Below are 113,559 nucleotides of genomic sequence, written 5' to 3'. Positions count from 1 at the left end.
GGCAGCTTCTCCAGGCCGTGTGGAACAGCCTCGTCATCGCCACCTCGACGACGCTGATCGCCACCGTCTTCGGCACGGCGATCGCGATCGGGCTTTACCGCTTCGACTTTCTCGGCCAGCGTTTCTATCGGGTGATCATGTTCATGCCGATGCTGATGCCCGACATCGTGCTAGGCATCGCGCTTTTGATCTTCTTCGTCAATTCGGGCATACACCTCGGCCTGACGACGATCATCATCGGCCAGTGCACCTTCCTGATTTCCTATGTCTTCATCGTCGTCTCGGCGCGCCTTGCCGGCATGGACCGCACGCTCGAAAATGCCTCGGCCGACCTGGGCGCCGACGAGTGGACGACCTTTCGCCGCGTGGTGCTGCCGCAGCTTCTGCCCGGCATCGTCGGCGGCGCCCTGCTCGCCTTCATCATCTCGATGGACGATCTCGTCATCACCTACTTCATCGCCGGCGTCGACGTGACGACGCTGCCGATGTTCATCTTCGCCATGCTTCGGCGCGGCATCAAGCCGGAGATCAACGCGATCGCGGTGATGATGCTGACCTTCTCCTTCGTCGTCGCCTCGCTTGGCCTCTACCTCCGCTCTCGGCAGAAATGATCATGGACAACAAGAATACGCCCGCCACCAAAGCCCGCGCCCGGGACCTCGGCCTGCCGTTCAAGGGCCGCACCGGCCACTTCAACGCCATCACCGACGTCGAGGGAATTGCCGTCGGCTTCCATACCATCTCGGAAGACGAACCGCGCCCGGGCCGCAAGCGCCCTGTGAGAACCGGGGTCACCGCCATCCTGCCGCATGCGGGCTCGGACGTGCCGGTTCCCGTTTACGCTGGCGTGCATCGCTTCAACGGCAACGGCGAGATGACTGGAACCCACTGGATCGAGGATGGCGGCTTCTTTCTCGGGCCGGTGATGATCACCAACACCCATGCAGTGGGCATGACCCACCACGCCACGATCAAGTGGATGCTGGAGCGTTATGCCTCCACCTATGACAGCGACGATTTTCTCTGGATCATGCCGGTGGTCGCCGAAACCTACGACGGAGTACTGAACGATATCAACGGCCAGCCGATCGGCGAAGCGGAGGTGCAGGCCGCCCTTGATGCTGCCGCCGGCGGACCGGTCCAGGAAGGCAATTGCGGCGGCGGCACCGGCATGATCGCCTATGGCTTCAAGGGTGGTACCGGCACCGCCTCGCGGGTCGTCGAGTTTGGCGGACGGGACTACACGATCGGCACGCTGGTGCAGGCCAACCACGGCCAACGCGACTGGCTGACGATCTGCGGCGTACCGGTCGGCGAGCACATGCGCGATGGCACGCCACAGAGCCAGATGCAGGAGCGCGGCTCGATCATCGTCGTCATCGCCACCGATCTGCCGATGGCCCCGCACCAACTTCAGCGGCTTGCCCGCCGCGCGGCCATCGGCATCGGCCGCAACGGCACGCCAGGCGGCAACAATTCCGGCGACATCTTCCTGGCGTTTTCGACCGCCAATCCGCAGCCGATGGCGCACCGTGCCCCGCCGCGCCTGGCGCTTGAAATCGTCAATGACGAAATGCTCGACCCCGTCTATCTGGCCACGGTCGACAGCGTCGAAGAGGCGGTGGTCAATGCCATGCTCGCAGCGGAAGATTCAGGCGGCACGGCCCATGACCGTTTCAGGATCGAAGCCATCAAGCATGGTCCACTTGTTGAGGTCATGCGCAGGTACGGGCGCTGACGCTGGCCGCTCTCGGCCCGTCATACGTAAGGTGCCCGCTATGCAGGAGCAACGCCGTGCCAGGCGGATCTGATGCGCGACGTGGCCTGTGCGCAGCCGGGCGCAAGATCAGCTGCCCCATGCCGGCAGGCACTCCTTGTCATTTGCGCCAACGCCAGGGCTCGATTTGGCGCGCCGCTTATTTCTTGTGCAGCTGACCAACGCAAGGACAGTTGCCGTTAAACGATGCAGTAAATGAGTATATATTCATCAATAATTTGCTAATATTACGTCTTGACGAGATATCAACAGCATGTAACCCTTCAAACCTATGGGAGGATGCGTAGCATAAAAATCACCTTTGGAGATTAAAGCTATGTCTTCCAAGACAAACAAAGACATTTCGACAAATAACACTAAATCAGTCAGAGTTTTATCTCTTGGCGTTCTCGGTGTTGTCGGGTCGACATTCATGACAACGATTGCACCGCCGGTCTTCTCATCATCGACGACACGTGCCGTCACCAACGCCCCGGTCGTTTCGATCACCTCGCCGATCGGCGGGCGCGTCGTCGAGGTCAACACGGGAGGCGACGGCAACCTCCCGCTTGCAACGATCGAAAACGACCGCGTCGACCGCTCGACGTTGATCGGCCTGACGATCGAGCTGACGTCGCTTCAGAACGATCTGGCGCTCAAGCAGTCGATCCACGCGGATTATCTCCGCCGCATCGCCGATCTCGAACGAGACTTGAACCGCCAACAGGCGGCGATCATCATTCGCTCAGACAACGACCTGCGCAACGCGCAAGCCCACCTGGAAATCGTCAGCCTGTCGTCCGCCAACGAGAAGAACGCCGCGGAGCGAAAACTCGGTCTCGTGAAAAAGGGCGTGATCGCCGGCAACCGGGATGAGCTTGCCAATACGCTGAGACTTGAGGATACGAAGATCGTAGCGGCCAGATTGCGGGTCGAGATGTTGAGTGCGGATCTCGGCAATGCCCGCTCGGGCATCTTTGTCGGCGGCGAGCAGCAATCGTTGCAGGACCTTCAGCGAGAAATCCGCAATGTGAAGGCCGACCGTTCGCAGATCAGCATCCAGACTGCAACCATCCAGGCGCGCATCGACCAGCTGAAGGCTCTGGCGAAAGCGGAAGAAGAACGCATCGCCAAGCTCGTTCGAGCCGATGTGGCGATCTCCACGCAAGCAAAGCTCTTCAAGACCGTGGCACAGGTCGGAAAGCAGGTCAGCGGTGGCGATACTCTGGCCGAATCCGTCAGTTGTGCCGATGCCTTCGTCGTTGCCATCTTCTCCGAGCGCCAGGCACAAAGCCTGTCATTGGGCGCAAGCGTCACGGTGGAGGCCGACGGCTGGGACAGTCCGGTTCTTGGCCGTGTCGAGCGACTGGTGCCAAAGACGACGGAGCGGGTCGATCTCGACTATGCCGTGCCATTTCCGCCGACGGAACGGCGCGAACTCTACGCGTTCATAGCCCCCGATGAAGCGCATTCGGACAATGGGGTCGTGAACAAGTTCTGCGGCGTCGGCACGTGGGTGACTGTCAGCATGCCGAAAACCTGGGTCGTGTGGACCCGCCGCCAGTTCGACAACACGTCGAGCGCGCTTGCCGGTTATGCCGGTCAGCTCCGGCAGCACCTGGCGGCGTTTACGGACGCTCCCGTAGCCGGCCCGAGCGAGCAGGCGAGGATCACGCGTGTTTCGCCCCGCGGTGCCCGCCTTGCCGCCAACACCACGCTGGCCGTGGCGATGAAGCCCGACAACACAAGCATCCAAGCGAAAGCGCTCTGACGTTTGTGAGGTTTCAGCTGATGTCTCGCTCACCCCTTGCCCTGGGATCACGGGCCATGGCGCTCGCCTGCCTTGCCTGCCTTGCCTCGCCCGCCACAGCCGCCGAGAGCGCGGCGCGAGAGCTTTGTGATGCGATCGCAGCCGTGCAGCACGAAACGGTCGGGCAGCCTCCCGCGGTCGGCTTCATCCCAAGTTATCGGCCGGGGCCGAACGAAACAGCCTTGCCGCAGCCGCTGGCTACGGCGGCGTTTACCTACGACAATGCGCTTGCAGCCATGGCCTTGCTTGCCTGCGGCAGGATTGCCGCAGCCAGATCGATCGGTGACGCATTGCTGGCCGCATCGAAGACAGATCGGCAGTTTCGCGACGGCCGCCTGCGCAACGCCTACCGGAGCGGCGAAATCACCGTGCCGGTTGCGCTCCCTGGATGGTGGGATGCCGAGGGGGGCCATTGGGCCGAAGACGAATATCAGGTCAGCACCGCCCTTGGAAATGTCGCCTGGGCAGCACTCGCCCTGCTCCAGCTTCATGCCCGCACCCGCGAGCCTGCCTATCTCGCGGGTGCCGTCGATCTCGGCGCATGGTTGAAGAGCGGACTTCGTGAAGACGACGCCGGCCTGACCGGCGGATATTTCGGTTTTGACCCGGCATCAAAGCCGATCCCGTGGAAATCGACGGAACACAATATCGATGCGCTTGCCGTCGCGCGCTGGCTGAAGTCGGAAACCGGAGACCCGCAATGGGACCCCCTTGCGCGCTCGACCCTGCATTTCGTCACGAGCATGTTTGACGGGGAGCAAGGCTTCCTGATCGGCACCGACACGTCAGGCAAGCCGGCGCGCAACGGCATCACCGTTCTCGACGTGCAGATATGGCCGCTGATGGTCATGCCTGCGGGCGAGCGACCGGCGGGCTGGAACGAAGCACCCTTGCGCATCGATGCCAAACTCGCAGTCCCGGGCGGTTACGACTTCAACGACGACCGGGACGGGATCTGGATCGAAGGAACCGCGCAGGCAGCGCTGATGTTTCGGTTGGAGGGTGACGAAGAGCGCGCCGAAGGATTGATGGAAAGCGTGCTGGACAATCGCGATGCGGCGTCAGGTTGGCTGTTTGCTACCCGCGACGAGGAAATATCGACCGGGCTTACGATCGACGCTGCGGGTGTCGGGGAGGCGTTTCGTTACTACAGACGGCCGCATCTGGGCGCCACGGCCTGGGCCGTTCTCGCAGCCACGGCTTTCAACCCCTTCCGAGCCAATTGAGAGCTGCCATGTTTTTCCACTTCGATTCCGATCTCACAAGCGTCCTTCTGTTCGATCTGGGCGTTGCACTGGCGTTCCTGGCGCTTGCCGCGCTGGCAGATCCGCGAAACCCGCTGGAAAGGGTTGCCTTCAGCATCGTCACTGCAGCATCGCTCGCGCTCTATCTCTGCTGGCGACTGCTCGACACCCTGCCCGACCTGGAACCGACAGCGGAAAGCCTCTGGCCCTATGTCTATTTTTCGTTCGAGGCGATATCGATCGTATACGCCGTCGCCTCCGTCCTGATCCTTTGCCGCACCACGGACTGGACGGCCGAGGCGGATGCCGCAGAGAGCGAACTTGCCGCAAGCGGCCGCTATCCATCGGTGGCCGTTTTCATCTGCACTTACAACGAGCCGATCCATATTCTGGAAAAATCCGCCGTTTGCGCCAAGGCAATGGATTACCCGGATTTCCAGGTCTATGTCTGCGACGACACCCGCCGCCCCGAAGTGCGCGAATACTGCGAGACCATCGGCGTCAACTACATCACGCGCCCGGACAACCGGCATGCCAAGGCCGGCAATCTGAACAACGCGCTGCAACTGACGAACAAGGAGCGACCGTCCGAACTGATCATGGTCCTCGATGCGGACTTCGCGCCGCAGGCCAACTTCCTCAAGCGCGTCGTCGGCCTGTTCAGAAACCAGCGTATCGGCATCGTCCAGACACCGCAGTTCTACTTCAACGCCGACCCGATCCAGCACAACCTGCACATCGCGTCGAGCTTCGTCGACGATCAGCGGGTGTTTTTCGATACGTTCCAACCGGCCAAGGACGCGGTGGAATGCGCCTTTTGCGTCGGCACCAGCTTCGTCGTGCGCCGCTCCATGGTCAACGAGATCGGGGGCTTCCCGCATGAGGCACTCTCCGAGGACATGTTGCTCAGCTACCGTCTGATGGAACGCGGCTACATTACCCGATGGCTGAACGAGAAACTCAGCGTCGGCCTGTCGGCCGAGGGCATTCCGGAATACATCACCCAGCGAACCCGGTGGTGCCTCGGCACGATCCAGATCGGCCTGCTGAAGGATGGCCCGCTGTGGCGCGGTCGGTTCACCCTGCGGCAGCGCTTCCATTATCTGCACGGTCTGTTTTGCTGGCTGTCGAAGCCTTTCATTCTCTGCCTGCTTTTCGCGCCGTCGATTTACTGGCTCTTCGGCATTTCCGCGCTTCAGGCCGACGAGCTTCTGTTCATGAAATACGGCATCTCGTCATTGCTGGTGTTCTGGGTCTACGCATCCTGGATCTCGGGAAAACGGACCTTGCCGCTGTTTACCGAGGTAACCCATGCGCTGACGGCGCTGCCGGTCACGCTTACGCTGCTGCAGGCGATCCGCCGTCCATTCGGCCGCCCCTTCAAGGTGACGGAGAAAGGCGGCGACCGTGCGCGCATGCGCGTACACCTGCCGACGGCGCTCTTCTTCGGCCTGGTGACGGTGCTTTCCGGTCTTTCGGTGCTGCAGACGGTGCTCGCGTGGAACGCGCCCACGGATTTTTCCGAGCGCGAGATCCTAAATCTCGTCTGGTCCCTAGTATCGATGACCATCGCCTTCGTCAGCCTGCTCGTCTGCATCGAACTGCCACGATACGGGCAGGAGGAGGTCATCGACGTGTCACTGGACGGGCAGTATCGCCAGGCCGGGCAGACCGTCGACGTCAGCATAGGCGGACTGTCGGCGGACCGCGTCCGCATTCCGGGCCTGGACGCTACGCGAACAGATGATGCAGCGGTCTACCTGCCTCAGATCGGCTGGGTCCGCATTGCCGAAATCCATGAAGCCGGCGGCGGATTGACGATCCTGCCGACAACCGAACAACGCAACGGCATCCTGAGCCTGCTGTTTGGCGTGTCGCGCGCCCAAATTGCCGAGCGTGGCAGCTTGCGCGCATCGATGGCCGGCCTTCTGCGGCGCGCTTTTGTCGGCTGACCCTTATCGGAAACGGTGGGTGCGAGGTGCTCCGGCACCCCGGTCGTGGCGCTCCTATCCGGCCTGCCTGAACTTGCGGCGATTGCGGCCGAGAGCGACCGCTTCGGCCGCTTCGATGATCGAGTCCGTGTCGATGCCGAAATGGGCGTAAAGGTCGGCGATCGTGCCCGTCTGCCCGAAATGCTCGACACCGAGCGAAACGGTGCGGTGACCGTGCACCGATCCGAACCAGCCGAGCGTGGCCGGATGGCCATCGGTCACGGTAATGATCTCGCAGGCATCGGAGAGCGGTGCCAGCAGCGCCTCGATATGGCTTTCGGCGCTGTTGTGGCCGTGCCGCCGCGCCCGCTGGGCCGCCGTCCAGCCGGCGTTGAGCCGATCGGCTGATGTCACCGCCAGCACCGCGACATCGCGGTGGCGCTCGGCCAGCCGCCCGGCCGCCATCAGCACTTCAGGCGCGACGCACCCCTGATAGGCCAGCACCAGCTGCGTGTTCGGTCGTGGCTCGCGCAGCCAGTAGGCGCCGTCGATCACACCCTGGCGGAAGACTGCATCTTCGCGACGCTGCATCTGTTCGAGCGGGCGTGTGGTCAGCCGCAGGTAGACCGAGCCGCCGGTCGTATCGCGCAGCCACGTGCGTTCGTCATGCACGGCATCGCCGTCGCGCTGCATGTAGTCGAAGGACCAGTCCATGATCACGGAGAGTTCGTCAAGATAGGCAGGCTCGAAACTGGCAAGCCCGTCCTGGCTCATGCCGATCAGTTGCGAGCCGATCGACTGGTGAGCACCCCCCTCCGGCGCCAGTGTGACGCCCGACGGCGTGCCGACGATCATGAACCGCGCGTCCTGGTAGCACGCATAGTTGAGAGCATCGAGCCCGCGGGCGACGAACGGGTCGTAGACCGTGCCGATCGGCAGCAGGCGTTCACCGAATACCGAGTGGGAAAGACCGGCCGCACCCAGCAGCAGGAAGAGATTCATCTCGGCGATGCCGAGTTCGATATGCTGGCCGCCGGGACCGAAGACCCATTTCTGTACCGAGGGAACCTTTTCGTCGCGGAACGTGTCGGCCTGCATGTCGCGGGCAAAAAGTCCGCGCCGGTTGACCCAGGGGCCGAGATTGGTCGAGACGGTCACATCGGGCGCCATCGTCACGATGCGGCTGGCAAGTGCATCGTCGCGTTGCGCCAGCGCATCGAGGATCTTGCCGAAGCCCGCCTGCGTCGACAGCTCGCGATCGTCGAGCAACACCGGACCGGCCGATGGCACCGGGTCCGACTTGAACCGCCTTGTGCCCTTGGCAAAGAATGGTACGGTCTTCAGAAATGCCTTCGCAGCGCCCGCATCGGCGACCGCCGCAAACTCATCCCATTCCTCCCCGGCCCGCACACCAACCTTCTGCTGGAAATCCTGCATCTGCGCCTTGGTCATCAGGCCGGCGTGGTTGTCCTTGTGGCCGGCGAGCGGCGTTCCCCAGCCTTTGATCGTATAGGCGAGAAAGACCGTGGGGCGATCATGGTCGATGCTGGCAAAGGTCTCGGCGAGCGTCTGGATGCAATGACCGCCGAGATTGCTCATCAGTTCCGACAGTTCCTCGTCGCTGCGCGAAGCAAGCAGCTTGCTGACATTGCCCTGGTCGCCGATTTCGTCCTGAAGCCGCTTGCGCCACGCGGCCCCACCCTGGAAGGTCAGCGCCGAATAGAGCTGGTTGGGGCAGCGGTCTATCCAGGCGCGCAGCGTCTCGCCGCCGGGTTCCTTGAAGGCCGCCTGCTGCAGGGAGCCGTATTTGACGACCTCCACGTCCCAGCCGAAAGCGGTGAAGATCGCCTCTATCCGCTGCCACAGGCCCTCGCGAACGACGCCGTCGAGGCTCTGGCGGTTGTAGTCGATGACCCACCAGGTGTTGCGCAGATCGTGTTTCCAGCCCTCCTGCAGGCACTCATAGATATTGCCTTCATCGAGCTCCGCATCGCCGACGAGTGCGATCATGCGGCCGTCGCTCTTGTTCTGTGCCCAGGGTTTGGACGCGATGTAATCCTGAATGATCGAGGCGAAGGCGGTAATGCCGACACCGAGGCCGACGGAGCCGGTCGAAAAATCGACGTCGTCGATATCCTTGGTGCGGCTGGGATAGGATTGCGCACCACCGAAGCCGCGGAAATTCTGCAGCTTCTCGCGCGTCTGGTTGCCCATCAGATACTGGATCGCATGGAAGACCGGGGCCGCATGCGGCTTGACCGCGACCCGATCTTCCGGCCTGAGGATATGGAAATAAAGTGCCGTCATGATCGAGGTGATCGACGCGGAAGACGCCTGGTGCCCGCCGACTTTCACCTCGCCTTTTTCCCGGATGTGATTGGCGTTGTGGATCATCCAGCATGCATGCCAGAGCACCTGCCGCTCCAGATCTTTCAGAGATTTCAGCGTGGCGGTCGAAAGTTTCTGCTCTTCCATGTCGGCTCCTCCCAGAACCTGGAAACGCTACACCCGCCCTCGCGAAATATCCGGTCTATCTTTGTTGGAAATCTTGCCACTTTCGGCAATACTCACCGCTGAAACGTCATTTCAGGAAATTCCATGCCCAAGAAACCGCCGAGCTTCGACGCCGCGACCATCCGTATTCTCGATCTTCTGCAGCAGAATGCCGAGATCAGCACGGCGGAGCTTGCCGACGCAACCGGGCTTTCCGCCTCGCCCTGCTGGCGGCGGGTCAACGAACTGAAGGAGAGCGGCGTCATCAAGGGCTCGGTCGCGCTCGTCGACGCCTTCGCGCTCGGCCTTGCCGTCAACGTCTTCGTGCACGTGTCGCTGAAGCAGCAGGACCGCGCCTCGCTCGACGTCTTCAGCGCCGCCATCAAGACGAAGCCAGAGATCGTCGAATGTTACCTGATGACCGGCGAGTCCGATTACATGCTGCGCGTCGTCGTCGAGGATCTGATGAAATACCAGGCGCTCGTCGTCGATTTCCTGACGACGATCCCCGGCGTCTCCAGCATCCGCTCGAGTTTCGCGCTCAGCCAGATCAAGTATACGACCGCGCTGCCGACCGAGCATCTGCGCAACGGCTGAACCGGGCTGTCCCTAGCTCTTGAGATAGCTCAGCACGGCATCGGCGATCAGGCCCTTGTGTCGCTGCATCGTCTCCGGCTCGGAAAGGTCGCGGCGAAAGATCGTGCCGAAGGTGTAGCGGTTGGAGACGCGGAAGAAGCAGAAGGCGCTGATCAGCATGTGCACGTCGATCGGATCGGCCGTGCGCTGGAACACGCCTTCGGCGACACCGCGCTCCAGAATGCCCGCGATAGTCTCGATGACCGACACATTGAGATCGCGGATCGCCTCCGAGCGCATCATGTGGGCAGCGTGATGGATGTTCTCGATGCTGACCAGCCGCACGAATTCCGGGTTGGCCTGATCGTGGTCGAAGGTGGTTGAGATCAGCGTCCGCAACGCCGCCTCGGGTGCGAGGCTCGACAACTGCAGGTCGGCCTCCAGCGTACGGATCTTGCGGTAGGACCGCTCGAGCACCGAGAGATAGAGCCCCTCCTTGCTCTCGAAATAATAATAGATCATCCGCTTGGAGGTTCGGGTCTTTTCGGCGATCGCGTCGACGCGGGCGCCAGCCAGACCATGGGTCGCGAACTCGTCCGTCGCGACGATGAGGATGTCCTCCTTCGTGCGCTGTGGATCGTTCTTGCGTCCGTTCTCTGCTCGCGCCGCCATGCCCCGTCGCTTCCTCCGCCTTTGATTTTCAACACGAAACGGTTGCAGCCGTCGCTCCCGGGTTTGCGGCTCCACTCCGCGTCCCTCCTCAAGTCTTATTGGGCTTGCCGGTTTCTTTCAAGACATGCCGCTTGACATTCGAACTAGTTAGTACATTTTGAGAAGGCATTCGGTCGCTTGGAGGAGAGATCGGCATGTCAGCCTTGCACACTTGGATGTCCTGACCGATGACGGACGTCACAGGCCGCAAGACGCGGCAGATCGCCTGGGAGGAGCGAAATGGTGAGGATAATCGAATTCTGCTTTCTGATTTTGAAGGTCGCCATCGCGCTTCTGCTCGCGGGCATGGTCGTGCTCGTCTTCGGCAATGTCGTATTGCGCTACGCCTTCAATACCGGCATCACCTACTCTGAAGAGCTGTCGCGCATCTTCTTCATCTGGCTGACGTTCCTCGGCGCGGTCGTTGCCATGCGCGAACACGCCCATCTCGGCGTCGATTCGCTTCTGCGCCGGCTGCCGCCGAACGGAGCAAAGGTCGCAATCCTCTGCGGCCAGGCGCTGATGCTGGGCGCAACCTGGCTGATCATCAGCGGCAGCTGGACGCAGACGCTGATCAACCTGCATGTCGCGGCACCGGCCACCGGCATTTCCATGGGCTTCTTCTACGGCGCCGGCCTTGCCTTCGGCATTCCCGCCTTCCTGATCATCCTCTGGGACATGTTCTGCATCCTCACCGGCCGCATTGACGTGGCGACGGCCGAGTTGGTGCGCGACAGCGAGGATCAGGCCGTCCTCGACGAGCATCCGGTACCTTCCCTCGCGCACCCCGTCGCCAAGCCCTGAGGAGAGACCGATGACCGTTACGATTTTTCTCGGCGCTCTGCTTGGCCCGATGGCGCTTGGCGTGCCGATCGCCTTCGCCCTGATCATCACCGGCGTCGCGCTGATGATGTATCTCAGCCTCTACGACGCCCAGATCGTCGCTCAGAACGTGCTGAACGGCGCCGACAGCTTCCCGCTCATGGCCGTGCCGTTCTTCATGCTCGCCGGCGAAGTGATGAACACCGGCGGCCTGTCGCGCCGCATCGTCAATCTGGCGATGGCGATGGTAGGCCATATCCGCGGCGGCCTCGGCTTCGTTGCCATCTTCGCCGCCTGCATCATGGCGAGCCTCTCCGGCTCGGCCGTTGCCGATGCTGCAGCGCTTGGCGCGCTTCTCTTGCCGATGATGCTGAAATCCGGCCACGACCCGGCCCGCGCCGGCGGGCTGCTGGCTTCTGCCTCGATCATCGGCCCGATCATTCCGCCGTCGATCGGCTTCATCCTTTACGGCGTCGTCGGCGGCGTCTCGATCACCAAGCTTTTCCTGGCCGGCATTTTCCCCGGGCTGATGATCGCAGCAGCTCTCTGCGTGACCTGGCTGATCGTATCGCGCAAGGAGCAGCATCAGTTGCCGCCGCGCCAGAGCGGCGCGGTCAGGATGAAGACCTTCATCGACAGCCTCTGGGCGCTGTTCCTGCCTGTGATCATCATCGTCGGCTTGAAGTTCGGCGTGTTCACACCGACGGAAGCCGGTGTCGTTGCCGCCGTCTATTCGCTGTTCGTTTCGATGGTGATCTATCGCGAACTGCCGCCGGCCAAGCTGTTCCACGTCTTCGTGGCCGCGGCGAAGATAACATCGATCGTCATGTTCCTGGTTGCCTGCTCTGCCGTCTCTGCCTGGCTGATCACGGTTGCCGACGTACCCGGCGACCTCGCCGCCCTCGTCGAACCGCTGATGGACAACCAGACGCTGCTGCTGTTGGCGATCATGGCGCTCGTCGTCGTCGTCGGCACCGCCATGGACATGACCCCGACCATCCTGATCATGACGCCGGTGCTGATGCCGATCATCAAGCAGGCCGGCATCGATCCTGTCTATTTCGGCGTGCTGTTCATCATCAACAACTCGATCGGCCTGATCACGCCGCCCGTCGGCACGGTGCTCAACGTCATCTGCGGCGTTTCAAAGCTGAAGATGGAAGACCTGATGAGGGGCGTCATGCCCTTCCTCATCGCCGAACTGGCCGTTCTGCTTCTGCTCGTGCTGTTCCCGCAACTGGTGACCGTGCCGGTCTCCTGGTTTGCGCGATAGACCCGAAGAAAACGCATGCAAAGTTCAACCGGCCGGAGGGAGAAACCGGCCAAACCTGGGAGGGAAATATGTTCGACAAACTGATGAAAATGGCGCTTGGCGTTGCACTACCAGTAGCGCTGATGGCGGCAAGCCCGGCACTCGCCGAAATCCGCGAGCAGCAGCTGAAATTCGCCGCCGCCAACAACAAGGGCCATCCCCAGGTTATGGGCATGGAGAAATTCGCCGAGCTGGTGAAGGACAAGAGCGGCGGCAAGATCGAGGTCAAGCTGTTTCCGGGCGGCGTGCTCGGCGGCGACGTCCAGACCGTCTCGGCGCTGCAGGGCGGCGTCATCGAAATGACGGTTCTGAATGCCGGCATCCTGGCAAGCAACGTCAAGCAGTTCGGCGCCGTTGACCTGCCCTTCCTGTTCAACAATGGCGAAGAGGCCGACAAGGTCATGGACGGCCCCTTCGGCACCAGCCTGACAGAACTGTTGCCCGCTACCGGCCTTGTCGGTCTCGGCTATTGGGAGCTGGGTTTCCGCAACCTCACCAACAATCGACACCCGGTCACCAAGCTTGAGGACATCAAGGGCCTGAAGATCCGCACAATCCAGTCGCCGATCCCGATCGAGCTCTTCAACAATCTCGGCGCCAATGCTGTGCCGCTGCCCTACACCGAGCTTTATACAGCACTTGAAACCGGCACGGTCGACGGCCAGGAAAATCCCGCCGCCAACATTCTCAATGCCAAATTCTATGAAGTGCAGAAGTACATGACGGTGACCCGTCACCAGTACAATCCGCAGATCGTGCTCATCAGCAAGAAGTTCTGGGACGGCCTCAACGACGAGGAGAAGGCCGTGCTGCAGACCGCGGCCACCGAGGCGCGTGACTACCAGCGCCAGGTCTCGCGCGAGTTCGACGCCAAGGCGATCGCCGACATCAAGGCGACCGGCATGGAAGTGAGCGAACTGTCGCCCGAGGAAACCCAGAAGCTGCGCGACGCGGTCAAGCCGATGGTCGAGAAGTTCAGCGCCGAAATCGGTCCCGATACCGTCGCAGCGCTCTTCAAGGAGCTTCAGACGCTTCGCGGCCAGTAAGCCTGCCGCCGGCCCGCTGTGACGGCGGGTCGGCAACCCATCCCATGATGAAAGCCGTCGAGATGACCGAGACCCTTCTCAGACCGTTGAACGCCGGATTGATCGGCGCCGGCATTCAAGCCTCGCTCACGCCGGCGATGCACATGCGCGAAGGTGCCGCGCAGGGCCTGGCATACGAATACGAACTGATCGACCTCAGCCAACGTGGCGCCAGCCCCGATGACCTGCCGCAGCTGCTGCGGGAGGCGGAACAGCGGGGCCTTTGCGGATTGAACATCACGCATCCGTGCAAGCAACTGGTCATCCCTTTTCTCGACGAACTGTCCGACGAGGCCCGAGATCTCGGTGCCGTGAACACTGTGGTGCTCGAGGCGGGGCGTCGCATCGGCCACAACACCGACTGGTGGGGTTTCGCCGAGAGCTTTCGCCGCGGCTTGCCCGATGTCGGGCTGTCGCATGCGGTTCAACTTGGCGCCGGCGGCGCCGGCGTTGCTACGGCCTATGCGATGCTGACGTTGGGGCTAAATTCTCTTGCGGTTTTTGATCGGGAAGCGGAGCGCGCAGAAGCGCTGGCGTCTAGCATGTCGGCGCTGTTTCCGCAGGCGCAGATCGTTGCTGGCACCGACCTTCCCCGGGCGATGCAAGCGGCAGACGGCCTTATCCACGCGACACCGACCGGCATGGCGAAATATCCCGGATTGCCGCTTCCGGCCGAGCTGCTCGATCAGCGCCACTGGGTGGCCGAGGTCGTCTATTTCCCACTGGAAACCGGCCTTCTGGCAGAAGCCAGGCGGCGCGGCTGCAAGACGCTCGACGGCGGCGGCATGGCGGTGTTTCAGGCTGTCGGCGCCTTTCGCCTGTTTACCGGCCGTGAGCCGGATGCGGCCCGCATGCTTGCCCATTTCAACGCTCTGACCGCCTGACGACAGGGCAACGTAGGAGACACGCATGAAGACCTCGATCGCGACCGTCTCGCTCAGCGGCGACCTGCGCAGCAAGCTGGAGGCGATAGCCAGGGCCGGCTTCGATGGGGTCGAGATCTTCGAGAACGATTTTCTCGTCTTCGACGAGAGCCCCAGTCAGGTCGGGCAGATGGTGCGCGACCATGGTCTGGAAATATCGCTGTTCCAGCCGTTCCGCGATTTCGAGGGCATGCCGGAGCCGCTGAGAAGCCGGACGTTCGACCGAGCGGAGCGAAAGTTCGACCTGATGCAGGAGATGGGGACCGACCTGGTGCTGGTCTGCTCCAATGTTTCCCCCGCTGCACTCGGCGGTCTCGACCGGGCCGCCGCCGACTTTCGCGAGCTGGGCGAACGGGCGGCCAAAAGGGGCTTGCGCGTCGGATATGAAGCACTCGCCTGGGGACGCCACATCAACGACCACCGCGACGCCTGGGAGGTGGTGCGCCGCGCCGACCATGCCAATGTCGGCCTCATTCTCGACAGCTTCCACACGCTGGCGCGCAAGATCGACGTCAATTCCATCCGCTCGATCCCCAAGGAGAAGATCTTCATCATCCAGCTGGCCGATGCGCCGCTGATCGACATGGATCTGCTTTATTGGAGCCGGCATTTCCGCAACATGCCGGGCGAAGGCGACCTGCCCGTGCTCGAGTTCATGCGGGCGGTGGCGGCCACCGGCTATGACGACTATCTTTCGCTTGAGATCTTCAACGATCAGTTTCGCGGCGGCTCGGCAACGGCGATCTCCGTCGACGGTCAGCGCTCGCTGCTCTATCTCGGCGACCAGGTGCGGCGGACAGAGCCTGATATCGCGCTTCCCGTTCCCGACATGCCGGCGCGATCGGGCGTCGAGGGCATCGCCTTCATCGAATTCACCATCGACGAAAGCGAGGCGCCGCAACTCGAGGCGCTGATCCGCACACTCGGCTTTTGCAAGGCCGCACGCCACAAGACGAAAAGCGTCAATGTCTTCCGGCAGGGCGATATCCGGCTGGTGATCAACACCGAACGCCGCGGCTTTGCCAACTCGTCCTATCTGGTGCACGGCACGTCGGCCTATGCGATGGGCCTTCTGGTCGACGATGCCCGGGCTGCGCATGCAAGAGCGCTGGCGCTCGGCGCTGAAACCTTCGCCCAGCCCGTGGACGAAGGCGAGATCGAGATGCCGGCGGTGCACGGCGTCGGCGGCGGCGTCGTCTACTTCCTCGATCGCCACAGCGACCTCGGCCGCATATGGGACATCGAATTCGATCCGGTCGACGACACGGCTGCGACATCCGCCGGGTTGCTGTCGATCGATCACATCGCCCAGACGATGCATTACGACGAACTGCTGACGTGGTTGCTCTTCTACACGTCGCTGCTGGAAGCCCATAAGACGCCGTTGGTCGACATCATCGACCCCTCGGGCATCGTGCGCAGCCAGGTGGTGGAAAACGCCACCGGCTCCCTGCGCATCACCATGAACGGCGCCGAAAACCGCAACACGCTGGCCGGACGCTTCATCGCCGAGACCTTCGGCTCCGGCATCCAGCACCTGGCCTTCACGACGGATGACATCTTCGCGACAGCAGACGCGCTTGCCGCGGGCGGCTTCGTCTCGCTGGCGATCTCACCCAATTATTACGACGATCTCGAAGCCCGCTTCGGGCTCGATCCGCTTTTCACCGAAAGACTGAAGGCAAAGAACATCCTCTACGACAGGGACGAAAACGGCGAGTATTTCCAGCTCTACAGCCCGACGTTCTCCGGCGGCTTCTTCTTCGAGATCGTCGAGCGGCGCGGATATCGCGGATATGGCGCGGCGAATGCGATCTTCCGCATCGCGGCGCTGCGCAAGTTCCTTGAGCCGGCCGGTATGCCACGCACGTAAGCATCTGGCATGCGCATATCCCGGATTACCCCATGGACAGGTCACGGCGCCGCAATGCCCGTTCCCAGGCAGCACGACATTCCGATCGTGCCGCACGCAGGATTGATGGATCGCGTAACATTCCTTCGGACGCCGATGTAACAGTTACGGAAGGGCGATTTACGCTTCAAAGGCAGAGTATTCGTGACTACTGTGCGGGTTGAGCAGACTCCGTGGGACTGAACCTGGCCTTGTTGCCGAAAGGGTGTCGCATGACCGTGCCGAAAGTCGCCTTCTCTGCCTTTTCCGTCCTTCTGGCGTTCATGTTCAGCGCACCGGCTGCCGACGCACAGCAGGCGCCCGCCGTGGTGGTGGCGCCCGCACGGATCGTGGACCTGCGCGAAAGCGTCGATCTGACGGGTCGGGTCGTCGCAACCCAGAAGGTCGATATTCGCGCCCGCGTCGCCGGTTTCCTGGAGGCGGTGAATTTCAAGGAGGGGCAAAAAGTAACGGCCGGGACCCAGCTCTATCAGGTCGAGGATGGCGCCTATCGAGCGGCCGTGCAGGAGATCGAGGGATCGATCGAGGCAGCCGAGGCACAGCGGGATCTCGCAGTCCTCGAACGGGATAGAGCCCAGCAACTGATCGCGACCAATACGATCTCGCAGGCCAAGGTCGATACCGCCAATGCCGAAGTCAAGAAGGCGGAAGCTGAGCTCGTCAAGCTGCAGGGCAGCAAGCAGAGCGCAGACCTCAACCTCTCCTACACCAAGATTACCGCACCCTTCGACGGCGTACTGGGCCTGAGCACTGCCGATGTCGGTGCGCTGGTCGGCCCGGATACCGGTCCGCTCGTCACCTTGACGAAGCTGGACCCGATCTATGTGGAGTTTCCGGTCTCCACGTCGCTGCTGCTGACCTATCGGGAACGCGTGCTGAAGGGGATGACGCCTGGCGGTGCCAATGTCGGGCTGACGTTGCCAAATGGCACCGAGTATCCGCTGAAGGGCACGATCGATTTCATCGGCAGCAACGTCGCGCAGGGGACCGACACGGTGACCGTTCGTGCGCAGTTCGACAACCCCAACGCACTGTTGCTCGACGGGACGCTGGTGCGGGTCACACTCGAACAGTCCGACAAGCAGGATGTCTTGGCAGTCCCGCAAGAGGCCGTGCAACGCGACCAGCAGGGTGCCTTCGTCATGGTGGTCGATGCCGCCTCGAAGGTCGAATTGCGTCGCATCGACGTTGACCGCTCTGCTCGCGGCCTCTCGGTCGTGAGCAAGGGACTGAAGGAGGGCGAAAACGTCATCACCGAGGGGGTCGGCAAGGTCAGGCCGGGCATCGTCGTTGACGCAGCAGCGGCGACGGGTGGCTGAGCATGATCTCTGAAATCTTCATCGATCGCCCGCGCTTTGCCGCCGTCATCTCGATCGTCCTGACGCTGGCCGGCCTGATCGCACTTACCCGGCTGCCGATCGCACAGTTTCCAGACATCGTGCCGCCCCAGGTGAGCGTGACCGCAAGCTATCCTGGCGCCGGCGCCGAGGTGGTCGAGACCACCGTCGCCCAGCCGATCGAGAGCAAGATCGTCGGCGTCGACGATATGCTCTACATGAAATCAACGAGTGGCGCCGACGGTTCCTACACGCTGACCGTGACGTTCGCCGTCGGCACAGACCCCGACATCGCCACCGTCAACGTGCAGAACCGCGTGTCGCTGGCCGAGGCCGGGCTGCCTTCAGAGGTCAAGCAGACCGGCGTCAGCGTGCGCAAGAAATCATCGGCGCTGATGCAGGTGATCACCATCTACGGCAAGGAGGGAAGCGATTTCGATTCGCTGTTCCTGTCAAACTACGCGACGATCAACCTGCTCGACACGGTCAAGCGGGTGCCGGGTGTCGGCGACGCCTCGCTGTTCGGTGCACAAGACTACGCCATGCGCATCGTGCTCGACATCGACCGGCTGACCAATCTCGGCCTGACGCCGACCGATGTGATCAACGCGCTGAAGGCACAGAACGTCCAGGCTGCCATCGGCCGGATCGGCGCGCAGCCGATGACCGACGATCCGCTGTTTCAGCTCAATCTGACGACCCAGGGCCGCCTGACCGATCCCTCCCAGTTCGAGAACGTGGTGTTGAGGGCCGAGTCGGACGGCTCGTTCGTGCGTATTCGCGATATCGCCAAAGTCGAGCTGGGCGCCGCGAGTTCGGACTCCAGCGCCCGCTTCAACGGAAAGCCGGTGGCCATGATCGGCACGTATCAGGCGCCGGGAGCCAATGCGCTTGCCGCCGCCGAAGGCGTCAAGCAGGCGATGGAACGGCTTTCCCAGTCGTTTCCCGAGGGCCTGACCTACTCGATCTCCTACGACACGACCCAGTTCGTCGAGGCGAGTGTCGAGAATGTCGTACATACGCTGCTCGAAGCCTTCGTGCTCGTCATCATCGTGGTCTTCCTGTTCCTCGGCAATGTCAGGGCGACATTGATTCCGCTTGTCGCCGTGCCCGTTGCGCTGATCGGCACCTTCGCGGTCATCCTCGCCATGGGTTTCTCGCTGAACACCGTTTCGCTCCTGGCGATGGTGCTGGCGATCGGCATCGTCGTCGACGACGCGATCGTCGTGGTCGAGAACATCGAGCGGGTGATGGAGGAGAATCCCGGCATGCAGGCGCCCGAGGCGGCGCGCCTCGCCATGGGTGAGATCACCGGCGCGATCGTCGCGATCACGCTCGTGCTTCTTTCGGTATTCGTGCCGGTCGCCTTCATTCCCGGATTGAGCGGACAACTGTTTCAGCAATTCGCGGTGGCCGTATCCGTGTCGATGGTGATTTCGGCGATCAACGCGCTGACCCTGAGCCCGGCTCTCTGCTCCATTCTCCTGAAGCCGCATCATGGGCCCAAGCGCGGCATCCTCGGCTGGATCTCGCGGCGGATCGACAGCGGCCGCGATGGCTATGTCCATGTCGCCGGGCATATCGCCCGTCGAGCGGTCCTCGGCCTTCTCCTCCTGGCTGTTGCGATCGGCGCCAGCGGTTGGCTTTTCCGCGTCGTGCCAACAGGCTTCCTTCCAAGCGAAGATCAGGGCGCCTATTTCACCGAGATCAGGCTCCCCGAAGGGGCATCCTACAACCGTACCGACGCGGTCGTGCGCGACGTCGAAAAAATTCTCGGCGGCATCGATGGCGTCGCCGACGTCATAACCGTCACCGGCTACAGCTTCCTCGACGGCCTGTCCAAATCGAACAGCGCCTTTGCCATCGTCACGATGAAGCCGTTTGCCGAGCGCACCAGTAAGGCGAGTTCCGTCGACGCGGCGGTCGCAACGACCATGGCCAAAGGCACGGCGATCCGCGGCGCGCAGATCTTCGCCTTCAACCTGCCGCCGATCATGGGTCTGGGCACCGGTTCGGGCTTCGAATACCAATTGCTGGACCTGCAGGGCCGATCGCCGGCGGAGTTGGCGGCAACGGCCGGCGGCCTGATCATCGCGGCAAACCAGAGCCCGCTTCTCGGCCCCACCTTCACCACCTATTCTGCAAGCGCGCCCCAGCTTTATCTCGATCTCGACCGGGATCGCCTTCAGGCGCTCGGGGTCTCGGTGAGCGATCTCTTCACCACCCTGCAGGGCACGCTCGGATCCTTCTACGTCAACGACTTCAACCTCTTTGGGCGCAGCTGGAAGGTCAACATGCAGGCGGCCCAGGCCGACCGCGCATCCGTCGACGACATCGCCCGCCTGCATGTGCGCAATGCGTCAGGCGGCATGGTGCCCGTCGCCTCCGTCGCACGCGTCGAATATGTCATCGGGCCGCAGTCGATCGTCAGGTACAATAACTACCGCTCGATCACGCTGAATGGTCAGCCGGCGCCCGGCGTGTCTTCCGGTGAGGCGCTTGCCGCGATGGAGGCGATATCGGCCACGACGCTGCCCCCCGGCTACAGCTACGAGTGGACGGGGACCGCGTTGCAGGAACTTGAAGCGGCGGGACAAACGACGGCGATCCTGGCGCTGGCGGTGCTGTTTGCCTATCTCTTCCTGGTCGCGCTCTACGAAAGCTGGACGATCCCGATCCCGGTCCTTCTGTCGGTGGCGGTCGGCGTCGCCGGCGCCCTCGTTTCGATCCTTGTCGCCGGCCTGTCATTCGACATCTACGCCCAGATCGGCCTCGTCGTGCTGATCGCGCTCGCCTCCAAGAACGCGATCCTGATCGTCGAATTTGCCAAGTTCCATCGCGAGAAAGGTGCCGGCATCGTCGAGGCGGCGGTCGAGGGCGCACGCGCCCGTTTCCGCGCGGTGATGATGACGAGCTTCGCCTTCATCGTCGGGCTCATTCCCCTTGTGACGGCGGAGGGCGCCGGCATGCTCAGCCGGCGCGCCGTCGGCACAGGCGTCGCGGGCGGCATGCTCGCGGCCTCGCTGATCGGGATCTTCATCATCCCGGCCCTCTACGTCGTGTTTCAATGGTTGCGCGAACGTGGTCACAAGCTTGCCGGTCTTTCAACCACGGGCGGAGTCCAGGCTTCAGCTCCAATGACTGACGCCGGAGACACGTCCGCTTCCGCAGAGGGTGGCGAAGACACCCGGCGCGCCGCTGCCGAGCAAGGCAACCCTTAGCTCGAACAACGTCGTCACATCCCTTTTACGAAAGGGCATTATGCCGTGTGGCCACAGGCAACACGGCGGCCATCGCTCGGACAGGCACAGGGGCCGCGACTTGACAGCCTGTGCGAAACGGCGGCAATAATCCGACATGGGGTCGCGATCACCCCACGAGGCGACAGCCGAAGTATCGCGTCCATTCAACCGCTCAGACGGAGGACGCGTCATGCCGTCACTTCTCGAAATTTCCCCTGATAAACTTGCCCGCCTTATCGGCACGCCCAAATGCCCTGCGCTGATCGATGTCCGGATCGACGAGGATTTCGATGCTGATCCGCGCCTGATCCCCGGATCGCTCCGGCGCGACTACCGGTTCGTAGAGGACTGGTGCAACGACTTCGTGGATCGGTCCGCCGTCATCATCTGCCAACGCGGCAAGAAGCTGAGCCATGGGGTCGCCGCCTGGCTGCGGCATATGGGGATTCCAGCCGATGTCCTGGAAGGCGGCTTTGAGGCCTGGTCCGAGGCGGCCTATCCGGCGGTGCCCATCTCCGCCATGCCGAAACGCCAGGCAAGCGGTCACACGCTCTGGGTCACGCGCGCACGCCCGAAAATCGACCGCATCGCCTGCCCGTGGCTTATTCGGCGCTTCGTCGATCCGAACGCCGTATTCCTGTTCGTGGCACCTGCGGAAGTCGAAGCTGTTGCAGACCGATTTAACGCCACGCCGTTTGACATCGACGCCGCGATCCGCTGGAGCCATCGCGGCGACCGCTGCACCTTCGACGTGATGGTGGAGGCGTTCGGGCTGGAAACGGAACCGATGCTGCGGCTCGCAACGATCGTGCGGGGCGCGGACACCTCGCGCCTCGACCTTGCCCCCGAGGCAGCCGGGCTGCTTGCGGTTTCGCTCGGCCTCTCGCGCATGTATGCCGACGATCATGAGCAATTGCAGGCGGGCTTGCTGCTCTATGACGCCTTTTACCGCTGGTGCCGCGATGCCACCGGCGAAACCCACAACTGGCCCTCGCCGAAAAAGGGGGCTTGAAATGACCGATGTCGTTCACACCGCCGACGCCGACAGGGCGTCGGTGCCCCATGGCCACGGCATTTCATTCTCGGAAGCGTTCTGGGTCTGGGTTCGGATCGCGGCACTGAGCTTTGGTGGCCCGGCAGGGCAGATCGCGGTGATGCATCGCATCCTCGTCGATGAGAAGCGCTGGATTGGCGAGCACCGCTTCCTGCATGCGCTCAATTACTGCATGTTGTTGCCCGGTCCCGAGGCACAGCAGCTGGCAATCTATATCGGCTGGCTCCTGCATCGCACCGCCGGCGGCCTTGTCGCCGGCATCCTGTTCGTGCTTCCGGGCTTCCTCGCCATCCTCGGCCTCAGCTACGTCTATGCGGCATTCGGCAACGTCGGCCTGATCGAAGGGCTGTTCTTCGGGTTGAAGGCGGCAGTGCTTGCCGTCGTCATCCAGGCGGTTTTCCGCATTGGCGGCCGGGCGCTGAAGAACAGGCTGATGATCGGCATCGCAGCTTTGGCCTTTGTCGCAATCTTCTTCTTCCGCATTCCCTTCCCGCTGATCATCCTGACAGCCGGCGTCGTCGGCTACATCGGCGGACGCGCGGGCTCGCCACTTTTTCGCATCGGCGGCGGCCACGGCAAGGCAACCGGACCGGTCCTCAAGGACGAGGATTCGGCGCTTGGCGAGCAGATACCGATCCATGCCCGCCCCAACCTCGCCTGGTCCCTCAAGATCTCGTCCGCTTTTCTCGCCTTGTGGCTCCTACCGCTGGCGCTGCTGTTTGCGCTCGCGGGACCGGCCAACGTCTTTACCGAGATCGGATGGTTCTTCAGCAAGATGGCGGTCGTCACCTTCGGCGGTGCCTATGCGGTGCTCGCCTATGTTGCGCAGGAAGCCGTGCAGTATTACGGCTGGCTCAGGCCGGGCGAAATGCTCGACGGTCTTGGCATGGCCGAAACGACCCCCGGGCCGCTGATCATGGTCGTCCAGTTCGTCGGTTTCATGGGCGCCTACCGCGATCCCGGCACGCTTGCCCCGATGATGGCCGCAACGCTCGGCGCGCTGTTGACAACGTGGGTGACCTTCGTGCCTTGCTTCCTCTGGATCTTCTTAGGCGCGCCCTTCATCGAGAAGCTGCGAGGCAACACCGCCCTGACCGGCGCCATGTCGGCCATCACCGCCGCCGTCGTCGGGGTGATCCTCAATCTTGCGGTCTGGTTCGGACTTCACACGTTGTTTTCCCAGGTCGTCCCGTGGCGCTTTGGCTACCTTACACTGGATGTGCCTGTATTGAGCTCGCTGGTGCTGCCATCACTCTTGCTGACGCTTGCGGCTGCACTGGCGATCTTCCGCTTCAACGCCTCGGTAATCGCGACGCTGCTCGCCTCGGCGCTGGCAGGAATGATATGGGTGCTGGTCGGCGCCTAGGGGAACGACCGAGACCACCGTGGAAGCCGGCGATTGCCGACGGAACGTCGCGGCCGTCAGGCCGCGGTACTCCCCGTCGACGGCATGTTGGCGTCGCCCCAGACTTTCAGCGCCAGAATGACCGGCTCCAAGGTGCGGCCCCGCTCCGAGAGATCGTAGTCGACCCTGGGCGGGACCTGGGCAAACACCGTGCGCGTGATCAAGCCATCGGCCTCGAGTTCGCGCAGCTGGTTCGTCAGCATGCGCTGGGTCACGTTCGGCAGCTTCCGGCGGATTTCGTTGAAGCGCAGAGTGCCGGACATGAGGTGGTAGAGAACGACGCCCTTCCATTTGCCGTCGATCAGGCTGAGTGTCGCTTCTACGGCACAGCCCGGACTGCAGTCGAAACGATCGTGGCGCGTGCGTCCCATCCAATGGTATCCTTTTCGATACTATGAGCTTTATATGTGCGTTCTTGCGATATCGCAGCATAGTGCGCATCTTGGCTGTGTTCAACCGATGGAGCATTCAATGCGAGCCGTAGCCTACCAAATCCCGCAAGCGATCGAAGCCGAAACCTCGCTGGTCGATATCGACCTGCTGCGGCCTGAGCCCACGGGCCGGGACATCCTCGTCGAGGTCAAGGCGATCTCGGTCAACCCCGTCGACACCAAGATCCGCCGGGGCGCAAAGCCGGAAGCCGGGCAATGGAAAGTGCTCGGCTGGGATGCCGCCGGCGTCGTCAGCGCCGTCGGGCCGGAGGCGTCCTTCTTCAAGCCGGGCGACGAGGTCTTTTATGCAGGTGCCATCAATCGTTCCGGCACCAATGCCGAATTTCATCTGGTCGACGAACGCATTGTCGGCCGGAAACCCAAGTCATTGGATTTTGCCGCCGCGGCAGCTCTGCCGCTGACATCGATCACCGCCTGGGAAATGCTGTTCGATCGCCTTGACGTCACCCGGCCGGTTCCGGGTGCTGCCCATGCGATCGTCATCATCGGCGGTGCCGGCGGCGTTGGCTCGATCGCCATCCAGGTCGCGCGGGCACTGACGGACCTCACCGTCATCGCCACCGCATCGCGCCCGGAAACGGTCGAATGGGTGAAGTCACTCGGCGCCCACCATGTCGTAGACCACCGCCAGCCGCTCGCTGGGCAGATCGAAGCCCTTGGAATAGGTCAGCCGGCCTTCGTGTTCTCGACCACCAATACCGACGATCATCTCGCCCAGATTGTCGAGCTGATCGCACCGCAGGGGCGCTTCGGCCTGATCGACGACCCCAAGCAGCTCGACGCACTTCCGCTCAAGCGCAAGAGCATCTCTTTGCATTGGGAGCTTATGTTCACCCGCTCGCTGTTTGCGACCGCGGATATCGATAAGCAGAATGCCCTGTTGAACAGCGTGTCGGAGCTGGTCGATGCGGGCAAGATCAAGTCCACGATCGCCGAGAACTTCGGAACGATCAATGCGGCAAACCTCAAGCGCGCGCACGCACTGATCGAGTCCGGCAAGGCCAAAGGCAAGATCGTTCTTTCAGGATTCTAGGCAAGCGCAGGATACCGCCCACGCCTCCTCCGCAACAGCATGGCGCCTGCCGTAAAGCTGCCCCGTCCGGGCGGCCACGGCCGGCGCATGCAAGAAAATCGATCGACAACACAAAGACGAGATGGTCGCGATTGCCGCACATGCGTCGCCCGGCTGCGCTCATGCGATGCAACCGGCCGCGCCTTCCCTCCCCTCCGTCGTCCGAGGAAAACGATGATGACACAATCAACCGAAAAACTGGTTTCTCTGGCAATCCTGACAGCCCAACCCGGAAAGCAAGATGCCTTGTGTGACGGGCTGCTTGCCCTGGTCGAGCCGACCCGCAAAGAACCCGGCTGCCTCGACTACGTCCTGTTCGAAATGCAGGACGCGCCGGGCACGTTCTACATGCGCGAGGCCTTCACCAGCCGCGCCGCGCTCGACGCCCACTTTCAAACCCCACATTTCCGAGCCTTCGCTGCGACGGTCGACAATTTGCTTGCCCGCCCGCTGCAACTGGTGTTTCTCGACCAGCTTTCAACCTGAGGAAATCCGGGCTTTCGTCCTGCGAGATGCGCCTTGCCGCTCTGGTGGTGGGGCGTTTCCGCCTTCGCCATCGAACTGGCGAGCACCGCAGTGATTGCCCATGTGCGAGCGTTCGGATGGCCCACAAGGGCGTGTCACGCACCGGTCACGCGCAAAGAGCGAAGAGGCGTGCTACCACAACCATACCCGAAGCGGCGCGAGTGTTTTTCGTCAATCGCCGTATGGTTTGAGTGAGATCATGCAACGCTATCTTTTCCACATCCACCTGGCAGGTGCCACAAGCCGCGACAGCGTCGGCACGCTGCTTGCCGATGACAGTCAGGCAGTCGAACATGGCCGCCTGGTTGCGGACGAGATCGCCGAAGAGGACGACTACCGCGGCGTTATCGTCGCGGTGGAGAATGCAGAGGGCCGTTTGCTGGCAAGGCTGACGGCTTCCAGGGCCATGCCCCCCTGGCTGATCGCGAGATCAAGATTCGAGCATGCCTGGGCGGAAATGCGAATTGATTTCAGTAAATTGTAATCTGAAGATTTCAGTACGAACACATTAGAAAAAAGGCTGGGGCAACCTGCCGGCAAGGAGGAAGAGGCATCGGCGATGCCTCTTCCTCTGATGCCATTTCAGAATGTCGCCTTGGCGCTCAGGATGAAGGAGCGGCCAGGCTCGTAGAGCGGCGTGACGGTGCCGAATTCCTGGCCGTAGGTGGCACGTTCCGAATAGGTTTCGTCAAAGACGTTCTTGATTTCGGCGCGCAGCGTCAGATTGCTGTGGCTCGGCGGCTGATACTCGACGAAGGTGTTGAACACCTTGTAGGATTCGAGCGTTGGGGTCCCGAGCGCAACATCATCATTGTCGAGCGCGATCTCGACATCGCCGCCGACGGTGACGCCCCAATCGATGAAGCTATGCGCTGCCACCAGCGTGATGAACTGGCCGGCAGGCGTTGCCAGATAGATCCCGGTGTCGGAGTCGGCCGGCTTGCCGTCGATCGAAACATCGATGTTGGCGTACTTGACCTTGAAGTAGCCGTCGCCCCAGTCATAGCCCGCGCCAAGCTCGAAGCCCTTCGAGCGCACGTCATGGTTCTCGATGGCCCTTGCGACCGCGTATTTCGCCGTGCGCGCGTTGTCGATATCAGTGCGAAATAGGCTGCCCTCCAGAGTATAGCCTTCATAATTGGCGACAAGGCCGAAGGCGTAATTGTCGGCGCTGCTCGTGTCCGGTCCGCCCCCATAATTCCACCGCGGATTCATGATGAAGTTCTCTGCAAGCGGAACGCCGGCCCAGACGTGCGAATAGCCCACCTGGGCCGTCAGAAGGTCCTCGATCAGGTCATATTCGCCGGAGACGTTGCCGCTGAAACCGGCGTTGTGCCACTTCTCATCCGTGGTGCCGGTGAACCACTGCTGGTCGCCGCGAACACCGAAGGAAAGACGAGTGCGCTCCCATGGCTCCAGCCGCGCCTGCGCGTAAATGCCGACATTGCGTGCACGCTCGGTCGCGGCGTCGGACGGATCTTCGAGTTCGGCCTTGTCGTTGTAGAAATCGATGCCGGCGGTGATGCTGCCGATATCGAAACTGAACCTGTTCTCAAACTTGCCGTTGAAGGTGCCGGTTTCGCCGGCACCGGGATAGGGAACGGATACCATGCTCGGCGCCACCGGTTTGGGATAGATCGGGATTTCGAGCCGCGTCGAGCTGTAGGCAAGCACCACGGTCGGATCCCACCAGCCCTCGGGCGTGCTGTCGGTGTAGGAAAAGACCGTGTTCTGCCTGTCCAGCGTGTAGTCGCGCACGCGCGGTTCCCACGCCGGGCGGCCGCTGATGAAACCTGAATTGGCGCGGAACGGGCGTGGAGCGTCATCGTAGACACGTTCATGGCTGATCTCGAAGCGGTCACCGCTCTCAAACTCGTAGGCGACCTTGCCAAGCCCGCTCAAAAGGTCGGTACTCGTGCCTTCAACGATCTTGCCGTTTCCAGCCTTGAACTCGTCACCCTTGGCGAAGTTGAAATAGCCGAGGAATTCGAGCCCTTCCTGCATGCCGTAGGCCGAAACTCCGGTCTGGAAGACCTTGCCGTTGAAATTGTAGCTGGAACTGACGAAGCCGCCATATCCGTCGCCGTCGAGCAGGTCGCGCGCGTCTTTCGTCTCATAGGCAATGGCGCCGCCGAGTGCGCCCGGTCCCGCATCCGCGGGCGCGATGCCGGCGTCGACGCGCACTGCCTTCAGCAGGCTCGGATCGATGAGGTTGGTACCGTTGTGATGGAAGACCTTGTTGTTCTGGCGGCCGCCATCCATGGTAACGGCGAGGTTGGTTTCCTCGATGCCGTGAACATAGACCTTCTGTGACATCGGCAGCGAGCTTCCCACCGAGATCGCGGGCTCGCCACGAAAGACGTCGGCTATCGTCGCTGGATTGCGCAGTTCGAGATCCCTCTGGCTGATGACGATTTCACCGACCCCGGTTGCGTTCCCGAAAACCGAGATCGGATCAAGCGCCGTAGAGCCGTCGGTCGGCACCACTGCCGCACCGCCGCCGGTCGACCCTGTCCCGATGACAGCCGTCCGCCCGCCCGAGATGCGATGCTCGATGCCCGTTCCCGAAAGCAGCCGTGCAAGCGCCTCCTCAGGTGCGTATGAACCAACAACGGCCTTGGACATGACGCCGCGGGAGACTGAAGCGGCAAGCGTCACCTGCAGGCCCGATTGCCGGCCGAAGACATTGAGCGCATCGGCAAGCGGCTGGGCCGGCACGTTGAAGCTGCGTGCAGCGCTCACCTGAAACGCTGCATCCTGCGCAAGTGCTGGGTTCGGCCAATTCAGCGCCGAGGCCAGGCAGATCGCCATTCCCGTCGTTGCCATCAGCCGTCCGATCGGACGCCCGCCGGCGTCGCCACACTTCAAACGACGGGATCCCTTGCGGCCTTGCGATATGCGCATCGTACTCTCATCTCCTTGAACTGCGCCCCGTTGCCGAGCGCTTTCCAACAAAGACGAGGACCTCAATCCTTTTTCTCAGATAAATTGAATCTTTTTGTCAGGATTTCAGTATTGCGTCAGCAGCCGGCCATAGGACGAAAATGTCCGCACGCGGCCGCCATAGGGCTCGACCAGCGCCTTCAACGCACTGTCCGGATCGTGAAGATCGTAGAGACCGGTGACCTTGAGACCGGCGAGCTTTCGGTCGGGCACCGCGATCCAGGCCGAATGATAGCGCTGAAGCTGCGCGGCGACCGCGCCGATGGAAGCATCCTTGACGAAGATCCGTCCGCTGCGCCAGGCGGCGACCTGATCGGGTTGGATGGTGTTGCGGGTAACCGCACCGTCGCTTCTGTTTACAACAGCCATTTCGCCTGGAAGCAGCCGGAAGTCCGGTGTCTCCCTGGCTTCACCGATCGACACCTGGACGACGCCTCGCTCCAGCTCGACGGTCGTTTCCTCACCCGCAAGCCGGACATCGAAAGCGGTGCCGACGACCAGCACCTGGACCCCTCCCGCCTCCACCGTGAAAGGACGCGCCGGATTATGTGCGACATCGAAAAACGCTTCGCCGGAAAGCAGGGTGACGTGGCGTCCGGCGGCCGTCATTTCGGTCTTTATGGCACTGTCGCCGCCAAGCTCGATCACCGTTCCATCCTCCAGCGCGACGCTGGCATTCTGGCCGGTGGTGGTGATGTGGTCCGCCTGAAGGCGGATCAGCAGTGAGGGGCCGGCAAGGACGAGCAACAGGGTGGCGGCAATGGCGGCGACGGAGGCGATCACCGGGCGGCGCCAGCGGCGGCCGGTGATCGGCATGACTTTGGCGCGTGGCGCGTCCGCCCATAGTTGCTCATGCACCGGAGCGACTTCTCCCATAAGCTGCCACGTCCGAAGCGCATACTCCCACGCCCGCCGATGATCGTCGGAGCGATGCAACCAGTGCTGGAAGTCGGAGACCAGGTCGGGACAATTGGGCTCGGCCTTCAACCGCAGAAACCAGTCCATGGCTTCTTCCAGGGTAACAGCTGAGATTTGCTGATCTTGGGTCAATGACATCCTATGCCGGTCTGGCCTCTTCAGAGGCACTTCTACCCGAACAATCCCTCTTTTGACAAAGACGAATGACGCGCTTTTTTTTCTCAGGGAGCGACCACTTTAAGTCGCGTTGACAAGAAGTGCCGTGGCAATCTTCATCATCGCCGCCGTGACGTAGCGATGCGCGCTGGCGGTGGAGATGCCGAGATGCGCTGCCACTTCTTCAAGCGTGTAGCCACCGAAGCGGTGCATCTCGACGGCTACCCTCGCTTCAACCGGCAGTTCGCAGAGGATCTGCGAGATCCGGCTGATGTCGTCGTACAGCAAAGCCGATTGCTCCGGCGTGGGCACGTCGGCAGGTACCGACCAGAACGGGACATCGTCCTGATGGCCGATCGCGGCCACCTTCCGGCGCCTCAAAACGTCGAGCGAAAGGTTCCTGACTGTGCGGTAGAGATAGGCAAGGAGCTGGCCCTTCGAAACCGATCGGGTGCTGGAGGGCAGGAACCGAACAAACGCATCCTGGACGATATCTTCGGCAGCATCGCGGGAACCGAGCAGGCGAACCGCATAGGCGATGAGCGCCGGACGGTGGGCAAGAAAGATATCGACGCGCGTTTCGGATTGGGTCTCGGTCGTCATGGGATCCTGGCCGGGAACGGGTTCGTCCGCGTGTGGTGCTTTGCGCGAACGGGCGTAAAATTGAAAACATGCCTATAATAGTCAAGTTTAAAATTCGACCGAACACCAACTTTTGCCGCGGAAGAAGGCGAGTGTGTCTCAACCACCGCCATGATCGAGGCAGCCGCCCCTGCCCCCGCCGCGCGACGTGAGCGGCGCAAGGCCGACCAGTTTGAGAGACGCCAGATGGCGGTCACGACAGCCAACCGGCATCACCAACCCCCGATACCAAAAGGGTTTGTGGCACTCCTGAAGTGTCGATATCGGGCCAACGTCGCAACGAGGCCACTGAACAGGCGCGGCGCCGCCACGTGACGCCAGACACGCTTCAAGTCAGGAACAGCAGGCCACAGCCCGGCGCGATCGAAGTACGGCGTGTGACGATTGGTCTGGGTGAGGAATAGACGGACATGGCCGGCGTTGGTTGCAGTGGGCGAAACGGGGGTTGATCACCCGTACCCCGCCAGGATGAACAGCCCGTCGACGCCGCCATCATTCCTGGCCAACACGCAGTTGCCAGTGGATACGGCCGTGCCCCTGTTTGCAGATTACGGGGTTATCCCCCCATAACCTTCCGCATGCTGTCGTCGCGGACGGTAGTGTCGGAGGTACCACTGAAGACGAGAACCTTCTTCGCCGCGTCTTCTGCAAGCCTCTCCCAACTGTTTCTGATCGTTGTCGCCATCTGGATCCAGGATCGGTCGACACTGTTCTCCTCAAGCGCCATAATCAGCACATCCATTCGCTCGACGCACTCGTCGATGTTCACGTGCAGACGAGATGCCTGGTCGAGCGTAATGCCCGGATGCTCCAGCAGCCTCGGAATGGTTGTCGCCGCCTTTTTGACGAGCTCGTCTTCTTCGATCAATGATCGCTGCCACGCCTCACACATAGCTGACCCCATCCTGTCCCTGACCGACAGGATCGGTGCACGCCCCGCAGCGGTCAACTAAGCAAAACGGGCATGGCTGCCGCAATACATCCGTCATCCGGGTAGACGCTTAGTCCTTCCGGCCGTGCTACGTGCTGCAGGAGGGAGCCCATGAGCAAAAGGTGGAGATCGCAAGCCTTCGCCGGCGCTTGCCGGCACCTGCCCTCGCCAGCACCTGCCCTCGCCGGCCAGCTCACGCGCCGTCACATCGATCCATGTCTGCACGCCGCTGTGCAATCGACAGCTATCGCAGACGCGCCACCGCGCCGGGCGCCCACCGACACCGCATCAAACGATCGTGATCTGGTTGCGGCCGTTGCGTTTGGATTGATAAAGGCCGTCGTCGGCCCGCCGCAAAATATCGCCGATGCTGGTATCAGACCGGGAAATTTCAGTGAGGCCACCACTGATCGTGGAGGAAAGCGCCAACTTTGACTGCAGTTCCAGTGAGATTTGCTGGCGCAAGCCGTTGGCGACGAGGCCGCCCTCGCCACTCGTCGTCCCCGGCATCAGCACAACGAACTCGTCGCCCCCGAGCCGGGCCAGAACATCGTCCGACCGCAGTGTGCGTCGGCAGACCGTTGCAATCGTCGCCAGCAGCTCATCGCCGACGGAATGCCCCAGCTCGTCATTCACCGCCTTGAAGTTGTCGACGTCGAACATCAAGAGGCATGTCGGTTGACGGGTGCGAGTGGCCAGATCGAATTCGATCGCAAGCACATCGAGCAGCTTTCGGCGGTTGTTGAGCCCGGTCAGCGGATCGGTCTCGCTTTGTTGCCGCAACTGATGCTCAATGGCATTTTTTTCGGTGATGTTGCTGGCAACCCAGACCACGGCATCTTCGCCGTCGACAGGAAAATCGAGGGCCTGCACGCGTCCCTCGAACCAGATCGGGTGATCGGGACCAGCATCTTCAAGGCCCTTAACATCGCTGCCGGCAAGGCTGTATTCAACAATGTGCAACGCCCTGGAACCGAGCGCCTTTTCGATTTCCTGCGCGAACCAGTGCGCCTTGTCATGGGCAAGGACATCGTAAACGCTCTGCCCGACAAGGCTGCTGCCATCGTGATAGTAGCGGTGGTCAGCCCCACCGAACAGGGCCGCATACCGGCCACTGCGGGTCAGGATGAAGGCCGGATCGGGCAAGGCGGCAAGAATGAGGGAGAGTTGATCGCGGGAGAACCGCACCGCGTCCTTCACAGGTGCATCCGCGCCGGCACGACTAGGCGATACGCTCATGACGATGGCATCCAGGCATTGTCTTCTTCCCTTGTCTCCTCTGCCCATAAACGAAAGAGCAGGCTGCACTGACTTGGCTCTAGGCGATGCTGTCGCAAAAATCCTTCGAAATATTCAATTTTTCTAAGCTACATCCATCAGCGTTCTCATGAGACCCAGAGGCACTCAAGCAGCAAGCGAGAATGCCGCGTTCGACAGCGGGTAGTCTCTTGGTTTATGCACCAGGCTCCGATGTCGGCGGAGGCGCATTATGCCAACAGATGATCTGCTCTTGAAATCGCAGCGCCCGTTGCCGCCGCTCAATGCGCTCCGCGCCTTCGATGCGCTCGCCCGCTGCGGCAGTCTGCGCGCGGCCGCGATCGAGCTCGGTGTCGTGCCCGGGGCCGTACGCCAGCAGCTTGCGAGCCTTGAGGAGCATTTCGGCTTTGCACTGCTGGATCGCGAAAGCGGACGGGTGACGCTCAATCCGGCCGGGCAACGGCTCGCCGATGCCGTCGGCGTCGCCTTCGCCATCGTGTCGCGCGCGGCGGAGGAGATTTCGTCGAGCGGTAGCACGGTCCGGCTGCGGCTTGGTGTTCCGATGCCGATGGCATCCGCATGGCTGATGCCGCGCCTGGCGGCGCTGTCGAGCGCCGCGCCGGGGCTCGAGGTCGACATCATCCCGGTTGCCGTCACCCAGTCGCTGACCGACAGGCCCGAAATCGACGCCCTGATCGTTGGCGGCGAGTACCGGCCGCTCCCCGACATATCGGCAACCGCCTTCATGGCCGATCGGTTCGGCCCGGTGCTTACCGCCGGACAACCGTCGCTCGTCGATCTGGCAGACATGACGGCGCTGATCGCCCGCAACGTGCCGTATCTCTGGGACGACTGGTTTCGCGAAAGCGGCAATCCACCCATCCGCTTTCGCAAGCGCATCGAGGTGGACGACCTGACGCTGGCGCTCAGCGCCGCCCGCAGCGGGCTCGGCGTCACCATCGCGCCGGCGGCATCGATCGAGGCCGAACTTGCCTCCGGTGCGCTCGAAGCGCCCTTTGGTTTCGTCAGCCGGCCGACCGGTTATCGCTTCTGCTGTCGTATCGCCGACAGGGATCGCAAGCCGATTGCAGCGCTTCGGACCTGGCTTCTCGCGGAGGGGCTTAACCTGGAAGGAAAACTGCCCTCCGCCGCAGTTTAATGTCTCTGCCCGTGGACATGTTGCCCGGATTATGTTGCCGGCACCATCGACAGACATTCAGGATCCTCGCCATGCCCACCTCCAGCCATCCGTCCCGCATCGAGTGGGTCGGGCAAAGCTGTGCGCTCCTGCGCGCCATTGCCACCGAGTTCGAGGCAACCCAGCCGTTCAACGGTTTGACGATCGGAACGGCGATCCATCTGGAGCCGAAGACGGTGGCATTGCTGATGACGCTCAAGGCCGGCGGCGCGAAGCTCGTAGCGACCGGCAATCTGAACAGCACCCAGCCGACGACGGTCGATTATCTAAGACGTGAGGGTATCACCGTCATCGGTGGGCAGACGACCGATGCAACGGCACATTCCGGCTTCATCAATGACCTGCTCGATCATCAACCCGACCTGCTGCTTGACAATGGCGGCGACCTTTTCGCCCGCGTCGCCGAACGGCCCTACCCGACCTTGCTCGGCGGCACGGAGGAGACCACGTCTGGCCGGGCCCGGCTGCAGCCGATGCGCGATGCGATCGGCCTGCCCGTGCTTGTTATCAACGACAGCCCCATCAAGCAGTTCGCCGAAAACCGTCATGCCGTTGGCCAGAGCCTGTTCGAAAGCTACATGCGGTTCACAAATCGCTCGACCAACGGCAAGCGCGTGACCGTTTTCGGCTATGGCGCCTGCGGCAAGGGCACCGCCGCCTGCTTCCGAAGTGCCTACAGCGCCGTCAGCGTCGTCGACATCGACCCGGTTGCCGCACTCGAAGCCCATCTCGACGGCTTCTCCACACCCAGGCGCGATGACGCCATACGCTCGGCCGACGTCATCGTCACGGTCACCGGCTCCGCGAACATCCTGACGGCTTCCGATCTCGCAGCGCTCAAGGACGGCGTCATCCTTATCAATGGCGGGCACTTCCCGCACGAGATCGACATCGCCGGCATGCGCGCCGACGCCGCGGTGATGTCGGCGGAAAGCTATCTCGACGAGGGCATCGAGACGATCATCCTTGCCGATGGCCGGCGCATCCATAGTCTTGGCGCAGGCCACATGGCCAATCTTGCCGGGCCAAGGGCTCTTGGCAATTCAGTCGAATCCATGGATCTCGGCTTTGCGCTCCAGGCCCGCTGCCTGGAGAGGGTGGCGAGCCGGACACTCGACGCTTCGATGTGCGTCGTGCCGGTCCCCGGGGACATCGACGCCATGGTCGCATCCGCCTATCTCGAACTGCACCGCTGAGGGAACTGACACATGCTGCGCTGGGGAATTCTTGGAACGAGCTTCATTTCCGACACCATGGCCGAGGCCATCGGCGCAAGCGACGGCTCACGCATCGAGGCGGTGGCCGGGCGCGATGGGCAGCGTCGTTCCGATTTTGCCGCCCGGCACTGTATTGCCAAGCACTATTCCGGCTACGACGCGCTGCTCGACGACCCTGCCATCGATGTCGTCTATGTCGGCCTGCCCAACAACATGCATCATGAGGCGGTGATCCGCGCTGCGGAAAAGGGCAAGGCCGTTTTGTCGGAGAAGTCGCTGACCACGACGATGGCCGACGCAGAGGCGCTGGCTCAGGCTGTGCGTGCCCGTGACATCTTCTTTCTCGAAGGTCTGATGTATCTGTGCCATCCGTTGATGGCCAAGGCCGGCGAAATCCTGCAGTCCGGTCGGCTCGGCGCGATCCGGTCGGTTTCGGGGCTCTACGCCGCCGACATCTGGAAATTCGTCAACCCGCTGGGCAGAGGCACGATCTTCAATCTCGGCTGCTACCCGGCCTCACTGCTGCATTACGTGATCCAGACGGCCTGCGGGCCGGATGCTTTTTCAGCACGGGCGACCAGCGCTTTCGGCAACGTCTCGCCGCATGACGGCAACATCTGCGATGCAAGCCTGTCGGTCCGTTTCGACAACGGTGTTCTCGCCACGCTGCAATCGACCGACAGCTTCGGCATGTCTTTCGCTTTCTCCATCCACGGGGAGCGCGGCAGCCTGCGGTTTCTCACCAACCCTTGGCTGCCGGTGGCAGGCCAAAACCGGATGGAGCTTTGCGAGTATGGTCACCCGCCCGAGGAGATCGTCGTTCTTTCCGATCACGACGCCTTCGGCCATCAGGTGCGGTTGGTCGAGAGCTGTTTGAAGGCGGGCGTGACGGAAGCGTCGCGCCCGGCGCCAAGCCTGTCCGATTCGCTTGAGATCATGTCGCTGCTGTCGACCTGGGATGAGCAGGCACGAATGTCAGCCGGCGCAAGCGACCCGCAGCGCGCGTCCTGATCGTCGCGGAGGTGCTCGCACGGTCCTTTTTCGGCAGCCCGGACGCGCCGACGGGCGACGCCAGCAAAAATGAAGGCGGGCCGACCCTGCCGACCGTTTCAAACGTCATGGTTTGTGCGTAACAATTGCGAACCGCGCGAGGGGCGCGCGGTTCTCTTGGGGGACTTGATGAAAAGATTGTTGCTCACCGCAGCGCTGTTTCTCGGCGCGGCCGCGGCCGGGAACGCCCAGACTGTCAACGCCGGCAAATACACCGTCGAAGGCACCAACCTGGATGGCTCCAGCTATTCCGGCACAGCGGAAATCACGCTTGCGAGCGAAACCACCTGCGTCATCGAATGGGACACGGCCGGCGTGAAATCCACCGGCGTCTGCATGCTGAACGGCGATGCCTTTGCCGCAGCCTACGTGCTTGGCGATGCTCTCGGCCTCATCGTCTACAAGGTCAACGGCGATGGTTCGCTGGACGGCACCTGGACCATCACCGGCAAGGATGGAAGCGGGACGGAAACGCTGACTGAAGCGAAGTAGCCTTCGCGGGCCGATGGCCGTCCGTCGAACGATCACGGTCGAAACCATCGACGCTCAAGCAAAACGCCTGCCGCGGGACAAGTACCCGCCGCAGGCGTTTTGGCGAGACGCTTGGAGCGTCCCGGTTTAGACGGAGGACAGTGGCACTCTATCTCTTTGTTTTCATGCATTTCCGAGCGGAAAACCGCTTCGCATCTTTCCTGGAAATGCTCAGGAGAGCTCCACTTTCGCGGTTTTCTCCCGATACGCCTCCTTCGGGTCTCTGCCCAAAAGCAGCTTGATGCCAGCAAACAGGCTGGTCTCATTGAGCCAGATTTCCGCTTCGCTTGGCTCGAAACGCAAAAGGGCGAGCTCGGGATCGTCCTTGCCGCCCTCATACCAGGCGGCGACATACTGGTTCCACAGCCGGTCGATCACAGCGCGGTCATTGTCGAGACGAAGCATCCCGTGAGCGGTCGCAAACAGCTCGTGGTCCTTCGAGGCGAAGGCGAACATGGCAGGCGTGTCCGTGTGGGCATTCTGCGCGACGACAGCACTGCGAACGGTAAAGAACCAGATCGGCCCGTGCTCGCCCTCGACCTGCGCGGTCATCGGACGCGTGTGCCCATGCTCCGCTTCAGACAAACCAAGCATGACGGTCATGTCCGATTTCAACGTTTTCCAGAATTTCGTCTTGAGCTCTTCGGGGCTTGCCAATGTCCTATCTCCTTGACGGTTCAGCGCACCGGCACGGCTCATCTTCCTTGATGACCTCCGGGCAGACGTGAACGGCGTGAAACGAAAAACAGGAGCCGACCTATGGGCCGGCCCCTGGCGTACTCATGCTGACGTGCGACTAGCGGTTGGCGTAGCGGGCGCGCTGCTCTTCGACCTCAGTCGGGCTGTAGGGATCAAGGCTCTCATCGAACCTGTTCCAGCCTTCGGCACGGTAGGCCGAACGGCGGCCTTCCAGATCGACCCAGTTGGAACGCTGAAGGATAGCTTCCGCCTGGGCGACATCACCGTCGGCAACGCGTGCAGTGACCAGTGTGCCACCGCGGCGAACACCTTCGGCGTAGACATGGGCATCCTCCTCCGGCACGCCGGAATCGGTCAGCGCACCGACGATGCCACCGACTGCGCCACCGGCGACTGCGCCAGCGGCCGCACCGGCAGCGGTTGCTGCAAGCCAACCCGCCGCGACCACCGGACCAACGCCTGGGATCGCCATCAGTCCGAGGCCGGTCAGAAGACCGCCGGCACCGCCGACGGCAGCGCCGAGCCCGGCGCCAGTTCCGGCACCCGCTGCTGCGCCTTCGGCATCGTCGACCTTGTATCGGCCCTCGGCGTTGCTTGCGACCATGCTGACATCACCATCGGGGATACCCGAGGCTTTCAGCGCACGCACGGCTTCCGAAGCCTGGTCATAGGTGTCGAACAGTCCTGAAACAGTTTTCATATCGATTTTCCTTGAATGTGTTTGCTAATCTTTCGGCCAACATCAGTTGGCGACGATGTTGCCCTGGTAGTCGAGTGCGACGTTCACGGGCTTTCCGTCCTTGGTGGCGGCCGCCTGCCAGATACCCTTGTCGTCCAACTTCAATCCGCTGACGGCGGTGTAGCCGCTTTCCTGCAGCCGGGCGCGCGCCTGCTCTTCGGTGAAGCTATTGGCGCCGGCAACGGGTGCAGTCGGATTTGTGGTATCGGGCGTCGCTACAGCGGGGGTTTCGGCCTCAGGCGAAGGCGTTGGTGTCTGGGCGTAAGCACTCAAGGTACCTGCCACCAGAAAGGCCGTCGCGGCGATCATTCTTTTCATCGTTGTCTCCTTGGTCCGTCATTGATCGATGCGGGGACAACGCGAGTGATTGGCGATGGTTCCTGTTCAACCTCAGAAGAAATTTAGAATTATCCAATCAACTTAATATGTTACAGACGTGCGGCACGGCGTCGATCGGGCGCGGCGAAGCCCGCCGGTCTCACGACAGCGCCCATCCAAACGCGTGTCGCGCACGAAGGTTCACACACTACATGCTACCGCTCGCATTGAGCGGAAGGTGTTCAAGCCGTCAGAAGGCATCAACATCATGCGCTTCGACGACCACGTTCTTTCGCCCCATCAAGAAACTGCCGTTGTTGAATTTCGACAACGCCCTAGTTCCCGTTCGAGTTTTGATCGGATCAGCATCGGCGACCTGAATGGCGAGCAATCAGAAGAATGACTGGATCAGGAAGGCGGGGGCCGATCAGACGCGAGCCAGTTTTCCCGAGTTGTTCTTCGATCTTGTCTTCGTATTCGCGCTCATTCAGCTCGCGCACAAGCTCGCGTCCGATTTCAGCGCCACGGCCGCTGTCGAGGCGGTTCTGTTGATCCTTGCCGTCTGGTGGGTCTGGATCCACACAACCTGGGTGACCAACCTGCTCGATACCGAGAAGGAGCCTGTCCGTCTGCTGCTGTTCGGGCTGATGTTTGCCGGCGTCCTGCTGGCGATCGCGCTACCCGAGGCGTTCGGCGATCAAGGCCTGGTCTTTGCAGCCATCTATAGCAGCATGCAGATCTGCCGGTCGGTTTTCACGCTGTATGCCTTTCGCCATGCCGACAGGCGGTCGTTCCTGACCTTCCTGCGCATAACGATCTGGATGCTGCTATCGAGCGCCTTCTGGCTTGCCGGCGGACTGATGGAGCTCGAAGGGCGCCTGGTCCTCTGGACGATCGCCCTCCTTGTCGAATACGCCTCGCCGGCCCTGAGATATTACGTGCCTTTTCTCGGCAGATCGCCCGACGAAACCTTGGATGTGTCCGGCGCTCACATGGCTGAGCGCTCAGCGCTGTTCGTCATCATCTGCCTCGGCGAGACCATCCTGACGACCGGCCGCAATGCGACGGAGCACATGACGGATGACATGACTTTTGCGGTATTTTGCAGCGCGTTCCTCAGCACCGGCTTCATGTGGTGGATCTATTTCCACCACGGCCAAGAAAAGGCCGCATCGAAAGCAGAGGCGACATCGAGGCCGGAAACCGTGGCACTCAATCTCTTCACCTATGGCCACCTCCCTGTTGTCGCCGGCATCATCCTGACTGCGGTCGGGGAGGACTTCAGCCTGTCGCATGCCGAGGAACCCAGTTCGCTGAAGCACGCGCTTGCCATGCTCGGCGGCCCGGCTCTCTTCCTCGCGGGAAACATCTGGATCAAGGCCGTCGCCACGCGCCAGTTCCCGGTCTCGCATATCGCCGGGCTCGTGCTTCTGGCGGTCGCGATCCTCATTGTGCCCGTTGCCCCCAACTACATCGTTCAGGCTGTGGCGACCGCGGTGCTGTTGATCGTCGCCCTGTGGGAGTACCTGGCGCTGCGCCGTGTTTCGGCGTCGACAGCCTGAGTAAGCCGGGGCGGAACTTAATCCGCGTCTGCGCATTCCCGAATGCGCAGATCTGGCACGAATGCGCGGAGCTGGAGGATCACTTGCACACATTGACCCGCAAACGGGACCTTCGGAAGGCCGAGCCTCTGTGGGCCGATACGCCGCGCCATACGGTGCGCACGCAAAAACGGGTCCCCGCCCACGATGTCGACGTGCTGATCGTCGGCGCCGGGATCAGCGGCGCGCTGATGGCCAACGCCCTCATCGGCCACAAGCTGCGCATTCTGATGGTGGACCGTCGAAAGCCGATCAGCGGCAGCAGCATGGCCAGCACCGCCATGATCCAGCACGAGATCGACGTGCCACTGCACCAATTGAACCGTGTGCTTGGCGCGGCCGACGCCGCGCGCATCTGGCAACGCTCGGCAAAAGCCGTCGAACACCTCGCATCGCTCGTCGACGGCTTGCAGATCACCTGCCAGTTCGAGCGCAAGAGCACGCTTTTTCTCTCGGGCTCGTCCTATGGCGCGCGCGCGCTTCAGGCGGAAGTGGAGGCGCGGGGGGCAGCAAAGCTTGAAGCAACGCTTCTGCCTCAAGCAGATCTGCGTTCAAGGTTCGACATCGACCGAACCGCGGCGATCGAGACCCGGATTTCCGCATCCGCCAACCCGGCCCAGTTGACATCAGGCTTTCTCCGGCACGCCCAGGCCAATGACATCCCCATCGTCGAAAACGTGGAGATCACCGATATCCGGGAGATCGAGGGCCGAAATGCGGTTGCGACGTCCGATGGCCAGATCATCGCCGCGACCCACGTGGTCTTCTGCACCGGCTACGAGTTTCTGGAGGCGGTGGCACACAAGAACCATGCCATCGTCTCGACCTGGGCACTGGCCACCAAGCCTCGTCATCCACGCCCGGAGTGGCTGGACGACTATCTCGTCTGGGAAGGGGCCGACCCTTATCTCTACTTCCGCTCGACCAAAGACGGCCGCATTATCGTCGGCGGCGAGGACGAGAAAAGCGATGACGCGTTCCGAGACCCGGCAAAGCTGAAGGCAAAGTCGGACATCCTGCGCGAAAAACTTTCCGATCTCATCGGAGTGAGGATCGGCGAGCCCGACTACCGCTGGGCCGCCGCCTTCGGCGTCACGGCACAGGGCCTGCCGATGATCGGGCGTGTTCCCGGCATGCGGAATGCCTTCGCGACCATGGGCTATGGCGGCAACGGCATCACCTTCAGCCAGATCGCCGCCGAAATCATCTCGTCGAGCATTTTAGGGCATGCCGACCCGGACGCTTCACTGTTTCCGTTCGTCTAACGGCGGGCCTGCAGACGAGCACAGCGTTTACCGGGCCATCATTCGTGATAGCTTCTGACAAATCCTAGGGGGATAGACTTGGGCAAGGCAATCGATCAGATCCGCGATCTCGGTGCGCCCTCGATGCAAGGCGTACGGCCGGCCATGCCGACGTCGCTGACCCTCGTCGGCGCCGCGGTCGTCCTCTATCTGGCCCGCGATGTCTTCCTGCCGATCGCCGTCGCGCTGCTGCTGACCTTCGCGCTTGCCCCTGTCGTCGCAGCACTGCGCCGCATCGGTCTGCCCCGGGCATTTGCGGTGATCTCCACCGCGTTGATCACCTTTACCCTGATCGGCATTTTCAGCCTCGTGGTCGCCCTGCAGGTTGCCGAACTGGCCAAAAACCTTCCCGCCTATCAATCCAACATCGTCACCAAGGTGAAGGACCTGAAGGAGGCCGGCGCCGAAAACGGCATCATCGATCGCATTGGCAACGTCGTCGAGCGCATCAACCGCGAGATAGACCGGCCGACCACGGAAACGCCAACCGGCGTCGAAGCTCCGAAGAGAGATCCCCTGCTGGTCGAAATCTATTCTCGCGACAATCCGATCCAGGTCCTGACCAATATCATAGCGCCGCTCGTCGGCCCGGTGGCGATGGCCGGCTTGGTCGTCGTGGTCGTCATTTTCATGCTGCTGGAGCGGGAGGATCTCAGGGACCGGTTCATACGGCTCGCCGGCTTCGGCGACCTGCATCGAACCACCGAGGGCCTGCAGGACGCGGGTACGCGCGTCGGCCACTACCTGCTGATGCAATTGATCGTCAACACCGCCTATGGCCTGCCCGTCGCCATCGGCCTCTGGTTCATCGGCATACCCAATGCAGTGCTGTGGGGACTGCTGGCGATCGTCCTGCGGTTCGTTCCGTACATCGGACCTATCATCGCCATGGTCCTGCCGTTGTTCCTGTCCGTCGCGGTCGACAGCGGCTGGTCGATGCTGCTGTGGACGGCCGGGCTGTTCGTCGCGATGGAGCTGGTAATCAACAATGTGGTCGAGCCGATGCTCTATGGCTCCAAGACCGGGCTTTCGCCGCTGGCAATCATCGTGTCCGCGATCTTCTGGGCGTGGATCTGGGGGCCTGTCGGCCTGATCCTCTCAACGCCGCTGACGGTGTGCCTGGTCGTGCTCGGCAAGCATGTGCCGCAATTCGAATTTCTGCAGGTGCTTTTCGGCAGCGACCCGGTGCTGGCGCCGCACGCGCGCCTCTACCAGCGGCTTCTGGCCGGCGATCCCGATGAAGCGACCGATCAGGCCGAAGAGATCCTCGAAGACGAGTATCTCGTCGATTATTACGGCGCAGTGGCAATCCCCGCTTTGGCTCTGGCGGAACAGGACCGCGCCCGCGGTGTCATGAGCGACGAGCAGCGGCTGCGGGTGGCGGCGAGCGGCCTATCGCTGGTGTCCAACCTCGAAGACATTGCGATCGAGGAAAGTCAGGATGACGAGCTCGAAAACGAGGATGAGAAGAGCGAAGCTGCAAGCCAGCCCATTCCGGACGGCGAAGGCATGACCATCCTTTGCGTCGGCGGCAGAGGCGAGATCGACGACGTCTCGGCCGCCATGCTCGCCCAGGTGCTGCGCGCGGAGGGGGCATCGGCGACGGCGCTGAATTTTCACGAGATCGAACCGGCCAATATCCGCAAGCTCCAGACCGATGCCGTCGATGCGATCATCGTGTGTTTTCTCAATCGGGATTCGATCAAGCATGCCCGCTTCGTCGTGCGCCGGCTCAAGCGCGTCAACACCCGGGCAAGGGTGGGTATCGTCATTTGGGACACTTCGGCCGACGACGCAGCGGCCCAGCACAAGCCCGATACGAGCAAGGAGCAGGTTCCGGGCGCCGACTTCGTTACATCGGACATGACTTCCGCGGCGATCGAGGCACTGACGAAACGACCCTCGCTTCCGCTTGCCCCTCCAAGCAAGACAAAGGCGCGGCGACGTCTGGTGCCGCAGCACGCACAATGACATTGCAAGGCCATCAGAGCGTGGCGGACCGATCGCAGTTAGTTTTGGGCGGCAGAGCCGGATCCCGCACTGCGGCGGCAGGGGCTTCTCCCGTTTCACCACACCAGATGGAACCCATAATGTAAGCTATTTCTTACATACGGATCGCTCCTCTCGTCGGAACAGAGCCATACCTCGCGCGTTGACTGACGCGACCAAGCTGACAATTCCGTCGGCCCGCCAAGGAGGATTTCCCAATGTACGGCAAGTATTTATGTGCGGCAGCCATGGTTTTCGGCCTGACGACGCCTGCGTTTTCGCAGGCCGACATCGTCTGCGACACTGCGTCCTTGACGAAGCTGGAAACGGACGCCAGTTCAATCTCGGACGGCGCCAAAAAGATCGAAGCCACCAAGGAAATCGGAATGGCCAAGGAGGCCATGGCTGCAAACGACATGGAAAAATGCAAGTCCCATATGGGCAACGCGGTCAAGGGCATGGACGCGATGTAACGCGGTCGGTTTCGGCCGCGGCTTAGCCACCCGTCGACCTCGCTTCGCAGAAGATGTACGGACAAAACAAAAGCGCCCGCTCGTTGCCGAGCAGGCGCTTCATGAATTGATCAATGGTCTCAGGCGCGATTAGCGGCCGTAGGCAGTCCGTGCGATCGCCGGAATGTCCGAGCGGTCGATGCCGAGGTCGCGCAATTCGCGAGAGGACATGCGGCCCAGTTCGGAGACCGTCTGCCGGTACTTGAGCCAGTTGTTGAAAGAGCGTGCTACGTTCATGATGATCCCCTTTCCTTGGGCTTTCGAAGCCTAGCTGCCAGTCCTTGGCGCTTCGTTCGCTTCGATGAGGGGAATATAGTCGACAGCCCTCGCGCACAGTAGCGCCAAGACGTCAGCCCACCCCTGCAAGCCGCGCATGGATCATTGTTCCCCTGGGCACTGCAAAAGCCATGAGATCAGGATCAAGCTCCGCCGGCCTCGCGCTCGCTGGCGCTGTCTATCGCCAGTTTCAGGCTTCGCTCAGTGTAGGGCTTTACCAGGAGCACGGCGGACGGGTCCGCACCCGGTGGCACCGACGTCTCGCCCGTGGCAAAGACGATGCCAATGCCGGGACGGATCTCGCGCACCGCCACGGCCAGATCGCCGCCCTGCATATCCGGAAGGCCGATATCGGTCAGCAGGATGTCAATGCTGGTCGCTTCTGCCGCCGAAATCGCCTGCGCTGCAGTCCCTGCTTCAATCACGTCGTGGCCGAGGTCACGCAGCACCTCCGCCGTGTTCATGCGAATGAGAAAGTCGTCCTCGACGAGAAGAAGCTTCAGCGGCGCGCGCTCCTCTGCCGGAGTGGCCGTATTTGTGGCCGCACCCGGCTCGCGCTGCGTCGCCTGACGGCGGTTGGCCAGCAGGTGCCGAATGCGACGATCCAGCGCCTCACGGGTATAGGGCTTCGACAAAAGCTCGACGCCATGGTCGAGCTTTCCGCCGTGCACGATCGAATTCTCGGTATAGCCCGAGGTAAACAACACCACGAGATTTGGAAGGCGCGCCTTGGCGAGCTTTGCCATTTCAGGGCTTTTCAGTGTTCCCGGCATCACCACGTCGGTAAAGAGCACATCGATGGCGACACCGCTTTCCACCACCGACAATCCGCTCTGCGCGTCGCGCGCCGTCAGCACGCGGTAGCCAAGTTCGCCGAGCGTCTCGACCACGGTGTTGCGGACTTCTTCGTCGTCCTCCACCACCAGCACGGTTTCCGTTCCGCCGACGGCAGCACCGGCGGTATGGACGGCCGTTTCGCGCTCTTCCTCGGCAATCTCCCTCGGCAGGTACAGCTTGACCGTCGTCCCGTGGCCTTCTTCGCTGTAGATCTTCACGTGGCCGTTGGACTGCTTGGCAAAGCCATAGACCATGGAGAGCCCGAGACCAGTGCCCTTGCCTTCCGGCTTGGTGGAGAAGAACGGTTCGAAGACCTGCTCAAGGATGTCGGGCGACATGCCAGACCCGGTGTCCGATACCGCCAGAATGACATATTGGCCGGCGCTGACATCGGCGTGCGTTGCGGCGTAATGATCGTCGAGGAAGGCATTGCCGACTTCGATGGTCAGCTTTCCGGCGCCATCCATGGCGTCGCGCGCGTTGATCGCCAGGTTGAGCAGGGCGTTTTCCACCTGCGTCGGATCCGCGAGCGTATTCCAGAGCCCACCGGCAACGATCACCTCGATATCGACGCCCTCGCCGATCGAGCGGCGCAGGAGGTCGTCCATGCCCTTGACGAACCGGCCGACATTGATGACCTTCGGTTCGAGCGCTTGGCGACGGCCGAAGGCCAGCAGCTGGCTCGCAAGCTTTGCCCCACGCGCGACACCCGCGAGGGCATTGTCGACCCGGCTTGCTGCGCGCTCGTTGCCAGAGACGTCCCTCGATAGGAGCTGAAGATTTCCGGCAACCACCTGCAGCAGGTTGTTGAAGTCGTGCGCCACCCCGCCCGTCAGCTTGCCGATGGTCTCCATCTTCTGCGATTGTTGCAACGCCTTTTGCGACAGGAGCAGCTGCTCGCTGCGCTCTGCGATCCGCTCTTCGAGCGTCGCGTTCAGATCCGCCAGAGCCGCCTCGTTCTTCTTGGCGTGGTCGATGTCGGTGTTCGTGCCGACCCAGCGCCACACGTCGCCGCATTCTCCCTTGACCGGAACGGCCCTGACCAGATGCCAGCGATAACGGCCGTCAGCCCTGCGAATGCGAAACTCGGTCTGGTAGACCTCATTTTCCGCCAACGCCGCCGACCACGTTGCCGCCGCCTTTTCCAGATCGTCCGGATGCACGATCGATGCCCAGCCGTTGCCCACGAGTTCCCCAGCGCTCTTGCCGCTGAACGCGAGCACGCGATCGTTGAACCAGTCGAGCTGACCATCCGGCCTTGCCGTCCAGACATGGTTGAGCATCGATTGCGATAGTGTTCTGAATTCCGCCTCGCTTGCCTTCAGCGCCAGTTCGGTGCGCCGGCGGTCGGTGACGTCGCTAAAGAGAACGGCAACATGTTCTGATCCGACCCCGTCGATCGGAAAGGCCTGGACTTGATACCAGCGGCCAAGCGCCTCGGCGGAGTTCTCGAAGCTTACCGGCTCACCGGTGCGGGCCACTTTGCCATAAATATCGAACCAGTACTGTTCATGACCGGCGGCGATATCGCGACGGACGCGCTTGCCGACGGCCGAGGTGATGCCCGTGTGATTCTCGAACGCGGAATTGACCTCAAGGAATTCGTAGTCGACCGGCACCCCATCCGCATCCCAGATCATCTTGATGACACAAAATCCGTCGGGCAGCATTTCGAACAGCGATCGATAGCGCTGGCGGTTCGCATGGGCATCGCTTTCGGCCAATCTGCGAGCGGTGATGTCGAACAGGACGCCGGGGAAACGCGCCGGCCGGTGTCCCTTGGCTTGCACAAGGCGCCCTCGCGCAAGGACATGGGACAGCGATCCATCGGACCGAAGGATGCGGTATTCACTGTTGAACGCAGGACCGCCGGCAACCGCATCCTCGATCTCCCGGGTCACCCGAGCCCGATCGTCCGGATGGATGCCGGCGGCAAAGTGCGCAAGCGGCAGGCCTTCTCTGGCGCTCTCGGGATTCACGCCAAACGCCTGCGCGAAGCGCGTGTCGGCAACCACGCGGTCGGCGGCAATGTCCCAATCCCAGGCGCCGATGACATCGGCGTTGGCAAAGGTCAGCTCGAGCTGCTCCTCCAGCAGTTGCCGGCCGTTGCCTCTCAGCGCCCATACGGAGCCGCCATCCGGAGACGGCACTTTCTCGGCATCGAGATCCTGGGGGCCGGTCGAGCCTATGAAGAAGCCACGCTCATCGAAGATCGCCGACAGCGGTCGCCCGACCACATCGTCGCGCGACCAGCCGAGCAACCGCTCGGCCCCCTCGCTCCAGCCGGAAATCACATTATCGGAACTGACGAAAACAAGCGGCGGCGTGAGCGTGGTGTCCATGGTTCATTTCGTATCGCCGCGACAGGGTCTGCAGGCAGTTGAGAGTGCAACGGGGCATGAAAGCGGTGGTTGGCCCGAAGGGCCTTGCGGGCAAGAAGCTACGTTAAATGTCCGTTTTCGGTCGAAGTTCAAGGCCGCCGCGCGATATTTCGAACCACGATCGAAAGCCGGCATTCCCGGCCAAATAGTGATCGTCAGAATACCCCCTATGAAAACAGCTCGGACGAAAGTCGATATTTTTCAAACGGGTAGCGGAACACTTCGCACCGAGCGCCGTTATCGATCTGTCACGGCAGATCAACTGCCGGTATCATGCAGGAGTTTCATATGAAGTTGTTTCCCATCGTTGCCGCGACCGTTTTCTCCCTGTCTGCGTCGGCAGCCCTGGCACAGGAAGCCGCCGCAACGGGCGCCGACGCAACGTTGGCCGGCCCGGGCCTGACCATGGGCAAGGCCGCGACGATGCCGCTGAAATACGTTAACATCCAGGACAGCGATCTGGTCGTGTCGAAGCTGATCGGCGTTGATCTCTACAACAAGAACGACGAAACGATCGGCGAGATCTCCGACGTCGTCATCGGCGGCGGAAAGTCGGTGATCGGAATTGTTGCAAGCGTCGGCGGCTTTCTTGGCGTCGGCGAAAGCTACGTCGTTCTTGACCCCGCGTCGATCGCCCTTGCCGAAGAAGACGGTACCTGGAAGGCCTATGTCGACACCACCAAGGACGACCTGACGAAGGCGCCGAAACTCGACTACTCCAAACTGAAGAAGTAAGTCGGCAAAGCTAGCCCCATAGCTGACTGAGTATCCGCCTGCACTGGGCTGCAAACGCCCGGTGCAGGCGGATGTGTAATCGCGACGACGATCGTCAGGCGGTGTCTCTGCGGTCCGTGCGCCATATCCGGTCGATGACGTCAAACGCCAGCGCGACGTTGGGATCGGTGCGCCGGGGCCGAAGGCAGACAAAGCCGAGCGTGGTTTCGAGCTTGACCCGGTCGGCAATGACAAGCCCGTTTGCCTGTTGCTCGCCAAGCGCGATCGACTCCCGACAAAGGCTGAGCCCGAGCCCGGTGCGCACCATCGCCAGCATCGATGTTTCCTGATCGACGAGAGCGACAACATTCTGCTTGAGGTTCAGGTCACCGAGCTTTCTAGCAAGCAGCCGGTGGTGAACCGAAGCCGGCGGCGTTCCGATCCAGGGCAAGGCCGCAAGCTCGCTCCAGTCCTTGTCCGCAACGATGCCGGCAAAGGCCGGTGGTGCGACGACACGGTAGGTCAGCCGCGACAGCGGCTTGACGAAAAACTGCGCATCGGGCTCGCGGGCCAAAGCATCTGTGCTCGTGCCGAAGTCATCGAGATCGCCGAGAAAAAAGCCGACATCGAGTTCGTTGCGCTTCAAACCGATGGCGACTTCGCCGCTCATGCCCTGGCGCAGCGTGGTTTCGATGCCCGGTCCGCTTTCGACCAGAGCCTGGAGGAAGGCGCCGAGCCGGGTAAATTCCGGGTCGATGATCGTGCCGATCCGCAGCGTGCCGCGAAGCCGTGCCGTCAGATGCATGGCCGTCTGCCGGAACTCGGTCACCGAAGCCAGCACCTGTTCGCCCTTGGCCGCAAGAAGCGCACCGTCGCGGGTCAGTTCAAGCCCACTGGCTGTTCGATGAAACAGCGTGAGGCCGAGCTCCTGCGACAGGCGCTTTACCTGCAGGCTGACGGCCGGCTGGGTCAGATGCAAAAGCTCGGATGCCCGCGTGACGTTGCCTTCCCGCGCCACGGTGACGAAAGCCCTTAACAATCGCAGATCCAGATGATCAGCCATATAAACTTTCCTTATAATGCTGAGCTCTATTTATCATTGGATTTCGGCATGCGGTAGCCGTTTACTCATCCTTGGGAGGATCGCAATGCCGCGATCGCTGATGGACGTTATAAAGGTAGGGTGATCTTGGTCCGCGGTACGGTGCAAGCCGCGACTCGTTCATCCCCTTTCGCCGAATTGGGAAGTGCTTGCGATGAAAACCGACACATCGACTGCTGACGCCGCCGTTTTCGACTATGTGGTCGTCGGCGCCGGCTCGGCCGGCTGCCTGCTTGCCAACCGCCTCAGCCGCGACCCCGGCAAGCGGGTGCTGCTGATCGAGGCGGGCCGGCGCGACAACTATCCCTGGATCCACATCCCGGTCGGCTACCTCTATTGCATCGGCAATCCGCGCACCGACTGGCTCTACAAGACCGAACCGGAAGCGGGATTGAACGGTCGATCACTGCGCTATCCGCGCGGCAAGACGCTTGGCGGCTGCTCTTCGATCAACGGCATGATCTACATGCGCGGGCAATCGCGCGACTATGAGAGCTGGGCAGCGAAGACCAACGACCGCGAATGGTCCTGGGAGAATTCTCTTCAGGACTTCAAGGCCCATGAGGACCACTACCGGCTCGACGGTGGCGCCGATCCCGCAACCGGCGACAACAGCCGCTTTTCGGACATGCATGGCCGCGGCGGCGAGTGGCGCATCGAAAAACAGCGGTTGAGGTGGGACATCCTGGAATCTTTCGCCGAGGCCGCCGTCGAGGCCGGCATCCCGCGATCGACAGACTTCAACAGCGGTGACAACGAGGGGGTCGGCTATTTCGAGGTCAACCAGAAATCGGGCTGGCGGCTGAACACCTCCAAGGCCTTCCTGCGGCCAGTGCGCCACCGACGCAATCTGGTCATCTGGACTGAGGCCGAAGTCGAAAAGCTGATGATCGAAACGTCAGCCGATGGCGTCAAGCGCTGTTCGGGCGTCTCGCTTTTCCGTGGCAACGACAAGGTGACGGTGCGGGCGAAGACCGAGGTCATTCTCTCGGCGGGAGCGATCGGCTCGCCGCAGATCCTGCAACTCTCGGGCATCGGACCGGCCGCGCTGTCGCAGGCCATGGGCATCTCCGTCGAACAGGAGGCCCCCGGCGTTGGCGAGAACCTGCAGGACCACCTGCAGATCCGCGCGGTCTTCAAGGTGAAGAACGCCAAGACGCTCAACACGCTGGCGAGCAATCTTGTCGGCAAGGCCCGGATCGGGCTCGAATATGTGCTTAAGCGCAGCGGGCCGATGAGCATGTCGCCGTCGCAGCTCGGCGCCTTTACCCGCTCCGACCCAGATCGCGCCCATGCCAACCTCGAATATCACGTGCAGCCACTCAGCCTCGACGCCTTCGGCGAGCCGCTGCACAGTTTTCCGGCCTTCACCGCCAGCGTCTGCAATCTCAACCCGACGAGCCGCGGCCATGTGCGGATCCGCTCGCGCCATCGCGGCGACGCCCCGGCCATCGCCCCGAACTATCTGAGCACGGACGAAGATCGCAAGATCGCCGCCGACAGCATCCGGCAGATCCGGTCGATTGTCAGCCAGCCGGCGCTTTCGCGATACGAGCCGGTCGAATGGAAGCCCGGAGTGGAATTCCAAAGCGATGGTGAATTGGCGAAACTTGCCGGCGATATCGCCAACACCATCTTCCATCCTGTCGGCACGGCCCGGATGGGCGACAAGGACGACACCATGGCCGTCGTCGACAGCCGGCTCAAGGTCCGGGGGATCGAGGGACTGCGCGTCGTCGACGCCAGCGTGATGCCGACCATTACCAGCGGCAACACCAGCGCGCCGACCATGATGATTGCGGAGAAAGCCGCTCGCTGGATTATCGCAGACGCGCAGAAGCGGGCATAGACAGGCCGCACCCAGGCTGCGGTCGGCACTAGGCACATGACGGGTGCGCCTCGCTTTACAAGCCAAGGCGCACCGGCAATTGCTATTGGAACATGCCCTTCGGCGTCTCGCCCTTGAAGAAAGGGACGATCAGGGCCTCGAGCAACTCCGGCTGGTTGATGACGGCCGTGTGCGAGGTTGCCGGCAGGATGGCGAGGCGGGAGGCGGGAAGCGGCTTGCCCATGTCTCCCATGCCGCCGCCGCCAAGCAACCGGAACATCGCGACCGTATGCTCCAGCGTCGCGACATCGGCATCGCCGGCAATCACCAGCACCGGAGTCTTCATCGCCTTGACATCCTTTTCCCAGGCCATCGGCTCCTTCTCAAGCGCGATCAGCTTGGCGACGAGCGCCGGGAAACCATCCGGGTTGGCGGCAAGTTTGCGATAGTCCTCGGCAAACGGCATGCCGGCGAACATCTCGACAGTCATCTGCGGAATGAATGCCTTGAACTCGGGCTGCCAGCCCTCGGCATCGTAGCCGACAGAAGCTGCCGCCAGCTTGTTCACCTTGTCGGGGTGGCGGATGGCGAGTTGCAGCCCGGCCGCTGCCCCCATGGAATAGCCGAAGACGTCCGCCTTCTTGACGCCGACGGCATCCATGAAGGCAGCCACGTCGTCCGCGAGATTTGGATAGGTGATCGGCCGGTCGATGTCGGTCGTGCGCCCATGCCCCTGGAACTCGATCGCATAGACCTTGTTGGTCTCGGCGAGCTTGGGAATGATCGCGCCCATCGACGGAATGGTCATATAGGCGCCGTGCAGCACGACCAGCGGCTCGCCCTCGCCGGACACTTCGTAATACATCGTCATGCCGTTGACTTCGACGCGCTTGCCGACCGGCTGGCTGTCGGCAAGCGCGGGCCCTGCAATGAAGAAGGCTGCGGCGATAAGGGCAGTCCGAAACATATCTCTTTCCTCACGGTTTCATGCGTTCTGACAGTAAGACGAGCGAACGCCGCACGCGCCGACATCGCCCTTGATTTTTTTCGCGCAGCCTCCCGCAATGCCCGGCGCACCTACCGCGCGCTAAACCCATGCACCGTCACAAAACTGTCATAAACAGAGGGCCGGGTCGCGGGCGTTCAGTTCCGATTGGCCACGACAACGCGAGGACGAGACGCCATGAGTGCCAAGGCACAGACGCATTCGCCGAAGGCCCCAGCCGGCCGGTGGCATCGCTCGGAGGCCGGCACGATCATCGCCGTTCTCCTCGTTTCTGTCGCCATTCTTGCGTCGCTGGTGGTTGCCGACCGGGTGTTCGGGATCGATTACTACGATCTCGTTCGCGACCCGAACGCGATCGCCCGCAACCCCGGCTATTTCGGCATCGTCTCCAACATCGGGATCATCTTCTGGATCGTCGGCGCAACCGCGGCACTTCAGGCCTTCGCGGCAACGTTCGTCGAGGGGGCCACGCCTCTCACGCGAACATTGCTCGCCGGCGGGCTCTTCGCAGCTCTCATGGGTATCGACGATTTCCTCATGCTGCATGAGGCCGTCGCGACCATGGGCATCCCGGAAGAAGTGGTTCTCCTACCGCACATGATCCTGCTGGGTGCACTCTGCTCCTGCGCCTACAGCGTTCGGGCAGCAACGCCGCGATTGCTGCTTGTCGGTTCTGTCCTGTCGATGGGACTGTCCTTCGCCACCGATATGGCGCCGGTCCATGTCGGTGGGGCCACCTTCGTCGAAGAGGCCTTCAAGCTCGTCGGCATCCTTTTCCTGACCACCTATCTCGTCGCCATCAGCCACCAGGCGCTGCGACATGGCGGGGCGCTGAAGCGCCCGGCCATCGGATAGGAGCCGGCATTGGCTGACGCGCGGTCACTTTGTCCCGCCCTTCAGCGCCCCCTCCAGGAAGACATACTTCATCGCCGTCTGCGCCGCCTGTATCCGGCGGTCACCACGCCCGCCATGGCCGCCTTCGGTCTCCTCGAAGAAGAGCGCATTTGCATGGCCGGCAGCCTGCAGCTTCGCCGCCATTTTGCGGGCGTGACCGGGATGCACCCGGTCGTCTGCGGTCGACGTCGTCAGCAGCACCGGTGGATATTCGGCGTCGTCAGCGACGTGCTGGTAGGGAGAATAGCTTGCCAGCCATGCCGCTTCCTCGGGCTTCGTGGGATCGCCATATTCGGCCATCCAGGACGCGCCCGGCGGCAATTCCGTATAACGAAGCATGTCGAGCAGCGGCACTTCGATGATGACAGCGCCGAAAAGCTCGGGCCGCTGGACCAAGGAAACGCCGGCGAGCAGGCCGCCATTCGATCCACCTTGAATGCCGAGCATCGAAGGGGTCGAGATCCCGCGCCGCACCAGATCTTCTGCAACGGCGGCAAAGTCGTCGAACGCGTTCTGTCGCTTCTCCTTGAGTGCCGCCTGGTGCCACCGAGGACCGAACTCGCCACCACCACGAATATTGGCCTGGACATAAACATAGCCCTTTTCGAGCCAGAGCTTGCCGCGCACGCCGGCATAACCGGGCAGCAGCGGGACTTCGAAACCGCCATAGCCGTAGAGCAAGGCCGGCACCGGCTCCTGCTGGTCGCGACGCCGCACGACGAAATAGGGAATGAGTGTGCCGTCCTTCGAGCGCGCCTCGAACTGTTCCGAGACCAGCTCGGACGCGTCGAAGCGCGCCGGCTGCGCCTTGACCGTCGTCAGCGTCGCGCCGTCGTCGTCAGACCAGATGATCGAGCTCGGCGTCAGGAAGTCAGTGAAGGAGAACGAGACGCTGGAGCCGAACTGATTGATATGGCTAATGGCGACATTGCCGTTTTCGGGCAAGGCAACCGGCGTGAGCGACCACCCGTGCTCGCCGCGCTCCGCAAACACCACGCGACCGCGCACATTGTCCATGAGACTGACGAACAGGCGATTGCGCGTACTCGCGACATGCGCGATCGAAACGCGCTCTGCGGGCGGCAGCACCGTCTCGATGGCACCGATGTCATCCCTCTCCAGCCAGCGCTTGAAATCGAAGGCGTAAAGTCCGTCTGGCAGGCATATCGCGCCGCCCGGAGCGGACCAGGGGCTGCGCACGCCGAAGACGATCTGACCCTTCAAAAGGGCGATGTCGCCGACATCGTCCGGCAGCGGCAGCCGCCGGTTTTCGCCCGAAGCGAGCCTGAGAAAATGATGGCCGGAATAGAAGTCGATCGATCGCGTCAGCAGCAGGTATTGCGCGTCACCGTCGAACTCGAGTGCCCCGCCGACAGCAAGATCCTCAACCTGGCCCTCGAAGATCGGCACCGCCTCGGCGAGGCTCGTTCCGCGTTTCCACAATTTGACCACGCGAGGATAGCCGGATTGCGTCCTCTCGTCCGCCTCGAAGGCGGCCGCAACGATGACCGTATCGATGTCGAGCCAGCTGAAATTCGATTTCGAAACGGGTGCCTGAAATCCGCCCTCGACAAAGGTCCCGGTTTCGATGTCGAACTCGCGCATTTCACTGGCATCGCCGCCATCCGGTGACAGGTTCAGGAGGCAACGGTTGAAATCCGGATAGAGACGGCGCGCGCCACTGAACACCCATTTGACGCCCTCCTGAGCCGAAAGCGCGTCGAAGTCGATGATCGTTTGCCAATCCGGCGCGTCGGTCTTGTAGGAGGCGACGGTGGTGCGGCGCCAGAGGCCGAGGACATTCGCCTTGTCCTGCCAGAAGTTATAGACGTGGCCGCGCAGTTCATAGCCGACCGCGATGTTGTCTTCTGCCGTCATCAGTTCCAGCGCCGTTTCGTACAGCGGCCGGTAGGAAGGGTCGCCCTGCAGCCTGTCCTTCGTCAGCCCGTTCTGGCGATGCACCCAGTCGAGCGAAGCACCGGACGTCCTGTCCTCGAGCCAAAGAAACGGATCGTCGCCAATCGTCGAAAGATTTGGGGAAACGGGCTTGGTCATGAACTCTCCAGCGGCAATATCAGTGAAGCAATCGGGACGTGTAGCAGCGGTATATGTTGTCTCATCACCTGGCTTTGCAATGCCAAAGGTCGATTAACGGCTTGCCCTGTTTGGGCCGGCAGGGCTTGCCTATCGGCTGCCTGGAAGGCTTTGTCACTCCTGCTACGTCGCATCGTCCCCGAGCAAGTTGCCTGTTCGCGGGTCGGCAAGCTGTGCCAGGCAGACCTCGCGCACGCAGCCGCGCAGCCAACGATGGGCCGGATCGGCATCGAGTCGCGGGTGCCAGAGCATCGAAACCGTAACCTCGGGCACCGGGACCGGCAGTGCAAAACTATGCATGCCGGCGCGCAGATTTCCGGTATGCCGCTCAGGCACGCTGGCGATCAGGTCCGATCCGCGCGCCAGTGCCAACGCTGCAGAGAAGCCCCCAACCGTGGTGACGATCAGCCGCGCGAGCCCGAGCTTTTCCAGGGCGTCGTCGATCGGGCCCCGCTCAAGGCCCCGCCGGGAGACGAGCACATGCCGCCCGCCGGCATAACTGGCCGCTGTCATCGGGCCTTTGCTCAAGGGGTGCTCTTTGCGGACGACACCGATGAAGCGGTCGCGGAGCAAGGCCTGTGTGCGCACCTCGGGGCCGGTCGAAAGCCCGACCACGCCTGTTTCCAGATCGACGCTGCCGTCGCGCAGCGCGGTGCTCTCCTTGTTCGGCTTTGGCAGGAAGCGCAGGCGGACACCTGGTGCTTCAGCGGAGATGCGTCGGAGAAGGTCTGGGCCGAAGTTCTCCACGAACCCCTCGCTCGTGCGCAATGTGAAGGTCCGCACAAGCTGTTTGAGCTCCAGCATATCCGTCGGGCGCAGAACCGCCTCGGCGTCATCGACGAGTTGGCTGACGCGCTCGCGCAGTTCCAGCGCCCGCGGCGTCGGAACAAGCCCGCGTCCCGCCCGCACCAGAAGCGGGTCTCCTGTCACCTCTCTCAGCCGCGCCAGCGCCCGGCTCATGGCCGAAGGGCTGAGCCGCAACCGTTCGGCCGCACGCGCGACGCTGCCCTCCGCGAGCAGAACGTCAAGTTGGACCAGCAGATTGAGATCGGGTTTCGACATCCGCTCAGTATAGCGCAGTGTCATTGGGATGTGGCGTCTAATGCATGAATAAAGTGCAAACCGTGCGCGTTCCGCCATGTCACGTAAAGACCTAGGCTTCCGGCAGCTCCATTTCGGAGATTGCCAAGGAAAGGAAGTGTGTCTTGAAGCGAAGGATTGCAGCACCCACAGAGCCAGCCGCCGAATGCAGCGAACTGACGCGTTCCGTCCGGTGGTCGCTGGCCGGCCTCTCGCTCACCATGTTGTTGTCCGCACTCGGCACCAGCATCGCCAATGTCGGCCTGCCGACACTCGCTCGCGTTTTCGAGGCGCCGTTCCAGGACGTGCAATGGGTGGTCCTTGCCTATCTGCTCGCCATCACCGCACTGATCGTCGGCGTCGGCCGGCTTGGCGACATTGTCGGGCGCCGCCGGCTGCTGCTCGGTGGTATCGCGGTCTTCACGCTGGCATCGGGCTTGAGCGGCCTTGCTCCGACGCTTTGGTTGCTGGTTGCCGCCCGCGCGGCCCAGGGGCTCGGCGCGGCGGTCATGATGGCACTCACCATGGCCTTCGTCGCCGAGACCGTGCCAAAGGCACGGACCGGCAGCGCCATGGGATTGCTCGGAACGATGTCGGCCATCGGCACCGCACTCGGGCCGCCCCTCGGCGGTGCGTTGATTGCCGGCTTCGGCTGGAGCGCACTTTTCCTCGTCAATGTGCCGCTCGGAATCCTCACATATGTTCTCGCGCATTGCCATCTGCCTGCCGACCGCAACGCCGCGACGCGCGCCGACGCCCGCTTCGATGTTTTCGGTACCCTGGTGTTGGCATCGACGCTGGTCGCCTACGCGCTTGCCATGACCATCGGACGTGGGCATTTCGGCCCGCTCAATGTCGTACTTCTCTTGGCGGCGGCCCTGGGCGTCGGGGCTTTTGCAATGGTCGAGACAAAGGTCGCCTCCCCATTGATACGCCTGACAACATTTCGAGATCCGGCCTTGAGCGCGAACCTGATCACCAATGGGCTGGTCTCGACGGTGATGATGACGACATTGGTTGTCGGTCCCTTTTATCTCACGCGCGCTCTGGGGCTCGATGCAGCCGTGATCGGACTGGTCATGTCGGTTGGCCCGGTCGTGGCGGCCATCAGCGGCGTTCCGGCGGGCCGCTTCGTCGATCGCTTTGGCGCACGACCGGTAATACTGGCCGGACTGACGGCAATCGCGACCGGCGCCGTCGGATTGTCCACTCTGCCGGCAACGCTCGGCATCCCAGGCTATCTTGCACCCATCGTCATCGTTACCGCCGGTTACGCCTTGTTCCAGGCGGCCAACAACACGGCCGTCATGGCAGACGTGCCACCGGATCGCCGCGGCGTCATTTCAGGCATGCTCAACCTGTCGCGCAACCTGGGGCTCGTCACCGGCGCCTCGGTCATGGGTGCGGTTTTCTCCCTGGCATCGGCGGCCTCCGACATCTCCACGGCACCGCCCGAGGCCGCCGCGACAGCCATGCGTGTCACATTTGCGGTCGCGGCGGGCCTCATTCTCCTGGCAATCGTCATTGCTGTTGCGGCTCGCGCTTTGACCGTCCGCTCCGCGTCGATTGACGATGGGCTGCGAAATAGAACGCGGTGAAGGCAGGTTCGCATCCGCGCCCATCGAGATCAAAGCCGACCTCTACTCCAGATCGACCGAGGTAAACACCCGGCAGTTGGCAGCCGCCGGCACCGTCCTGCAGGCTTCGGCAGACGTCAGCAGCTCGACCCCGCCAAGCTTGGTCGTCAGCTTCATCTCCAGCATGGCGACTGGCTCGATCTTGCGGATGTCGGCAGCGGGCGTGATCTTCATCAGGTCGACGACGGCGCCACCGACGCCCATCTCGGCAAGATAGGCCTTGAGCTTGCGCTCGGTCGACTTGCTCATTTCATAGGTCTTGTAGCCGCCTATGTTCTTGCGGCTGACAACCTTCTTGCTCGTCATCGTCTTCTTGCCGTTCACGATCCGATATTTGGCCCGATAAAGGGTCTCGATCTGGACGTAGGTCGTGGTGATCTGGTGGACGCCCAGATATGCCCACTCGCCGACCACTCGACCGGTGCCGCCGGCCAGCATCAGCGGGCAGGATGAGTTGCAATAGGCTTCACCGGAATGGGCGATGCCGATCCGGCGCGCGCCGTGACGGTCGCTGTCAATGCAATCCTCCTGCTCTGGCTGGCAGTCGATGAGCTGGGTCTTGCCCACCGCCACCTCGATCTGCCGCGCCCGGATCATTCTGCCGATTGCAAGCGCCGCGTCGACGTCGCCGCCCGGCGACGTCACGACGATCGGCAGGCGACGATTGCCGATCGACTTGAGCAGTTTCTTGAAGATGGCCGGGCTTTCGTCAACGATCGTGCCCTCTGCCGATATCCACTCGGCACAGGTCGGCTCGCAGCCGGGCTGGCCGCTGCGAACGACGAGAAATTGCATTTCGGCACCGTCAGGCTGCGATGCCCGAGCCGCCCCGGTCGACGCGACCGTTGCCATCGCAAGACAGGCAATAGCCACTGACCACCGAAGCACTTCGCGTGAAAATGCCGTGCCGCGCAAGGAAGTGCACCTCCCCTCGACTGTCTTGCACCGGAGTTCCAGAGCGGAACAATCGCGTCCCCGCCCTTGTCCTACATCCCCGGTGCTGCGCCGGATTGAAGAAACGCCATGCCGTAAATGTGCGTACCGAAACGAATGGCCCATCCCGCACGACTGTTGAAATCGTGCATCAGACGGCGAAACGAAAATGCGGATTGCATCGATCTGGAATGAAATCGAAAATAGCACGGCCGATCAATATGAGGCAATACTCATATAAGCGTAGTCGGTGCGTAAACGCGGTCCGATCGGCCTGTTCGGCGCGCGGCCTTACGACCGGACGCGGCCCTGACATCTCAAAAAGCTGTCCATCAGCGGTGCGCCTTCAGCGTCCGTGCCGGTGCGGTAGCAGGATAATTCCCGCGCGCGCGATCGATCAGACGCGCAAGGGGCTAGATACGTCGCTGACGCTTTGACAACATAGGCGCTCAAGGCAGGGTTTGCGATTCGATGACGATATTCTTCAAGGCAGCGATTTCCGATGACGTGGCGTTCGGGATGATAGAGCGGTGTTTTTCCGATCCGGACGACTATGACGGCTATCTCGACATCTTTAGCGATCACACCGAGCAGACCATTTCTTGGAGCAAGGGCAGGTCGGCGGACGAGTTCAAGGACCAGATAACCGAGGCATTGCGATCAGCCTGGGAGACGGCACGCTTCTTTCAGGTATACGAACGGCGGGAAGATAGAGACGACGCGGGCACCAATGAAATTCGCCGGGCCGCAATAGATCTGACGCGTGCCTATGGCGGCGTGATCGTGATCACGCTCAGCCTGCTCGGGCGGCGCAGCAGCGCGAACGACCTCGAACTGGTGTTCCTTTGCTTCCAGGAGGACGCACAGCGCCGGAATTTTCGCGTGCGATACGATGGAAAGTTCGTGCCGGCCTGAAGCCGTGGATGCTTGACGGCGGGAAAACGAAGACCGACGACGACACATTGCGGTGTCGGCCAGCCGGACACGGGATCTATGTCCAGGAGCGAGATGTCAGCCGGTCAAGACGACAGCGGAGCATAGAGCGCCGTGCGTTCAGAGAAACGCACGACGGACGCTTGCATTTTGATGCCATTGCATCTTACCCGCGTTCAGCGAAGCCACTTGAAAGCGGGATACTTTAGTGGAGCTTTCTTGAGAGCAGCAGTGAGGACGTGATCTCTTCGAGCATGTGGATGTCCTCGTTGAGTGTCGTGCGATGCTTGTGCGACAGGTTGACGAGACAATCCGCCACCTCGTCCGACGTCCAGCCGGCTGCCTCCGCACGCTCGACCAAATCCAGGAAGGCATCTTCAACCGCGCATTCGCAATCCGGCTCGCGATCCGGGTGTCCGTGACTGACCAGCGGTACGGCTATCTTGGTCATGAGTGATCCTCCCGGATAAAGAATAGTCCCGCGGTAGGAGCCTGCAAAGCGACTAAAGTCGTACTTTTACGGCGACTTTGGTATTCGGCGATGCCGCTTGCCAAGAGCGCCGGCAAGCTCTCATCGATCGCTAAACAATCTGACAGCGGCCGCGGCCGCAACGCGTCATTTTGCCATCATCGGAAACGAAATGAAGGGAGATGACCCGATGTCCGACACAACTTCATCTCATGACAACCTGATCTATGTCTCCACCCGACGGATCGCCCCGCGGCAAAGATTTGCGGCTCCGGCCGAACTCGGAGCGCAAGGCTTGCTCTGGCGGCTTTTTTGGCGCGTTTCGCGCTGGATGGAAACCCGGCGGGGACGTCTGGACCTGCTTGCGCTTTCCGATCATCAGTTGAAGGATATTGGCCTGTCGCGCGGGGACGCCTATAACGATTTCTACCAACGCGACGAGTAGGACTGCAATGTCCCAGTTTTCGTGCCAGACGCTTCTCGACACGTCGATCGCCTCGCTTCGGGACGTGGTGTGCGATGGTTCGTGCCGCGGGAAAAGCGGCGAGGAATGTGCGCATCGAACAAGCCTCGTTTATCCCTATCGTGGTGTCTTCATGCGGCACGTCGGCAGGGCCGATACGGTGGCTGAATCCAATCAGGTGATCTTCTTCAACCGCGGAGAAGACTACCGCGTCAGCCACCCGGTCGAAGGTGGCGACGCATGTCTCGACGTGCAGGTGGACGAAGCCGTCCTCAACGAGCTCGCACCGAAGGAGCAATTGCGCTCGGGCGCGCTTGCCTCGTTCAAAAGACCGCGCCGGCGCATCGACCCGCGAGCGCAGGCGCTGGTCGCCTTGTTGCGCTACAGCCTTCATCGCGGGGTCGCAGAAACGCTCGAAGCCGAGACCCTGACGCTGACATTGATCCGGCGTTCGCTCGGCGAGCGCACGTCGCACGGCGCTGCCACCACCTACGGCCGGGAAAAACTCGTCGATCGGGCGAAGCTGGTTCTTTCAAGCGATCTCGCCCGCCGCTGGACCCTGGCCGAGGTGGCAACGGAGGTCGGTGTGTCGCCGGTCTATCTGACCCAGATGTTCCAGCAGGTCGAAGCCATGCCGCTCTATCGCTACCAGCTGCGGCTGCGGCTTGCCCGGGCGCTGGATCTGCTCGGCTCCTGCCGTGATTTGACGGCCCTCGGCCTCGACCTCGGCTTTTCCAGTCACAGCCATTTCAGCGCCTCCTTCAAGCAGGCTTACGGGCGCACGCCCGCCGAGTTCCAACGCGCCCTCCATCTTCGCTGATCTTCAGCGCCGTCGCCACACGGCACCGGCACCGGCACCGGCCGACATGCGGTCTTTTACCGTTGGTTCCATATAGCCGTTGCCGTTGCCGTTGAAATTTAACTGGACAAAAATAATCATAAAAAAATCCGGGATCGGTGAAAAAAAATCCGGAGCCCGTCGTCTTTGTTTGAAAGCGCATTGCTGACGCACCGCGCCGAAAGCCGAGACGGGTGGAAGATGAGCTCACCGGAATGCCGTAACGGACGTCTGCCTTTTGAAGCGGAACGTGGCCGCACCGGTCCGTTTCTGCCGGGAGGGCCGGCGACGGACGTGTTCGCGTTCACGACCTTGCACGCAATGCCGCGGACGCACATTGCTTCCGTCCGCAGCAACCGTTCCACCGGACGCCACCAGTGGCGCCCGTCCGAATCGCCCTCATGTGGCGCGCGGCCTATAGCCGGCCCTATCTTTCGCCAATCCCATCCGCCTCCACCGGCGGCTGGCAGACCGCGCGTGACGCACACCGCGCCGACCTGAAGCAAATCACCACGAAAATTCAATGCGTTGCGCCTCCCACGCGACGCGATTGCGCGACCTTGCATGTCGCGTGCCGAGGATTGAAAAAATGAAATCGTCTAGGCAAATCGCAGAAACTGCGACCTTTCAAAGCTTCGCCAACTGCTATCTCCGCGAGGTCAATCCCGGCGTGCCGGTGATGCATCGGACCGCCGGCGGATCCTGCGACAGCATCGAATGGTCGCTTCCCCGTCAGCAAATGATGCTGCGCGTCGAGGTCACCTCATCGTCCCTTTGCGGTCCGTTTCACTTCGGCAGGGCATGGGCGCGCAACGTCTCCGATCCATCCTGGCGGCCAATCGAGCTGATGTCCGCGCTTCATATGCTGGTCCAGGCCGCCTATCGCCAGGACGATACTGGCCCATCTGACGCGCTGCGCGGCTTCGAACTCGAGCTTCTGATCCGGGTGCTCGAAAGCTACCAGCAGACCGCGCTTTACATCGACAAGGCACTGCCGGATCCAAAGGACCCCGGTGAATTTCTCGAGGCCGAGCAGTCTCTTGTCTTCGGGCACTGGCTGCACCCCACGCCGAAGAGCCGGCAGGGCATGACCTACTGGCAGCAGGAGAGCTATGCGCCGGAGCTGCGCGGTCAATTCAAGCTGCATTACTTCGCAGCAAAGAGGGACCACGTCAGCCACGCATCCGCCCGCAGGGCACAGGCGCCGGACATCGTGCGTTGCCTGTCGAGGCTCGCTGCGGACGGCTTGGCCCTTGCCGGCGACGAATGCCTGCTGCCGATGCACCCGCTGCAGGCCGAAGCCCTGCTTCTCGATCCGCGCATCCAAGCTCTGCAGCAGTCCGGCACCCTGCGTCACCTCGGCCCGGCCGGTTCGCTCTTCAGCGCCACATCCTCCGTCCGCACGGTCTATGGTGCTGACGAGGACTGGATGCTCAAGTTTTCGCTGCCGGTGCGCATCACCAACTCCGTCCGCCTGAACCGAAGGCAGGAGCTGGAGGCCGGCGTCGCCATGGCCAAGCTGATCGATAGGATCGGCCTTTCCGAGCGTTCGACAAACTTCCGGATCATCCAGGACCCGGCCTATATCACGCTCGATCTGCCGGGCGAGAGCGAGAGCGGGTTTGAGGTCATCCTGCGCGAAAACCCTTTCGCCCACGGCCGAGGACAGGGCGTCATAACCGTGGCGGCGCTGACGGCTGACCCGCTTCCGCAAACGCCATCAAGGCTCGAAAAACTGCTGCGCACGCTGGCCACCCGGGATGGTGAGCCTCTCGTCGACATCTGCATCGCCTGGTTCCAGCGCTATCTCGATTGCGCGGTCGAGCCGCTGATCCGGCTTTACGACGACTACGGCATCGCGCTTGAAGCGCACCAGCAAAACAGCCTGCTCGACATCGGCGCCGGCTACCCCTCGGTCAGCTACTACCGCGATAACCAGGGTTTTTATCTCTCGGAACGCTATCGCAACCTGCTTTCGAGCCACGTCCCGGAAACCGGGACGATCCCGTCGCTCTACTTCCCCGAAAGCGAAATCCGCGACCGCTTCGCCTACTATCTCATCGTCAATCAGGTCTTCTCCGTCATCAGCCGCATGGGCCACGACGGACTGTGCGACGAGGTCACGCTGCTGCGGGTGCTGAGAAACCACCTGGAGCACTGCGCACGTGCGATGACCGGCGCCGGACGCGACTTCGCCCGGCACGTGCTCGACCTGCCGACGATCGCCTCCAAGGCCAACCTGACCACCCGACTGTTCAATGTCGATGAACTGCAATCCGACCACGCGCCGATCCTGTATCGCCCGGTTCAAAACCCATTGCGGGCACCGGCGGCGCTGACGGCATCGAGGACAAGCCATGCCATTGCCTCTTGAGATCAAGGGACGCCCGGACGATCGGGTGCTTCGCCAGCTTGTCGCCGCGCTTCTCTTCGAAGGCATCATCGAGGCGCGTCGAAGCGGCGGCGACGGCTCGACGCATTTCCGCTGGACCCTCGGCGGCCGCGACTTTCGATGCGATGCTTTGCTCGGCGCATTCGGGCGCGTTCGGCCGCTGCCAGGATCAGTGCAGATGCGCGAAGACAACGGCAGCTGGAGCGAGGCGTCGCTCTCGCTTCTGGTCTCCGCCCTGCCCGGCACCGGCATCACCCGGGCGAAGCTTCTGAACGAGATGAAGCAGACGATTGCCTTTTCCGCGTGGAACGATCGCCACCTTGCCGTCCGTCCCCGCCGTGAGATGGTCTTCGCCGAACTCGAGGGCGCCATCGACGAGGGGCATCCCTACCATCCCTGCTACAAGGCGCGCACCGGATTCTCTGCCGCCGACCACGCGCTGTTCGGTCCGGAGGCCGGCGAGCCGTTTCAACTCGTCTGGCTGCTTGTTGCCGGCCGCCATCTGCGCCAGGCCCTGCCCGACGGCGAAGAGGCGTTCTGGCAGGCCGAACTTGGCGCGGAAACCTGGGCGCAGCTTCAACGAATGCGAGAACAGCTCGGCGCCTCCACTGAGGATTTCGGACTCGTGCCGCTGCATCCCTGGCAATGGCGCAATCTGAGCGAGACGCTCGTGTCCGGCTGGATCGCGGCCGGCGACGCCCATTGCCTCGGCCTTGCCGGCGACCACTACACGGCCACGCAATCGGTGCGCTCCTTGCTCAACCGGGATCGGCCGCTGGCCGCCAGCATCAAGCTGCCGCTCAACATCGTCAACACGTCCTCCCGGCGCATTCTCGAGCCACACTCTGTCTGCACGGCGCCCGTCATCTCCCGCTGGATCGGCGAAATGGTTGCTTCCGACGCGGTGTTTGACGAAGATTATCCGCTGACCATCCTGCAGGAATATGCAGGCATCATCGCCGATGCCGACGAGCCGCTGGCCGGCCAAGTCGGTGCTATCTGGCGAGAGAGTGCCGTGGCGACGCTCAAAGACGGAGAAGCCGTCATCCCCTTCACCGCGCTGATGATGGTGGAGACGGACGGACGTCCCTTTGCCGACGACTGGATCACGCGCTTCGGGCTGATGCCATGGATCAACCGATTGCTCGAGATCGCCGTCCTGCCGGTCTGGCATCTGCTCGTTTATCACGGCATCGCCGTCGAGGCCCATGGCCAGAACATGCTGCTCGTCCACCGCGACGGATGGCCGGTGCGGCTGATCCTGCGCGATTTTCACGAGAGCATCGAGTTCTCTCCGGCCTTCCTGCGCGAACCGGAAAAAGCGCCCGATTTTCTGTCTCTGCATCCGTCCTACCGCGACGCCGAGCCCGACCAGTTTTACTGGACGGACAATCTGGATTCGCTGCGTGAACTGGTGATGGACACGCTGTTCGTCTACAACTTGAGCGAAATCAGCCACCTTCTCGCCCATTGCTACGCGCTCGGCGAACCGCTGTTCTGGCAGCGTGTCGAGAACCTGCTGTCATCCTACCCGCACAAGCACGGCATGTCGGGCAGGCAGGCTCGGCTCGCCCATGACAGGCCCGAAATACTCACCGAATCCCTGATGACGAGGAAGCTCCTCGCACGCAAGCCGGAGTACCACCACGTGGTGTCCAATCCGCTTGCCGCGGACAAGCTTCAACGAAGGAGAAGGCCATGATCCGCATCGACGACAGGCTCCATGATAACGCCTATTTCGAAGAGACATCCGCACGCCTGGCCGCACAGATCGGCCTGAAAGACCGCGACGACGGACGCTACGCGGTCTGCTTTGCCGAAACGGTCGAATGGCTCGCATTGTTCTTCGCCATCCGCAAGGCCGGCGCCAGCGTCTTGCCGATCCATCCGGGCACGCCCTACGCCGCGGCGCGAAAGCTGGCGGTCGGGGCCGGCTGCGATCGCCTTTTTTACAACAGCCTGACGGCAGAAGTGCTGGAACGGTCGGCGGACGTCTCGCCCGTCGGCACGCTCCTGCAGATGAGTTCCGGTACGACTGGCGCGCCGAAATGTGTGGCGCGAAGCTGGGAAGATATCGACGCCGAGATCGAAAGCTACATTGCCACCTTCCGCGAGCCGGAGGGCATGACCCCGGTCGTCGCCTGCCCGACCACCCATTCCTATGGCCTGATCTGCGGCATCCTCGTGGCGCTCAAGCGGAGGCAGACGCCTGTTGTCGTCAGCACCGCCAATCCCAAATATCTGCTGAAGGTCTTGCGCGAAACCGAGCGACCGCTGCTCTATTCCTCGCCGGCGATCCTGCATACGCTGGCCCGGTTCCTGCCGGAAGGCGAGCAGTTCCACGCGACGATGACATCCGGCACGCTCCTGCCGGATCCCTGGTTCGCCCAGATCCGGGCGAAGAGCCAGCACATGTTCCAGCAATATGGCTGCTCGGAAGCCGGTTGCATCGCCATCAATCCTGACGTTACCACCGCCGGCGACATGGGCTTCGTGCTGCCGCATCTCCTGCCGCAAACCGGAAGCAGTGCCGAGGATGCCAGTGAAATCGTCGTCACAAAGGACGACGGCATCGCCATCCACACCCGCGATCTCGGCTATCGCCGCGATGACGGAATGCTGGTGTTCGTGTCGCGCATGGACGACATGATCAACGTTTCCGGGCTCAACGTTTACCCCCGCGACGTCGAGGATGCGGTGATGGCGATGCCTGCGGTCGGCGATGCCGTTGCCTTCCGCATGGGCGACCGCTTCGCCGGCGAGCGCGTCGCGCTTCTCTTCAGCGCCGATGAGACCATTGCACCGCAAGCAATCCGCGAATGGTGCAGCCGGCACCTCGCCAGCCATCAGCTGCCGATGGACATCCGCCAGGTCGACGCCATCCCACGCCAGGCCAATGGCAAGATCAGCCGCCGCGAGGTGGCAGCGCGCCACGCCGCCGGCGAGTTCAGCAAAAAGAATGTCGGAGCAGTGTCATGACCAGCGACGAAACCCTTGAAGCAATCCATACGGTCCTCAGCGAGCACATGATGCATCAGCATCTCGACGGCTTCGGGCCGGAGGCCCGGCTCAACGAGGACCTCTATCTGGACTCCGTCCTGATCCTGCAGATCTTTCTCAATCTGGAGCTGGAATACGGCTTAAGCGTTCCCGAAGAGGCGATCGCCCGCCAGGATGTCCAGACCGTCGCCGACCTGGTCGCCCTCTATCAGCCGAAGGCAACCGCCACAGTGGTCCCATCATTTCCGCTGACCGGCGGCACGACCGACGAAGGCGTGCATGGCGAGGCCTATTACGACATCAAGGTTCATTGCTTCGTCAGCTGCGTCTGCGACGGGCTGAAGCGGCAGGGCCTCGATCACCGGCCGTTCTACTTCGGCGTCTGGGACGCGAAATTTGCCATGAGCGACCGTTTCCAGTTGCTCTACCACGCCCCCGATATCACCCAGGAATTCTTCCGTGCGTGGTTTCAGCGGCTCTACGGCGTTGCCGTTCGCGAATGGTACGACCCTGACATCAGCAAGAGCGACAATCTCGCCGTGATGCTCGACCTCGTCCGCCGGCGGAAAGAGACCGGGTCCGTCATGGTCATGCTCGACATGTTCCACCTGCCGGAGCGGGAGAACAAGTTCAACCAGAACCCGTTCCCGCATTACCTCATGCTGCAAGAAACCGCCGATCCAGACACATGGTTCGTGTACGATCCCGATTATCGCTGGGAAGGCGAGATCTCCCGGGACAAGGTGATCCATGCGGTCATGCAGCCGACCGTCGGCGGGGGGTATGTCTTCGACAATGCCGAGGCACATGCGCCGGACGCCAAAGACCTCAAGGCCTATTTCGAGGCGTGCTTCGTCCGGGACAACAATCCGCTCACAGACGCTGTGCGTGAGATCGTCACCGCTCATCTGGGGGGACGTGGCGGCATCGGTCTCTCCGATCTGTCGGCGGCCGTGCGCGAATTGCCGGTCATCACCATCCGCAAATATGCCTACGAACATGGCTTCGCCTTCTTCTGGCGAGCGTTGAAGCTGCCGGCGCGCGAATTCGAAGGCTGGTGCGACGAGATCGAGGCGCTCGTGCAGGCGCTGAAAGCGCTGCATTACGACTGCATGAAGCTGAGCCAGACCGGTGAGCGCGCACTCGCCGCTCCGGTTTTCGAGCGGCTGGCTGAAGCCGACCGGATCGAGACGAAGCTGAAAGGCAAGCTGGCTGAAATCTTCGACCTCTGGTGCGACCAGAACGTCCCCGCAGACATTCCGATGCTCAAGAGGGTTGCGCGATGAACATCTCGCTGTGCACAATCACATTCCGTCATCACCTGATGTCGCTCGGCGAAATCGCCGCCTGGGCACAATCCAACGATTTTCAGGGGATCGAGCTTTGGGGTGCGCATGCGCGCAACCTGGCGCAACAGCCCGACCGCAATGCCGATTGGCTGGACACCTTCGGGCTGAAGGTGCCGATGATCAGCGACTATCTGCCGCTCGACGGCGATCCGGAGACGTTAAGGCACAAGACCGTCGAGCTCTGCAGGCTCGCCCGCCGCTGGCGAACCCGCAAGATCCGCACCTTCGCCGGCAATTGCGGCAGTCTCTGCGTCTCCAGCGAGGAGCGGCAGTTGATCGCAGCGCGGCTGAGGGAGATATGCGCGATCACCGCCGGCTACGGCATTCAGCTGCTCGCCGAGACGCATCCGAAGACGCTCGCCGATACCGCAGCCTCGACTTTACGCCTCATCGAGGAGGTCGATCACCCCGCCTTCGCCATCAACTTCGATACGCTCCACGTCTGGGAAGGCGGCGACGACCCCATAGTCGTTCATCGGCAGATGAAACCGCATATCGGGCACTACCATCTGAAGAACGTTCGCGACCGTTCGGACCTCCCGGTCTTCGAGCCGGCCAACGTCTATGCCGCCGCCGGTCGCCGCGACGGCATGACGCCGTTGTTCGATGGCACTGTCGATTATGTCGGCTTTCTCGTGGAGATCGCCAGCGGCGAACCGATCGATGCATCGCTGGAGTGGTTCGGCAATGATTGCCTCGATATCCTCAGGCGTGATCGCCGACAGGTGCGTCGCGTGATCGAGAGACAGGAGCCCGTCCGGCGCGCAATCAACTTTTTGTGATCGCAGCGGTAGGGATCATCGCGCCTCGCCGACGCACCCGACAAAAAAATGGCCCTGGCTGTACATGCCGGGGCCTATTTTTTGTTTGTTGTTTTCGTATGGAAAATTCTTAATCGATATCGTTTCGGAGCACCGAAATACTGCCTCGCTCGCATCTTAGCTCATTTTTGTCTTGAAGCGGACGAGCTGTGCTCTACCCCGCTACTGTGGCGATCTTGCCGATGAAAATCAATCAACTTTTATGGGTCAATTTTTCATAGAACCGCACTGGAACATCGGACATGATTCCAGTCTCCACACAGCCACATCCCCGTGGCGAGCGACTGAACGATCGCATTAGCCGCATCAGATCGCTAAAGAATCTGACAGCGGCGCAGCCGCTCCGAATGGTCTTTTATGATGGTTGAAACCACGACCAAGAGGAGACGAAGACAATGAGCCAGAAAACCTGTGCAGCCTGCGACTGCGAAATCGATGAGAACAGCATCAAGGTCAAGCTTGGTGGCAAGACGGTGGAAGTCTGTTGCGAGGAATGCGCTGCCGCGATCGGCGAAGCGGAAGCCGCAAGGCAGTCGGCCACTTCCGCCGGCAAGTGATGAAAATTCCGGGCGTTTCGCGCCCGGAATTTTCATAGACCGCTAGCCCCAAGAAGCCAGCGATTGCTTGTTGCGGGCAATCAATTTCCCCTGAGGACCGCAACTTCCGCCTGGAGTGTCGCAACTGTCTCTTCGAGAGACCGTAGGCGCTGCTCCAGTTCGGACAGGCCGGCCCCGCCAAAGGAGGTTGCGCTCGGCGTGGCGACGGCGGTCTGATCGACCTCGCCGCACAAAAGATGCGCAAAGCGATCCTCGCGCTGGCCCGCACCGCGGTTGAGCTGCACGATCAGCGGCGGCCGCCGGCCGATCATCAGATCGAGATTGTCTTTCAGATCCTCTACCGACTGGAACCGCGCCATGCGTTCGCTGCGCGACCAGAGCTCATAGGCGGTCTGCGGACCACGCAGCAACAGCAGCCCGAGCACGACGATTTGCGGCGAGGTCAGCGAAAAACGGTTGGCGGCGAGGTGCTCGTACCGCTCGACGCGCGACGCGAAGGCCTGCCGCACCAGTCCCTTCTGGGAGAGCGAGTTGAGCGCCCGGTGCACATCCGCCTGTTCCAACGCCATCACCGGATCGCGCGCCGTCTTCTGGTTGGCGGCGGAGTGAAGCGAGTTGAGCGTCAGCGGGTAGACGTCAGGCGTGGTTTCCTTCTTCTCGATCAGGCAGCCAAGAACGCGCGCTTCGATCGCATTGAGTTCGGGGAAATCGGTGTCTGGATTGGTGTTCATAAGCTCACTCTTCACGGCACGAGTTCAATGGCAGCCCGGGGTTCTCCGACCGGAATGATCTTGCCCAGATCGTCCACTCACCCTGAGGAGAACGTTCCGAAACTCCAGCCAACCGAACCGCGTCCCTCGATAAACCGTTGTGCGGCCAAGGCCAAGTTGCTTTGCGCTTTCTACGGTCGATATGTGGCCTGCTCCGACCCCAGCAAGGCGCGCGGCGACGGCCCATACATCGTCTTGTTTTATTTGATTGACCAGGGTCGCAGCCGCTTCATCGATCACGATTGCGCCGCAGTTCGCGTCGATACGATGCCGGTCAATTTCAAGCTGATTCCACGTTCTGCCCTCCCTTGCCTCACGTCGCCAGATCGCCAGCGGTTACCCAAGCGGGACCGCCGCCGCGTCGCTCGGCGACAGCCCTCGAAACCAAGTTCACAGATGCCTCCCATGCCGCGTGTTACGAAAAGGGTCGTTCTGCATTTTCCGGGCTTTGAGCCTTTCGATGCGGAAGCACACCGCCTGCGCTATCAGCGTTCAGCACGACAAAGTGCCACGGCGTGGGATTTCAGATCCGATGTCGGACCATTGCTCAGGTCGAACCAGGCAGCGCATTTCGATGTCGATTGCGCCGGTTCGGACTGGCAGACGTCGAGCCGCATCCATGTTTTCGATCACGATGTGCTTGTCGACGCCTTAAGCCGGCGGTCCTTGGTTCACCGGCTGGCGGGGGGATTTGCCAGCGCGCTGCATGTGGCGTTCAACGGCGGGCTTTGGGGTTACTTTCGCCACGTCTGGCGCTTCGGCCTGTTCTTCCTGTTCCCCTTCCTGTTGGTTTGCCTGATGACGGCAACCGTACTCGGCATCGCATCCCTTCCCCACTGGTTGAACCTTGCCGGTTGGAACCTGCTGTGGAGCGTGCCGCTTGCCGCTCTTCTCCTGTACCGGGGCCTGCTGCCGTTCGCCGCAAGGTTCCACACGCTGCACCTGTTTGCCGACTGGGAAATGGCTGTTGCACTCGCACGACTGGATCGTCCCGATTTCAACCGCTGGCTCGAAAGCTGCGTGGACGGCGCCCGCGAAGCGTTCAGCGAAAGGGCCGACGAGTATCTGATCAGTTCGCACAGCATGGGTTCGAGCGTCGCTGCGCATGTCATCGGCATGCTGCTGGAGCAGCACCCGGATATTCTGGCAGGCAAGCGGGTTGTGTTTGCCACACTTGGCGGCGCGATCCTGCAATGTGCGCTGATGCGGCCTGCTGAAGCCCTTCGCGCCCGTGTCGGGACGATCGCCCGCGCCAGGGAGATTTTCTGGTTCGAGGTGCAATGCCTGACGGATGTGGTCAATTTCTACAAGACGCGCGTCGCCACGCTGTCCGGGCACCCGCAGGAAAAGCAACCGTCGATCGCCTATATCAAGGTCAAGCACATGCTGTCGGCGGACCGCTACCGCAGGATCAGGCGCAACTTCCTGCGCGTGCACCGCCAGTATGTCCTTGGCCCGGACGTTCGCGCATCCTTCGATTTTACCTTGCTGACCGCAGGCCCTTTGCCGGCGGCGGCGTTCGCGAATTTCTCAAGGACAAACATGCCGACGCTTCCTGGCCGGGCCGCCGGTAATGACGATGCGTTGCCGAGCGGCCCCAGTGAGCTTCGCCAGAGGCGCGGAGCCTGACGAACCGTTGTTTCCGAGAAGAACCGGCAAGTTCTGCCATGCCGGCAGTAAGGCGCGTTGAAAGCGCCAGAAAAGTTCGAAGGCAGCCGCGCTCGTCGGCGCATCGCGATGGCTGGCCTCGGGAACCATCGCGCCACGAAACCAATGTCTATGCAGAGTTGATCCGACGAGCAGGGAGAAGTATTTATCGTGTCGACATAAGGATTCTTGACATGACCGACACCGATTCCAGCCCAACACTCGAGCGCAAGCGTGGCTCCGGAGTAAAGATGGTCTACGACCTTCTGCGTGATGAAATTCTCGATCTGGTGTTGCCGCCTGGCAGCCCGATCGATGAGGTTCAGCTTGCAGAACGCTTCAAGATGTCGCGCACGCCGATCCGCGAAGCGCTGGTGCGGCTTGCCGGCGAAGGCCTGATCGATACACTGCCGAACCGTTCGACCATGGTGTCGAGCATCGACTTCCTCAACATGCACACGTTCTTCGACGCACTCGTGCTGATGTATCGCGTCACCACGCGGCTGGCGGCGCAGCATCATCGCGCGGAAGACCTGCAGATCATCCGCGCCCGACAGGCGGAATTTGCCGCCGCCGTGCAAGCCCAGGACGCACTGGCGATGATCGCCACCAACGCAGCCTTCCATTCGGCCATCGCCGAGGCCGGCCGCAACGCATACTTCATCGGCCTCTTCAATCGTCTGCTCGACGAGGGCCGGCGGATGCTGCGGCTCTACTACCAATCCTATGGCGACCAGCTGCCGCAGCGCTTTGTCGACGAGCACGAGGACATGATCACCGTGATCTCCGCCCGGGACGTCGAGGCGGCGGATCAACTGGCAAAGGTCCATGCCGAGCAGATCGTGACCCAGATCAAGCGCCTTTTCACCCGTGACGAGCGGCTGGATATCGCTCTGTGATCTCATGTCGATTTCTTGTCGACAAATAAAATACAACGCGCTATTGTCATCGTCGAAGGCACAGATCGGCGTCGATGAGGACGTGGCGGTCTTTGCTCATTCGACAGACCAATAGGAGTTTGAGATGAAGGCCAAGATTTTCTCCGGCGTCATTCCTGCGCTGATGACCCCGTGCAACGACGACCGCAGCCCCAACTTCGATGCGCTGGTGCGCAAGGGCCAGGACCTGATCGCCCAGGGCATGTCCGCAGTGGTTTATTGCGGCTCGATGGGTGATTGGCCGCTTTTGACCGACGCGCAGCGCATGGAAGGCGTCGAGCGTCTGGTCAAGGCCGGCATCCCCGTGATCGTCGGCACCGGCGCCGTCAACACCGCGTCTGCCGTCGCCCATGCGGCCCACGCCCAGAAGGTCGGCGCCCAGGGCCTGATGGTCATTCCGCGCGTGCTGTCGCGCGGCTCGGTCGTCGCCGCCCAGAAGAACCACTTCAAGGCCATTCTTACGGCCGCTCCGGACCTGCCGGCAGTCATCTACAACAGCCCCTACTACGGCTTTGCCACCCGCGCCGACCTGTTCTTCGCATTGCGCGCCGAACATCCGAACCTCGTCGGCTTCAAGGAATTCGGCGGCGCCGCCGACATGCGTTATGCAGCCGAGAACATCACCAGCCGTGACGATGGCGTCTCGCTGATGATCGGCGTCGACACGGCTGTGTTCCACGGCTTCGTCAACTGCGGCGCGACCGGTGCGATCACCGGCATCGGCTGCGTGCTGCCGAAGGAAGTCATCCACATGTGCAACCTGTCGCGGGCAGCCGCCGAAGGCGACGTCGACGCACGTCTGCGCGCACTGGAACTGGAACAGGCACTCGCGGTGCTTTCCTCCTTCGACGAAGGCCCGGACCTGGTTCTCTACTTCAAGCACATGATGGTGCTGAAGGGCGACAAGGAATACACGCTGCACTTCAACGAGACCGACGCCCTGTCGGACAGCCAGCGTGGCTATGTCGAAGCCCAGTTCAAGCTGTTCAACAGCTGGTATGCCGAGTGGAGCAAGCTCCCGGGCGCAGTCCAGAAATACAAGGCCTGATCGTCCGCACCACTTCACAAAAGAAAGGCCCGCCAATCGGTGGGCCTTTTTTCGTTGGCTGATCCACTGTGCGCCGAGCGATTGCGGCGCGGGTACGCCGTCGCTTATGCGACGGCGTCGATCCCAAGCGCGAGCAGCCGGTCGAGCTGTTCCATCTCCGCCTTGTTGAGCACAATGCCTTCGGCTTCCGACTTGGCGCGCGCAACGAAGCGACGCTGCGAAGGAAGGCGCGCACCCTGGCCGACGATCGCCTCGAACAGGACCTCGGCACGGTCGAACGGATTGCCCGGCCGTCCGGCCGCAAATTTCTCCGGCGAGAAGGCGATGATCAGTTCGCCATGGAACGGCGCCAAGGTCGTGGTGCCGAGATAATCGAGCACTTCGGGGCTCGTCAGGTCGCCGATCATGATGCCGGCAAGAAGCTCGACCATCGTGCCGATCGCCGACCCCTTGTGGCCGCCGAAGGGCAGCATGGCGCCGGCAAGGGCTGCTTCCGGGTCGGTCGTCGGATTGCCTTCGGCATCGATAGCCCAGCCTTCAGGCAACTGCTTCCCGGCACGACGGTGCAGTTCGATCTCGCCGCGCGCGGCAACCGAAGTCGCAAAGTCGAAGACGTAGGGCGGCTGGTTCTGGCGCGGCCAACCGAAGGCGAAGGGGTTTGTGCCCAGCAGCGGCTTGTTGCCGCCGGTTGGCGCGACTGTCGCATAGCTCGGGCACATGACGAGGCCGGCAAGCCCTTCTCCGGTCAAGCCTTCCACTTCCGGCCAGAGCGCCGAGAAATGGGTGCAGTCGTTGATGACGAGCGCGGCAATGCCGAGCGTCCGGGCACGTTCGGCCAAAACAGGCAGGCCAAGCTCGAAGGCCGGATTGGCAAATCCGCCCTTGGCATTGACCTTGACGATGGCCGAGCCTTCCTGCGCCAGCAGTTCGGGGACAGCATCCGGCTTGACCTTGCCGGCCTTGACGGTGCGCAGCGCGCCCTCGATGCGGTAGATGCCGTGCGACTTGCAGGCGTCACGCTCGCCCGCCACGATCACCCGGGCAAGGGCTCCGGCCTGGACGGCGTTGAGCCCGCCTTTACGGAAGATCGCCTCGACCCGCTCCTGAACTGCGGAGATCGTCAGGGTGGTGGTCTCACTCATCTTGTACCTTTCTGGCTGCGTATGACCCTGTTGCGGGCGGTTGAAGTTCTGCATACATAGAGTATACAAAGATCCGACAAGTGCAAATCGGCTGCGAGCTATTCATGCCGAAAGACACCGGTGTTCTCAAGAAAGGATCCGCAGATGGTCTTCACCCCCAAAGGAAAACATCTCGTCGCCGGCGAGTGGCTTGACGGCGCAGCCACCTTCGCCTCGACACCGGCGCACGGCCCGGCGCACGACTTCGCCGTCGGCACCGTGGAGCTGGTCAACCGCGCCTGCGAAGCTGCCGAGGAAGCGTTCTGGACCTACGGTAATTCCTCTCGGGCAGAGCGCGCAACCTTCCTGCGCGCTATCGCCGACGAGATCGAGGCCCGCGCCGAGGCGATCACCGCGATCGGCAGCCAGGAAACCGGCCTGCCGGAAGCGCGGCTGCAGGGCGAACGTGGCCGCACCACCGGACAGCTGAGACTGTTCGCCGACCATATCGAGGCCGGCGCCTACCTCGACCGGCGCGTCGATGCCGCCCTTCCCGAACGCCAGCCGGCGCCCCGTCCGGAAATCCGGCTGATCCAGCGGCCGATCGGCCCGGTCGCCGTCTTTGGCGCTTCCAACTTCCCGCTCGCCTTCTCGACCGCCGGCGGCGATACCGCCGCAGCGCTCGCCGCCGGCTGCCCCGTCGTGGTCAAGGGCCATTCGGCCCATCCCGGCACCGGCGAGATCGTTGCAGCGGCCGTCGAAGCCGCCATTCGCAAGTGCGGCGTTCATCCGGGCGTCTTCTCGCTGATCCAGGGCGGCAACCGCGACGTCGGCCATGCGCTGGTCAAGCATCCGCTGATCAAGGCCGTCGGCTTCACCGGTTCGCTCGCCGGTGGACGCGCGCTCTTCGATCTGTGTGCCGCCCGTCCCGAACCGATCCCGTTCTTCGGCGAACTCGGTTCGGTCAATCCGATGTTCCTGCTGCCCGAGGCATTGAAGGCACGCGCCGAGACACTCGGACAGGGCTGGGCTGGCTCGTTGACGATGGGCGCCGGCCAGTTCTGCACCAATCCGGGCATTGCGGTCGTGATCGAAGGCGCCGACGCCGACCGCTTCACGGCGGCAGCGACCGAAGCACTCGGCAAGGTGGCGCCGCAGACCATGCTGACCGACGGCATCGCCAAGGCCTACCGCGATGGGCAGGAGCGTTTCACCACCCGCAACAGCGTCAAGCCGCTGCTCGTGACCAGCTCGACGGACCGCGCGGCATCACCCAATCTGTTCGAGACCACCGGCGCGCAGTTTCTCGCCGACCACGCGCTCGGCGAGGAGGTTTTCGGCCCGCTCGGTCTCGTCGTCCGGGTGAACTCTGAGGACGAGATGGAGCAGCTCGCGCGCGGTCTCCAGGGACAACTTACGGTCACCGTGCACATGGATGCGGGCGATACCGAGCCGGCCTTGCGGCTGCGCCCCATTCTCGAGCGGAAAGCTGGCCGGCTCCTGGTCAACGGTTTTCCGACCGGGGTCGAAGTGGTAGATTCCATGGTGCACGGTGGGCCTTATCCGGCCTCGACGAACTTTGGGGCAACCAGCGTCGGGACCATGTCGATCCGTCGGTTCCTGCGTCCTGTCGCCTACCAGAACATGCCGGAGGCCTTGCTGCCCGAAGACTTCGGCCACTGACACGCGACCGATCGCTGCGTTGGGATCCCATTTGACGAAATAAATGGGATCCCCGCACGCGGCCGGCGATAGGATCATATACTTTTTGTATACTGTTTGTATTTTTAGGTTGATTTACTGTCTCCAAAGCGGAATATTGCGGTCGCCGTCAAACGGCACACCAATTCAGGGAGAGAGAAAAATGAAGACCTCGGTCCTAGCCTTCGGCCTCGTTGCCGCCACTGCTCTGACCAGCCCGGCCCATGCCGACAAGCTGGATGACATCATCGGCTCGGGTACGCTGCGTTGCGCAGTGGTTCTTGACTTCCCGCCGATGGGTTCTCGCGACGAGAACAACAATCCGGTCGGCTTCGACGTCGACTACTGCAACGACCTGGCAAAGGCACTTGGCGTCACGGCCGAGATCGTCGAAACTCCCTTCCCCGAGCGCATTCCTGCGCTGATGTCCGGACGCGTCGACGTCGGCGTCGCTTCGACCTCCGACACGCTCGAGCGCGCCAAGACGGTTGGCATGACCGTTCCCTACTTCGCCTTCGAAATGGCAGTGACCGCCAATGACAAGACCGGCATCAAGTCCTTCGAGGACATGAAGGGCAAAGTTGTCGGCGCCACCGCCGGCACCTTCGAAGCCATCGCTCTGGAAAAGCAGGTCAAGGAATGGGGTGCGGGCGAATTCCGTCCTTACCAGACGCAGGCCGACGTGTTCCTCGCTCTCAGCCAGGGCCAGATCGACGCAACCGTATCGACTTCGACCGTCGCCCAGGCCAACGTGAAGACCGGCAAGTTCGCCGGTATCTCGGTCGTCGGCAAGGCACCGTTCGACATCGACTACGTGGCCCTCTTCACCAACCGCGAAGAATACGGCCTCATCAACTACCTGAACCTCTTCATCAACCAGCAGGTCCGCACCGGCCGCTATGCTGAACTCTACGAAAAGTGGGTCGGCGGCGAGCTACCTTCGCTGGCAGTAAACGGCGTCTACCGCTAATCTGTGCGTTTCAATGACGGCGCGAGGCACTTGCCTCGCGCCGTCATACCAAGATGCGTTGATATTGACCGATTGCGGGGGCCGTCAGGCGGCGAAAGGCCGGACACTCCGGGGCAATCGGCCAATATCAGCGCATATTGGTATCGCTCATTTTCGAAAAGGTGAGACGGCGATGTTCAATTACACCTTCCACTGGAACCAGGCGCTGAAAGCATTGCCGCAAATGCTCGACGGTGCGCTGATCACGCTGCAGATCGCGCTGCTGTCCATGCTCATCGGCGTCGTATGCGCGCTGGCATTGACAGGGTTCCGCCTGTCCGGCAACCGCGCCCTCAGCGGCTTTGCCACCGCCTGGATCGAGATCGCGCGCAATACGCCCGCGCTGTTCCAGATCTACATGGCTCACTTCGGCCTCGGCAATTTCGGCATCCATCTGAGCCCCTACACGGCGCTGCTCGTCGGCATTGCCTTCAACAACGCGGGCTATCTGGCGGAAAACTTCCGCGGCGCCCTCAAAGCAATACCGGATACGCAAGCCCGTGCCGGCCGTTCGCTCGGCATGACGGCGCTGCAGGCCTTCCGGTACATCATTCTGCCGCAGATGATGCGCGTCGCCTTCCTGCCGACCACCAACCAGATGGTCTGGGCAATCCTGATGACCTCGCTTGGCGTCACCGTCGGCATGAACACGGACCTGGCCGGCGTCACCCAGGAACTGAACGCTCGGTCGTTCCGCACCTTCGAATTCTTCGCGCTTGCCGCGGTGATCTACTACGTCATCGCCAAGGCCGTAACCCTCGCTGCTCGAGCAATCGCCTCGCGCATGTTCCGCTACTGAGAGAGGTGAGAGATGTTCAGTACCGCCCTCACTTGGAGTGATCTCGCCTTCCTGGCACAAGGCGCGGCGATGACGCTCGCCGTCACCGCCGTCTCGGTTGCAGCCGGCACGCTGCTCGGCATCCTTTTCGGGGTGATCCGAGTCCAGGCCGGACCATACTGGTCCATGCCGCTGACCTTCGTGCTCGATGTTTTTCGCTCCGTTCCGCTTCTGATCCAGCTCGTGCTGGCCAATGCCTTTCAGTCCATTGCCAAACTGGGCTGGGCTCCGTTTACGACCTCCTGCGTGGTGCTGTCGCTCTACACGGCCGCCTATTGTACCGAGATCGTGCGCGGCGGCATTTCGTCCGTGCCGGCAACCACACGCCGCGCGGCGCGCTCGCTCGGCATGACCTGGTGGCAGGACATGCGCTATATCGTGGCGCCGCTTGCCACCCGCGTTTCGCTTCCGTCGTGGATCGGCCTCACGCTCGGCGTCATGAAGGATTCCGCGCTCGTGCTCTGGCTCGGCCTGATCGAGCTTCTGCGCGCCTCGCAGATCCTCGTCACTCGCCTGCAGGAACCGCTGTTCATTCTCCTGATCTGCGGCGCAATCTATTTCCTCATCAGCTTCCCCATCGCCCGGCTTGGTGGGTATCTCGAAAAACGGTGGTCCCCCAATGATTGAGATTGAAAACGTCCGCAAATCCTTCGGCACGCTGGAAGTTCTGAAAGGCATCGACCTCACCGTGAAGAAGGGTGAAGTCGTCACCGTCATCGGCGGCTCCGGCTCCGGAAAATCGACCCTGCTCACCTGCATCAACGGCCTCGAGCCGATCGATGCCGGCCGGATCAAGGTCGACGGCACCGAAGTTCATGCCAAGAGCACGGATCTCAACAAGCTGCGCAGCAAGATCGGCATCGTCTTCCAGCAATGGAACGCCTTTCCGCACCTGACCGTGCTCGAAAACGTCATGCTCGCCCCGCGCAAGGTGCTCGGCCAGTCCAAGCAGGCGGCCGAGGAGATGGCCGTCAAGCAGTTGACGCATGTCGGCCTCGGCGAGAAGCTTTCGGTCTACCCGAACCGCATGTCCGGCGGCCAGCAGCAGCGCATGGCGATTGCCCGCGCCCTTGCCATGTCGCCGGAATACATGCTGTTCGACGAGGTGACCTCGGCGCTCGACCCGCAGCTCGTCGGCGAAGTGCTCGACACGCTGCGCATGCTCGCCTCCGAGGGCATGACGATGATCTGCGTCACCCACGAGATGAAGTTCGCCCGCGAAGTGTCCGATCGGGTGGCCTTCTTCCACAAGGGCGTGATGGCCGAGATCGCCCCTCCGGAAGCGCTATTCGGTGCGCCGAAGGATCCAGAACTGCAGAAGTTCCTGGCAGCGACGCACTGAGCCGATCATGAAGGATGCAGCTCAGCCTGACGTCATTGTCATCGGCGCCGGCGTTGTCGGCCTTTCCGCAGCAATCGCGGCCCAGGCACGGGGACTTTCGGTCACCGTGCTCGACCGGGAGGGTCCCGCGGCCGGGGCTTCGGCGGGCAATGCCGGGGCCTTTGCCTTCACCGACATCCTGCCGCTCGCCTCACCCGGCATCCTGAAAAAGGCGCCGAAGTGGCTGCTCGACCCGCTCGGGCCGCTGAGCGTGCCGCCGGCCTATGCCGCGCAGATAGCACCGTGGATGTTCCGCTTCTGGCGCGCCTGCTCTGCAAAGCGGGTGGCCCATTCGACCGCCGCCCAGACGGCGATGATGGACCTGTCCAAAGCGGAGCTCGAGCCGTTCCTTGCCGCAACCGGCACCTTTGCCATGCTGCGCAAGGAAGGCAATCTCCAGGTCTATGAGAGCGAAGCTGAACTCAAGGCCTCGCAGCCCGGATGGGACGCGCGCGCAAAGCACGGTATCGAGTTCCGCCATATGGGCGCGGCCGAGATGGCCGAGATCCAGCCGGGCCTTGCACCCCGCTTCACCCATGGCACGTTTACGCCGGGCTGGTACTCGATCGCCGACCCCAAGCTCTATACGCTGGCCTTGGCGGAGCATTTCCGCTCCAGAGGCGGCGCCATCGAGCGAGCTGAGGTCACGGCCCTAGCGGCCATCGACGACGGCGTCGAAATCCGCACGACGAACGGCAACACGCGGCGGGCAGCACAGGTCGTGCTTGCGGCCGGCGCCTTCTCGCACCGGATCGCCAAATCCTTGGGCGAGAGCATCCCGCTCGAAACCGAGCGCGGCTACAACACCACGCTGCCGGCAGATGCCTTCGACCTGCGCACGCAGGTCACCTTCGGCGGCCATGGCTTCGTCGTCACCCGGCTTTCGACCGGCATCCGTGTCGGCGGCGCGGTCGAACTCGGCGGGTTGACGCTGCCGCCGAATTACCGCCGATCCGAGGCCATGCTGCAGAAGGCCCAAACCTTCCTGCCAGGCCTCAAGCCCACGGGCGGCGTGCAGTGGATGGGTTTCCGCCCGTCGCTGCCCGACAGCCTTCCAGCCATCGGCCGCGCCCGGGCCACGGCGCGGGTCGTCTATGCTTTCGGTCACGGCCATCTCGGCCTGACCCAATCGGCGGGCTCCGCCCGGCTGGTCGCGGATCTCCTGACCAACCAGTCCCCGACGATTGACATCGCCCCCTTCTCGCCGCAACGATTCTGACAGAGGTTTCGACCATGGCCACCTACACTTTCTCCTGCATCGACGGGCACACCTGCGGCAATCCCGTCCGCCTCGTTTCCGGCGGCGGCCCTCGTCTCGAAGGCGCCAACATGCTGGAAAAGCGCGCCCATTTCCTCCGGGAATTCGACTGGATCCGCACCGGCCTGATGTTCGAGCCGCGTGGCCATGACATGATGTCCGGCTCGATCCTCTACCCGCCGACGCGTCCCGATTGCGACGTTGCGGTGCTGTTCATCGAGACCTCCGGCTGCCTGCCCATGTGCGGCCACGGCACCATCGGCACGATCACCATGGCGATCGAGAACGGCCTGATCACGCCGCGCGAGCCCGGCAAGCTGTCAATCGACGCGCCGGCCGGCAAGGTCGACATCAGCTACCGCCAGGAGGGCCGCTTCGTCGAGGAAGTGCGCCTGACCAACGTGCCCGGTTTCCTCTATGCCGAGGGACTGACCGCCGAAGTCGAAGGCCTCGGCGAGATCGTCGTCGACGTCGCCTATGGCGGCAATTTCTACGCCATCGTCGAGCCGCAAAAGAATTTTCGCGATATGGCCGACCACACGGCCGGCGAATTGATCGGCTGGAGCCCGAAGCTGCGCGCCGCCTTGAACGCGAAGTACGAGTTCGTCCATCCCGAGCATCCGGAGATCAAGGGGCTCAGCCACATCCAATGGACGGGCAAGCCGACGCAGGCCGAAGCGCACGCCCGCAACGCCGTGTTCTACGGCGAAAAGGCGATCGACCGCTCGCCCTGTGGCACGGGCACCTCGGCGCGCATGGCGCAGCTGGCCGCCAAGGGCAAGCTGAAGGTCGGCGACGAATTCGTGCATGAATCGATCATCGGCTCGCTGTTCAAGGGTCGGGTCGAGGCGGCGACCAAGGTCGCCGACCGCGACGCCATCATCCCCTCGATCGCCGGATGGGCGCGCATGACCGGCATCAACACGATCTTCATCGACGATCGCGACCCCTTCGCACACGGCTTCGTCGTCAAATGACAAATACGATCACCGCTCACAGCATCCTTGGCGGCACCGCTGAGGGACCTATCGTTGCCGCCCCGGAAGCACTGAGCTTCTGGGGCGGCGTCGACCCGGCGAGCGGAGCGGTGATCGATGTTCACCACCCGCTGCACGGGGTCTGTCTCACCGGCAGTATCCTGATGATGCCGTCGAGCCGGGGCTCCTGCACCGGCTCGGGCGTGCTTCTCGATCTGGCATTGACCGGCCGCGCGCCGGCAGCCCTCGTCTTTTCCGAGGCAGAGGACGTGCTGACGCTGGGCGCGCTGATTGCAGCCGAGATGTTCGACAAGCAGTTGCCCGTCCTTCGGCTCTCACGCGATGCTTTCGCAGCGCTCGCCGAGGCAAAGTCTGCGCGCATCACCGAAAAGGCGATCGTGGCCGACGGGCTGACGATCGAGATCGCCCCGCCTGCGACCGCAAAGCTCGACCTTGATGACGCGGACCGCGCCATGCTGGAAGGCCGCGACGGCGTGGCGGTTGAGGCAGCCATGCGCATCATCTGTGCCATGGCCGCGCAGCAGGGTGCGACACATCTTGTCAGCGTCACCCAGGGGCATATCGACGGCTGCATCTATGCCAGCCCTGCCAACCTGACCTTCGCCGAGAAAATGGCCGACATGGGCGCGCGGGTCCGATTGCCGACCACGATGAACGCCATCTCGGTCGACCGCGCCAACTGGCAGGCGCAGGGTGTACCGTCTTCCTTTGGCGACCCCGCAGCCCGCCTTGCCGACGCCTATGTCCGCATGGGCTGCCGCCCGACCTTTACCTGTTCGCCCTATCTGCTCGACAGCGCGCCTGAGGCCGGCGAAGCGATTGCATGGGCGGAATCGAACGCCGTTATTTACGCCAATACCGTGCTCGGCGCGCGGACGGCAAAACACCCTGACTTCCTCGATCTCTGCATCGCGCTGACGGGCCGCGCGCCGCTCTCCGGCGTCTATCTCGACGAACACCGCAGGGCGAGCCGCGTCATCGACGTGGATCTGCCCGAAGCCGTGGACGATGCCTTCTGGCCGCTGATCGGCTATCTCGCCGGGCGCGCCGCGCCGGATCGTATCCCGCTTCTGCGCGGCCTTGCCGCGGCAAAACCTTCGCCCGACGACCTGAAGGCACTCTGCGCTGCCTTCGGGACAACGTCCGCCGCCCCCATGCTGCACATCGAAGGCGTTACGCCGGAGGCAGAAGGTGCGGCGAAAAGCGAAGCTGATGCTGTAACAATCACGCGCGCCGAGATGGCAGCCGCCTGGACGGTGCTGAACGAAGGCCCCGAGGACGTGGAACTCGTTGCCATCGGCAGCCCTCATGCGTCGCTCAACGAATGCCGGGCCCTGGCCACGGCGCTTGGTGGTCGCACACGAAATAAGGATGTCGCTGTCATCGTTACGGCCGGCCGCGAGGTGATTGCCGCCGCGCGCGCCGAAGGCATCCTTGCCACCCTTGAGGCGAGCGGCGTACAGGTCTTGCCCGATCTCTGTTGGTGCTCGATTTCGGAACCGGTGTTCCCGACGCGGACCCGCGCACTGATGACCAATTCCGGTAAATATGCCCATTACGGCCCCGGCCTGTCCGGCCGTGCGGTTCGCCTTGGCAACCTTGCCGATTGCGTGACGGCGGCGCTGACCGGAAGCGTGCCGGCGCGGCTGCCGGACTGGCTTTTCCCAGCCGGTCGATAGCAGCCGTCGCCGACAAGAGGCCGTCTCGACATCCTGACCGGAGTGACGTTCCACATGGCCGCCGCGACACAGGCCGGCGGTCTCGCACACCTAGAGATCAGGTGCGCGGTCGACCAACGTTTGAAACAGCACGTTTGCGGCCTCCTGCGGCGTCGAGGCGGCAAACCAGACCGGATCGGTCATCAAGACGACACGATCCCGCCGGGCAGCAGGGCCCGATGCTTCGCTCTCGTAAATGCCGCAGGCGCGGTGCTGCTTTCGATTGAACGCGATTTCGAGAACACCCGAAGGCGGTGCATCCAGTGCATCGAAGATCTGCAGGACGTAGCCGCGAAATCCGGTTCGCCCCCCGTTCGCGTCAATCTCTTCGAGAACGGACGGGCTGAGTTCCGCCTGTCCCACTGGAATGGGTCGTGTCCAGAATGGCCCCCGGTCACTTCGGTCCGCGCTCAGCATGTCACTCGCCCTCGTCCGCTTGGAGGCGCGATGTTACCATTTGATCGGCGCGAACTCAGCCGATCCAAAGTAGAATGCGGCCCGCAGCGTCCACATGCTGGGTTGCAAAGCGCGCCTCTTCCAGGCGAGGATCGGGTCGACCGGCATGGTGGCGCCGACGCGGCGACGGCAGAGCACGCTGCAAACGTCACACCGTCAACGCACGCTCATGCGGTCGTGTACCGCAACACGGCAGCGTGAGGTTGGAACAATTAGCAGAATGCTCAGCGGACTGTCAGTCATCGCAGTCCTGGCCTTTATGATCGGCACCGGTGTCGTGGACCCCGCCGCAGCCCAAAACAAATCGCAGGACAGCTCAACACGCAATGCCGAAGCATCGGGAAAGCCGTCGGCCGGACCCAGGAAAAGCAGGCGTCCTACGGTCGCCGTCAATAAGCCTCCGCCGAGAAACGGAGCCTACTACAAGGGCATATTCCGCAACTAAGAGCGACGACGGTGCAGCAGCAGGGCGAACACTGGCGCCCCGACCAATGCGGTCACGATCCCCGCCGGCAGCTCGCGCGGTGCAATGATGCTGCGCCCGACCATATCGGCGACGGCAACGAGAATGGCGCCGAGAACGAGCGACACAGGCAGAAGGCGCGCATGTTTCGGGCCGGCGAGAAGCCTTGCCGCATGCGGCGCGAGCAGACCGACGAAGCCGATGGCGCCAATGGACGACACCGCGCCGGCGACGAAAGTGGCTGCCATCGCCGCCGCAGCAAAACGGGTTCTGCTGGTCGAAAGCCCCAGCGACCGTGCCGTATCATCACCGAGGACCAGCACATCGAGCCGTGAGCAGAATGACACGGCCGCAATGAGCAGGAACGCGAGCCATGGGAGCAGCGCGGCTACATCGTCCATGCCGCGGGCGTGGGTGGAACCCGCCAGCCACGACAGGGCCTGCGTCGCCTGCAGCCGGGCCTCGACGACGACGATGGTGCCGCAGGCGCCGAGGCTCGCCGCAAGGGCAATGCCGTAAAGCACCAGCCTTTCCGGTGTGCGATGGACCCCGAAGGCAAAGAGGCAGAACAGGGCGGCAAAGGAGCCTGCGGCCGCCACCAGCTGGAAGCCGAACGATCCCGGCAGCAACCCGCCCAGAAGCGCCGCAAGACTGAAGAGTGCAGCCCCCTGCGCCAGACCCAAGGTTTCCGGCCCGCACAGCGGATTGCGGGTGGCCGCCTGAAGGAAGACGCCAGCACCCGCGAGAAGCATGCCGGCCCCCATGGCGACAAGCAGGCGCGGCGCCCGCAAATCGAACACGGCCGCTAACTCCGCCATTGTCTTGGCGACACCGTCGCCTACAGCGAGTGCCAACACGACAGCAATCGCCGATGCGACCAGCAGAATTGCAAGGAGGATACCGGCCGGCAGCCGAGAGGATATCGAAAGCGCCCTTGGCCGCTGTTCCTGGCCAATCCTGGCAAAGCGCAACAGAATGAGCATTGTCGGTGCCCCAAGGCAGGCAACGATCGCCCCGGTCGGGATCGACGAGCCTTCGGCGCTTAGCCATTGTGCCGTGACGTCGGCCAGCAGCACGACCACCGCACCCCACAGCGCCGAAAGCGGAATGACCTGGCGATGCCGGGTAATGCCGATGCCGCGGATCAGATTGGGAACGGCGAGGCCGACGAAGCCGATGGGACCGCCGAGCGTCACGGCCGCGCCGGCCAGCACCACGCTTGCACCAAGGGCAAGCACAGTCACCGTTCTGGTGATGCCAAGACCCTTTGCCGAATCCTCGCCGAGCCCGAGCAGATCAAGCGCTCGCGCCATCATACCGACGACGAAGAGTCCGATGGCGACGGCAGGCCCGACGGTTGCGACCTTCGTCCAGCCCGTCTGGTCGAGGATTCCGGCCGACCAGAGGACGATACCGGAGGCCCGATCGTCGGCTATGAGGACGATGGCCGATGAAATCGCCGCGAACGACAGCGACACGGCGATGCCGGCAAGCGCCAGACGCACCGGCGGCGCACGGAGGCCTCCCCCGAGCATCAGGCAGGAAAGCCCGCCGAATACGCCGCCAAAAACGGTCGCCGCCAGGCTCGGCACATAGAACGGCAGAAGCAGTGTCACGATGACCAGCGCAAGCTGCGCACCTGTCGTCACCGCCAGAATATCAGGTGCAGCAAGCGGATTGCGAAGCACGGTCTGCATGACGGCGCCGGCGACAGCAAGACAGATGCCGACCAGGATCGCAGCCGAAAGCCTGGGCGCGCGGATGGTCTCGATGATGGCTTGGGCCAGTGTTTCGGGGCGAAAGGGCGCCGCGGCAATATCGCTCCAGGCCACAAGGCTGCCGCCCTGCATCAGCGCCAGGAACGAAAGGCCTATCAGCAGGACCAGCCCCGCCCCGAACATCAGCGTCAGTGAAACTGCCGACGATGCATGCAACGATGCCGAACGCACTAGCGATGGTCTCCGGCGCGATCGCGACCGCTGCGGTCTCCGACCCAGTCGATCAGGCAGAAGGGCCGGCCGGTATGGGGATGCGGGACGACATCAACCGTGCATCCGAAGGCATGGCTCAGGAGCCGTGGTGTGAAAATCTCCACCGGCGCGCCGGTCGAAAGCACCTGCCCCTTCTTCATCAGGATGACGTCGTCGGCAAATTCGATCACCTGATTGAGATCGTGCAGCACCGCGATGATCGTCAGCCCCTCTTCGCGGTTGAGCCGACGCAAGAGCGTCAAAAGCTCCGCCTGATGGCGCACGTCGAGGAAGCTGGTGGGCTCGTCGAGAAAGAGAATCTGCGGCTCTTGGGCGAGCGCCATCGCCACCCAGGCCCGTTGGCGCTCACCGCCGGAAAGCGAGGCGAGCTGGCGCTGGCGCATATCCTTGAGATCGACGGCAGCAATCGCCCGCTCGATCGCATCCTGGTCATGTCCCCTCAGGCGCGTCAGCCACGGCCGGTGCGGATATCGTCCCTGCTCGACCAGTTCCTCGACATTCAGACCCGCAGGTGTTTCAGGGTTTTGTCCCAGCACGGCAACCTGCCTTGCGATCTGGCGCCGGCTCAGGCCGGCAAGGGCCTGACCGGCGAGCAGAACAGCGCCGCTGGTCGGCGCCTCCAGCCCTGAAAGGCATTTCAGAAGCGTGCTCTTGCCCGAGCCGTTCGCGCCGCAAATAGCGGTGATGCGACCGGGACGAATAGCGACAGAGGCCCGATCGACAGCCGCCATGCCATTGAAGACGACGCTGACATCCGTCGCGTGAATGATGGCGCCCTGGCTTTTCTCGGCGGTGTCCACCGCCATTGCGACCGCGGTCACGGCAGCACCTCGCGCAGCGCGTTGCGCAGGGCCGAAACGGAGCGATATCCGACGTCAACAGCCGCCTCCTCCAACCGTGCGCCTTCGGCCCGACGGCGCATGACATGGGCGATGCGCAGACGCCGTCGCCACTCGGCAAAACTCATGCCGGTCTGCGTCCGGAATTTGCGGGTCATGGTCCGCCGGCTCATGCCCAGCATGTCGGACCAGCTGTCGATATCGAGATCGATGGATGGCTTGTCGGAGAGATCCATGCAGAGTTTCTGCAACCGTTTGTCCTGCGGCATCGGCAGAGCGAAGGGGCCTTCCTTGGCGCGCGTGATCTCCTGCAGGATCAAGGCGACGAGATGCCCGCCCCGGCCATCCTCGTCATAGAGCACGGGCTCTTCAAGCAGGGCCGAAACGGTCGCCGACAGCAACGGCGATGTCGGAATGACGCGGACCGGATCCCATCCCAGCACCGGATCGGTCGCCGGCTCGATGTAAAGCGACTGCATCCGCACCCGGCCGTGGCTGGTCACGGCGTGCGGCAGGTTCGGCGCGATCAGCAGGCCATGCCCGCTCGGCACGATGAACGACGCATCCAACGTTCGCGCCGTCATGAAGCCTTCGACGCTCTGCAGCAATTGGCCGCGCCGATGGCTGTGCCAGCCGAAATCGACGCTCGTCTCGTAGAGACGCGTCATCGCGGCAACGGGCCGCGGAACCGTCTGAAGATCGATGGCTTGCTGCGGGCGCTTCACTTCGTCCTCGTCAATTGCTATCGGCTGAGCGCGACCTTGCATTGCGCCTCACGCCCATGCCCGGTGGGATTGCTCTTCCTGCCCATATTTCGGTGAGCAATAGACACGCCCCCAGGTATTTTCAAAGCAATATTTGGCCCACTTCCCTCAATCAATCTCATCACGCCTCATCGGGCCATATATTGGCCCGGTCGCGATCATTTTTGACCTGACAATGTTGACTTCAAAAGTCTAGTTAGTCGCCGAAAGCGGTTCGGCAAACCCGAACAAAACGACAGGCATCGACCTTTCTGCACCCGCAGGCGGGTCCACCGCTCTGGACATGCAAGGTCAGGAAAATTGGCAATGGTACACAGGCATTCGAGTTCCGCGCGCTCCTCCAACGGCGACCTGCCGATGCGTTCCGCGCAAAAAGCCCGCTCGACGACCTATGGCCTGCTGATTTCCAGTGTTGCCGGTTTTGCAATTCTGGCGCAGGCGCCCGCCCATGCGCAAACCGCGCAGCCGGCAACGGCGCTCGAAACGATTACCGTCGAGGGCAACCGCGCGACGACAAAGACATCGCGCTCGGCCGGAGACGGTTATGTCGCCAGGGACAGCGCATCGGCCACCAAGACACCGACACCCGTTGCCGAGACGCCACAATCGATCTCCGTCATCACCCGGGCCAGCATGACGGATCGCGCCGTGCAGTCCGTCGCCGACAGCCTGGTCTACAGCGCCAACGTCAACGGCCAGCGCTATGGCAACGACACGCGCTCGGACTATTTCACCGTGCGCGGCTTCCCGGCCGATCTTTATCTCGACGGCCTGCGCATCCCGCAGATCGCCAACCAGACCGGCGGTTATGTCGGCTTTCGCGTCGAACCCTATTTCCTCAACCGCGTCGAAGTCCTTCGTGGTCCAAGCTCGGCGCTGTTTGGCCAGACCAATGTCGGCGGCGTCGTCAACATGATCAGCAAGGACCCGTCCGACGAAGCAAGCGGCGAAGTCTATGCACGCTACGGCAGCTTCAGCCAGAAAGAGACCGGCTTCGACCTCACCGGCCCGCTCGGCAAGGACAGCGATCTCGCCTATCGCCTGACCGGCATCTACCGCGACAGTGAAACGGGCATCAAGCTTGGCAAGAACGATCGTTTCGCCATCAGCCCGACGATCTCCTGGGCGCCGGACGAGGATACCAGCTTCACCGTTTACGGTGCCTACATGAAGGACGATGCCGGCCAGGCCGGCGCGATCATCCCCGCGCGCGGCAGCGTCCTGCCCAACGGCCTGGGGCTGACGATCCCGAGGGACTTCACCGACGGCGACCCGCGCTACGACACCTATGAGAAGGAAACCGCCTATGTCGGCTACCGCCTGGAGCATGCGCTTAGCGACGACCTGACGCTACGGCAGAACTTCCGCTATTCGCGTCTCGACGCCAACTACCAGAACCTCTTCACCAGCGGCCTTCTGCCCGACAACCGGACGATCACGCGCACGGTCTACAATGCGCAGCCGGTGCTCGACGCCTACGCGCTCGACACCAACCTCGAATACAAATTCGATACCGGCCCGATGCAGCACACGATGCTGGCCGGTGTCGACTTCCAGTGGCAGCGCCTGATCAACAACACCGGTTCAAAGGTCGGTCCGACGCAGGACCTTTTCGATCCGACCTACGACCAGCCGTTCACGCCCGCGGCGCTGACAACCCGCCTCGACCAGATCCAGCGACAGGTCGGCATCTATGTCCAGGACCAGATCGAGCTCGGCGGGCTGCGCCTGACCGCAAGCGGGCGGCAGGATTTCGTCAACATCAGCTCTCAGTCCAAGGTGCTGGCAACCGGCGTGACGACGCCATACACCCAGGATCCGAGCCAGTTTACGGGCCGCGTCGGCGCGGCCTACGTCTTCGACAACGGCATCGTGCCCTACGCGCTTTACTCGACCTCGTTCCTGCCGGTGCTGACTCTGGCCAATACGCCGCTGAAGCCGACCACGGGCACGCTGAAGGAAGTGGGCGTCAAGTACGCGCCCGATGGAGCCGACTTCGACGTGACGCTGTCGGCCTTCGAGGCAACGCAGCAGAATGTGGTCAACCGCATCGCGACCGTCTACTATCAGACCGATGAAGTCCGGGTGCGTGGCGTGGAGATCGAAGCCAATGCCAGCCTCTGGGACGGCCTCAACCTGACGGCGGCCGCCAGCTTCCAGGATCCGGAAGTCACAGAAAGCCAGACCGCGTCGCAGATCGGAAAGATGCCCTACACCGTACCCAAGCAGCAGCAGTCGCTGTTCGTCAGCTATGACATAGCTCTGCCGGATGCATGGGAAGGCGAACTGGTGGTCGGCGGCGGCGTGCGCCACATCGGCAAGACAGCCGGAGACACGACCAACACGTTCTTCGTGCCCGGATACACGCTGGTCGACGCCTTCGTCCGCTACGAGCACAACCGTTACGGCCTGCAGCTCAACGGCTATAACCTCGGCGACAAGACCTATGTTGCCGGATGCAACACGCCGACCCAGTGCTACTACGGCCAGGGCCGGTCCGTCGTCGCCACGGCGAGCATCAAATGGTGATCAGGCAGACGCGCCGCGGTTTCGTTTTCGGCGCCCTGTCGCTTCTGGCTGCCCCGCGCCTTCATGCCGGCGAGCCGCGCCGGCTCGTCACGCTCGAATGGCTGGCAACCGAAATCGCCCTGCTGCTCGGCGAACGTCCCGTCGGCGTTGCCGATCTCGACGGCTATCGCCGATGGGTGTCCGTCAACAATGACGGGCTCGCCGACGCAATAGATGTCGGCGGGCGGCAGCAACCGGGCATGGAGGCGCTGAACCGCCTTAGACCGGACCTCATCCTGTCTTCTGCGCTGCGTCACCGCCCGCTCGAACATAGGCTATCGGAAATCGGCCCGACACGGCTCCTCGACGACCAGCCGCAAGATGGCGACCTTCTCGCCGCGGTCTATGACTGCACGAAAGCGGCCGGCGAGGCGCTGGACCGCAGCCAGGCGGCCAACGGTCTGCTTGCAGATTTCGACACGAAACTCGCCGCTATCGCCAAGGAAATCGCCGGTAGCAAGCTTGGCGGCCAGCCAGTGCTCGTCGCCCAACCGCTGCCGGGCGTGCCGCGCCTGCGCATCTTCACGTCGAATTCGGCGGTGATGCAGGTGTTCGTTCGGGCCGGCTTTACTGCAGCCCTCGCTCTGCCGGCTGAATCGTTCGGGTTCAGCACCATCGGGCTCGAGGGTCTTGCCGCGCTGGATGGAAAATCCAAGCTTATCCTGCTTGCCGAGGAAGCACCGGCAGAATTGCTCAATAGCGCGCTATGGCCGATGCTTCCCGTGGTCGCGTCGGGCGGCGTGGTTCCCGTAGGCCGGCCAAGCTGGCCTTTCGGCGGGCCCGCGTCGCTGCTAGGGCTGGCGACCAAGACGGTTGCGAAACTGCAGGCCTGATTGGCGCAGGAGTTTTCCCGCCTGGGCGATCGGGGGCGGCGGTGAGGGTTCCCCAGTTATGCGGCTGGACGCCGCTGCGATCTTGCGCGACGACGTCCAGTGAAAAAGCGAATGGCTGTATGCCTTATCGTGGCGTGACGTCGAAGCCGAACCACTTTTCCGAAAGCGCCTTGATCGTTCCATCTGCCTTGGCGGCTGCGATCGCCTCGTTGAACAGGGCCTTGAGCTCCGGATCCGTCTTGCGTAGGCCAACCGAACTGCCGCGACCGAGAAAGCCGCCCTGGAAGCGGGGACCAGCCGTGGTCATGTCCTCATTGCCAGGCTTTTCGGAAGCCGTCGTCAGATACGCCATCGAGGCCATGACCAGGTCGACGCGGCCGGCGGCCAGATCAAGATCGTGTTCTTCGGTCGTCTTGTACTCGCGCACCTCGACAACGCCCTTCAGATACTTGTCGACGAAGGCGGCGCCGGTCGAGGCGATCTGGACGCCAATCGTCTTGCCTTCGAGCAGCGGTTTCAGCTTCTCGATCTCGGCAACGGCACCCGCCTCGTTCGAAGCGAGCGAGAACACGACGCCCTTTTCGGGCAGCGATGCAAGCGGGCCGGACTTGGAGGTCGCAAATGCCTGGCCCGTCGAGCCGTAGGAGTCGCTGAAGTCGATGACCTGCTCGCGCTTGGCCGTTGCCGACATGCCGGAAATGATCGCGTCGAACTTGCCGGCGTTCAGCGCCGGGATCATGCCGTCGAAATTCTGGACGTTGATCTCGCATTCCACCTTCATGTGGGCGCAGAGATACTTGCTGAGCTCGATCTCATAGCCGTCGAGCGTGCCGTCGGGCTTGGTGAAGTTGTAGGGCTTGAAGCCGCCTTCGGTGGCGATCGACACACGCGTCCACGTCTTTTTTTCCGCATGGGCGCCGCTGGCGGAAAACAGCATCGTCGCGATGCACAAAGCCTTCATTGCCGATTTCGTGTAGTTCATTCGTAGTTCCCCTTTTTTTGAGTGGTTAGAGCCGGCGGTTCACGCCTTGATGAACCGCCGGAAGCGGTCCGATTTGGCATTGCCAAATACCTCGTCCGGCCGACCGTCTTCCTCGATCTGGCCTTGGTGAAGAAAGATGACCCGGCTCGAGACATCGCGGGCGAAACCCATCTCGTGGGTGACGACCAGCATCGTGCGCCCCTCTTCGGCGAGCGCGCGCATAACACGCAGCACCTCGCCGACGAGTTCGGGATCAAGAGCGGATGTCGGCTCGTCGAACAGCATCACCGCCGGGCGCATTGCCAGCGCCCGTGCGATGGCCGCCCGCTGCTGTTGGCCGCCGGACAAGTGCGCCGGGTAGTGATTGCGCTTGGCCGCGATCCCGACCTTGGCAAGAAGCGCTTCGGCCTCCTCGATGCATTCGGCGCGCGGGCGCTTCTGCACATGGATCGGCGCCTCGATGACGTTTTCCAGCACCGTCTTGTGGGACCAGAGGTTGAAGCTCTGGAACACCATGCCGAGGCGCGAGCGGATACGGTCCACCTGGGCGCGGTCCTTCGGGCGGCTCTTGCCGTTGCCGGTCGCAAGCATCTCGATGGTCTCGCCCGCGACCGTAACCGCGCCGCGGTCGGGCGTCTCGAGCATGTTGATGCAGCGAAGCAGGGTCGACTTGCCCGACCCGGACGAGCCCAGGATCGAGACGACCTCGCCTTCGCGCGCGTCGAGCGAAATGCCCTTCAGGACCTCGATCGGGCCGAAACTCTTGTGGATGTCCCGAACGCTGATGGCGACGGGAGCGGCGGACGACGCGGGCGAGCTCAATGCGCTTCTCCTTCGATAATGCCGGGCAACACCGCGACCGGCTGCCTGAGATGCGGGCTCAGCCGGAACTCGACGAGTTGCACCAGGCGGGTGAGCAGGAAGTTGATGGTGAGATAGATGGCACCGGCGACGACGAAGACCTCGATCGCGCGGTAGCTCTCGGAGATGATGCGCGCGGCAACGCCGGTCACCTCCATCAGGGTGATGATCGACGCTAGCGACGTCGCCTTGACCATCGAGATCATCTCGTTGCCGTAGCCAGGCAGCGCCTGTCGGACGCCGAGGGGCAGCGTGATCCTCCGGAAGATCATGAAGCGCGACATGCCACATGCCCTTGCCGCTTCGACCTGACCGTAAGGCACCGAAAGCAGGCCGCCGCGGACGATCTCACTGGCATAGGCGGCGGTGTTGAGCCCCAGCGCCAGCACCGCACACCAGTAGGGCTCCCTGAGGATCGGCCAAAGCAGGCTGTGGCGGATGGCAGGAAACTGGCTGAGGCCATAATAGATGATGAAGATCTGGACCAAGAGCGGCGTGCCGCGGAAGACGAAAACATACGCCTGCGCCAGCCAGCGCAGCGGAGCGACAGCCGAAAACCGGGCGACGGCGATGCCGACCGCCAGGACCGCGCCGAACGCGATCGAGTTGGCCGCCAGCAACAGTGTCAGTGGAACAGCCGAAACGAGGCTGACGAAGGTTTCGTGAAGGAAGGTCCAGTCCATCAGCTTCTCCTCACGCCGCGGCTGAAATGATGCTCGGCCCGGTGCAGGACTGCACTCGAGACCGTCGAGATCGACAGATAGATGGCGCCGGCAATCAGGTAGAAATCGAAAGGCAACCCGGTGGACCCTGCGGCGACCTGAGCCTGGCGCAACAGTTCGGCGACACCGGTGATCGAGACCAGCGCGCTCTCCTTGAGCACCACCTGCCAGACATTGCCGAGGCCGGGCAGTGCGTGCCTGAGAGTGAGCGGCGCGACGATGCGCCGGAAGCGCAGCCAGCGCGGCATGCCGCAGGCAATGGCCGCCTCGATTTCGCCTGGGTGAACTGCCCTGAACGCACCGCGCAAGACCTCCGTATGCTGCGCCCCCGAGGTAATCCCAACCGCAAGCATGCCGGCAAGAAAACCGGGAAAGCCGATGAAGCCTTCAGCGCCGAAGAAGTGCCCGACGGCGGAGATTGCGGCGGAGCCGCCGAAATAGAGCAGATAGATCACCAACAGATCTGGAATGCCGCGCAGAACCGTCGTGTAGACGTCGGCAACGAGGCGCGTCACCGGTCCGCCGCGGACCTTCGCCCAGGCGCCGAGGACGCCGATGACGGCACCGGTCGCATAACCCGACAGAGCGATCAGGATCGTCATCGTCGCGCCGGCAAGCAGAATGTTCCCCCAGCCGCCGGGACCGAAACTGAGGAGTTCGAGGATACCGGGTTGGGTCACAACGCCTGCACTCCCTTTTCGGCGGAGCTGGCGTCGCGCGCAGGAAGAGGCGGGTCGACATCATCCGGGATCGGATTGACGAAGGGCGTTCCATCGAGGCGGCTGCGATGGTCCGCCTTGGCGGCGGCCACCAATTCGGGATCCGACATCAGGTCGATGGCAAGGCTCGCCATGGCTTTCGCCGCATGGGCCATGCCCTTGTGGGCCGCCGGCAATTTTCCCTGTGCGACCAGCTGCCAGGAATGGCCCGGCGTGCCGATCGCATAGGTCGCGCCGCGCATCTGCACCGTCGGGACGACCCAGCTCACCGTGCCGACGTCGGTGGAGCCGACGATGCTGCCGTCGCCGCCATAAAGTGGATAGATCATGTCGCACAGTGGCTGCCCCTTGCGCGGCGACAGACCGAAACGGGCGTAAGACGCGGCAATATCGTCAGGCGTATAGGTGGCCTGGAATTTTCGCGCTGTTTCCAGATCAGCGGCATCAAAGGCGGCAGGCCCGAGATGTTCGAGACAGGTGTGGAGCCGCGCCTCCAGCGGGCCATTGCCGACGAGATTGGCATCGCCGCTGATCACCTCATGACGCACGGTCGTCTCCGTCATCAGCGCCGCCCCTTGGGCGATCTTTTTGACGCGCTCGATCAGGCCGAGCAGGTCCGGCAAGGAACGGGCGCGGATGAGATAACGCACCGTCGCGCGGGCCTGCACCACGTTCGGCGCATCGCCGCCCGCATCGGTGATGGCATAGTGCACCCGGGCGCTCGACGGCATGTGCTCGCGCATATAGTTGACGCCGACATTCATCAGTTCGACGGCATCAAGCGCGCTGCGACCGAGATGCGGCGTCGCCGAGGCATGGGACGCGCGGCCGGAGAAGTGGAAATTGATCTCGTTGCAGGCAAGCGAGATCGGATTGTTGACGCCGGAAAAGGCAGCCGGATGCCAGGAGATGGCGATGTCGACATCGTCGAAGGCGCCGGCCCGCACCATGAAGCCTTTCGACGAACCGCCCTCTTCGGCCGGGCAGCCGTAATAGCGCACGCGGCCCTTCAGGCCATTGACCTTGAGGTAATCCTTGACCGCGGCAGCGGCAAGCATGGAGCCGGAGCCGAGCAGGTTGTGACCGCAGCCGTGGCCGTTGCCGCCCGGAACGACCGGCCGCTCCTCGGCAAGGCCCGCGACCTGGCTCAGGCCGGGGAGCGCGTCGAACTCGCCGAGGATGGCAATCACCGGACCACCTTCGCCGGCCTCACCCGTCACCGCCGTCGGCAGGCCGGCGACATTGCGCTCAACGCGAAACCCCTCCGCTTCAAGCAGGCGGACATGCTCGCTCGCGGATTGAAATTCCTGATAGTTGGTTTCGGGACTGTCCCAAACACGGTCGCTGAGCGCGAAGAATGCCGGGCTCTTTTCCTCGACGATCGACCATACGCGTTCCGTATTCTTCATTGCGTTTAGCGTCCCACATGAGATAGTTACCAAAATTGGCGCCAATTTAGGATACAAAAATAATTTGCGCAATGGGCGGCGATGGATATTTTCGGTATCGGTCGCAGGCGCAAGAAATGATGATCGCGAATGCGACCGAGGCGCGCCCACGAAGCGTGCCGGCAATGGAGCAAACAGGAATGTCGATAACCGAAATGCACGATGCGACCGAGACTGCTGCCAATGAACGGGACGTGACGGATCTCGTCCTCGAAGATATTTTGACCGGAGTGCTACCGGCCGGGACCTGGCTCAAGCAGATCGATCTCGAAAAGCGCTATGCGTGCACCCGGCCGGAGGTTCGCCGCGCACTTGACCGGCTGTCACAGAAGCGCCTGGTCGAACACGTGCCCAACCGCGGCTACCACGTCTACCAGCCGGACGGGCGGCGCGCGCAGGAAGTCAGCGACATACGCGTCATCCTGGAAACTGCGGTGGCGGACCTGATGGTGGAAAGGGCGACACCCGAAAGTATCGCCAGACTGCGAGAACTCGCCAGCCACTTCGACCGGATGACGATGGTGGGTACGGTGCTGGAGCACTACGAGGCAAACCTCGCCTTCCATCGCGAGCTGCTGCTTCTGTCGGGCAACAACGAGCTTGTGGATCTCGTTTCCGAAATCCGCCAGCGCACCTCGTCGGCACCGGTCTCGCAGTGGCGCACACGGGCCCGCGTCGAACGCTCGGCACGCGAGCACCACATGATGGTCGATGCGCTCGAAGCCCGCGATATCGCCGATCTCAAACGCCTGATCGAGGCGCATATCCGCCAGACGGGCGATACCGCCCCAGCAGAAAGCGCTGCGCGTCAGGCATGACGCCCCGTGTTTTCTGATGGGTAAAACGACCGGATCCCCCTGATTTCTCAGAGTTGTGACGGAGTGGTGCAGAACCTAAGCTCAAGCCGAAAATGAGGTTCCGCCATGTCAAACACCCGCAATCCCCCAGCAACCGACATCATGGAGATGCGCGAGGCTCTGGCCGAGTGGTGCACCCAGAACAACTGCACCCAATCCGACCCGCCCGCCAACCGGATCGCGCTTCGGATTTTCGACGTCGCCAGCGGGAAGAAGCTCAATCGCGCCGAGATCCTGGCACTGCTGTCGAGCGGATAGCAGGCACCCGAAGCGTCGTGAGGGGCTGCCGAAGCGCGAGAGCGGCGGGAAAGCCTGCAGCACCGATCAGGACTGCGCCATTCTCATCGCCGTGAGCTTCACGCCCTCGGCGATGCGGTCTCTGCCAATCGACGAGTACCCCATGCGGAAGAAGCGGCAGCTTTCCTCTTCGGCCGGAAAGAACGGGGACCCAGACTCAATCAGGACCCCGTCTTCGCGCAGTTCCGCCATCAACCTGTCCGCGTCGAGACCGTCAGGCCCTTCGATCCAGAACGAGGTCCCGCCGAAGGCTGCCGATCCGGCGATCTTCAGTCCATTGGCATTGAGCGCGTCCGCCATCACCCGATGGCGCAGGTGATATTCCTCCCGCATCCTGTGAAGCACGGCATCATAGTGCCCGAGCGCCAGGAAATAGGCGGCCGTGCGCTGAAGATGGCCCGGCGGATGGCGCAGCATCAGCGCGCGTAGCGCCCGCGCCTCGCGGATAACAGGCGCCGGTGCGACGAGGTAGCCGAGCCGCAGGCCGGGGAAAAGCGACTTCGAAAAACTGCCGATGTAAAAGACCCGCCCGTTTCTGTCGAAGGCCTTCAGTGCCGGCGACGGCGGGGCGAGAAAGCTCATCTCGAACTCGTAATCATCCTCAATGATGACGAAGTCCCGGCTTGAGGCGGCATCGAGCAGCGCGACGCGGCGATCCATCGGCATGGTTGCTCCCGTCGGGGAGTGATGGCTCGGCGTCACGAACACGGCATCGACCTGCTCAGGCAGGTTCGCCGGCGGCAGCCCGCCGTCATCGACATCGAGCACCGTGACCTTCGCGCCGCTCAGCCGCAGCGAGGCGCTCATATCCGGGTGGCAGGGATTTTCACAGACGGCATGGGAGCCGCGCCGCAGCAAGAGCTGGATGACGATCCAGAGCGCATTCTGCGCGCCCACCGTCACGAGGATCTCATCAGGATTGGCCCTTATGCCACGCCCAGGCAGCGTGCGCGAACAGATGTAGTTGACCAGCTGCACGTCGTCCGACGCGGCGAAATCGCCGGCCATCAGTTCGAAATCCTCCCGCGCCAGCGCGCGCCGGGCGCAGTCTCTCCAGGCGGTGAGATCGAACAGCGACGGGTCCATCTGGCCATAGAGAAAAGGGTACGGATACCGCCGCCAATCGAGCGGCTTGCGCATCTGCTTGGCGACACGAAAGGTCGAGCGCAGCTTGGAGGACCAGTCCACGGCTTCCGCATCCGGTGGGGCCACATCCGCGCCGAGAACATTGAACGGCGGCTTGTCGGCGACCCGGAAACTGCTGCGGTCCGCCACCTCCAGATACCCTTGCGTCGCCAGCTCCTGATAGGCGAGCGTGACGGTGAGGCGCGAAATGTTGAGGTAGCTCGCAAGCTTGCGGGTCGACGGCAGCTGGCCACCCGGGGCAAGCCGTCCCGACAGCACGGCGGAAACGACCGTCTCGCGGATCTGGGCCTGCAAGCTGGTGCGGCTCGTCCGATCGACGAAGAACACGGTTTCCGGAACAGAGATGCGCGCCAAGTCCGACCCCTTGATGATCAAAACTGGACTTATCTAACTTTCAATCTGGCTATAAAGCAAACGGGAAAGCTGCTTTATCCCTTATGGTCGAAAATGAGATCGGCATAACAGTCGACAGACCCTAAAAATGGGTCGGAACCAGAGGGAAACACATGTTCACTTCCAACGCCTTGAAAACCATGGCGGGGGCAGCCGCGATTGCGGCCGGCCTCCTGACCTCCAGCCTTGCCCGCGCCGAGACCAACGTCATTATCGGCTACCAGCAGATCGTCGGCCCGTTCATCGCGGCCATCGCCGACGGCCGCTTCGACGCCGCCGCCAAGGAGGCGGGCTACGTCGTCGACTGGCGCCAGTTCAGCTCCGGCGGCGACATCTCGACGGCGCTTGCGTCCGGCAACGTGCCGATCGGCGTCATCGGCTCCACCGGCACCACGGCGGCGGCAACGCGCGGCGTCGAACTCGAGCTGTTCTGGATCCTCGACAACATCGGCAAGTCGGAAGCGCTCGTCGCCCGCGAAGGCTCCGGCATCGAGAAGCCGGAAGATCTGGTCGGTCGCTCCGTCGGCGTGCCGTTCGTTTCGACCTCGCATTTCCATCTGCTCGTCGGTCTCGAGCAGGTGTGGAAGGTCGATCCGCGCGAAGTCAACATCCTCAACATGAAGCCGCCGCAGATCGTGGCCGCCTGGCAACGCGGCGACATCGATGCCGCCTATGTCTGGCCACCGGCCCTGTCGGAACTTCTGAAGACCGGCAAGGTGATTTCAGATTCCGAGGCGATCGGCGCGGCGAGCGTGCCGACCTTCGACGGTCTCGTGGTCGACAAGAAATGGGCGGCCGAAAACCCGAAGTTCATGGCTGCCTTCACCAAAGTGCTGGCCGAATCCTATGCCGACTACAAGGCAAACGGCGCAAGCTGGACGGCAGATTCCGCACCGGTCCAGAACATCGTCAAGCTCATCGGCGGCGATGGCGCCGGCACGGTCGAGGCGCTGAACCTCCTGTCCTTCCCGACTGCGCAAGAACAGGCGTCCGAAACCTGGCTCGGCGGTGGTGCGCTTCGCGCGCTCACGGAAAGCGCAAAATTCCTTACCGACCAGAAGCAGATCGACAAGGCGCTCGACGACTACACGCCCTACGTCAACAGCGCCTACGCGAAGGAAGCTGCGAAGTGACGCTTAGCTCCTGACCGCCTGTCGGTCAGGAGCGCCGCAAACGCCACTCAACAGCCGTTTTTCGAAAGGCCTGCACAATGGAAACTCTCAATGTCAGCAATGTGAGCCTGACCTATCCTGGTCTCTATACGGACGAGGCGGTCATCGCGCTCAAGGGCGTCAACCTCGAGATCAAGAGCGGCGATTTCGTCGTTGCGCTCGGCGCCTCGGGCTGCGGCAAGACCACGCTTCTCAACCTGATGGCGGGCTTCATGGCCCCGAGCGGTGGCGAAATCACGCTTGGAAGCCGTCGCGTCTCAGGTCCCGGCGCCGACCGCGGGGTCGTGTTCCAGAAGCACGCGCTGCTGCCCTGGCTCAACGTCATCGACAACACCGAATTCGGACTGAAACTGCGGGGTGTCGACAAGGCGACGCGCCACGAGGTGGCCGCCAAGAATCTCGCCCTCGTCGGCCTGCAGGATTTTCACCGGCACATGATCTACCACCTGTCCGGCGGCATGCAGCAGCGCGTCGGCATTGCCAGGGCGCTAAGCTGCGACCCGTCGATGCTGTTGATGGACGAACCGATGGCAGCGCTCGACGCGCTGACCCGCGAGACCATCCAGGAGCTGCTGCTCAAAGTCTGGCAGCTGACCAACAAGATGTTCTTTTTCATCACCCACAGCGTCGAGGAGGCGTTGTTCCTCGGTTCGCGCCTGATCGTGATGTCGCCGCGCCCCGGACGGATCACCCACACCTACGAGCTCGATTTCAACAAACGGTTTCTGGAAGAAGGCAATGCCCGTGCAATCAAATCCAGTCGCGACTTCATCGACATGCGTGAACAGATCCTCAGCATCATCTACGGCGACGAGCGTCAGTCCGGAAACCCGGAGCTCCTCCATGCTTGAGCGCGTGACGAAGGCCAAGCCGGTCAAGCCGGGCCGGATCTACGGCGCACCCGGCGAAGGCATGAGCGGGCATATCAGCCTCTTGACCGCACTGACGCTCGTCGCACTCTGGCTGCTGATCACCGAAATGCAATGGGTGAAGCCGCTCTTCCTGCCATCGCCGCTTGCGGTCTGGGACAAGTTCGTGATCGCTTTGACGGAGGGCGTCTCCAACTCGACGCTCGCCCAGCATACGCTGGCAAGTCTCGGTCGCGTGCTCGGCGCCTTCGCGCTCGCCCTCGTCACCGCCGTCCCGATCGGCATTCTCATGGGCGTCAACCGGGTAATGCGCGGGTTGTTCGACCCGATCATCGAGTTCTACCGCCCGCTGCCGCCGCTCGCCTACCTGCCGCTGATCATCATCTGGCTCGGCATCGGCGAGTTTCCGAAAGTCTTCCTGATCTTCCTCGCGATCTTCGCGCCGATGGCGATTGCCGCTCGGGCCGGTGTCCGCTCTGTCTCTATCGAGCAGATCCATGCGGCCTATGCGATGGGCGCCAGCCGCCGCCAGGTCATCAGCCACGTCATTCTGAAAGCGGCGCTGCCCGAGATCTTCACCGGCATGCGCATCGGCATCGGCGTCGGCTGGACGACGCTGGTCGCGGCGGAAATGGTCGCAGCCCACCGAGGCCTCGGCTTCATGGTCTTGAACGCCGCCGAGTTCCTCGCCAGCGATACCGTGATCATGGGCATCATCGTCATCGGCGTCTTCGCCTTCGCCTTCGATCTCTTGATCCGCCACCTCGAAAAGGCGCTCATTCCCTGGAAGGGCAAGGTGTGACGATGCCCCGTTCGATAGGGCAACAACCGCCGAGCGGATAACCGCTCGGCCCTAAGGGCCACCTCACCAGACGCATAAAGCCGATCCGGCCGGCTCATCCGGCAACGGCGAAGCCATGCCCGAAAACATCGCCTGCAACGCTTAGGAAAAACAAGCCATGACACCGACCGACCTCTCCAACCTTTTCGACGCCTTCAACCGGCACGACATCGACGGCGTCATGTCCTTTTTCGCTGACGACTGCGTTTTCAACACGGTTGCAGGCAGCGAAGCGCACGGCACACGTGTCGACGGCACCGAGCAAATCGCCACCGCATTCAGCGGCGTGTGGCAGACGATGCCGGATGCCCATTGGGCGCATCACGGTCACTTCGTCCATGGCGACCGGGCCGTATCGGAATGGACTTTTTCCGGCACGAACGCCGACGGCAGCCGCATCGAGGCCGAGGGCTGCGACCTCTTCACGCTGCGTGACGGCAAGATCGTCCGCAAGCAGGCCTTCCGCAAGAACCGGCCGCTGATTGCGGCTCCCTTCCGCTACTGAGCTCGAGCCAGGCCAGGAAACCGACATGGAACAGCTTGTCAGAACAGCACGGCCGAACAAGCCCTTCGACCCGGCATACGACCCCAACCGTGCCGCCAATCCCGGCGAGGGCAAGGACTATGCGCCGACCTACTGGATCGCCACGGCCGGACCGCCCCCCGTCGACGACGGTCCCGTTTTGAAGGATATCGACGTCGACGTCGCGATCGTCGGCTCGGGCTACACAGGCCTCTCCTGCGCCATCCATTTGGCCAAAGAGCACGGCATCAAGGCGACGGTGCTGGAAGCCAACGGCGTCGCCTGGGGTTGCAGCACCCGCAACGGCGGCCAGGCGCAGATTTCGGCGGGCCGGCTCAAGCGCTCGCAGTGGATCGAGCGCTGGGGCGTGGACGTCGCCAGGAAACTTCACGTCGAGATCAGCGAAGCCTTCGATCTCTTCCGCGATCTCATCCGCTCGCCGGAAATCGCCTGCGATCCGCAGGACGGCGGCCATCTCTACATTGCTCATCGCAACAAGGTGATGCCGTCGCTTCAGGCGGAGTCCCGCGTCCTCAACGACGTCTTCGGCTACCGCACGCGCATTCTCGGCCGCGACGAAATTCATCGCGACTTCGTTCGTGATAACGAGGCGGTGGGCGCCCTTTACGAGCCCGACGGCATGGGCATCCATGCGGCCAAGCTCGCCTTCGGCTATCTCACCCTGGCGCGCAAGCTCGGTGCCCGCGTTCATACCTCCAGCCCGGTTCTCGACTGCGATCAGAAAGGCGGCGTCTTCCACCTTCGCACCCCCGGCGGCATCGTGCGGGCAAGGGCGGTGTGTTTCGCGACTGCCGGCTACACCTCGCCCGGCCTGCATTCGCTGACGAAGCATCGTCTGATGCCGATCCTCTCCAACTCGATCGTCACGCGCGTGCTTACCGACGAAGAGCGATCGGCGCTGAACTTCAAGACACATATTCCGCTCACCGACACACGCACGCTGCGCCATTACTATCGGCTGTTGCCCGACGGACGCGTGCAGATCGGCAGCCGCAGCGCGATTACCGGCAGGGACGCGGTCAACCCGAAGCACCTCGATCGCCTGCTCGAAGGCCTCTACCGCAAGTTCCCGGTGCTGACAGGCATCAAGGTGGATTACTCCTGGTGGGGCTGGGTCGATGTCAGCCACGACATGATGCCGCGCATCTTCCGTCCGGACCCGAAGCAGGCGCTGTTCTACGCCATGGGCTATGGCGGCAATGGCGTCATGTATTCGGCCCAGGCCGGACGGCGCATGGCGCAGATGGTCGCCGGCAAGGGCGGTACGCTCGACCTGCCGATCTTCACCTCTTCTCTTCCCAGCCACGGGTTGCTGACGCCGTTCCGGCGCATCGGCCAGTGGGGAATGTACCGCTGGTACTACCTCAGGGACGAAATCCTCTAGCCGCTCGGTCGGCCCCAAAACCCAACATGAAAGGAAACAGACAATGAAAATGACGACCGAAGAGGCTTTCATCAAAGTCCTCCAGATGCACGGCATCGAACACGCCTTCGGTATCATCGGCTCGGCGATGATGCCGGTCTCCGACCTCTTCCCGAAAGCCGGCATTACTTTCTGGGACTGCGCCCATGAGACCAATGCCGCCCTTATCGCCGACGGCTACACCCGCGTCACCGGCAACATGTCGATGGCGATCGCCCAGAACGGCCCCGGCGTGACGGGTTTCGTGACCGCGGTCAAGACCGCCTACTGGAACCATACGCCGATGCTTCTGGTCACGCCGCAGGCGGCCAACAAGACGATCGGCCAGGGCGGCTTCCAGGAAGTCGACCAGATGGCACTGTTCGAGGAAATGGTCTGCTACCAGGAAGAAGTGCGCGACGCGAGCCGCGTTCCCGAAGTGCTCAACCGGGTTATCGAGAAAGCCTGGCGCGGCTGCGCCCCGGCGCAGATCAACATCCCGCGCGATTACTGGACGCAGGTGATCGACGTCGAACTGCCAAGCATCGTTCGGCTGGAGCGCCCCTCCGGCGGCAAGCAGGCGATCTCTGAAGCCGCAAGATTGCTGTCCGAGGCGAAATTCCCGGTCATCCTCAACGGCGCCGGCGTGGTCATCGGCGGTGCGATCGGCGAATCCATCGCACTTGCCGAGCGTCTCGACGCCCCAGTCTGCTGCGGATATCAGCACAATGATGCCTTCCCCGGCGGCCACCGCCTGGCGGCAGGCCCGCTCGGCTACAACGGCTCCAAGGCTGCCATGGAACTGATCGCCAAGGCCGATGTGGTGCTGGCGCTCGGCACCCGCCTCAACCCGTTCTCGACGTTGCCCGGTTATGGCATCGACTACTGGCCGAAGAACGCCGCGATCATCCAGGTCGACATCAACTCCGACCGTATCGGCCTCACGAAGAAGGTGACGGTCGGCATCTGCGGCGACGCCAAACAGGTCGCAAGCCAGATCCTTGATCAGCTGTCGCCATCGGCCGGCGACAGCGGTCGCGAGGAGCGCAAGGCACTGATCCACACGACGCGCTCCGCCTGGCTGCAGCAGCTCTCGTCGATGGACCACGAGGACGACGATCCGGGCACCGAATGGAATGCCTCGGCCCGCCGGCGGGAATCCGACCGCATGTCGCCACGCCAGGCATGGCGTGCGATCCAGGCTGCACTGCCCAAGGATGCCATCATCTCGACCGACATCGGCAACAACTGCGCCATCGGCAACGCCTATCCGAGCTTCGAGCAAGGCCGGAAGTACCTGGCTCCCGGCATGTTCGGCCCCTGCGGCTACGGCTTCCCGTCGATCGTCGGCGCCAAGATCGGTTGCCCTGACGTGCCGGTGGTTGGCTTTGCCGGCGATGGCGCTTTCGGTATCTCGATGAACGAGATGACCTCCATCGGCCGCGCCGGCTGGCCGCCGATCACCATGGTGATCTTCCGCAACTTCCAGTGGGGAGCCGAGAAGCGCAACACGACGCTCTGGTACGACAACAACTTTGTCGGCACCGAACTCAACCCCAACCTCAGCTACGCCAAGGTAGCCGACGGCTGCGGCCTCAAGGGCGTGACGGTCGACACGCAGGCCGACCTGACGGCTGCCCTGGAGCAGGCGCTGCAGGATCAGGCAAAGGGCGTGACCACTTTCGTCGAGGTCATCCTCAACCAGGAGCTCGGCGAACCCTTCCGCCGCGACGCGATGAAGAAACCGGTGCAGGTCGCCGGCATCGAGCGCTCGGACATGCGGCCGCAGCAGCACGCCTGACATCCCCCATGCCCGGCGACATCAGTCGCCGGGCATGGGCCTCCGATTTGGCATTTCAGACGGGAAATTTGACATGAGTGCGGTATCCGAAACGACGCGGCGGTTTCAATGGCTGCCTGCGGCCCTGTCGACCTATGGCCCCGGCCTCTTGGTGACGGCAGCCGTCGCCATGGCGGCACAGTTCCTGTCGGATCATTATGGCGCCCCCGCCATGCTGATGGCCCTGCTGCTCGGCATCGCCTTCCACTTTCTTTCCGAAGAAGGCCGGTGCGTCGCCGGCATCGAGCTTTCGGCAAAGAAGATCCTCAGGATCGGCGTCGCCCTTCTCGGCATGCGCATCAGCGTCGATCTCCTGATAGGGCTCGGCAGCGGCACCATCCTGCTGCTGGTGGCAGCGATCGCAGCGACGATCCTGTTCGGCCTGGCGGCCGCCAAGATCCTCGGCAGAGGTTGGCGGCTTGCGCTTCTGACCAGCGGTGCGGTTGCAATCTGCGGCGCTTCCGCTGCCATGGCGATTGCCGCCGTCCTGCCCAAGAACGAGTTTTCCGAGCGCAACCTGATCTTCACCGTGCTGTCGGTGACTGTTCTCAGCACCCTTGCAATGATCGGCTATCCCATCCTCGCGCAATCGTTCGGCCTGGACGCGCGCGGCACCGGCATCTTCTTCGGCGGCACGATCCATGACGTGGCACAGGTGGTCGGCGCCGGCTTTTCCGTGTCACCAGAAGCCGGCGAAACGGCAACGCTGGTCAAGCTCATCCGCGTGACGATGCTGGCGCCCGTCGTGCTCATCTTTTCGATCGCGCTTCGAAACGTCCCCCAGGAAGGGGTCGAGGCCGGCAAGCGCCCGCCTTTGCTGCCGGGCTTCGTCGTCGCCTTCCTGATCCTTGCCGGCATGAACTCCGGCGGGATGGTGCCCGCCGCCGTCGCCGAACTCGGCATGGAGGCATCGCGCTGGGCGCTTTTGGCGGGCATCGTCGCCGTCGGCATGAAGACGTCGCTGCGGCGCGTGCTCGATGTCGGCGGCGACGCGGTCGCGCTCATCGTTGCCGAAACCATCTTCCTCGGTGTCTTCATTCTCGCCGGCATGCACTATCTGGGGCATCTCTGATGAAACCGCTCGACAAAATCATCGAAACCGCAAGAAAAGCGCCGCGCCATATCGTCCTTGCCGAGGGGGAGGACGCGCGCGTGGTCGCCGCCGCGCTGCGCGCTCACGCCGAAGGCATTGCCGAGATCACGCTTATCGGACGGCACGACATCATCACAGAGCGTCTGCGCGAGCATGGCGGCAATGAAGGCGACTTTCGGATCGAAGATCCGGCGACGTCATCGCTGACGGAGCGGTTCGCGGCCGGATATCATGAGCTGCGCCGGAGCAAGGGCGTCGACCGGGAGAAGGCCGAGAAAGCAGTTCGAGAGGACCTCGCCTTTGCCGCCATGATGGTGCGCGAGGACGAGGCCGACGGCACCATCGGCGGGGCGGTGGCAACCACGGCCGATACCGTGCGCACCGCGCTGCAGGTGATCGGCCGTGCCCCGGACGCAGGCCTCGTTTCCAGCTTTTTCCTGATGTTGCTGTGTCAGCCCCATCACGCCAAGAAGGGTGCCTTCGTCTTTTCCGACTGCGGCCTCGTCGTCGACCCGGATGCCGCCGGCCTTGCCGATATCGCCCGCATGTCGGCGCAATCCTATCAGGCGTTGCTTGGGGATCGCGCCAAGGTCGCAATGCTGTCCTTCTCCACCAATGGCAGCGCCACACACGACCGCGTCTCCAAGGTGGTCGAGGCGACGCAGATGGCCCGCGCCGCCAACCCCGATCTGCTGATCGACGGCGAACTGCAGTTCGACAGCGCATTTGTCGAGGCCGTCTCATCGGCGAAGGCGCCCAGTTCCGCGTTGCATGGGCAGGCAAATGTGTTCGTGTTTCCCAATCTCGATGCCGCCAATATCGGCTACAAGATCGCCCAGCGCATCGGCGGAGCGACCGCCATTGGCCCCGTGCTTCAGGGGCTGGCCAAACCCGCAAACGATCTGTCGCGCGGCTGCACGGCCGATGACGTCTTCCACATGATCGCTGTCACCGTGGTCCAGGCTGCGTCGCAATAGCAGCGCTGCCTGGCGTGCCGGCATGTCTGTTTTCACCGCAAACCACTCGTTTCCGGACGCGTGCATTACCGCTGCCAAACCGAAAACAACTTCAAATCACCCGCATGCAATGGTGCCCAACATCTCGGCCTATAGTTCTTCATCGCGTTTGAGGAGACGCGCGAATTGAATTGAACACGCATCTGGGAGGAGGCAAATGGATGTTTCGCATCGAAACGACCACATCGAACAGACACTTGAGCGGCCGGAGGACAAACGTCTCGGCGCCGGCGCAAACCTGGTGTACGGCCTTCAGCACGTGCTCACCATGTATGGCGGCATCGTCGCCGTCCCGCTGATCATCGGCCAGGCCGCCGGCCTGTCACCGGCTGATATCGGCCTCCTGATCACCGCGTCGCTGTTTGCAGGCGGCCTCGCGACCATTCTGCAGACGATCGGCATTCCCTTCTTCGGCTGTCAGCTGCCGCTGGTGCAAGGCGTCTCGTTCGCCGGTGTCGCGACCATGGTGGCGATCGTCACCAGCCGCGAAGGCGGCGGACTGCCGGCAGTCATGGGCGCGGTGATGGTGGCCTCACTCGTGGGCTTGGCGATCACGCCGATCTTCTCGCGCATCACCCGGTTCTTTCCGCCGCTCGTCACCGGCATCGTGATTACCACCATCGGCCTGACGCTGATGCCGGTCGCGGCCCGCTGGGCCATGGGTGGCAATCCGACCGCGCCGGATTTCGGCGGCGTCGGCAATATCGGTCTCGCCGCCGTGACCCTGCTTACCGTCCTGCTTCTGAGCAAGGTCGGCAGCTCCAGCATCTCGCGCCTGTCCATCCTCCTTGCCATGGTCATCGGCACGCTGATCGCGCTTGCCTTCGGGATGACCGATTTTTCCAAGGTGGCCGAAGGCCCGATCCTCGCCTTCCCCTCGCCCTTTCATTTCGGCGCGCCGGTCTTCACGGCCGCCGCAATCATCTCGATGTTCATCGTCCTCCTGGTGATCCTGGTCGAGACATCGGCGGATATCCTCGCCGTCGGCGAGATCATCGGCACCAAGGTCGATTCCAATCGGCTCGGCGACGGCCTGCGCGCCGACATGATCTCCAGCCTGTTTGCCCCGATCTTCGGCTCGTTCACGCAGAGCGCCTTTGCCCAGAACGTCGGCTTGGTGGCCGTCACCGGCATCAAGAGCCGCTATGCCGTCGCCACCGGCGGCCTCATTCTGGTGACGCTCGGCATTCTCCCGGTCATGGGGCGGGTGATTGCCGCGGTTCCGCCGGCAGTCCTCGGCGGCGCCGGTATCGTGCTGTTCGGCACGGTGGCGGCAAGCGGCATCCGCTCGCTCTCCAAGGTCGACTATCACAACAACATGAACCTGGTCATCGTCGCCACCTCGATCGGCTTCGGCATGATCCCTATCGCGGCACCGCATTTCTACGATCACTTCCCGGCCTGGTTCGAAACCATCTTCCACTCCGGCATCAGCTCCTCAGCCATCATGGCGATCTCGCTGAACCTCCATTTCAAGGCCGGCAACTCCGACCAGCAGTCGGTGTTCGTCGCCGGCACGGAGCGCATCATCCGCTACCAGGACATTTCCGCGCTGCGCGACGGCGACCACTATCGCGACGGAAAGCTCTTTGACCGCGATGGCAACGAGGTCCCGGTCGCGGTCCCGCACCACTGAAACGCGTTGAAAAATATGGGTAGGCTTAGCGGAAGGATTTCGGCTACGAAGCACCGATTGATGTGGGCAAATGCGCCGCGGGGATCTCCCCGCGGACCATACGGGAGACGGCGATGGAAGGACTGTTTGTCATACTGGTCTGCCAACTGATCGGCGAGATCGTTGTCAGAACCCTCGACCTGAGCATGCCCGCTCCCGCACTCGGCATCGTGCTTCTGCTCGGCTATCTCTGGCTCGCCGACAGGCGGACCGGATCGGAAGATGGCGCTGCTCACACCCGCGTCAACGGCGTGGCGGACACCCTGCTCAAGAACCTCGGCGTGCTGTTCGTGCCGCTTGGCGTCGGGGTGATGCAGAACTACCGGCTGATCTACGAATACGCCGGCACGATCGTCATTGCCGTCGTGGTGTCGACCATTGTAACCCTGATGGTGACGGTGGGCGCGTTCCTGCTCGCGAGCAAGCTGTCGGGCGCGGAAGGAGCTGGCGATGGACACTAGCGGCCGCGTCTTCGAGCTCTGGGTCTATCTCTCGACCAGCCCGCTTCTGTGGCTGACCGTGACGATCGGCGCCTATATCGCCGCCCAGCGGCTCGCGGCGGCGAGCGGCTTCAACCCGATCGTCAATCCGGTCCTGATTTCGGTCGCCCTGGTGGTCCTGATACTGACGGCCACCGGCACATCCTATTCGACCTATTTCGACGGAGCGCAGTTCGTACATTTCGCGCTCGGTCCTGCAACGGTCGCTCTCGCCGTTCCACTTTACCGAAACCGGACGCTGATCCGGCAGAATTTCGTGCCCGTCATCGTTGCGCTTGTCGCCGGAAGCCTGACGGCAATCGTCTGTGCGACCGGCGTCGCCCTCCTGCTCGGCGCACCCGACAGCGTCGCCATATCGCTGGCGCCGAAATCGGCAACGGCAGGCATCGCGGTCGGCATCTCGCAGCAGCTTGGCGGCGATCCGGCCCTGACAGCGCTTCTCGTCATTTTCACCGGGGTACTCGGGGCCATCATCGTCACGCCGCTGATGAACCTGCTGCGCATCAAGAACTATGCCGCACGCGGGTTTGCCGCCGGCCTGACCTCGCACGGTATCGGTACCGCGCGGGCCTTTCAGGTCAATGAAATTGCGGGGACGTTTTCGGGCCTTGCCATGGCGCTTAACGGCATATTGACCTCAGCCATCGCCGCGATTGTCCTCGGACTGCTGCTCTGAGCGGCCAGCCTTCCGGGACGGTCCGTTACCAGAAGGCACCGTAGAAGGTGACACAGCCGACGACACCGAGCACGATTGCCAGCGACGATCGGACCGTGAAATCAATGAACCTGAACTGGTATCCGAAGCTTCCGATAGATGGCTTCATGGTTTTCTCCCTTGGTTGCGTTTCAATGCGATAACGGCCCGGATCGCTGGCAGCCGGCGTCGCCATGGCCAATGAAATTGCGGCCTTAGGCCGATTTTGCATATTTGCCGTCGTGGTGACGGTAAAAGGCCTCGGCCGCGACCAGCAGCGCTTCCTCGTCCAAAGGCCGACGAAATTCGCTCATGAGAAATCGGGCGAGATGCTGGATCTGCTCGCCATCTCTCGGAATGTCGTACTCGATACACACCGTCTCAAAGACGCGCCAAAGCATGGAGACCTCCGCCTTGCTCAAGGCGGCAAGCATGTCGTCGGGAATTCCACGCATAGGAACCTCGCTCCTCACTCGCGCCGGCCTGTCCTCAAACAGGACAGGGACCATATTGCCCATGGAGGGGTCGATAACCGGGCGCGTTGGCAGACCTGCGGTCGCCGCCGCAGCGAAAAGCCAGATGAGCCTGAGAATGACGATAGAGGGGTAACCGGTGATTGGGGCTTTACTGAGGTGATCACCAACGTCGCCCGAATGCCGCAACGTCTGCGCGTTGCGACGGCAAGAGCGCGATCGCCTTGCCGCAGCGTGTTGCCCCCGCAACCACCTCTGCGAAACCGGGCACTGTTCCGCCGCAGCGGGCGTCGGCGCACTTGCATTGTAACTGCTCCGTGCATTAGCATCCCGGAAACAAGACGGGAAGCCGGCTGGGGACTGCTTGCACTGCGCTTTGACAGGGGGAATGAATGAGCCGGAACACTGACGGCAGGAGGAGCGACGCACCTCCTGAACGATTTCGAACCGGCGCAATCGTCGCCATGCTTGTCTTTGTGCTGGCCGCATGTGGCGGGCATCCCAAAGGCGTGCTGACACCGGTCGCCGATACCTCTCCGGGTTCGAGCCGTGTCAACATGCTGATCACCACGACACGCAGCCGCTCGTCCAATCCCGGCGAAATGTACAACGGGGAACGCGCCCTGGGGGCCACCTTCGTCGACATGACCGTTTCCATTCCCCCGGACACGGTGCGCAAGGCCGGCGAAGTTGCCTGGCCGAAACGGCTGCCGCCCAATCCGGCAACCGATTTTGCAACGCTGAAGGCGAACGGTCTCGACATGCCCGGTGCGAAGGCGTGGTTGAGCACAAGCGTTCGCAAAACCCCTGACAGAAGCGTGCTCGTCTTCATCCATGGCTTCAATAACCGTTTCGAGGATTCCGTTTATCGCTTCGCCCAGATCGTCCACGATTCCGGCGTCCACAGCGCGCCCATCCTGGTGACGTGGCCCTCACGCGGAAGCCTGCTTGCCTACGGCTACGATCGCGAGAGTGCCAACTACACCCGTAATGCGCTGGAGAACCTGTTTCAGTACCTCTACCGCGACCCGGAAGTGAAGGAGGTCTCGATCCTCGCGCACTCCATGGGCAACTGGCTGGCGCTGGAGGCGTTGCGCCAGATGGCGATCCGCAATGGCGAATTGCCGGAAAAGTTCAAGAACGTCATGCTGGCGGCCCCCGATGTCGACGTCGACGTCTTCCGCCAGCAGATCGAGGACATGGGCAAGAAGCACCCGAACTTCACACTGTTCGTTTCCCGTGACGACCGTGCCCTCGCTGTCTCGCGCCGGGTCTGGGGTGACGTGTCTCGGCTCGGGGCGATCGACCCGGAGCAGGAACCCTACAAGAAGGAACTCGAGGACAACGAGATTACTGTGATCGACCTGACGAAGATAAAGGCAGGCGACCGCCTCAATCACGGCAAGTTTGCGGAATCACCGGAGATCGTTCGCCTTATCGGCTCGCGCATTTCCGACGGCCAGACGCTGACCGACAGCCGGGTCGGCTTCGGCGACAAGATCCTTGTCGCAACGACCGGAACGGCCGCGGCCGTCGGCAACGCTGCAGGTCTGGTTCTTGCGGCACCTGTCGCCGTCGTCGATCAGAACACCCGCGACAACTATGCCGACCACCTCGCAGGGGCTGCTGCAAGAAACAACAATCGTGCGGCGACGGCGAAAGGATGCGACCGGACAAACCCGACGGCGCAAGGATGTGCCCGCTGAGATAAGCACGACAGAGTTTCATGATCATCGTCGTAGCGATCAACGCCACTTGCTCCTGGGGCATTTGGCGAAGTGACGCGCACCGGCACAAAGGCACAAGTTCGCATCTGACGGCGTCGATGGCAGTAGACGTTGCTCAGCTCTGGTCGATTGCATCCAGGCTGGACCAGATATTCGGTGAAGACGGCCGAGACAGCCGGCCGCTGCCTGAGGCCACCAGCCGTCGCGCAAGACGCGACGGCCCCGATTTCAGGGCACATGACTGCATGTTTCGCTACATCGTATCCGGTGCAAGAATAAAGACATGCAGCAATTCGAAGTGCTGCAACGACCTTCCGTGTATGAAAAGACGCGCGGCGCTGTGGGTCCTACACCTTTACCCACGCCCCGTTTCGTTTTGACGACTGGACGCAGGCATCGACGAAGGCCATGCCCTTCATGCCGTCGTCGATGGTCGGATAGGTGATGGCGGGATCGATCGCCTCACCGCGGCGCTTGGCGAAGATCGCCCGGGCCGCTTCCGTGTAGATATTGGCAAAGCCCTCGAGATAACCTTCCGGGTGTCCTGACGGGATGCGGCTGACGCGGGCGGCAGCAGGTCCGGAGCCGGCGCCGGCGCGGGTGATCAGCCGCTTCGGCTCACCGAACGGCGTGTACCAGAGATAGTTCGGATCCTTCTGCGTCCATTCGAGCCCGC

General features: G+C 62.6%; 99 protein-coding genes and 1 pseudogene (1 of these 100 running past the window's edge). 66 read left to right on the top strand and 34 right to left on the bottom strand.

Features of this window, described 5'->3' with window-relative positions; translation table 11 throughout:
* The 5 genes from BLJAPNOD_RS29425 to BLJAPNOD_RS29405 form a co-directional block, all read left to right on the top strand.
* Positions 1-611 carry the 3' portion of an ABC transporter permease gene (locus tag BLJAPNOD_RS29425; RefSeq protein ID WP_115422402.1) on the top strand. Its footprint begins 220 nt before the window's first position, so only the last 611 of its 831 coding nucleotides appear in the window; its start codon lies beyond the left edge, outside the window; the stop codon is at positions 609-611.
* A 2-nt stretch (positions 612-613) separates the two neighbouring features.
* Positions 614-1,738, top strand: coding sequence for a P1 family peptidase (locus BLJAPNOD_RS29420; protein ID WP_115422401.1), 1,125 nt, complete (start codon positions 614-616; stop codon positions 1,736-1,738).
* Between the two features lie 451 nt (positions 1,739-2,189).
* Positions 2,190-3,527 (top strand): HlyD family efflux transporter periplasmic adaptor subunit, encoded by a 1,338-nt coding sequence (locus BLJAPNOD_RS29415; protein ID WP_115422400.1) that lies wholly within the window; start codon positions 2,190-2,192, stop codon positions 3,525-3,527.
* Between the two features lie 20 nt (positions 3,528-3,547).
* Positions 3,548-4,792, top strand: a complete 1,245-nt coding sequence (locus BLJAPNOD_RS29410) for a hypothetical protein (RefSeq protein ID WP_147294606.1) — start codon at positions 3,548-3,550, stop codon at positions 4,790-4,792.
* Between the two features lie 8 nt (positions 4,793-4,800).
* On the top strand, positions 4,801-6,762 hold the full coding sequence (locus tag BLJAPNOD_RS29405; RefSeq protein ID WP_115422398.1) for a cellulose synthase catalytic subunit: 1,962 nt from the start codon (positions 4,801-4,803) through the stop codon (positions 6,760-6,762).
* 54 nt (positions 6,763-6,816) lie between these two features.
* Here the strand turns inward: BLJAPNOD_RS29405 and BLJAPNOD_RS29400 are convergent, their stop codons facing one another.
* Positions 6,817-9,216, bottom strand: coding sequence for a transketolase (locus BLJAPNOD_RS29400; protein ID WP_115422397.1), 2,400 nt, complete (start codon positions 9,214-9,216; stop codon positions 6,817-6,819).
* A gap of 123 nt (positions 9,217-9,339) precedes the next feature.
* Between BLJAPNOD_RS29400 and BLJAPNOD_RS29395 the strand changes: the two genes are divergently transcribed.
* Positions 9,340-9,831: an Lrp/AsnC family transcriptional regulator gene (locus BLJAPNOD_RS29395; RefSeq protein ID WP_077501127.1), complete on the top strand. Its 492-nt coding sequence runs from the start codon at positions 9,340-9,342 to the stop codon at positions 9,829-9,831.
* Positions 9,832-9,843: 12 nt separating this feature from the next.
* Here BLJAPNOD_RS29395 and BLJAPNOD_RS29390 read toward each other — a convergent pair whose 3' ends face one another.
* Positions 9,844-10,482 carry a TetR/AcrR family transcriptional regulator gene (locus BLJAPNOD_RS29390; RefSeq protein WP_077501126.1) on the bottom strand — a complete coding sequence of 213 codons (639 nt, stop codon included), beginning with the start codon at positions 10,480-10,482 and terminating at the stop codon, positions 9,844-9,846.
* 279 nt (positions 10,483-10,761) lie between these two features.
* Between BLJAPNOD_RS29390 and BLJAPNOD_RS29385 the strand changes: the two genes are divergently transcribed.
* From BLJAPNOD_RS29385 to chrA, 9 genes are all read left to right on the top strand, one after another.
* A complete protein-coding gene (locus BLJAPNOD_RS29385) occupies positions 10,762-11,325 on the top strand; it encodes a TRAP transporter small permease (protein ID WP_077501125.1) in 564 nt (187 codons plus the stop codon).
* A gap of 10 nt (positions 11,326-11,335) precedes the next feature.
* Positions 11,336-12,616: a TRAP transporter large permease subunit gene (locus BLJAPNOD_RS29380; protein ID WP_115422396.1), complete on the top strand. Its 1,281-nt coding sequence runs from the start codon at positions 11,336-11,338 to the stop codon at positions 12,614-12,616.
* A gap of 68 nt (positions 12,617-12,684) precedes the next feature.
* Positions 12,685-13,701, top strand: coding sequence for a TRAP transporter substrate-binding protein (locus tag BLJAPNOD_RS29375; protein WP_077501123.1), 1,017 nt, complete (start codon positions 12,685-12,687; stop codon positions 13,699-13,701).
* A 62-nt stretch (positions 13,702-13,763) separates the two neighbouring features.
* The gene (locus BLJAPNOD_RS29370; RefSeq protein WP_115422724.1) at positions 13,764-14,624 is read left to right on the top strand and encodes a shikimate dehydrogenase; all 861 of its coding nucleotides are present in this window, start codon (positions 13,764-13,766) and stop codon (positions 14,622-14,624) included.
* Between the two features lie 25 nt (positions 14,625-14,649).
* On the top strand, positions 14,650-16,536 hold the full coding sequence (locus BLJAPNOD_RS29365; RefSeq protein WP_115422395.1) for a sugar phosphate isomerase/epimerase and 4-hydroxyphenylpyruvate domain-containing protein: 1,887 nt from the start codon (positions 14,650-14,652) through the stop codon (positions 16,534-16,536).
* A gap of 251 nt (positions 16,537-16,787) precedes the next feature.
* Positions 16,788-17,894: an efflux RND transporter periplasmic adaptor subunit gene (locus BLJAPNOD_RS29360; protein ID WP_115422394.1), complete on the top strand. Its 1,107-nt coding sequence runs from the start codon at positions 16,788-16,790 to the stop codon at positions 17,892-17,894.
* Between the two features lie 2 nt (positions 17,895-17,896).
* Positions 17,897-21,133: a multidrug efflux RND transporter permease subunit gene (locus BLJAPNOD_RS29355; protein WP_115422393.1), complete on the top strand. Its 3,237-nt coding sequence runs from the start codon at positions 17,897-17,899 to the stop codon at positions 21,131-21,133.
* A 211-nt stretch (positions 21,134-21,344) separates the two neighbouring features.
* On the top strand, positions 21,345-22,166 hold the full coding sequence (locus BLJAPNOD_RS29350) for a sulfurtransferase/chromate resistance protein (RefSeq protein ID WP_077501119.1): 822 nt from the start codon (positions 21,345-21,347) through the stop codon (positions 22,164-22,166).
* A gap of 1 nt (position 22,167) precedes the next feature.
* Positions 22,168-23,574: a chromate efflux transporter gene (chrA, locus tag BLJAPNOD_RS29345; RefSeq protein ID WP_115422392.1), complete on the top strand. Its 1,407-nt coding sequence runs from the start codon at positions 22,168-22,170 to the stop codon at positions 23,572-23,574.
* A gap of 56 nt (positions 23,575-23,630) precedes the next feature.
* On the opposite strand, the gene BLJAPNOD_RS29340 is transcribed toward chrA, so the two are convergent.
* Positions 23,631-23,984, bottom strand: a complete 354-nt coding sequence (locus BLJAPNOD_RS29340; RefSeq protein ID WP_115422391.1) for a winged helix-turn-helix transcriptional regulator — start codon at positions 23,982-23,984, stop codon at positions 23,631-23,633.
* Between the two features lie 100 nt (positions 23,985-24,084).
* Here BLJAPNOD_RS29340 and BLJAPNOD_RS29335 point away from each other — a divergent pair, with 100 nt between their 5' ends.
* The 3 genes from BLJAPNOD_RS29335 (at position 24,085) to BLJAPNOD_RS29325 (ending at position 26,146) form a co-directional block, all read left to right on the top strand.
* Positions 24,085-25,098, top strand: coding sequence for a zinc-binding alcohol dehydrogenase family protein (locus tag BLJAPNOD_RS29335; protein ID WP_115422390.1), 1,014 nt, complete (start codon positions 24,085-24,087; stop codon positions 25,096-25,098).
* 216 nt (positions 25,099-25,314) lie between these two features.
* A complete protein-coding gene (locus BLJAPNOD_RS29330; RefSeq protein WP_115422389.1) occupies positions 25,315-25,623 on the top strand; it encodes a putative quinol monooxygenase in 309 nt (102 codons plus the stop codon).
* A gap of 238 nt (positions 25,624-25,861) precedes the next feature.
* The gene (locus BLJAPNOD_RS29325; protein WP_077501114.1) at positions 25,862-26,146 is read left to right on the top strand and encodes a hypothetical protein; all 285 of its coding nucleotides are present in this window, start codon (positions 25,862-25,864) and stop codon (positions 26,144-26,146) included.
* Between the two features lie 98 nt (positions 26,147-26,244).
* On the opposite strand, the gene BLJAPNOD_RS29320 is transcribed toward BLJAPNOD_RS29325, so the two are convergent.
* The 5 genes from BLJAPNOD_RS29320 to BLJAPNOD_RS29300 all read right to left on the bottom strand — a co-directional run bounded on the left by BLJAPNOD_RS29320 (position 26,245) and on the right by BLJAPNOD_RS29300 (position 32,452).
* Positions 26,245-28,488, bottom strand: a complete 2,244-nt coding sequence (locus BLJAPNOD_RS29320) for a TonB-dependent receptor (protein ID WP_199566057.1) — start codon at positions 28,486-28,488, stop codon at positions 26,245-26,247.
* Between the two features lie 183 nt (positions 28,489-28,671).
* The gene (locus tag BLJAPNOD_RS29315; RefSeq protein WP_158556201.1) at positions 28,672-29,610 is read right to left on the bottom strand and encodes a FecR domain-containing protein; all 939 of its coding nucleotides are present in this window, start codon (positions 29,608-29,610) and stop codon (positions 28,672-28,674) included.
* 150 nt (positions 29,611-29,760) lie between these two features.
* Positions 29,761-30,282, bottom strand: a complete 522-nt coding sequence (locus tag BLJAPNOD_RS29310) for a sigma-70 family RNA polymerase sigma factor (RefSeq protein ID WP_115422386.1) — start codon at positions 30,280-30,282, stop codon at positions 29,761-29,763.
* A 595-nt stretch (positions 30,283-30,877) separates the two neighbouring features.
* A complete protein-coding gene (locus BLJAPNOD_RS29305; protein ID WP_139353883.1) occupies positions 30,878-31,189 on the bottom strand; it encodes a hypothetical protein in 312 nt (103 codons plus the stop codon).
* A gap of 351 nt (positions 31,190-31,540) precedes the next feature.
* Positions 31,541-32,452 carry a sensor domain-containing diguanylate cyclase gene (locus tag BLJAPNOD_RS29300; RefSeq protein WP_244611145.1) on the bottom strand — a complete coding sequence of 304 codons (912 nt, stop codon included), beginning with the start codon at positions 32,450-32,452 and terminating at the stop codon, positions 31,541-31,543.
* 289 nt (positions 32,453-32,741) lie between these two features.
* Here BLJAPNOD_RS29300 and BLJAPNOD_RS29295 point away from each other — a divergent pair, with 289 nt between their 5' ends.
* From BLJAPNOD_RS29295 to BLJAPNOD_RS29280, 4 genes are all read left to right on the top strand, one after another.
* Entirely contained in the window at positions 32,742-33,668 is a 927-nt protein-coding gene (locus BLJAPNOD_RS29295; RefSeq protein ID WP_115422384.1) for a LysR substrate-binding domain-containing protein, read from the top strand.
* Between the two features lie 71 nt (positions 33,669-33,739).
* The gene (locus tag BLJAPNOD_RS29290; protein WP_115422383.1) at positions 33,740-34,903 is read left to right on the top strand and encodes an adenosylhomocysteinase; all 1,164 of its coding nucleotides are present in this window, start codon (positions 33,740-33,742) and stop codon (positions 34,901-34,903) included.
* A gap of 12 nt (positions 34,904-34,915) precedes the next feature.
* On the top strand, positions 34,916-35,935 hold the full coding sequence (locus tag BLJAPNOD_RS29285) for a Gfo/Idh/MocA family oxidoreductase (RefSeq protein WP_115422382.1): 1,020 nt from the start codon (positions 34,916-34,918) through the stop codon (positions 35,933-35,935).
* Positions 35,936-36,103: 168 nt separating this feature from the next.
* Positions 36,104-36,466 (top strand): hypothetical protein, encoded by a 363-nt coding sequence (locus BLJAPNOD_RS29280; RefSeq protein WP_077501379.1) that lies wholly within the window; start codon positions 36,104-36,106, stop codon positions 36,464-36,466.
* A 210-nt stretch (positions 36,467-36,676) separates the two neighbouring features.
* On the opposite strand, the gene BLJAPNOD_RS29275 is transcribed toward BLJAPNOD_RS29280, so the two are convergent.
* From BLJAPNOD_RS29275 to BLJAPNOD_RS29265, 3 genes are all read right to left on the bottom strand, one after another.
* On the bottom strand, positions 36,677-37,162 hold the full coding sequence (locus BLJAPNOD_RS29275; RefSeq protein ID WP_115422381.1) for a pyridoxamine 5'-phosphate oxidase family protein: 486 nt from the start codon (positions 37,160-37,162) through the stop codon (positions 36,677-36,679).
* Positions 37,163-37,301: 139 nt separating this feature from the next.
* Positions 37,302-37,904, bottom strand: coding sequence for a hypothetical protein (locus BLJAPNOD_RS29270; RefSeq protein WP_115422380.1), 603 nt, complete (start codon positions 37,902-37,904; stop codon positions 37,302-37,304).
* Between the two features lie 42 nt (positions 37,905-37,946).
* Positions 37,947-38,261 (bottom strand): PepSY domain-containing protein, encoded by a 315-nt coding sequence (locus tag BLJAPNOD_RS29265; protein WP_077501103.1) that lies wholly within the window; start codon positions 38,259-38,261, stop codon positions 37,947-37,949.
* Positions 38,262-38,641: 380 nt separating this feature from the next.
* Here BLJAPNOD_RS29265 and BLJAPNOD_RS29260 point away from each other — a divergent pair, with 380 nt between their 5' ends.
* From BLJAPNOD_RS29260 to BLJAPNOD_RS29245, 4 genes are all read left to right on the top strand, one after another.
* A complete protein-coding gene (locus tag BLJAPNOD_RS29260) occupies positions 38,642-39,823 on the top strand; it encodes a low temperature requirement protein A (RefSeq protein WP_115422379.1) in 1,182 nt (393 codons plus the stop codon).
* 83 nt (positions 39,824-39,906) lie between these two features.
* Positions 39,907-41,127: an FAD-binding oxidoreductase gene (locus tag BLJAPNOD_RS29255; RefSeq protein ID WP_115422378.1), complete on the top strand. Its 1,221-nt coding sequence runs from the start codon at positions 39,907-39,909 to the stop codon at positions 41,125-41,127.
* 123 nt (positions 41,128-41,250) lie between these two features.
* The gene (locus BLJAPNOD_RS29250; RefSeq protein WP_115422723.1) at positions 41,251-43,137 is read left to right on the top strand and encodes an AI-2E family transporter; all 1,887 of its coding nucleotides are present in this window, start codon (positions 41,251-41,253) and stop codon (positions 43,135-43,137) included.
* Positions 43,138-43,373: 236 nt separating this feature from the next.
* Positions 43,374-43,628: a hypothetical protein gene (locus BLJAPNOD_RS29245; RefSeq protein WP_077501100.1), complete on the top strand. Its 255-nt coding sequence runs from the start codon at positions 43,374-43,376 to the stop codon at positions 43,626-43,628.
* A 129-nt stretch (positions 43,629-43,757) separates the two neighbouring features.
* On the opposite strand, the gene BLJAPNOD_RS29240 is transcribed toward BLJAPNOD_RS29245, so the two are convergent.
* Together BLJAPNOD_RS29240 and BLJAPNOD_RS29235 are read right to left on the bottom strand one after the other, a co-directional pair.
* Entirely contained in the window at positions 43,758-43,904 is a 147-nt protein-coding gene (locus tag BLJAPNOD_RS29240) for a DUF1127 domain-containing protein (protein WP_115422377.1), read from the bottom strand.
* A 182-nt stretch (positions 43,905-44,086) separates the two neighbouring features.
* Positions 44,087-47,122, bottom strand: coding sequence for a PAS domain-containing protein (locus BLJAPNOD_RS29235; protein ID WP_115422376.1), 3,036 nt, complete (start codon positions 47,120-47,122; stop codon positions 44,087-44,089).
* 327 nt (positions 47,123-47,449) lie between these two features.
* Here BLJAPNOD_RS29235 and BLJAPNOD_RS29230 point away from each other — a divergent pair, with 327 nt between their 5' ends.
* Positions 47,450-47,896, top strand: coding sequence for a PRC-barrel domain-containing protein (locus tag BLJAPNOD_RS29230; protein ID WP_077501097.1), 447 nt, complete (start codon positions 47,450-47,452; stop codon positions 47,894-47,896).
* A 94-nt stretch (positions 47,897-47,990) separates the two neighbouring features.
* Here BLJAPNOD_RS29230 and BLJAPNOD_RS29225 read toward each other — a convergent pair whose 3' ends face one another.
* Positions 47,991-48,938 carry a LysR family transcriptional regulator gene (locus BLJAPNOD_RS29225; RefSeq protein WP_077501096.1) on the bottom strand — a complete coding sequence of 316 codons (948 nt, stop codon included), beginning with the start codon at positions 48,936-48,938 and terminating at the stop codon, positions 47,991-47,993.
* 193 nt (positions 48,939-49,131) lie between these two features.
* Here BLJAPNOD_RS29225 and BLJAPNOD_RS29220 point away from each other — a divergent pair, with 193 nt between their 5' ends.
* A complete protein-coding gene (locus tag BLJAPNOD_RS29220) occupies positions 49,132-50,826 on the top strand; it encodes a GMC family oxidoreductase (protein WP_115422375.1) in 1,695 nt (564 codons plus the stop codon).
* An 82-nt stretch (positions 50,827-50,908) separates the two neighbouring features.
* On the opposite strand, the gene BLJAPNOD_RS29215 is transcribed toward BLJAPNOD_RS29220, so the two are convergent.
* On the bottom strand, positions 50,909-51,772 hold the full coding sequence (locus BLJAPNOD_RS29215; protein WP_115422374.1) for an alpha/beta hydrolase: 864 nt from the start codon (positions 51,770-51,772) through the stop codon (positions 50,909-50,911).
* A gap of 216 nt (positions 51,773-51,988) precedes the next feature.
* On the opposite strand from BLJAPNOD_RS29215, the gene BLJAPNOD_RS29210 reads away from it, so the two are divergent.
* On the top strand, positions 51,989-52,666 hold the full coding sequence (locus BLJAPNOD_RS29210) for a hypothetical protein (RefSeq protein ID WP_115422373.1): 678 nt from the start codon (positions 51,989-51,991) through the stop codon (positions 52,664-52,666).
* Positions 52,667-52,690: 24 nt separating this feature from the next.
* On the opposite strand, the gene BLJAPNOD_RS29205 is transcribed toward BLJAPNOD_RS29210, so the two are convergent.
* Positions 52,691-54,760: a prolyl oligopeptidase family serine peptidase gene (locus tag BLJAPNOD_RS29205; RefSeq protein ID WP_115422372.1), complete on the bottom strand. Its 2,070-nt coding sequence runs from the start codon at positions 54,758-54,760 to the stop codon at positions 52,691-52,693.
* A 162-nt stretch (positions 54,761-54,922) separates the two neighbouring features.
* Complete coding sequence (locus BLJAPNOD_RS29200) at positions 54,923-55,861, bottom strand: LysR family transcriptional regulator (RefSeq protein WP_115422371.1); 939 nt, start codon at positions 55,859-55,861, stop codon at positions 54,923-54,925.
* A 143-nt stretch (positions 55,862-56,004) separates the two neighbouring features.
* On the opposite strand from BLJAPNOD_RS29200, the gene BLJAPNOD_RS29195 reads away from it, so the two are divergent.
* Positions 56,005-57,477 carry an MFS transporter gene (locus BLJAPNOD_RS29195; protein WP_199566056.1) on the top strand — a complete coding sequence of 491 codons (1,473 nt, stop codon included), beginning with the start codon at positions 56,005-56,007 and terminating at the stop codon, positions 57,475-57,477.
* A 42-nt stretch (positions 57,478-57,519) separates the two neighbouring features.
* Here the strand turns inward: BLJAPNOD_RS29195 and BLJAPNOD_RS29190 are convergent, their stop codons facing one another.
* Positions 57,520-58,311, bottom strand: a complete 792-nt coding sequence (locus tag BLJAPNOD_RS29190; protein ID WP_147294605.1) for a hypothetical protein — start codon at positions 58,309-58,311, stop codon at positions 57,520-57,522.
* 609 nt (positions 58,312-58,920) lie between these two features.
* On the opposite strand from BLJAPNOD_RS29190, the gene BLJAPNOD_RS29185 reads away from it, so the two are divergent.
* Complete coding sequence (locus BLJAPNOD_RS29185) at positions 58,921-59,364, top strand: hypothetical protein (RefSeq protein ID WP_077501089.1); 444 nt, start codon at positions 58,921-58,923, stop codon at positions 59,362-59,364.
* Between the two features lie 223 nt (positions 59,365-59,587).
* Here the strand turns inward: BLJAPNOD_RS29185 and BLJAPNOD_RS29180 are convergent, their stop codons facing one another.
* Entirely contained in the window at positions 59,588-59,833 is a 246-nt protein-coding gene (locus tag BLJAPNOD_RS29180; RefSeq protein WP_115422369.1) for a hypothetical protein, read from the bottom strand.
* 208 nt (positions 59,834-60,041) lie between these two features.
* Here BLJAPNOD_RS29180 and BLJAPNOD_RS29175 point away from each other — a divergent pair, with 208 nt between their 5' ends.
* The 8 genes from BLJAPNOD_RS29175 (at position 60,042) to BLJAPNOD_RS35740 (ending at position 69,271) form a co-directional block, all read left to right on the top strand.
* Positions 60,042-60,296 (top strand): DUF1127 domain-containing protein, encoded by a 255-nt coding sequence (locus BLJAPNOD_RS29175; protein WP_115422721.1) that lies wholly within the window; start codon positions 60,042-60,044, stop codon positions 60,294-60,296.
* A gap of 7 nt (positions 60,297-60,303) precedes the next feature.
* On the top strand, positions 60,304-61,134 hold the full coding sequence (locus BLJAPNOD_RS29170) for a helix-turn-helix domain-containing protein (RefSeq protein ID WP_115422368.1): 831 nt from the start codon (positions 60,304-60,306) through the stop codon (positions 61,132-61,134).
* A gap of 607 nt (positions 61,135-61,741) precedes the next feature.
* On the top strand, positions 61,742-63,526 hold the full coding sequence (locus BLJAPNOD_RS29165) for an IucA/IucC family protein (protein WP_158556190.1): 1,785 nt from the start codon (positions 61,742-61,744) through the stop codon (positions 63,524-63,526).
* Positions 63,510-65,246 (top strand): IucA/IucC family protein, encoded by a 1,737-nt coding sequence (locus BLJAPNOD_RS29160; RefSeq protein WP_115422366.1) that lies wholly within the window; start codon positions 63,510-63,512, stop codon positions 65,244-65,246. The genes BLJAPNOD_RS29165 and BLJAPNOD_RS29160 overlap by 17 nt, the downstream gene beginning before the upstream one ends.
* Complete coding sequence (locus tag BLJAPNOD_RS29155) at positions 65,243-66,523, top strand: AMP-binding protein (protein ID WP_077501083.1); 1,281 nt, start codon at positions 65,243-65,245, stop codon at positions 66,521-66,523. The genes BLJAPNOD_RS29160 and BLJAPNOD_RS29155 overlap by 4 nt, the downstream gene beginning before the upstream one ends.
* Positions 66,520-67,830: a DUF6005 family protein gene (locus BLJAPNOD_RS29150; RefSeq protein ID WP_077501082.1), complete on the top strand. Its 1,311-nt coding sequence runs from the start codon at positions 66,520-66,522 to the stop codon at positions 67,828-67,830. Before BLJAPNOD_RS29155 ends, BLJAPNOD_RS29150 begins: the two co-directional genes overlap by 4 nt.
* Positions 67,827-68,675: a sugar phosphate isomerase/epimerase family protein gene (locus BLJAPNOD_RS29145; protein ID WP_077501081.1), complete on the top strand. Its 849-nt coding sequence runs from the start codon at positions 67,827-67,829 to the stop codon at positions 68,673-68,675. Before BLJAPNOD_RS29150 ends, BLJAPNOD_RS29145 begins: the two co-directional genes overlap by 4 nt.
* Positions 68,676-69,109: 434 nt before the next feature.
* Complete coding sequence (locus tag BLJAPNOD_RS35740; protein ID WP_171986814.1) at positions 69,110-69,271, top strand: hypothetical protein; 162 nt, start codon at positions 69,110-69,112, stop codon at positions 69,269-69,271.
* An 80-nt stretch (positions 69,272-69,351) separates the two neighbouring features.
* Here the strand turns inward: BLJAPNOD_RS35740 and BLJAPNOD_RS29140 are convergent, their stop codons facing one another.
* Positions 69,352-70,002 (bottom strand): DUF480 domain-containing protein, encoded by a 651-nt coding sequence (locus BLJAPNOD_RS29140; protein WP_115422365.1) that lies wholly within the window; start codon positions 70,000-70,002, stop codon positions 69,352-69,354.
* Positions 70,003-70,446: 444 nt separating this feature from the next.
* Between BLJAPNOD_RS29140 and BLJAPNOD_RS29135 the strand changes: the two genes are divergently transcribed.
* From BLJAPNOD_RS29135 to BLJAPNOD_RS29125, 3 genes are all read left to right on the top strand, one after another.
* A complete protein-coding gene (locus BLJAPNOD_RS29135) occupies positions 70,447-71,670 on the top strand; it encodes a hypothetical protein (RefSeq protein WP_244611144.1) in 1,224 nt (407 codons plus the stop codon).
* Positions 71,671-71,882: 212 nt separating this feature from the next.
* Positions 71,883-72,587, top strand: coding sequence for a GntR family transcriptional regulator (locus tag BLJAPNOD_RS29130; RefSeq protein WP_077501079.1), 705 nt, complete (start codon positions 71,883-71,885; stop codon positions 72,585-72,587).
* Positions 72,588-72,711: 124 nt separating this feature from the next.
* Positions 72,712-73,674, top strand: a complete 963-nt coding sequence (locus BLJAPNOD_RS29125; protein WP_115422364.1) for a dihydrodipicolinate synthase family protein — start codon at positions 72,712-72,714, stop codon at positions 73,672-73,674.
* A gap of 104 nt (positions 73,675-73,778) precedes the next feature.
* Here the strand turns inward: BLJAPNOD_RS29125 and BLJAPNOD_RS29120 are convergent, their stop codons facing one another.
* Entirely contained in the window at positions 73,779-74,816 is a 1,038-nt protein-coding gene (locus BLJAPNOD_RS29120; RefSeq protein ID WP_077501077.1) for an Ldh family oxidoreductase, read from the bottom strand.
* Positions 74,817-74,960: 144 nt separating this feature from the next.
* Between BLJAPNOD_RS29120 and BLJAPNOD_RS29115 the strand changes: the two genes are divergently transcribed.
* From BLJAPNOD_RS29115 to BLJAPNOD_RS29080, 8 genes are all read left to right on the top strand, one after another.
* On the top strand, positions 74,961-76,478 hold the full coding sequence (locus BLJAPNOD_RS29115) for an aldehyde dehydrogenase (NADP(+)) (RefSeq protein WP_115422363.1): 1,518 nt from the start codon (positions 74,961-74,963) through the stop codon (positions 76,476-76,478).
* A 181-nt stretch (positions 76,479-76,659) separates the two neighbouring features.
* A complete protein-coding gene (locus tag BLJAPNOD_RS29110) occupies positions 76,660-77,466 on the top strand; it encodes a transporter substrate-binding domain-containing protein (protein WP_025429440.1) in 807 nt (268 codons plus the stop codon).
* Between the two features lie 172 nt (positions 77,467-77,638).
* Complete coding sequence (locus tag BLJAPNOD_RS29105; RefSeq protein WP_077501075.1) at positions 77,639-78,304, top strand: amino acid ABC transporter permease; 666 nt, start codon at positions 77,639-77,641, stop codon at positions 78,302-78,304.
* Positions 78,305-78,316: 12 nt separating this feature from the next.
* The gene (locus tag BLJAPNOD_RS29100; protein ID WP_077501074.1) at positions 78,317-78,970 is read left to right on the top strand and encodes an amino acid ABC transporter permease; all 654 of its coding nucleotides are present in this window, start codon (positions 78,317-78,319) and stop codon (positions 78,968-78,970) included.
* Complete coding sequence (locus tag BLJAPNOD_RS29095; protein ID WP_077501073.1) at positions 78,963-79,685, top strand: amino acid ABC transporter ATP-binding protein; 723 nt, start codon at positions 78,963-78,965, stop codon at positions 79,683-79,685. The genes BLJAPNOD_RS29100 and BLJAPNOD_RS29095 overlap by 8 nt, the downstream gene beginning before the upstream one ends.
* A 7-nt stretch (positions 79,686-79,692) precedes the next feature.
* Positions 79,693-80,943 (top strand): FAD-binding oxidoreductase, encoded by a 1,251-nt coding sequence (locus BLJAPNOD_RS29090; RefSeq protein WP_115422362.1) that lies wholly within the window; start codon positions 79,693-79,695, stop codon positions 80,941-80,943.
* Between the two features lie 14 nt (positions 80,944-80,957).
* Positions 80,958-81,959: a 4-hydroxyproline epimerase gene (locus tag BLJAPNOD_RS29085; protein ID WP_025429445.1), complete on the top strand. Its 1,002-nt coding sequence runs from the start codon at positions 80,958-80,960 to the stop codon at positions 81,957-81,959.
* A complete protein-coding gene (locus BLJAPNOD_RS29080) occupies positions 81,956-83,659 on the top strand; it encodes an aconitase X (protein ID WP_115422361.1) in 1,704 nt (567 codons plus the stop codon). The genes BLJAPNOD_RS29085 and BLJAPNOD_RS29080 overlap by 4 nt, the downstream gene beginning before the upstream one ends.
* 90 nt (positions 83,660-83,749) lie before the next feature.
* On the opposite strand, the gene BLJAPNOD_RS29075 is transcribed toward BLJAPNOD_RS29080, so the two are convergent.
* The 4 genes from BLJAPNOD_RS29075 to BLJAPNOD_RS29055 all read right to left on the bottom strand — a co-directional run bounded on the left by BLJAPNOD_RS29075 (position 83,750) and on the right by BLJAPNOD_RS29055 (position 88,214).
* Positions 83,750-84,115: a hypothetical protein gene (locus BLJAPNOD_RS29075; RefSeq protein ID WP_147294604.1), complete on the bottom strand. Its 366-nt coding sequence runs from the start codon at positions 84,113-84,115 to the stop codon at positions 83,750-83,752.
* Positions 84,116-84,595: 480 nt separating this feature from the next.
* A complete protein-coding gene (locus BLJAPNOD_RS29065; protein WP_244611143.1) occupies positions 84,596-86,566 on the bottom strand; it encodes an iron ABC transporter permease in 1,971 nt (656 codons plus the stop codon).
* Positions 86,566-87,429 carry an ABC transporter ATP-binding protein gene (locus BLJAPNOD_RS29060; protein ID WP_244611142.1) on the bottom strand — a complete coding sequence of 288 codons (864 nt, stop codon included), beginning with the start codon at positions 87,427-87,429 and terminating at the stop codon, positions 86,566-86,568. The genes BLJAPNOD_RS29065 and BLJAPNOD_RS29060 overlap by 1 nt, the downstream gene beginning before the upstream one ends.
* Complete coding sequence (locus BLJAPNOD_RS29055; RefSeq protein ID WP_244611141.1) at positions 87,426-88,214, bottom strand: helix-turn-helix domain-containing protein; 789 nt, start codon at positions 88,212-88,214, stop codon at positions 87,426-87,428. The genes BLJAPNOD_RS29060 and BLJAPNOD_RS29055 overlap by 4 nt, the downstream gene beginning before the upstream one ends.
* A 303-nt stretch (positions 88,215-88,517) precedes the next feature.
* On the opposite strand from BLJAPNOD_RS29055, the gene BLJAPNOD_RS29050 reads away from it, so the two are divergent.
* Positions 88,518-90,740 (top strand): TonB-dependent siderophore receptor, encoded by a 2,223-nt coding sequence (locus tag BLJAPNOD_RS29050; RefSeq protein ID WP_244611140.1) that lies wholly within the window; start codon positions 88,518-88,520, stop codon positions 90,738-90,740.
* Positions 90,734-91,612, top strand: a complete 879-nt coding sequence (locus BLJAPNOD_RS29045) for an iron-siderophore ABC transporter substrate-binding protein (protein ID WP_115422358.1) — start codon at positions 90,734-90,736, stop codon at positions 91,610-91,612. The genes BLJAPNOD_RS29050 and BLJAPNOD_RS29045 overlap by 7 nt, the downstream gene beginning before the upstream one ends.
* A gap of 124 nt (positions 91,613-91,736) precedes the next feature.
* Here BLJAPNOD_RS29045 and BLJAPNOD_RS29040 read toward each other — a convergent pair whose 3' ends face one another.
* Genes BLJAPNOD_RS29040 through BLJAPNOD_RS29020 form a run of 5 tightly spaced genes read right to left on the bottom strand, consistent with a single transcriptional unit; the run spans position 91,737 to position 96,305 of the window.
* Positions 91,737-92,594, bottom strand: a complete 858-nt coding sequence (locus tag BLJAPNOD_RS29040) for a transporter substrate-binding domain-containing protein (protein ID WP_077501067.1) — start codon at positions 92,592-92,594, stop codon at positions 91,737-91,739.
* A 39-nt stretch (positions 92,595-92,633) separates the two neighbouring features.
* On the bottom strand, positions 92,634-93,416 hold the full coding sequence (locus tag BLJAPNOD_RS29035) for an ATP-binding cassette domain-containing protein (RefSeq protein ID WP_077501066.1): 783 nt from the start codon (positions 93,414-93,416) through the stop codon (positions 92,634-92,636).
* Positions 93,413-94,138 carry an ABC transporter permease gene (locus tag BLJAPNOD_RS29030; RefSeq protein WP_115422357.1) on the bottom strand — a complete coding sequence of 242 codons (726 nt, stop codon included), beginning with the start codon at positions 94,136-94,138 and terminating at the stop codon, positions 93,413-93,415. Before BLJAPNOD_RS29030 ends, BLJAPNOD_RS29035 begins: the two co-directional genes overlap by 4 nt.
* Entirely contained in the window at positions 94,138-94,857 is a 720-nt protein-coding gene (locus tag BLJAPNOD_RS29025; RefSeq protein WP_115422356.1) for an ABC transporter permease subunit, read from the bottom strand. The genes BLJAPNOD_RS29030 and BLJAPNOD_RS29025 overlap by 1 nt, the downstream gene beginning before the upstream one ends.
* The gene (locus BLJAPNOD_RS29020; RefSeq protein ID WP_115422355.1) at positions 94,854-96,305 is read right to left on the bottom strand and encodes a M20 family metallopeptidase; all 1,452 of its coding nucleotides are present in this window, start codon (positions 96,303-96,305) and stop codon (positions 94,854-94,856) included. The genes BLJAPNOD_RS29025 and BLJAPNOD_RS29020 overlap by 4 nt, the downstream gene beginning before the upstream one ends.
* A 179-nt stretch (positions 96,306-96,484) precedes the next feature.
* On the opposite strand from BLJAPNOD_RS29020, the gene BLJAPNOD_RS29015 reads away from it, so the two are divergent.
* Positions 96,485-97,162: a GntR family transcriptional regulator gene (locus tag BLJAPNOD_RS29015; protein WP_115422716.1), complete on the top strand. Its 678-nt coding sequence runs from the start codon at positions 96,485-96,487 to the stop codon at positions 97,160-97,162.
* A gap of 105 nt (positions 97,163-97,267) precedes the next feature.
* Positions 97,268-97,459 (top strand): hypothetical protein, encoded by a 192-nt coding sequence (locus tag BLJAPNOD_RS29010; RefSeq protein ID WP_077501063.1) that lies wholly within the window; start codon positions 97,268-97,270, stop codon positions 97,457-97,459.
* A gap of 66 nt (positions 97,460-97,525) precedes the next feature.
* Here the strand turns inward: BLJAPNOD_RS29010 and BLJAPNOD_RS29005 are convergent, their stop codons facing one another.
* Positions 97,526-98,998, bottom strand: coding sequence for a PLP-dependent aminotransferase family protein (locus tag BLJAPNOD_RS29005; protein WP_115422715.1), 1,473 nt, complete (start codon positions 98,996-98,998; stop codon positions 97,526-97,528).
* Positions 98,999-99,150: 152 nt separating this feature from the next.
* On the opposite strand from BLJAPNOD_RS29005, the gene tauA reads away from it, so the two are divergent.
* The 11 genes from tauA to BLJAPNOD_RS28950 all read left to right on the top strand — a co-directional run bounded on the left by tauA (position 99,151) and on the right by BLJAPNOD_RS28950 (position 110,665).
* Positions 99,151-100,170, top strand: coding sequence for a taurine ABC transporter substrate-binding protein (gene tauA, locus BLJAPNOD_RS29000; protein WP_115422354.1), 1,020 nt, complete (start codon positions 99,151-99,153; stop codon positions 100,168-100,170).
* Positions 100,171-100,247: 77 nt separating this feature from the next.
* A complete protein-coding gene (locus BLJAPNOD_RS28995) occupies positions 100,248-101,060 on the top strand; it encodes a taurine ABC transporter ATP-binding protein (RefSeq protein ID WP_077501061.1) in 813 nt (270 codons plus the stop codon).
* Entirely contained in the window at positions 101,053-101,880 is an 828-nt protein-coding gene (locus BLJAPNOD_RS28990) for an ABC transporter permease subunit (protein ID WP_077501060.1), read from the top strand. Before BLJAPNOD_RS28995 ends, BLJAPNOD_RS28990 begins: the two co-directional genes overlap by 8 nt.
* Before the next feature lie 157 nt (positions 101,881-102,037).
* Positions 102,038-102,424 carry a nuclear transport factor 2 family protein gene (locus BLJAPNOD_RS28985; protein ID WP_077501059.1) on the top strand — a complete coding sequence of 129 codons (387 nt, stop codon included), beginning with the start codon at positions 102,038-102,040 and terminating at the stop codon, positions 102,422-102,424.
* A gap of 25 nt (positions 102,425-102,449) precedes the next feature.
* A complete protein-coding gene (locus BLJAPNOD_RS28980) occupies positions 102,450-103,847 on the top strand; it encodes an FAD-binding oxidoreductase (protein WP_115422353.1) in 1,398 nt (465 codons plus the stop codon).
* Positions 103,848-103,890: 43 nt separating this feature from the next.
* Positions 103,891-105,666, top strand: coding sequence for a sulfoacetaldehyde acetyltransferase (xsc, locus tag BLJAPNOD_RS28975; protein ID WP_115422352.1), 1,776 nt, complete (start codon positions 103,891-103,893; stop codon positions 105,664-105,666).
* A gap of 73 nt (positions 105,667-105,739) precedes the next feature.
* Positions 105,740-106,777 carry a YeiH family protein gene (locus BLJAPNOD_RS28970; protein WP_115422351.1) on the top strand — a complete coding sequence of 346 codons (1,038 nt, stop codon included), beginning with the start codon at positions 105,740-105,742 and terminating at the stop codon, positions 106,775-106,777.
* Positions 106,777-107,775 carry a phosphate acetyltransferase gene (gene pta, locus BLJAPNOD_RS28965; protein ID WP_115422350.1) on the top strand — a complete coding sequence of 333 codons (999 nt, stop codon included), beginning with the start codon at positions 106,777-106,779 and terminating at the stop codon, positions 107,773-107,775. Before BLJAPNOD_RS28970 ends, pta begins: the two co-directional genes overlap by 1 nt.
* 196 nt (positions 107,776-107,971) lie before the next feature.
* Positions 107,972-109,450 carry a nucleobase:cation symporter-2 family protein gene (locus BLJAPNOD_RS28960; RefSeq protein WP_115422349.1) on the top strand — a complete coding sequence of 493 codons (1,479 nt, stop codon included), beginning with the start codon at positions 107,972-107,974 and terminating at the stop codon, positions 109,448-109,450.
* Between the two features lie 113 nt (positions 109,451-109,563).
* Positions 109,564-109,950 (top strand): CidA/LrgA family protein, encoded by a 387-nt coding sequence (locus BLJAPNOD_RS28955; RefSeq protein ID WP_115422348.1) that lies wholly within the window; start codon positions 109,564-109,566, stop codon positions 109,948-109,950.
* The gene (locus BLJAPNOD_RS28950; protein WP_115422347.1) at positions 109,940-110,665 is read left to right on the top strand and encodes an LrgB family protein; all 726 of its coding nucleotides are present in this window, start codon (positions 109,940-109,942) and stop codon (positions 110,663-110,665) included. The genes BLJAPNOD_RS28955 and BLJAPNOD_RS28950 overlap by 11 nt, the downstream gene beginning before the upstream one ends.
* A gap of 25 nt (positions 110,666-110,690) precedes the next feature.
* Here BLJAPNOD_RS28950 and BLJAPNOD_RS36420 read toward each other — a convergent pair whose 3' ends face one another.
* Both BLJAPNOD_RS36420 and BLJAPNOD_RS28940 read right to left on the bottom strand, forming a co-directional pair.
* Entirely contained in the window at positions 110,691-110,813 is a 123-nt protein-coding gene (locus tag BLJAPNOD_RS36420) for a hypothetical protein (RefSeq protein WP_256372351.1), read from the bottom strand.
* Positions 110,814-110,898: 85 nt separating this feature from the next.
* On the bottom strand, positions 110,899-111,138 hold the full coding sequence (locus BLJAPNOD_RS28940) for a hypothetical protein (RefSeq protein ID WP_115422714.1): 240 nt from the start codon (positions 111,136-111,138) through the stop codon (positions 110,899-110,901).
* A gap of 482 nt (positions 111,139-111,620) precedes the next feature.
* Between BLJAPNOD_RS28940 and BLJAPNOD_RS28935 the strand changes: the two genes are divergently transcribed.
* The gene (locus BLJAPNOD_RS28935; protein WP_244611170.1) at positions 111,621-112,862 is read left to right on the top strand and encodes an alpha/beta hydrolase; all 1,242 of its coding nucleotides are present in this window, start codon (positions 111,621-111,623) and stop codon (positions 112,860-112,862) included.
* Positions 112,863-113,230: 368 nt separating this feature from the next.
* On the opposite strand, the pseudogene BLJAPNOD_RS28930 reads toward BLJAPNOD_RS28935, so the two are convergent.
* A pseudogene (locus BLJAPNOD_RS28930) lies at positions 113,231-113,559 on the bottom strand (gfo/Idh/MocA family oxidoreductase); the annotation flags it as partial.

The sequence above is a fragment of the Ensifer sp. M14 genome, assembly GCF_003355565.1.
Lineage (GTDB): Bacteria > Pseudomonadota > Alphaproteobacteria > Rhizobiales > Rhizobiaceae > Ensifer.
This window is presented reverse-complemented; position numbering and strand designations above follow the sequence as displayed.

What these genes read in the sequence shown, in the direction of transcription:
- BLJAPNOD_RS29420 (WP_115422401.1), top strand. Translation starts at nt 614, where the DNA reads ATGGACAACAAGAATACGCCCGCCACCAAAGCCCGCGCCCGGGACCTC.
- BLJAPNOD_RS29415 (WP_115422400.1), top strand. Translation starts at nt 2,190, where the DNA reads ATGACAACGATTGCACCGCCGGTCTTCTCATCATCGACGACACGTGCC.
- BLJAPNOD_RS29410 (WP_147294606.1), top strand. Translation starts at nt 3,548, where the DNA reads ATGTCTCGCTCACCCCTTGCCCTGGGATCACGGGCCATGGCGCTCGCC.
- BLJAPNOD_RS29405 (WP_115422398.1), top strand. Translation starts at nt 4,801, where the DNA reads ATGTTTTTCCACTTCGATTCCGATCTCACAAGCGTCCTTCTGTTCGAT.
- BLJAPNOD_RS29400 (WP_115422397.1), bottom strand. Translation starts at nt 9,216, where the DNA reads ATGGAAGAGCAGAAACTTTCGACCGCCACGCTGAAATCTCTGAAAGAT.
- BLJAPNOD_RS29395 (WP_077501127.1), top strand. Translation starts at nt 9,340, where the DNA reads ATGCCCAAGAAACCGCCGAGCTTCGACGCCGCGACCATCCGTATTCTC.
- BLJAPNOD_RS29390 (WP_077501126.1), bottom strand. Translation starts at nt 10,482, where the DNA reads ATGGCGGCGCGAGCAGAGAACGGACGCAAGAACGATCCACAGCGCACG.
- BLJAPNOD_RS29385 (WP_077501125.1), top strand. Translation starts at nt 10,762, where the DNA reads ATGGTGAGGATAATCGAATTCTGCTTTCTGATTTTGAAGGTCGCCATC.
- BLJAPNOD_RS29380 (WP_115422396.1), top strand. Translation starts at nt 11,336, where the DNA reads ATGACCGTTACGATTTTTCTCGGCGCTCTGCTTGGCCCGATGGCGCTT.
- BLJAPNOD_RS29375 (WP_077501123.1), top strand. Translation starts at nt 12,685, where the DNA reads ATGTTCGACAAACTGATGAAAATGGCGCTTGGCGTTGCACTACCAGTA.
- BLJAPNOD_RS29370 (WP_115422724.1), top strand. Translation starts at nt 13,764, where the DNA reads ATGACCGAGACCCTTCTCAGACCGTTGAACGCCGGATTGATCGGCGCC.
- BLJAPNOD_RS29365 (WP_115422395.1), top strand. Translation starts at nt 14,650, where the DNA reads ATGAAGACCTCGATCGCGACCGTCTCGCTCAGCGGCGACCTGCGCAGC.
- BLJAPNOD_RS29360 (WP_115422394.1), top strand. Translation starts at nt 16,788, where the DNA reads ATGACCGTGCCGAAAGTCGCCTTCTCTGCCTTTTCCGTCCTTCTGGCG.
- BLJAPNOD_RS29355 (WP_115422393.1), top strand. Translation starts at nt 17,897, where the DNA reads ATGATCTCTGAAATCTTCATCGATCGCCCGCGCTTTGCCGCCGTCATC.
- BLJAPNOD_RS29350 (WP_077501119.1), top strand. Translation starts at nt 21,345, where the DNA reads ATGCCGTCACTTCTCGAAATTTCCCCTGATAAACTTGCCCGCCTTATC.
- chrA (WP_115422392.1), top strand. Translation starts at nt 22,168, where the DNA reads ATGACCGATGTCGTTCACACCGCCGACGCCGACAGGGCGTCGGTGCCC.
- BLJAPNOD_RS29340 (WP_115422391.1), bottom strand. Translation starts at nt 23,984, where the DNA reads ATGGGACGCACGCGCCACGATCGTTTCGACTGCAGTCCGGGCTGTGCC.
- BLJAPNOD_RS29335 (WP_115422390.1), top strand. Translation starts at nt 24,085, where the DNA reads ATGCGAGCCGTAGCCTACCAAATCCCGCAAGCGATCGAAGCCGAAACC.
- BLJAPNOD_RS29330 (WP_115422389.1), top strand. Translation starts at nt 25,315, where the DNA reads ATGACACAATCAACCGAAAAACTGGTTTCTCTGGCAATCCTGACAGCC.
- BLJAPNOD_RS29325 (WP_077501114.1), top strand. Translation starts at nt 25,862, where the DNA reads ATGCAACGCTATCTTTTCCACATCCACCTGGCAGGTGCCACAAGCCGC.
- BLJAPNOD_RS29320 (WP_199566057.1), bottom strand. Translation starts at nt 28,488, where the DNA reads ATGGCAACGACGGGAATGGCGATCTGCCTGGCCTCGGCGCTGAATTGG.
- BLJAPNOD_RS29315 (WP_158556201.1), bottom strand. Translation starts at nt 29,610, where the DNA reads ATGGACTGGTTTCTGCGGTTGAAGGCCGAGCCCAATTGTCCCGACCTG.
- BLJAPNOD_RS29310 (WP_115422386.1), bottom strand. Translation starts at nt 30,282, where the DNA reads ATGACGACCGAGACCCAATCCGAAACGCGCGTCGATATCTTTCTTGCC.
- BLJAPNOD_RS29295 (WP_115422384.1), top strand. Translation starts at nt 32,742, where the DNA reads ATGCCAACAGATGATCTGCTCTTGAAATCGCAGCGCCCGTTGCCGCCG.
- BLJAPNOD_RS29290 (WP_115422383.1), top strand. Translation starts at nt 33,740, where the DNA reads ATGCCCACCTCCAGCCATCCGTCCCGCATCGAGTGGGTCGGGCAAAGC.
- BLJAPNOD_RS29285 (WP_115422382.1), top strand. Translation starts at nt 34,916, where the DNA reads ATGCTGCGCTGGGGAATTCTTGGAACGAGCTTCATTTCCGACACCATG.
- BLJAPNOD_RS29280 (WP_077501379.1), top strand. Translation starts at nt 36,104, where the DNA reads ATGAAAAGATTGTTGCTCACCGCAGCGCTGTTTCTCGGCGCGGCCGCG.
- BLJAPNOD_RS29270 (WP_115422380.1), bottom strand. Translation starts at nt 37,904, where the DNA reads ATGAAAACTGTTTCAGGACTGTTCGACACCTATGACCAGGCTTCGGAA.
- BLJAPNOD_RS29265 (WP_077501103.1), bottom strand. Translation starts at nt 38,261, where the DNA reads ATGAAAAGAATGATCGCCGCGACGGCCTTTCTGGTGGCAGGTACCTTG.
- BLJAPNOD_RS29260 (WP_115422379.1), top strand. Translation starts at nt 38,642, where the DNA reads ATGGCGAGCAATCAGAAGAATGACTGGATCAGGAAGGCGGGGGCCGAT.
- BLJAPNOD_RS29250 (WP_115422723.1), top strand. Translation starts at nt 41,251, where the DNA reads ATGCAAGGCGTACGGCCGGCCATGCCGACGTCGCTGACCCTCGTCGGC.
- BLJAPNOD_RS29245 (WP_077501100.1), top strand. Translation starts at nt 43,374, where the DNA reads ATGTACGGCAAGTATTTATGTGCGGCAGCCATGGTTTTCGGCCTGACG.
- BLJAPNOD_RS29240 (WP_115422377.1), bottom strand. Translation starts at nt 43,904, where the DNA reads ATGAACGTAGCACGCTCTTTCAACAACTGGCTCAAGTACCGGCAGACG.
- BLJAPNOD_RS29235 (WP_115422376.1), bottom strand. Translation starts at nt 47,122, where the DNA reads ATGGACACCACGCTCACGCCGCCGCTTGTTTTCGTCAGTTCCGATAAT.
- BLJAPNOD_RS29230 (WP_077501097.1), top strand. Translation starts at nt 47,450, where the DNA reads ATGAAGTTGTTTCCCATCGTTGCCGCGACCGTTTTCTCCCTGTCTGCG.
- BLJAPNOD_RS29225 (WP_077501096.1), bottom strand. Translation starts at nt 48,938, where the DNA reads ATGGCTGATCATCTGGATCTGCGATTGTTAAGGGCTTTCGTCACCGTG.
- BLJAPNOD_RS29220 (WP_115422375.1), top strand. Translation starts at nt 49,132, where the DNA reads ATGAAAACCGACACATCGACTGCTGACGCCGCCGTTTTCGACTATGTG.
- BLJAPNOD_RS29215 (WP_115422374.1), bottom strand. Translation starts at nt 51,772, where the DNA reads ATGTTTCGGACTGCCCTTATCGCCGCAGCCTTCTTCATTGCAGGGCCC.
- BLJAPNOD_RS29210 (WP_115422373.1), top strand. Translation starts at nt 51,989, where the DNA reads ATGAGTGCCAAGGCACAGACGCATTCGCCGAAGGCCCCAGCCGGCCGG.
- BLJAPNOD_RS29205 (WP_115422372.1), bottom strand. Translation starts at nt 54,760, where the DNA reads ATGACCAAGCCCGTTTCCCCAAATCTTTCGACGATTGGCGACGATCCG.
- BLJAPNOD_RS29200 (WP_115422371.1), bottom strand. Translation starts at nt 55,861, where the DNA reads ATGTCGAAACCCGATCTCAATCTGCTGGTCCAACTTGACGTTCTGCTC.
- BLJAPNOD_RS29190 (WP_147294605.1), bottom strand. Translation starts at nt 58,311, where the DNA reads ATGCAATTTCTCGTCGTTCGCAGCGGCCAGCCCGGCTGCGAGCCGACC.
- BLJAPNOD_RS29185 (WP_077501089.1), top strand. Translation starts at nt 58,921, where the DNA reads ATGACGATATTCTTCAAGGCAGCGATTTCCGATGACGTGGCGTTCGGG.
- BLJAPNOD_RS29180 (WP_115422369.1), bottom strand. Translation starts at nt 59,833, where the DNA reads ATGACCAAGATAGCCGTACCGCTGGTCAGTCACGGACACCCGGATCGC.
- BLJAPNOD_RS29175 (WP_115422721.1), top strand. Translation starts at nt 60,042, where the DNA reads ATGTCCGACACAACTTCATCTCATGACAACCTGATCTATGTCTCCACC.
- BLJAPNOD_RS29170 (WP_115422368.1), top strand. Translation starts at nt 60,304, where the DNA reads ATGTCCCAGTTTTCGTGCCAGACGCTTCTCGACACGTCGATCGCCTCG.
- BLJAPNOD_RS29165 (WP_158556190.1), top strand. Translation starts at nt 61,742, where the DNA reads ATGAAATCGTCTAGGCAAATCGCAGAAACTGCGACCTTTCAAAGCTTC.
- BLJAPNOD_RS29160 (WP_115422366.1), top strand. Translation starts at nt 63,510, where the DNA reads ATGCCATTGCCTCTTGAGATCAAGGGACGCCCGGACGATCGGGTGCTT.
- BLJAPNOD_RS29155 (WP_077501083.1), top strand. Translation starts at nt 65,243, where the DNA reads ATGATCCGCATCGACGACAGGCTCCATGATAACGCCTATTTCGAAGAG.
- BLJAPNOD_RS29150 (WP_077501082.1), top strand. Translation starts at nt 66,520, where the DNA reads ATGACCAGCGACGAAACCCTTGAAGCAATCCATACGGTCCTCAGCGAG.
- BLJAPNOD_RS29145 (WP_077501081.1), top strand. Translation starts at nt 67,827, where the DNA reads ATGAACATCTCGCTGTGCACAATCACATTCCGTCATCACCTGATGTCG.
- BLJAPNOD_RS35740 (WP_171986814.1), top strand. Translation starts at nt 69,110, where the DNA reads ATGAGCCAGAAAACCTGTGCAGCCTGCGACTGCGAAATCGATGAGAAC.
- BLJAPNOD_RS29140 (WP_115422365.1), bottom strand. Translation starts at nt 70,002, where the DNA reads ATGAACACCAATCCAGACACCGATTTCCCCGAACTCAATGCGATCGAA.
- BLJAPNOD_RS29135 (WP_244611144.1), top strand. Translation starts at nt 70,447, where the DNA reads ATGCCGCGTGTTACGAAAAGGGTCGTTCTGCATTTTCCGGGCTTTGAG.
- BLJAPNOD_RS29130 (WP_077501079.1), top strand. Translation starts at nt 71,883, where the DNA reads ATGACCGACACCGATTCCAGCCCAACACTCGAGCGCAAGCGTGGCTCC.
- BLJAPNOD_RS29125 (WP_115422364.1), top strand. Translation starts at nt 72,712, where the DNA reads ATGAAGGCCAAGATTTTCTCCGGCGTCATTCCTGCGCTGATGACCCCG.
- BLJAPNOD_RS29120 (WP_077501077.1), bottom strand. Translation starts at nt 74,816, where the DNA reads ATGAGTGAGACCACCACCCTGACGATCTCCGCAGTTCAGGAGCGGGTC.
- BLJAPNOD_RS29115 (WP_115422363.1), top strand. Translation starts at nt 74,961, where the DNA reads ATGGTCTTCACCCCCAAAGGAAAACATCTCGTCGCCGGCGAGTGGCTT.
- BLJAPNOD_RS29110 (WP_025429440.1), top strand. Translation starts at nt 76,660, where the DNA reads ATGAAGACCTCGGTCCTAGCCTTCGGCCTCGTTGCCGCCACTGCTCTG.
- BLJAPNOD_RS29105 (WP_077501075.1), top strand. Translation starts at nt 77,639, where the DNA reads ATGTTCAATTACACCTTCCACTGGAACCAGGCGCTGAAAGCATTGCCG.
- BLJAPNOD_RS29100 (WP_077501074.1), top strand. Translation starts at nt 78,317, where the DNA reads ATGTTCAGTACCGCCCTCACTTGGAGTGATCTCGCCTTCCTGGCACAA.
- BLJAPNOD_RS29095 (WP_077501073.1), top strand. Translation starts at nt 78,963, where the DNA reads ATGATTGAGATTGAAAACGTCCGCAAATCCTTCGGCACGCTGGAAGTT.
- BLJAPNOD_RS29090 (WP_115422362.1), top strand. Translation starts at nt 79,693, where the DNA reads ATGAAGGATGCAGCTCAGCCTGACGTCATTGTCATCGGCGCCGGCGTT.
- BLJAPNOD_RS29085 (WP_025429445.1), top strand. Translation starts at nt 80,958, where the DNA reads ATGGCCACCTACACTTTCTCCTGCATCGACGGGCACACCTGCGGCAAT.
- BLJAPNOD_RS29080 (WP_115422361.1), top strand. Translation starts at nt 81,956, where the DNA reads ATGACAAATACGATCACCGCTCACAGCATCCTTGGCGGCACCGCTGAG.
- BLJAPNOD_RS29075 (WP_147294604.1), bottom strand. Translation starts at nt 84,115, where the DNA reads ATGCTGAGCGCGGACCGAAGTGACCGGGGGCCATTCTGGACACGACCC.
- BLJAPNOD_RS29055 (WP_244611141.1), bottom strand. Translation starts at nt 88,214, where the DNA reads ATGCAAGGTCGCGCTCAGCCGATAGCAATTGACGAGGACGAAGTGAAG.
- BLJAPNOD_RS29050 (WP_244611140.1), top strand. Translation starts at nt 88,518, where the DNA reads ATGGTACACAGGCATTCGAGTTCCGCGCGCTCCTCCAACGGCGACCTG.
- BLJAPNOD_RS29045 (WP_115422358.1), top strand. Translation starts at nt 90,734, where the DNA reads ATGGTGATCAGGCAGACGCGCCGCGGTTTCGTTTTCGGCGCCCTGTCG.
- BLJAPNOD_RS29040 (WP_077501067.1), bottom strand. Translation starts at nt 92,594, where the DNA reads ATGAACTACACGAAATCGGCAATGAAGGCTTTGTGCATCGCGACGATG.
- BLJAPNOD_RS29030 (WP_115422357.1), bottom strand. Translation starts at nt 94,138, where the DNA reads ATGGACTGGACCTTCCTTCACGAAACCTTCGTCAGCCTCGTTTCGGCT.
- BLJAPNOD_RS29020 (WP_115422355.1), bottom strand. Translation starts at nt 96,305, where the DNA reads ATGAAGAATACGGAACGCGTATGGTCGATCGTCGAGGAAAAGAGCCCG.
- BLJAPNOD_RS29015 (WP_115422716.1), top strand. Translation starts at nt 96,485, where the DNA reads ATGTCGATAACCGAAATGCACGATGCGACCGAGACTGCTGCCAATGAA.
- BLJAPNOD_RS29010 (WP_077501063.1), top strand. Translation starts at nt 97,268, where the DNA reads ATGTCAAACACCCGCAATCCCCCAGCAACCGACATCATGGAGATGCGC.
- tauA (WP_115422354.1), top strand. Translation starts at nt 99,151, where the DNA reads ATGTTCACTTCCAACGCCTTGAAAACCATGGCGGGGGCAGCCGCGATT.
- BLJAPNOD_RS28995 (WP_077501061.1), top strand. Translation starts at nt 100,248, where the DNA reads ATGGAAACTCTCAATGTCAGCAATGTGAGCCTGACCTATCCTGGTCTC.
- BLJAPNOD_RS28990 (WP_077501060.1), top strand. Translation starts at nt 101,053, where the DNA reads ATGCTTGAGCGCGTGACGAAGGCCAAGCCGGTCAAGCCGGGCCGGATC.
- BLJAPNOD_RS28985 (WP_077501059.1), top strand. Translation starts at nt 102,038, where the DNA reads ATGACACCGACCGACCTCTCCAACCTTTTCGACGCCTTCAACCGGCAC.
- BLJAPNOD_RS28980 (WP_115422353.1), top strand. Translation starts at nt 102,450, where the DNA reads ATGGAACAGCTTGTCAGAACAGCACGGCCGAACAAGCCCTTCGACCCG.
- xsc (WP_115422352.1), top strand. Translation starts at nt 103,891, where the DNA reads ATGAAAATGACGACCGAAGAGGCTTTCATCAAAGTCCTCCAGATGCAC.
- BLJAPNOD_RS28970 (WP_115422351.1), top strand. Translation starts at nt 105,740, where the DNA reads ATGAGTGCGGTATCCGAAACGACGCGGCGGTTTCAATGGCTGCCTGCG.
- pta (WP_115422350.1), top strand. Translation starts at nt 106,777, where the DNA reads ATGAAACCGCTCGACAAAATCATCGAAACCGCAAGAAAAGCGCCGCGC.
- BLJAPNOD_RS28960 (WP_115422349.1), top strand. Translation starts at nt 107,972, where the DNA reads ATGGATGTTTCGCATCGAAACGACCACATCGAACAGACACTTGAGCGG.
- BLJAPNOD_RS28955 (WP_115422348.1), top strand. Translation starts at nt 109,564, where the DNA reads ATGGAAGGACTGTTTGTCATACTGGTCTGCCAACTGATCGGCGAGATC.
- BLJAPNOD_RS28950 (WP_115422347.1), top strand. Translation starts at nt 109,940, where the DNA reads ATGGACACTAGCGGCCGCGTCTTCGAGCTCTGGGTCTATCTCTCGACC.
- BLJAPNOD_RS36420 (WP_256372351.1), bottom strand. Translation starts at nt 110,813, where the DNA reads ATGAAGCCATCTATCGGAAGCTTCGGATACCAGTTCAGGTTCATTGAT.
- BLJAPNOD_RS28940 (WP_115422714.1), bottom strand. Translation starts at nt 111,138, where the DNA reads ATGCGTGGAATTCCCGACGACATGCTTGCCGCCTTGAGCAAGGCGGAG.
- BLJAPNOD_RS28935 (WP_244611170.1), top strand. Translation starts at nt 111,621, where the DNA reads ATGCTTGTCTTTGTGCTGGCCGCATGTGGCGGGCATCCCAAAGGCGTG.